Source organism: Pseudomonas sp. Pse1 (genome assembly GCF_024519635.1).
Taxonomy (GTDB): Bacteria; Pseudomonadota; Gammaproteobacteria; order Pseudomonadales; family Pseudomonadaceae; genus Aquipseudomonas.
In genome coordinates, this window is sequence record NZ_JALJRO010000006.1 from 57,063 (window position 1) to 170,749 (window position 113,687).

119 protein-coding genes (2 of these 119 cut by a window edge) are annotated in these 113,687 nt (G+C 60.9%); 31 read left to right on the forward strand and 88 right to left on the reverse strand.

The window, feature by feature from the left end; translation table 11 throughout:
- Positions 1-273, forward strand: partial view of a TetR/AcrR family transcriptional regulator gene (locus tag NR126_RS11095; RefSeq protein ID WP_027621067.1) — the 3' end only. The gene continues 333 nt to the left of window position 1, outside the view; only the last 273 of its 606 coding nucleotides appear in the window; the start codon falls outside the window, past its left edge; it ends in the stop codon at positions 271-273.
- An 82-nt stretch (positions 274-355) separates the two neighbouring features.
- Here the strand turns inward: NR126_RS11095 and NR126_RS11100 are convergent, their stop codons facing one another.
- Positions 356-814 carry a transposase gene (locus NR126_RS11100; RefSeq protein WP_027621066.1) on the reverse strand — a complete coding sequence of 153 codons (459 nt, stop codon included), beginning with the start codon at positions 812-814 and terminating at the stop codon, positions 356-358.
- 182 nt (positions 815-996) lie between these two features.
- Positions 997-1,443: a heme-binding protein gene (locus NR126_RS11105; RefSeq protein ID WP_027621065.1), complete on the reverse strand. Its 447-nt coding sequence runs from the start codon at positions 1,441-1,443 to the stop codon at positions 997-999.
- A 269-nt stretch (positions 1,444-1,712) separates the two neighbouring features.
- Here NR126_RS11105 and gcl point away from each other — a divergent pair, with 269 nt between their 5' ends.
- The 8 genes from gcl to NR126_RS11145 all read left to right on the forward strand — a co-directional run bounded on the left by gcl (position 1,713) and on the right by NR126_RS11145 (position 11,296).
- A complete protein-coding gene (gene gcl / locus NR126_RS11110) occupies positions 1,713-3,488 on the forward strand; it encodes a glyoxylate carboligase (protein WP_027621064.1) in 1,776 nt (591 codons plus the stop codon).
- 143 nt (positions 3,489-3,631) lie between these two features.
- Positions 3,632-4,414: a hydroxypyruvate isomerase gene (gene hyi / locus NR126_RS11115; RefSeq protein ID WP_105754372.1), complete on the forward strand. Its 783-nt coding sequence runs from the start codon at positions 3,632-3,634 to the stop codon at positions 4,412-4,414.
- Between the two features lie 140 nt (positions 4,415-4,554).
- On the forward strand, positions 4,555-5,448 hold the full coding sequence (locus NR126_RS11120) for a 2-hydroxy-3-oxopropionate reductase (protein WP_027621062.1): 894 nt from the start codon (positions 4,555-4,557) through the stop codon (positions 5,446-5,448).
- 195 nt (positions 5,449-5,643) lie between these two features.
- Positions 5,644-6,924 (forward strand): glycerate kinase, encoded by a 1,281-nt coding sequence (locus NR126_RS11125; protein WP_256830218.1) that lies wholly within the window; start codon positions 5,644-5,646, stop codon positions 6,922-6,924.
- Entirely contained in the window at positions 6,914-8,329 is a 1,416-nt protein-coding gene (gene pyk / locus NR126_RS11130; RefSeq protein WP_027621060.1) for a pyruvate kinase, read from the forward strand. Before NR126_RS11125 ends, pyk begins: the two co-directional genes overlap by 11 nt.
- A 109-nt stretch (positions 8,330-8,438) precedes the next feature.
- A complete protein-coding gene (locus NR126_RS11135) occupies positions 8,439-9,359 on the forward strand; it encodes an urea transporter (protein WP_256830219.1) in 921 nt (306 codons plus the stop codon).
- A gap of 21 nt (positions 9,360-9,380) precedes the next feature.
- The gene (locus NR126_RS11140) at positions 9,381-10,205 is read left to right on the forward strand and encodes an ion transporter (protein WP_027621058.1); all 825 of its coding nucleotides are present in this window, start codon (positions 9,381-9,383) and stop codon (positions 10,203-10,205) included.
- Positions 10,206-10,297: 92 nt separating this feature from the next.
- Positions 10,298-11,296: a sulfate ABC transporter substrate-binding protein gene (locus NR126_RS11145; RefSeq protein ID WP_027621057.1), complete on the forward strand. Its 999-nt coding sequence runs from the start codon at positions 10,298-10,300 to the stop codon at positions 11,294-11,296.
- Positions 11,297-11,353: 57 nt separating this feature from the next.
- On the opposite strand, the gene NR126_RS11150 is transcribed toward NR126_RS11145, so the two are convergent.
- The 13 genes from NR126_RS11150 to ccmA all read right to left on the reverse strand — a co-directional run bounded on the left by NR126_RS11150 (position 11,354) and on the right by ccmA (position 21,264).
- The gene (locus tag NR126_RS11150) at positions 11,354-11,752 is read right to left on the reverse strand and encodes a RidA family protein (protein ID WP_027621056.1); all 399 of its coding nucleotides are present in this window, start codon (positions 11,750-11,752) and stop codon (positions 11,354-11,356) included.
- Between the two features lie 118 nt (positions 11,753-11,870).
- Positions 11,871-12,467, reverse strand: a complete 597-nt coding sequence (locus NR126_RS11155; protein WP_256830220.1) for a hypothetical protein — start codon at positions 12,465-12,467, stop codon at positions 11,871-11,873.
- Complete coding sequence (locus NR126_RS11160) at positions 12,464-13,846, reverse strand: AAA family ATPase (protein WP_256350919.1); 1,383 nt, start codon at positions 13,844-13,846, stop codon at positions 12,464-12,466. The genes NR126_RS11155 and NR126_RS11160 overlap by 4 nt, the downstream gene beginning before the upstream one ends.
- 79 nt (positions 13,847-13,925) lie before the next feature.
- The gene (locus NR126_RS11165) at positions 13,926-14,333 is read right to left on the reverse strand and encodes a hypothetical protein (RefSeq protein ID WP_027621053.1); all 408 of its coding nucleotides are present in this window, start codon (positions 14,331-14,333) and stop codon (positions 13,926-13,928) included.
- Between the two features lie 14 nt (positions 14,334-14,347).
- Positions 14,348-15,556, reverse strand: coding sequence for a c-type cytochrome biogenesis protein CcmI (gene ccmI, locus NR126_RS11170; protein ID WP_027621052.1), 1,209 nt, complete (start codon positions 15,554-15,556; stop codon positions 14,348-14,350).
- A complete protein-coding gene (locus NR126_RS11175) occupies positions 15,553-16,023 on the reverse strand; it encodes a cytochrome c-type biogenesis protein (RefSeq protein WP_105754369.1) in 471 nt (156 codons plus the stop codon). Before NR126_RS11175 ends, ccmI begins: the two co-directional genes overlap by 4 nt.
- Positions 16,020-16,556, reverse strand: a complete 537-nt coding sequence (locus tag NR126_RS11180) for a DsbE family thiol:disulfide interchange protein (protein WP_027621050.1) — start codon at positions 16,554-16,556, stop codon at positions 16,020-16,022. The genes NR126_RS11175 and NR126_RS11180 overlap by 4 nt, the downstream gene beginning before the upstream one ends.
- A complete protein-coding gene (locus NR126_RS11185) occupies positions 16,553-18,541 on the reverse strand; it encodes a heme lyase CcmF/NrfE family subunit (protein WP_256830221.1) in 1,989 nt (662 codons plus the stop codon). Before NR126_RS11185 ends, NR126_RS11180 begins: the two co-directional genes overlap by 4 nt.
- A gap of 3 nt (positions 18,542-18,544) precedes the next feature.
- Positions 18,545-19,000, reverse strand: coding sequence for a cytochrome c maturation protein CcmE (gene ccmE, locus NR126_RS11190; protein ID WP_027621048.1), 456 nt, complete (start codon positions 18,998-19,000; stop codon positions 18,545-18,547).
- Complete coding sequence (gene ccmD / locus NR126_RS11195) at positions 18,997-19,173, reverse strand: heme exporter protein CcmD (RefSeq protein WP_256830223.1); 177 nt, start codon at positions 19,171-19,173, stop codon at positions 18,997-18,999. Before ccmD ends, ccmE begins: the two co-directional genes overlap by 4 nt.
- Entirely contained in the window at positions 19,170-19,925 is a 756-nt protein-coding gene (locus NR126_RS11200) for a heme ABC transporter permease (protein ID WP_027621046.1), read from the reverse strand. The genes ccmD and NR126_RS11200 overlap by 4 nt, the downstream gene beginning before the upstream one ends.
- Before the next feature lie 92 nt (positions 19,926-20,017).
- Positions 20,018-20,686 (reverse strand): heme exporter protein CcmB, encoded by a 669-nt coding sequence (gene ccmB / locus NR126_RS11205; protein WP_027621045.1) that lies wholly within the window; start codon positions 20,684-20,686, stop codon positions 20,018-20,020.
- A complete protein-coding gene (gene ccmA, locus NR126_RS11210) occupies positions 20,683-21,264 on the reverse strand; it encodes a cytochrome c biogenesis heme-transporting ATPase CcmA (RefSeq protein WP_256830224.1) in 582 nt (193 codons plus the stop codon). Before ccmA ends, ccmB begins: the two co-directional genes overlap by 4 nt.
- A 261-nt stretch (positions 21,265-21,525) precedes the next feature.
- Here ccmA and NR126_RS11215 point away from each other — a divergent pair, with 261 nt between their 5' ends.
- Together NR126_RS11215 and NR126_RS11220 are read left to right on the forward strand one after the other, a co-directional pair.
- Positions 21,526-23,091, forward strand: coding sequence for a flagellar hook-length control protein FliK (locus NR126_RS11215; protein WP_256830225.1), 1,566 nt, complete (start codon positions 21,526-21,528; stop codon positions 23,089-23,091).
- Entirely contained in the window at positions 23,088-23,417 is a 330-nt protein-coding gene (locus tag NR126_RS11220) for an EscU/YscU/HrcU family type III secretion system export apparatus switch protein (RefSeq protein ID WP_027621042.1), read from the forward strand. Before NR126_RS11215 ends, NR126_RS11220 begins: the two co-directional genes overlap by 4 nt.
- Before the next feature lie 68 nt (positions 23,418-23,485).
- Here NR126_RS11220 and solA read toward each other — a convergent pair whose 3' ends face one another.
- The 60 genes from solA to NR126_RS11520 all read right to left on the reverse strand — a co-directional run bounded on the left by solA (position 23,486) and on the right by NR126_RS11520 (position 82,723).
- Positions 23,486-24,637, reverse strand: coding sequence for an N-methyl-L-tryptophan oxidase (solA, locus tag NR126_RS11225; RefSeq protein WP_256830226.1), 1,152 nt, complete (start codon positions 24,635-24,637; stop codon positions 23,486-23,488).
- 1 nt (position 24,638) lies between these two features.
- Positions 24,639-25,544 (reverse strand): EamA family transporter, encoded by a 906-nt coding sequence (locus NR126_RS11230; protein ID WP_256830227.1) that lies wholly within the window; start codon positions 25,542-25,544, stop codon positions 24,639-24,641.
- 4 nt (positions 25,545-25,548) lie between these two features.
- Positions 25,549-26,403, reverse strand: coding sequence for a methyltransferase (locus NR126_RS11235; protein ID WP_256830228.1), 855 nt, complete (start codon positions 26,401-26,403; stop codon positions 25,549-25,551).
- 20 nt (positions 26,404-26,423) lie between these two features.
- The gene (locus NR126_RS11240) at positions 26,424-26,789 is read right to left on the reverse strand and encodes a pyrroline-5-carboxylate reductase (RefSeq protein WP_256830229.1); all 366 of its coding nucleotides are present in this window, start codon (positions 26,787-26,789) and stop codon (positions 26,424-26,426) included.
- A gap of 540 nt (positions 26,790-27,329) precedes the next feature.
- On the reverse strand, positions 27,330-27,473 hold the full coding sequence (locus NR126_RS11245) for a hypothetical protein (RefSeq protein WP_256830230.1): 144 nt from the start codon (positions 27,471-27,473) through the stop codon (positions 27,330-27,332).
- 24 nt (positions 27,474-27,497) lie between these two features.
- Positions 27,498-27,812, reverse strand: a complete 315-nt coding sequence (locus tag NR126_RS11250) for a hypothetical protein (RefSeq protein WP_256830231.1) — start codon at positions 27,810-27,812, stop codon at positions 27,498-27,500.
- A gap of 129 nt (positions 27,813-27,941) precedes the next feature.
- Entirely contained in the window at positions 27,942-28,334 is a 393-nt protein-coding gene (locus NR126_RS11255; protein ID WP_256830232.1) for a DUF2802 domain-containing protein, read from the reverse strand.
- Entirely contained in the window at positions 28,335-28,820 is a 486-nt protein-coding gene (locus NR126_RS11260; RefSeq protein WP_027621037.1) for a chemotaxis protein CheW, read from the reverse strand.
- Positions 28,821-28,895: 75 nt separating this feature from the next.
- A complete protein-coding gene (locus NR126_RS11265) occupies positions 28,896-29,714 on the reverse strand; it encodes a CheW domain-containing protein (RefSeq protein ID WP_256830233.1) in 819 nt (272 codons plus the stop codon).
- A gap of 2 nt (positions 29,715-29,716) precedes the next feature.
- Positions 29,717-30,505 (reverse strand): ParA family protein, encoded by a 789-nt coding sequence (locus NR126_RS11270; RefSeq protein WP_027621035.1) that lies wholly within the window; start codon positions 30,503-30,505, stop codon positions 29,717-29,719.
- 43 nt (positions 30,506-30,548) lie between these two features.
- Positions 30,549-31,442: a flagellar motor protein MotD gene (gene motD / locus NR126_RS11275; RefSeq protein WP_027621034.1), complete on the reverse strand. Its 894-nt coding sequence runs from the start codon at positions 31,440-31,442 to the stop codon at positions 30,549-30,551.
- Between the two features lie 15 nt (positions 31,443-31,457).
- On the reverse strand, positions 31,458-32,198 hold the full coding sequence (locus NR126_RS11280) for a flagellar motor protein (RefSeq protein ID WP_256830234.1): 741 nt from the start codon (positions 32,196-32,198) through the stop codon (positions 31,458-31,460).
- Positions 32,198-33,340 (reverse strand): chemotaxis response regulator protein-glutamate methylesterase, encoded by a 1,143-nt coding sequence (locus NR126_RS11285; RefSeq protein ID WP_105754365.1) that lies wholly within the window; start codon positions 33,338-33,340, stop codon positions 32,198-32,200. The genes NR126_RS11280 and NR126_RS11285 overlap by 1 nt, the downstream gene beginning before the upstream one ends.
- A gap of 50 nt (positions 33,341-33,390) precedes the next feature.
- On the reverse strand, positions 33,391-35,628 hold the full coding sequence (locus tag NR126_RS11290) for a chemotaxis protein CheA (protein ID WP_256830235.1): 2,238 nt from the start codon (positions 35,626-35,628) through the stop codon (positions 33,391-33,393).
- 29 nt (positions 35,629-35,657) lie between these two features.
- Positions 35,658-36,446: a protein phosphatase CheZ gene (locus tag NR126_RS11295; RefSeq protein WP_027621030.1), complete on the reverse strand. Its 789-nt coding sequence runs from the start codon at positions 36,444-36,446 to the stop codon at positions 35,658-35,660.
- Between the two features lie 22 nt (positions 36,447-36,468).
- Entirely contained in the window at positions 36,469-36,840 is a 372-nt protein-coding gene (locus NR126_RS11300) for a chemotaxis response regulator CheY (RefSeq protein WP_177327294.1), read from the reverse strand.
- Between the two features lie 166 nt (positions 36,841-37,006).
- Positions 37,007-37,747: an RNA polymerase sigma factor FliA gene (gene fliA / locus NR126_RS11305; RefSeq protein WP_027621028.1), complete on the reverse strand. Its 741-nt coding sequence runs from the start codon at positions 37,745-37,747 to the stop codon at positions 37,007-37,009.
- Positions 37,744-38,574: a flagellar synthesis regulator FleN gene (fleN, locus tag NR126_RS11310; RefSeq protein WP_027621027.1), complete on the reverse strand. Its 831-nt coding sequence runs from the start codon at positions 38,572-38,574 to the stop codon at positions 37,744-37,746. The genes fliA and fleN overlap by 4 nt, the downstream gene beginning before the upstream one ends.
- A gap of 114 nt (positions 38,575-38,688) precedes the next feature.
- Positions 38,689-40,014: a flagellar biosynthesis protein FlhF gene (gene flhF / locus NR126_RS11315; protein ID WP_027621026.1), complete on the reverse strand. Its 1,326-nt coding sequence runs from the start codon at positions 40,012-40,014 to the stop codon at positions 38,689-38,691.
- Between the two features lie 11 nt (positions 40,015-40,025).
- Positions 40,026-42,155, reverse strand: a complete 2,130-nt coding sequence (gene flhA, locus NR126_RS11320; protein ID WP_027621025.1) for a flagellar biosynthesis protein FlhA — start codon at positions 42,153-42,155, stop codon at positions 40,026-40,028.
- A gap of 301 nt (positions 42,156-42,456) precedes the next feature.
- The gene (gene flhB, locus NR126_RS11325) at positions 42,457-43,596 is read right to left on the reverse strand and encodes a flagellar biosynthesis protein FlhB (RefSeq protein WP_256830236.1); all 1,140 of its coding nucleotides are present in this window, start codon (positions 43,594-43,596) and stop codon (positions 42,457-42,459) included.
- Positions 43,597-43,599: 3 nt separating this feature from the next.
- Positions 43,600-44,382, reverse strand: a complete 783-nt coding sequence (gene fliR, locus NR126_RS11330) for a flagellar biosynthetic protein FliR (protein ID WP_027621023.1) — start codon at positions 44,380-44,382, stop codon at positions 43,600-43,602.
- A gap of 3 nt (positions 44,383-44,385) precedes the next feature.
- Positions 44,386-44,655, reverse strand: a complete 270-nt coding sequence (gene fliQ, locus NR126_RS11335; protein WP_027621022.1) for a flagellar biosynthesis protein FliQ — start codon at positions 44,653-44,655, stop codon at positions 44,386-44,388.
- Positions 44,656-44,670: 15 nt separating this feature from the next.
- A complete protein-coding gene (gene fliP, locus NR126_RS11340; RefSeq protein ID WP_033866509.1) occupies positions 44,671-45,420 on the reverse strand; it encodes a flagellar type III secretion system pore protein FliP in 750 nt (249 codons plus the stop codon).
- Positions 45,420-45,851, reverse strand: coding sequence for a flagellar biosynthetic protein FliO (gene fliO, locus NR126_RS11345; RefSeq protein WP_027621020.1), 432 nt, complete (start codon positions 45,849-45,851; stop codon positions 45,420-45,422). The genes fliP and fliO overlap by 1 nt, the downstream gene beginning before the upstream one ends.
- The gene (gene fliN, locus NR126_RS11350) at positions 45,852-46,310 is read right to left on the reverse strand and encodes a flagellar motor switch protein FliN (protein WP_027621019.1); all 459 of its coding nucleotides are present in this window, start codon (positions 46,308-46,310) and stop codon (positions 45,852-45,854) included. It abuts the gene before it with no gap.
- Between the two features lie 55 nt (positions 46,311-46,365).
- Positions 46,366-47,334 carry a flagellar motor switch protein FliM gene (gene fliM / locus NR126_RS11355; protein WP_027621018.1) on the reverse strand — a complete coding sequence of 323 codons (969 nt, stop codon included), beginning with the start codon at positions 47,332-47,334 and terminating at the stop codon, positions 46,366-46,368.
- Positions 47,335-47,343: 9 nt separating this feature from the next.
- Positions 47,344-47,844 carry a flagellar basal body-associated protein FliL gene (fliL, locus tag NR126_RS11360; RefSeq protein WP_027621017.1) on the reverse strand — a complete coding sequence of 167 codons (501 nt, stop codon included), beginning with the start codon at positions 47,842-47,844 and terminating at the stop codon, positions 47,344-47,346.
- Between the two features lie 223 nt (positions 47,845-48,067).
- Positions 48,068-49,339 carry a flagellar hook-length control protein FliK gene (locus NR126_RS11365; protein WP_256830237.1) on the reverse strand — a complete coding sequence of 424 codons (1,272 nt, stop codon included), beginning with the start codon at positions 49,337-49,339 and terminating at the stop codon, positions 48,068-48,070.
- 81 nt (positions 49,340-49,420) lie between these two features.
- Positions 49,421-49,786 carry an Hpt domain-containing protein gene (locus NR126_RS11370; RefSeq protein ID WP_306218774.1) on the reverse strand — a complete coding sequence of 122 codons (366 nt, stop codon included), beginning with the start codon at positions 49,784-49,786 and terminating at the stop codon, positions 49,421-49,423.
- Positions 49,787-49,820: 34 nt separating this feature from the next.
- A complete protein-coding gene (locus NR126_RS11375) occupies positions 49,821-51,524 on the reverse strand; it encodes a fused response regulator/phosphatase (RefSeq protein WP_105754360.1) in 1,704 nt (567 codons plus the stop codon).
- Between the two features lie 8 nt (positions 51,525-51,532).
- Positions 51,533-51,841, reverse strand: a complete 309-nt coding sequence (locus NR126_RS11380) for an STAS domain-containing protein (protein ID WP_027621013.1) — start codon at positions 51,839-51,841, stop codon at positions 51,533-51,535.
- Between the two features lie 91 nt (positions 51,842-51,932).
- Entirely contained in the window at positions 51,933-52,382 is a 450-nt protein-coding gene (gene fliJ, locus NR126_RS11385) for a flagellar export protein FliJ (RefSeq protein WP_027621012.1), read from the reverse strand.
- 6 nt (positions 52,383-52,388) lie between these two features.
- Positions 52,389-53,747 carry a flagellar protein export ATPase FliI gene (gene fliI, locus NR126_RS11390; RefSeq protein ID WP_027621011.1) on the reverse strand — a complete coding sequence of 453 codons (1,359 nt, stop codon included), beginning with the start codon at positions 53,745-53,747 and terminating at the stop codon, positions 52,389-52,391.
- Complete coding sequence (gene fliH / locus NR126_RS11395) at positions 53,737-54,513, reverse strand: flagellar assembly protein FliH (protein ID WP_256830238.1); 777 nt, start codon at positions 54,511-54,513, stop codon at positions 53,737-53,739. Before fliH ends, fliI begins: the two co-directional genes overlap by 11 nt.
- Before the next feature lie 4 nt (positions 54,514-54,517).
- A complete protein-coding gene (gene fliG / locus NR126_RS11400) occupies positions 54,518-55,537 on the reverse strand; it encodes a flagellar motor switch protein FliG (protein WP_027621009.1) in 1,020 nt (339 codons plus the stop codon).
- Complete coding sequence (gene fliF, locus NR126_RS11405; protein WP_256830239.1) at positions 55,530-57,317, reverse strand: flagellar basal-body MS-ring/collar protein FliF; 1,788 nt, start codon at positions 57,315-57,317, stop codon at positions 55,530-55,532. Before fliF ends, fliG begins: the two co-directional genes overlap by 8 nt.
- Positions 57,318-57,332: 15 nt before the next feature.
- A complete protein-coding gene (gene fliE, locus NR126_RS11410) occupies positions 57,333-57,659 on the reverse strand; it encodes a flagellar hook-basal body complex protein FliE (RefSeq protein ID WP_027621007.1) in 327 nt (108 codons plus the stop codon).
- Positions 57,660-57,979: 320 nt separating this feature from the next.
- Positions 57,980-59,365, reverse strand: coding sequence for a sigma-54 dependent transcriptional regulator (locus NR126_RS11415; protein ID WP_256830240.1), 1,386 nt, complete (start codon positions 59,363-59,365; stop codon positions 57,980-57,982).
- Between the two features lie 3 nt (positions 59,366-59,368).
- Positions 59,369-60,568 (reverse strand): PAS domain-containing sensor histidine kinase, encoded by a 1,200-nt coding sequence (locus NR126_RS11420; protein ID WP_027621005.1) that lies wholly within the window; start codon positions 60,566-60,568, stop codon positions 59,369-59,371.
- A 110-nt stretch (positions 60,569-60,678) separates the two neighbouring features.
- A complete protein-coding gene (locus NR126_RS11425; RefSeq protein ID WP_027621004.1) occupies positions 60,679-62,154 on the reverse strand; it encodes a sigma-54 dependent transcriptional regulator in 1,476 nt (491 codons plus the stop codon).
- A 176-nt stretch (positions 62,155-62,330) separates the two neighbouring features.
- Complete coding sequence (gene fliT, locus NR126_RS11430; protein WP_027621003.1) at positions 62,331-62,627, reverse strand: flagellar protein FliT; 297 nt, start codon at positions 62,625-62,627, stop codon at positions 62,331-62,333.
- A 24-nt stretch (positions 62,628-62,651) separates the two neighbouring features.
- Complete coding sequence (fliS, locus tag NR126_RS11435; RefSeq protein WP_027621002.1) at positions 62,652-63,053, reverse strand: flagellar export chaperone FliS; 402 nt, start codon at positions 63,051-63,053, stop codon at positions 62,652-62,654.
- Positions 63,054-63,194: 141 nt separating this feature from the next.
- Entirely contained in the window at positions 63,195-64,559 is a 1,365-nt protein-coding gene (gene fliD, locus NR126_RS11440) for a flagellar filament capping protein FliD (protein WP_256830241.1), read from the reverse strand.
- 82 nt (positions 64,560-64,641) lie between these two features.
- Entirely contained in the window at positions 64,642-64,986 is a 345-nt protein-coding gene (locus tag NR126_RS11445) for a flagellar protein FlaG (RefSeq protein WP_256830242.1), read from the reverse strand.
- A gap of 74 nt (positions 64,987-65,060) precedes the next feature.
- On the reverse strand, positions 65,061-66,824 hold the full coding sequence (locus NR126_RS11450) for a flagellin (protein ID WP_256830243.1): 1,764 nt from the start codon (positions 66,822-66,824) through the stop codon (positions 65,061-65,063).
- 252 nt (positions 66,825-67,076) lie between these two features.
- Positions 67,077-68,003 (reverse strand): ketoacyl-ACP synthase III, encoded by a 927-nt coding sequence (locus tag NR126_RS11455; RefSeq protein WP_256830244.1) that lies wholly within the window; start codon positions 68,001-68,003, stop codon positions 67,077-67,079.
- A gap of 366 nt (positions 68,004-68,369) precedes the next feature.
- Positions 68,370-69,947 (reverse strand): flagellar hook-associated protein 3, encoded by a 1,578-nt coding sequence (locus NR126_RS11460; protein ID WP_256830245.1) that lies wholly within the window; start codon positions 69,945-69,947, stop codon positions 68,370-68,372.
- A gap of 14 nt (positions 69,948-69,961) precedes the next feature.
- Complete coding sequence (gene flgK / locus NR126_RS11465) at positions 69,962-72,004, reverse strand: flagellar hook-associated protein FlgK (protein WP_256830246.1); 2,043 nt, start codon at positions 72,002-72,004, stop codon at positions 69,962-69,964.
- Between the two features lie 10 nt (positions 72,005-72,014).
- On the reverse strand, positions 72,015-73,301 hold the full coding sequence (gene flgJ / locus NR126_RS11470; protein ID WP_105754349.1) for a flagellar assembly peptidoglycan hydrolase FlgJ: 1,287 nt from the start codon (positions 73,299-73,301) through the stop codon (positions 72,015-72,017).
- A 10-nt stretch (positions 73,302-73,311) separates the two neighbouring features.
- Positions 73,312-74,421 carry a flagellar basal body P-ring protein FlgI gene (locus NR126_RS11475; protein WP_256830247.1) on the reverse strand — a complete coding sequence of 370 codons (1,110 nt, stop codon included), beginning with the start codon at positions 74,419-74,421 and terminating at the stop codon, positions 73,312-73,314.
- A gap of 15 nt (positions 74,422-74,436) precedes the next feature.
- The gene (gene flgH, locus NR126_RS11480; protein ID WP_027620993.1) at positions 74,437-75,132 is read right to left on the reverse strand and encodes a flagellar basal body L-ring protein FlgH; all 696 of its coding nucleotides are present in this window, start codon (positions 75,130-75,132) and stop codon (positions 74,437-74,439) included.
- Between the two features lie 52 nt (positions 75,133-75,184).
- A complete protein-coding gene (gene flgG, locus NR126_RS11485; protein ID WP_027620992.1) occupies positions 75,185-75,970 on the reverse strand; it encodes a flagellar basal-body rod protein FlgG in 786 nt (261 codons plus the stop codon).
- Between the two features lie 45 nt (positions 75,971-76,015).
- Positions 76,016-76,756, reverse strand: coding sequence for a flagellar basal body rod protein FlgF (locus NR126_RS11490; protein WP_027620991.1), 741 nt, complete (start codon positions 76,754-76,756; stop codon positions 76,016-76,018).
- A gap of 203 nt (positions 76,757-76,959) precedes the next feature.
- On the reverse strand, positions 76,960-77,556 hold the full coding sequence (locus NR126_RS11495; protein WP_027620990.1) for a cytochrome c3 family protein: 597 nt from the start codon (positions 77,554-77,556) through the stop codon (positions 76,960-76,962).
- Positions 77,557-77,565: 9 nt separating this feature from the next.
- A complete protein-coding gene (locus NR126_RS11500; protein ID WP_372826348.1) occupies positions 77,566-78,045 on the reverse strand; it encodes a nitrate reductase cytochrome c-type subunit in 480 nt (159 codons plus the stop codon).
- Positions 78,046-78,068: 23 nt separating this feature from the next.
- Positions 78,069-80,573 (reverse strand): nitrate reductase catalytic subunit NapA, encoded by a 2,505-nt coding sequence (gene napA / locus NR126_RS11505; protein ID WP_027620988.1) that lies wholly within the window; start codon positions 80,571-80,573, stop codon positions 78,069-78,071.
- Positions 80,564-80,830, reverse strand: a complete 267-nt coding sequence (locus NR126_RS11510; protein WP_027620987.1) for a chaperone NapD — start codon at positions 80,828-80,830, stop codon at positions 80,564-80,566. Before NR126_RS11510 ends, napA begins: the two co-directional genes overlap by 10 nt.
- Before the next feature lie 30 nt (positions 80,831-80,860).
- The gene (napE, locus tag NR126_RS11515; RefSeq protein WP_027620986.1) at positions 80,861-81,028 is read right to left on the reverse strand and encodes a periplasmic nitrate reductase, NapE protein; all 168 of its coding nucleotides are present in this window, start codon (positions 81,026-81,028) and stop codon (positions 80,861-80,863) included.
- A 135-nt stretch (positions 81,029-81,163) separates the two neighbouring features.
- Entirely contained in the window at positions 81,164-82,723 is a 1,560-nt protein-coding gene (locus NR126_RS11520) for a sigma-54-dependent transcriptional regulator (RefSeq protein WP_256830251.1), read from the reverse strand.
- 279 nt (positions 82,724-83,002) lie between these two features.
- Here NR126_RS11520 and phhA point away from each other — a divergent pair, with 279 nt between their 5' ends.
- From phhA to NR126_RS11550, 6 genes are all read left to right on the forward strand, one after another.
- The gene (phhA, locus tag NR126_RS11525) at positions 83,003-83,794 is read left to right on the forward strand and encodes a phenylalanine 4-monooxygenase (protein WP_027620984.1); all 792 of its coding nucleotides are present in this window, start codon (positions 83,003-83,005) and stop codon (positions 83,792-83,794) included.
- Between the two features lie 70 nt (positions 83,795-83,864).
- Complete coding sequence (locus NR126_RS11530) at positions 83,865-84,221, forward strand: 4a-hydroxytetrahydrobiopterin dehydratase (RefSeq protein ID WP_027620983.1); 357 nt, start codon at positions 83,865-83,867, stop codon at positions 84,219-84,221.
- Positions 84,221-85,414 (forward strand): amino acid aminotransferase, encoded by a 1,194-nt coding sequence (locus NR126_RS11535; RefSeq protein ID WP_256830252.1) that lies wholly within the window; start codon positions 84,221-84,223, stop codon positions 85,412-85,414. The genes NR126_RS11530 and NR126_RS11535 overlap by 1 nt, the downstream gene beginning before the upstream one ends.
- 190 nt (positions 85,415-85,604) lie before the next feature.
- Complete coding sequence (locus tag NR126_RS11540; protein ID WP_256350907.1) at positions 85,605-85,736, forward strand: hypothetical protein; 132 nt, start codon at positions 85,605-85,607, stop codon at positions 85,734-85,736.
- A gap of 73 nt (positions 85,737-85,809) precedes the next feature.
- Entirely contained in the window at positions 85,810-85,992 is a 183-nt protein-coding gene (locus NR126_RS11545; RefSeq protein WP_027620981.1) for a hypothetical protein, read from the forward strand.
- A gap of 98 nt (positions 85,993-86,090) precedes the next feature.
- On the forward strand, positions 86,091-87,281 hold the full coding sequence (locus NR126_RS11550) for an MFS transporter (protein WP_027620980.1): 1,191 nt from the start codon (positions 86,091-86,093) through the stop codon (positions 87,279-87,281).
- Here the strand turns inward: NR126_RS11550 and arfB are convergent.
- Positions 87,278-87,691, reverse strand: a complete 414-nt coding sequence (arfB, locus tag NR126_RS11555) for an alternative ribosome rescue aminoacyl-tRNA hydrolase ArfB (RefSeq protein WP_105754346.1) — start codon at positions 87,689-87,691, stop codon at positions 87,278-87,280. The two genes, NR126_RS11550 and arfB, sit on opposite strands and share 4 nt — an antisense overlap.
- 204 nt (positions 87,692-87,895) lie before the next feature.
- Here arfB and NR126_RS11560 point away from each other — a divergent pair, with 204 nt between their 5' ends.
- The gene (locus tag NR126_RS11560; protein WP_256830253.1) at positions 87,896-89,449 is read left to right on the forward strand and encodes a DUF3300 domain-containing protein; all 1,554 of its coding nucleotides are present in this window, start codon (positions 87,896-87,898) and stop codon (positions 89,447-89,449) included.
- A 38-nt stretch (positions 89,450-89,487) separates the two neighbouring features.
- Positions 89,488-90,363 carry a DUF2950 domain-containing protein gene (locus tag NR126_RS11565; RefSeq protein ID WP_027620977.1) on the forward strand — a complete coding sequence of 292 codons (876 nt, stop codon included), beginning with the start codon at positions 89,488-89,490 and terminating at the stop codon, positions 90,361-90,363.
- A 49-nt stretch (positions 90,364-90,412) separates the two neighbouring features.
- On the opposite strand, the gene NR126_RS11570 is transcribed toward NR126_RS11565, so the two are convergent.
- The 6 genes from NR126_RS11570 to NR126_RS11595 form a co-directional block, all read right to left on the reverse strand.
- The gene (locus NR126_RS11570; RefSeq protein ID WP_105754344.1) at positions 90,413-91,831 is read right to left on the reverse strand and encodes an amino acid permease; all 1,419 of its coding nucleotides are present in this window, start codon (positions 91,829-91,831) and stop codon (positions 90,413-90,415) included.
- A gap of 779 nt (positions 91,832-92,610) precedes the next feature.
- Positions 92,611-93,843 (reverse strand): 23S rRNA pseudouridine(2605) synthase RluB, encoded by a 1,233-nt coding sequence (gene rluB / locus NR126_RS11575; protein ID WP_027620975.1) that lies wholly within the window; start codon positions 93,841-93,843, stop codon positions 92,611-92,613.
- Positions 93,844-94,014: 171 nt separating this feature from the next.
- Positions 94,015-94,986 (reverse strand): SMC-Scp complex subunit ScpB, encoded by a 972-nt coding sequence (gene scpB, locus NR126_RS11580; protein ID WP_256830254.1) that lies wholly within the window; start codon positions 94,984-94,986, stop codon positions 94,015-94,017.
- A 12-nt stretch (positions 94,987-94,998) separates the two neighbouring features.
- Positions 94,999-95,697: a ScpA family protein gene (locus NR126_RS11585; protein WP_177433250.1), complete on the reverse strand. Its 699-nt coding sequence runs from the start codon at positions 95,695-95,697 to the stop codon at positions 94,999-95,001.
- A gap of 120 nt (positions 95,698-95,817) precedes the next feature.
- A complete protein-coding gene (locus NR126_RS11590; protein WP_033866515.1) occupies positions 95,818-96,447 on the reverse strand; it encodes an L-threonylcarbamoyladenylate synthase in 630 nt (209 codons plus the stop codon).
- Between the two features lie 13 nt (positions 96,448-96,460).
- Positions 96,461-97,324 (reverse strand): PHP domain-containing protein, encoded by an 864-nt coding sequence (locus tag NR126_RS11595; protein ID WP_027620971.1) that lies wholly within the window; start codon positions 97,322-97,324, stop codon positions 96,461-96,463.
- A gap of 86 nt (positions 97,325-97,410) precedes the next feature.
- Between NR126_RS11595 and NR126_RS11600 the strand changes: the two genes are divergently transcribed.
- The 6 genes from NR126_RS11600 (at position 97,411) to NR126_RS11625 (ending at position 101,454) form a co-directional block, all read left to right on the forward strand.
- Positions 97,411-98,007, forward strand: coding sequence for a septation protein A (locus tag NR126_RS11600; protein ID WP_027620970.1), 597 nt, complete (start codon positions 97,411-97,413; stop codon positions 98,005-98,007).
- A gap of 1 nt (position 98,008) precedes the next feature.
- Positions 98,009-98,308 carry a YciI family protein gene (locus NR126_RS11605; protein WP_027620969.1) on the forward strand — a complete coding sequence of 100 codons (300 nt, stop codon included), beginning with the start codon at positions 98,009-98,011 and terminating at the stop codon, positions 98,306-98,308.
- A 105-nt stretch (positions 98,309-98,413) separates the two neighbouring features.
- A complete protein-coding gene (locus NR126_RS11610) occupies positions 98,414-98,800 on the forward strand; it encodes a translation initiation factor 2 (protein ID WP_256830255.1) in 387 nt (128 codons plus the stop codon).
- Between the two features lie 7 nt (positions 98,801-98,807).
- Entirely contained in the window at positions 98,808-99,485 is a 678-nt protein-coding gene (locus NR126_RS11615) for a response regulator transcription factor (RefSeq protein ID WP_027620967.1), read from the forward strand.
- A gap of 121 nt (positions 99,486-99,606) precedes the next feature.
- Positions 99,607-100,050 carry a Spy/CpxP family protein refolding chaperone gene (locus tag NR126_RS11620; protein WP_256830256.1) on the forward strand — a complete coding sequence of 148 codons (444 nt, stop codon included), beginning with the start codon at positions 99,607-99,609 and terminating at the stop codon, positions 100,048-100,050.
- Positions 100,051-100,116: 66 nt separating this feature from the next.
- Positions 100,117-101,454: a HAMP domain-containing sensor histidine kinase gene (locus tag NR126_RS11625; RefSeq protein WP_256830257.1), complete on the forward strand. Its 1,338-nt coding sequence runs from the start codon at positions 100,117-100,119 to the stop codon at positions 101,452-101,454.
- A gap of 54 nt (positions 101,455-101,508) precedes the next feature.
- On the opposite strand, the gene NR126_RS11630 is transcribed toward NR126_RS11625, so the two are convergent.
- Positions 101,509-102,072: an NAD(P)H nitroreductase gene (locus NR126_RS11630; RefSeq protein ID WP_256830258.1), complete on the reverse strand. Its 564-nt coding sequence runs from the start codon at positions 102,070-102,072 to the stop codon at positions 101,509-101,511.
- 120 nt (positions 102,073-102,192) lie between these two features.
- On the opposite strand from NR126_RS11630, the gene NR126_RS11635 reads away from it, so the two are divergent.
- Positions 102,193-103,647 (forward strand): TrkH family potassium uptake protein, encoded by a 1,455-nt coding sequence (locus NR126_RS11635; protein ID WP_256830259.1) that lies wholly within the window; start codon positions 102,193-102,195, stop codon positions 103,645-103,647.
- On the opposite strand, the gene NR126_RS11640 is transcribed toward NR126_RS11635, so the two are convergent.
- Positions 103,604-104,665, reverse strand: coding sequence for an AraC family transcriptional regulator (locus NR126_RS11640; protein WP_081786367.1), 1,062 nt, complete (start codon positions 104,663-104,665; stop codon positions 103,604-103,606). The genes NR126_RS11635 and NR126_RS11640 overlap by 44 nt on opposite strands.
- A 161-nt stretch (positions 104,666-104,826) precedes the next feature.
- On the opposite strand from NR126_RS11640, the gene NR126_RS11645 reads away from it, so the two are divergent.
- Complete coding sequence (locus NR126_RS11645; protein WP_027619145.1) at positions 104,827-105,138, forward strand: DUF962 domain-containing protein; 312 nt, start codon at positions 104,827-104,829, stop codon at positions 105,136-105,138.
- A gap of 106 nt (positions 105,139-105,244) precedes the next feature.
- The gene (locus NR126_RS11650) at positions 105,245-105,835 is read left to right on the forward strand and encodes an HD domain-containing protein (protein WP_256830261.1); all 591 of its coding nucleotides are present in this window, start codon (positions 105,245-105,247) and stop codon (positions 105,833-105,835) included.
- 98 nt (positions 105,836-105,933) lie between these two features.
- Here the strand turns inward: NR126_RS11650 and NR126_RS11655 are convergent, their stop codons facing one another.
- On the reverse strand, positions 105,934-106,740 hold the full coding sequence (locus NR126_RS11655) for a UDP-2,3-diacylglucosamine diphosphatase (protein WP_027619147.1): 807 nt from the start codon (positions 106,738-106,740) through the stop codon (positions 105,934-105,936).
- A gap of 134 nt (positions 106,741-106,874) precedes the next feature.
- On the opposite strand from NR126_RS11655, the gene NR126_RS11660 reads away from it, so the two are divergent.
- Positions 106,875-107,633, forward strand: a complete 759-nt coding sequence (locus tag NR126_RS11660) for a helix-turn-helix domain-containing protein (protein ID WP_027619148.1) — start codon at positions 106,875-106,877, stop codon at positions 107,631-107,633.
- Between the two features lie 93 nt (positions 107,634-107,726).
- Positions 107,727-108,620, forward strand: coding sequence for a DMT family transporter (locus tag NR126_RS11665; protein ID WP_256830264.1), 894 nt, complete (start codon positions 107,727-107,729; stop codon positions 108,618-108,620).
- Positions 108,621-108,634: 14 nt separating this feature from the next.
- Here the strand turns inward: NR126_RS11665 and NR126_RS11670 are convergent, their stop codons facing one another.
- A complete protein-coding gene (locus NR126_RS11670; protein ID WP_027619150.1) occupies positions 108,635-108,922 on the reverse strand; it encodes a SelT/SelW/SelH family protein in 288 nt (95 codons plus the stop codon).
- Between the two features lie 69 nt (positions 108,923-108,991).
- Here NR126_RS11670 and NR126_RS11675 point away from each other — a divergent pair, with 69 nt between their 5' ends.
- A complete protein-coding gene (locus NR126_RS11675) occupies positions 108,992-111,181 on the forward strand; it encodes a patatin-like phospholipase family protein (protein ID WP_027619151.1) in 2,190 nt (729 codons plus the stop codon).
- Positions 111,182-111,215: 34 nt separating this feature from the next.
- Here the strand turns inward: NR126_RS11675 and NR126_RS11680 are convergent, their stop codons facing one another.
- Positions 111,216-111,647, reverse strand: coding sequence for a MarR family transcriptional regulator (locus tag NR126_RS11680; protein WP_027619152.1), 432 nt, complete (start codon positions 111,645-111,647; stop codon positions 111,216-111,218).
- Between the two features lie 120 nt (positions 111,648-111,767).
- A protein-coding gene (recQ, locus tag NR126_RS11685) for a DNA helicase RecQ (protein WP_027619153.1) crosses the window boundary here: on the reverse strand, positions 111,768-113,687 show its 3' portion. Its footprint extends 207 nt past the window's final position; 1,920 of the gene's 2,127 nt are visible here — the last part of the coding sequence; the start codon falls outside the window, past its right edge; the stop codon is at positions 111,768-111,770.

The following is a 113,687-nucleotide window of genomic DNA, read 5'->3' on the forward strand; positions in this document are numbered from 1 at the left end:
GCACCGCACCTGAGTACCGACCTGGTGGAGCAGCTCAATGGCCAGGCCAAGCACAACATCGATTGCATCCAGACCTGGATCGACCGCGGCCAGATCGCCCCGATCGACCCCAATCACCTGATGTTCAGCATTTGGGCCGCGACCCAGACCTACGCCGACTTCGACTGGCAAATCTCCGCCATCACCGGCAAGGCCAAGCTGGATGAAGAGGATTATGAAGCGGCGGCGCAGACGATCATTCGGTTGGTGCTCAAGGGGATTGAGTTGGATTGATGGCGAAGCAGGAATCCGCTCCCTTGTAGGAGCAGCCCGGGCGGCGTTCCGCCGCTCGCGATGCAGGCGACTCGGTCTCAACTCAAACCCATACCGCATCCCACAGCGGATAGTCGCCAAGCTTTTCCACCAACCCCGCCCGCAAAGGATTGGCAACAACATAGCGGGCTACCTTCAGCAAATCCTCCTCCCGCCGCAGCGCCCGATCATAGAACCCTCTGTGCCAGAGATCAGCAGTTCGACCAGTAGCCTGCTTCACAGCTTTGGCGCTCAAAGACTTGGTTCGCTGCATCAATTCACTCAAAGATCCTTTCTGCAGTTCGATCAACCAATGAAAGTGATCCGGCATGACTACCCAGGCCAGCGAGCTCGCATAACCCAGGTTCTGAGCGCAGCGAAATTGATTGACCACCATCCTACCCAGGATGAAATCCCTGAATACCGGGACCCTGTGATGTGTAGTGGTGGTGAGCAGATAGATTCGGCCGGCTTCGGCATAGCGACCGATCCGCAAGCGATTGGCGGCAGGTAGATCAGGCATTCCTTTGCCTCCCATGTTCAGGTCATGAGAAGCCTAGCTCTGTGAATACGAGAAGGTATACCAACTGTTGGCTGGATGTGTCTGGTAAATGGCTATCGCGAGCAGGCTCGCTCCTACAGGGAAATGCATTCCAAGTGTAGGAGCGAGCCTGCTCGCGATGGCGTCAGATCAAGCGACGCAAATCAAGCCGCCACCCCCGCATCCGCCTGCAACCCCAATCCCAATCCCTCGATCGCAGTGATCGCACACTGCTCGTCGACATCCGACAGATCGCCGCTGATGCCCACCGCCCCCAGCACGTTACCCGCCTGATCCCGAATCAACACACCACCCGGTGCCGGCACCACGCTGCCCTGCCCCAGGCTGTTGAGCGCGGCGATGAAGGCCGGGCGTTGTTGGGCGTCCAGCGCCAGCAGGCGTGAGCCCTTGCCCAGGGCGATGGCGCCCCAGGCCTTGCCGATAGCGATTTGCGGGCGCAGCAGGCTGGCGCCGTCTTCGCGTTGCAAAGTGATCAGGTGGCCGCCGGCGTCCAGCACGGCAATGGTCAAAGGTGCTGCAGCGATTGCACGCCCTGCGGTGATGGCCTCGTTGGCCAGGTTGACTGCGACTTTCAAGGTTAAAGCGCTCATGGTGCCGTCCTCATTTTGTTTTTCGGAAAGCCGTGGGGCTGCTGCCTTTTGCCGCAGCCCGATGCAACAAATAGAACACAATGAGTTATTTTTTTGTATACAATAATTTTCGAAACGCGCCCTGTGCGACGAAACGCCACAGTATTTATAGGCCTTCGCCGAATGAAACGGGCGCTTGAGAAAATGGATTGACCTGCGCCGTCCGCCGTGAATACACTCTGCGCAAAGCCACTTGTATACAATTACAAAACGTAAAGAGGCACAAAACCATGAGCAAAATGAGAGCAATCGAAGCCGCCGTTCTGGTGATGCGCCGTGAAGGGGTTGATACCGCTTTTGGCATCCCCGGTGCCGCCATCAACCCGCTGTACTCCGCCTTGCAAAAGGTCGGCGGCATCGATCACGTCCTCGCTCGCCACGTTGAAGGCGCCTCGCACATGGCCGAGGGCTACACCCGCACCAAGGCCGGCAACATCGGCGTGTGCATCGGTACTTCCGGGCCAGCGGGCACCGACATGGTCACCGGCCTCTATAGCGCCTCGGCCGACTCGATCCCTATCCTCTGCATCACCGGCCAGGCACCCCGCGCCCGTATGCACAAGGAAGACTTCCAGGCTGTCGACATCACCAGCATCGTCAAGCCAGTGACCAAGTGGGCGACCACCGTTCTCGAACCGGGCCAGGTGCCTTACGCGTTCCAGAAAGCCTTCTTTGAAATGCGCTCCGGCCGTCCCGGCCCGGTGCTGATCGACCTGCCGTTCGACGTGCAGATGGCGGAAATCGAATTCGACATCGACGCCTACCAGCCACTGCCGCTGGCCAAGCCGACCGCGAGCCGCGTGCAAGTGGAAAAAGCCTTGGCCCTGCTGGACCAGGCCGAGCGTCCATTGTTGGTAGCCGGTGGTGGCATCATCAATGCCGACGCCAGCGACCTGCTGGTGGAATTCGCCGAGCTGACCGGTATTCCAGTCGTCCCGACCCTGATGGGTTGGGGCACTATCCCTGACGATCACCCGTTGATGGTCGGCATGGTTGGCCTGCAGACATCGCACCGCTACGGCAACGCGACCATGCTGAAATCCGACGTGGTATTGGGCATCGGTAACCGTTGGGCCAACCGCCACACCGGTTCGGTCGACGTCTATACCGAAGGCCGCAAGTTCATTCACGTCGACATCGAAGGCACGCAGATTGGCCGCGTATTCACCCCGGACCTGGGCATCGTGTCCGACGCCGCTGCCGCGCTGACCGTGTTCATCGAAGTCGCTCGCGAATGGCAAGCCGCCGGTAAATTGAAGAACCGCAGCGCCTGGCTGCAAGACTGCCAGCAGCGCAAGGCCAGCCTGCAACGCAAGACTCACTTCGACAACGTGCCGGTCAAGCCACAGCGCGTGTACGAAGAGATGAACCAGGTGTTCGGCAAAGACACCTGCTACGTCAGCACCATCGGTCTGTCGCAGATTGCCGGCGCGCAATTCCTGCACGTCTACAAGCCGCGTCACTGGATCAACTGCGGTCAGGCCGGCCCATTGGGCTGGACCATCCCGGCCGCCCTGGGCGTGGTCAAGGCTGACCCGAACCGCAAGGTTGTGGCACTCTCCGGCGACTACGACTTCCAGTTCATGATCGAAGAGCTGGCGGTGGGCGCGCAGTTCAAACTGCCGTACATCCACGTCGTGGTGAACAACTCGTACCTGGGTCTGATTCGTCAGGCGCAGCGCGGTTTCGACATGGACTACTGCGTACAGCTGTCCTTCGACAACCTCAACGCACCGGAGCTCAACGGCTACGGGGTTGACCACGTCGCGGTTGCAGAAGGCCTCGGTTGCAAGGCTCTGCGCGTGTTCGAGCCGGCGGAAATCCAGCCTGCCCTGCGCAAGGCTCAGGAGTTGATCGAGGAGTTCAAGGTTCCGGTGATCGTCGAGATTATCCTGGAGCGCGTGACCAACATTTCCATGGGCACCGAAATCAACGCGGTCAACGAATTCGAAGACCTGGCGCTGGTCGGCAACGACGCACCAACTGCGATCTCGATGCTCGATTAACAGCTAACGGCTCTCCCTGTAGGAGCGAGCCTGCTCGCGATAGCGTCGGCACATTCAACATTAATGTTGGCCGACACTACGCCATCGCGAGCAGGCTCGCTCCTACAAGGGGAGAGACCTCACAAGATTCACGGGAGACCACCATGCCGCGTTTCGCAGCCAACCTGTCCATGCTGTTCACCGAACAGGATTTCCTCGCCCGCTTCGAAGCAGCCGCCAAAGCCGGTTTCAGCGGTGTCGAATACCTGTTCCCGTACGACTTCAGTTCCGCCGAAATCAAGGCCCAGCTCGATGCCCACGGCCTGACCCAGGTGCTGTTCAACCTGCCGGCCGGTGACTGGGCCAAGGGTGAACGCGGGATCGCCTGCCACCCGGATCGCGTGGAAGAGTTCCGCGCCGGTGTTGACCTGGCTATCGCCTACGCACAAGTGCTGGGCAATACCCAAATTAACTGCCTGGCCGGGATCCGCCCACAAGGCGTGGACGATGCCACGGTGGAAAAAACCTTCGTCGCCAACCTCAAGTTTGCTGCCGAGAAGCTGCAGGCGGCGGGCCTGAAACTGGTGATGGAAGCGATCAACACCCGCGATATCCCGGGCTTCTACCTGAACAACACCGCCCAGGCCCTGTCGATCCGCGAACAAGTCGGCAGCACCAACCTGTTCCTGCAATACGACATCTACCACATGCAAATCATGGAAGGTGACCTGGCGCGCACGATGCAGTCGCACCTGGGCGAGATCAACCACATTCAACTGGCGGACAACCCGGGCCGTAACGAGCCAGGCACCGGTGAAATCAACTACCGCTTCCTGTTCGAACACCTGGACCGCATCGGTTACCAGGGCTGGGTGGGTTGCGAATACAAGCCGCTGACCACCACCGAAGCCGGCCTGGGCTGGTTGAAAACCCATAACGCGATCTGACCCATTACCTGTAGGAGCGAGCCTGCTCGCGAATGCGGTGATTCAGACAACACGGATGTTGAATGTTCCACCGCATTCGCGAGCAGGCTCGCTCCCACCCCCAATTTGCTTGAGCAGTACAAAAACAAGAGGATTTTCTCATGGCTAAAATCGGATTTATCGGCACCGGCATCATGGGCCACCCAATGGCGGCGAACCTGCAGAAAGCCGGTCACAGCCTGTTCCTGTCGGCGCACCACGACGCCGCCCCTGCCGACCTGGTTGCCGCTGGCGCCGTCGCCCTGGCGAACCCGAAAGAAGTCGCCCAGGAAGCCGAATTCATCATCGTCATGGTCCCGGATACCCCGCAGGTTGACGACGTGCTGTTCCGTGCCGATGGCGTTGCCGCTGGCGTTGGCAAAGGCAAAGTCGTGATCGACATGAGCTCGATCTCGCCGACTGCCACCAAGGCTTTCGCCGCCAAAATCGCCGAAAAAGGCGCTCAGTACCTCGACGCCCCAGTGTCCGGCGGTGAAGTCGGTGCCAAGGCCGCGACCCTGAGCATCATGGTCGGTGGTGACGCCGACGCGTTCGAACGCGCCCTGCCGCTGTTCCAGGCCATGGGCAAGAACATCACCCTGGTCGGTGGCAATGGCGACGGCCAGACCGCGAAAGTGGCGAACCAGATCATCGTGGCGCTGAACATCCAGGCCGTGGCCGAAGCCTTGCTGTTCGCCTCGAAAAACGGTGCCGATCCAGCCAAGGTGCGTGAAGCGCTGATGGGCGGTTTCGCTTCCTCGAAAATCCTCGAAGTGCACGGCGACCGCATGATCAAAGGCACCTTCGATCCAGGCTTCCGCATCAGCCTGCACCAGAAAGACCTGAACCTTGCCCTGCAAGGCGCCAAGGAACTGAACATCAACCTGCCAAACACCGCCAACACCCAGCAGGTGTTCAGCACTTGCGCGGCGATCGGTGGCAGCAACTGGGACCACTCGGCGCTGATCAAAGGCCTGGAGCACATGGCGAATTTCTCGATTCGCGATAAACAATAAGGCCCGCCTAAACCTGTGGGAGCCAGCCCGGGCGGCGCTCCGCTGCTAGCGATGCAGTCAACGCGGTGTGTCTGATAGACCTCAGCGCCTGAATCGCCAGCAGGCTGGCCCTCACAGAATGCCAGCTCCCACAGGGACCGAGTTACTCCATTGCTTTCGCTTCACCCCAATAACAAGAATTCCCGGGAGCCCGCCATGTCGGTCGATCCGCAACAATTTCTGCGCGACCTGTTCGCCACCGCCATCGACGCGGCCCATCCGCAACAGGTGCTCGAAGCCCATCTGCCCGCCGATCGCACGGGCCGCGTCATTGTCATCGGCGCCGGCAAGGCTGCCGCCGCCATGGCCCAAGTGGTCGAGCGCTGCTGGCAGGGCGACGTCTCTGGCCTGGTGGTGACCCGCTACGGCCACGGCGCGCCGTGCGAAAAAATCGAAGTGGTCGAAGCCGCTCACCCAGTGCCGGATGCCGCCGGCCAGGCCGTGGCCAAACGCGTCTTCGAACTGGTCAGCAACCTCAGCGAAGACGACCGGGTGATTTTCCTGCTCTCCGGCGGTGGCTCTGCCCTGCTGGCACTGCCTGCCGAAGGCATCACCCTGGCCGACAAACAGTCGATCAACAAAGCCCTGCTCAAGTCCGGCGCGAGCATTGGCGAGATGAACTGCGTGCGCAAGCACCTCTCGGCGATCAAGGGCGGACGCCTGGGCAAGGCCTGCTGGCCTGCCACTGTTTATACCTACGCGATTTCCGATGTACCGGGCGACCTCGCCACGGTCATCGCCTCTGGCCCGACAGTGGCCGATCCGAGCACCAGCGCCGAAGCCCTGGCGATCCTCAAGCGCTACAACATCGAGATTCCGGCCTCGGTACACACCTGGCTGAACAGCCCGGAATCGGAAACCGTCAAACCCGGCGACCTGGCTCTGGCCCGCAGCCATTTCCAGCTGATCGCCCGCCCGCAGCAATCCCTCGAAGCTGCAGCGGTGAAATGCCGCCAGGCCGGTTTCAGCCCGTTGATCCTCGGTGACCTCGAAGGCGAATCCCGGGAAGTGGCGAAAGTCCACGCCGGCATCGCCCGCCAGGTGATTCTCCACGGCCAGCCGCTGGCCGCACCTTGCGTGATCCTCTCCGGTGGCGAAACCACCGTGACCGTGCGTGGCAATGGCCGTGGCGGACGCAATGCCGAGTTCCTGCTGAGCCTGACCGACAGCCTCAAGGGCCTGCCGGGTGTCTACGCCCTGGCCGGTGACACCGACGGTATCGACGGCTCCGAAGACAACGCCGGCGCCATCATGACCCCGGATAGCTACGCCCGCGCCGCCGCCCTGGGCCTGAGCGCCAGCGACGAACTGGATAACAACAACGGCTACGGTTACTTCGAGGCGCTCGACGCGCTGATCGTCACCGAGCCAACCCGCACCAACGTCAACGACTTCCGCGCCATCCTGATCCTCGAGACTCCTAAACATGACGCCTGACAAAAAAGTCAAAATCCTCGCCACCCTCGGCCCTGCCACCGACGGCATCGAAGACATTCGTGAATTGGTGCTGGCCGGGGTCAACATCTTTCGCCTGAACTTCAGCCATGGCGATCACGCCGACCACGCCCAGCGCTACCAGTGGATTCGCGAAGTCGAGCGCCAGCTCAATTATCCGCTGGGGATCCTCATGGACCTGCAAGGCCCGAAACTGCGGGTCGGCAAGTTTGCCGAAGGCAAGGTGCAACTGGTCCGTGGTCAGGCCCTGCGCCTGGACCTCGACACCACCCCGGGCGATGAACGCCGGGTCAACCTGCCGCACCCGGAAATCATCGCCGCGCTGGAACCGGGCATGGACCTGCTGCTCGATGACGGCAAGCTGCGCCTGCGAGTCGTCAGCAAATACAGCGACGCCATCGACACCACCGTGCTCAATGGAGGCGAATTGTCGGACCGCAAAGGCGTTAACGTCCCACAAGCGGTGCTCGACCTCAGCCCACTGACCGCCAAGGATCGCCGCGACCTGAGCTTCGGCCTGGAGCTGGGGGTGGACTGGGTTGCTCTGTCGTTCGTGCAGCGCCCGGAGGACATCATCGAAGCCCGTGCGCTGATCGGCGACAGAGCTTTCCTGATGGCCAAGATCGAGAAGCCGTCAGCGGTGGAAAAACTGCGGGAAATCGCCGAACTGAGCGACGCGATCATGGTAGCCCGCGGTGACCTGGGCGTAGAAGTTCCAGCCGAAAGCGTGCCGCAGATTCAGAAAGACATCATCAGCACCTGCCGCCAGCTCGGTAAGCCGGTGGTGGTCGCGACGCAGATGCTCGAGTCGATGCGCTTCTCGCCGGCGCCGACCCGCGCCGAAGTGACCGACGTCGCCACCGCAGTCGCCGAAGGCACGGACGCGGTGATGTTGTCGGCGGAAACCGCGTCCGGGGAATACCCGCTGGAAGCCGTACAGATGATGAGCAAGATCATCCGTCAGGTTGAAGGCGGCCCGGATTACCAGGCACAGCTGGACGTCAGCCGGCCGAAAGCCGAAGCCACCACCTCGGACGCCATCAGTTGCGCGATCCGCCGCATCAGCAACATTCTGCCGGTGGCGGTGCTGGTCAACTACAGCGAATCCGGCACCTCGAGCTTGCGCGCAGCGCGGGAGCGTCCGGCGGTACCGATCCTCAACCTGACCCCGAACCTGACCACCGCCCGCCGCCTGAGCGTGGCCTGGGGCGTGCACTCGGTGGTCAACGATCGCCTGCGCCAGGTCGACGAAGTCTGCTCCACCGCCCTGGAAATTGCCCAGGCACAAGGCATGGCGCAGCGCGGCGACACTCTGCTGATCACCGCTGGCGTGCCTTTTGGCCAGCCGGGTTCGACTAACTCGTTGCGTATCGAGACGTTGATCTAGAACGCATTTGCCGGCCTTATCGCGAGCAGCCTCGCTCCTACCAGCTTTCTGTAGGAGCGAGCCTGCTCGCGATGCAGGCACCTCGGTCCCCCCTACTTGCAAAACTGCCATGCCTGCCCATCATTTCAATACCCACTGCCCCGACTGGGCCGAAGCCCTGCTCAATGGCTTCAGCCAGATATTCCTGCAACGCAACCCTTTGTGCGGCCTGCTGTGCCTGCTGGCCATCCTGTTCACCGCCCCAAACCTGCTCGGTGGCGCGCTGCTGGGCGGCGTGGCCGGCCTGCTGACTGCGCAACGTCGCGGCTATGCCAAGGCCGATCGCCAGGCTGGGCTGTACAGCTATAACGGTGTGTTGATCGGCCTGTTGCTGAGCCTGCATTTCAGTTGGTCGGCGCTGCTCGCACCACTGATTCTGGCCAGCGGCGGCCTCAGTGCGATGCTCACCGAGCAATGGCTCAAGCGCACCCGCGAACAGCGTTTCCTCCCGGCCTACACGGCGCCCTTCGTGCTGCTCGGTTGGCTGCTCCTGAGCTTCGCCGCGCCAAGTGAGGCCGCGCCTGCGCCAATACTCGAACTGTCGACCCTGAACCTTGTGGCCGGCGTATTCAAAGGCCTGGGTCAGGTGGTATTCCTCGACGCGCCGCTGGCCGGGATCCTGATCGCCAGCGGCCTGCTGCTGGCCGATCAGCGTGCCGCCGGCTGGGCCCTGCTCGGGTCTGCCGTCGGCTTGCTTTGCGCGCTCTGGCTACACGACGCCCCTGCCGCCCTGCTCGGCCAGCATGGCTACAACCCGGCTTTGGCAGCCCTGGCCCTCAGTCAGCAACGCCAACAATCCTGGCTGCCGCTGCTGGGCATCGGCCTGGCGATCCTGCTCACGCCGCTGTTCGCCGCTGCGGGCCTGGCGCCTCTGACCGCGCCCTTCATCCTCGCCTGCTGGCTACTGCGCATCGGCATCCGCCCGCTACGCCGCACCCACGACGAGCGTGCTCCTTGCCAAACCCCGGAGAATCACCCTAGGCTGCGCTGATTTACGTTCAAGGCCGTGCAAATGGACAGCAAGGACACGTGGCGCAATCGCCTCTACGTGATGATTTTTCAGACCGACACGGTGGCGGGTCGACGCTTCGACAGCACCTTGCTGTTGATCATCCTCGCCAGCCTGGTGGTGGTGATTCTCGACAGCATCGATGAGGTGCATCAGAACTACGCCAGCCTGCTCGCCTACATCGAGTGGGGCTTCACGGTGATCTTCCTCGGCGAGTACATTCTGCGCCTGTACTGCTCACCCAAACCGTTGCGCTACGCCTTCAGCTTCTATGGCCTGGTGGACCTGCTGGCGATCGTCCCGGGGATCCTCGCCCTGTATTACGCCGACGCCCAGTATCTGCTGATCATCCGGGTGATCCGCATGCTGCGAATTTTTCGCGTGCTCAAGCTTGGTCCCTACCTCAAGCAGGCCCACTATCTGTTGGACGCGCTGCGCGGCAGCAAACAGAAAATTCTGGTGTTCCTGCTCAGCGTCTGCACCCTGGTGACGGTGTTCGGCACCCTGATGTATGTGGTTGAAGGGCCGGAGCACGGCTTTACCAGCATTCCCAAGGGTATCTATTGGGCCATCGTCACCCTGACCACCGTCGGCTATGGCGACATCGTGCCCAAGACCGTACTCGGGCAGATCATTTCGTCGATGGTAATGATCACCGGTTACTCGATCATCGCCGTGCCCACCGGGATTTTCACCGCCGAACTGGCCAACGCCATGCGCGGCGAAAAACTCCAGCACGACTGCCCGGTGTGCAGCAAAAATAACCACGAGCATGGCGCCGCCTACTGCTCACGTTGCGGCAATCTGTTATTCAAGAAAATCGAATAAGCAAAGCACTTTTTAATCTTTAAAGACCTATGCAGCCCCGGCTATAGTCGACGGCAAATTGCCTTCACTCTCTCGAACAAAAGGAATGTGCAGTGAAAAAAATCTTCGCCGCCTCACTTCTGGCCGCTGGCCTGACCCTCGCCAGCGTGGCGCAAGCCGCACCCACCCTGCTGAACGTGTCCTACGACGTGATGCGCGACTTCTACAAGGACTACAACGCGGCCTTCCAGAAGCACTGGCAAGCCGAGCACAAGGAAAACATCACCCTGCAGATGTCCTTTGGTGGTTCCAGCAAGCAAGCGCGTTCGGTCATCGACGGCCTGCCGGCTGACGTCATTACCATGAACATGGCCACCGACATCAACGCCCTCGCCGACAACGGCAAGCTGGTGCCGGACAACTGGGTTACCCGCCTGCCAAACAACAGCGCGCCGTTCACCTCGGCCACCGTGTTCATCGTCCGCAAAGGCAACCCGAAAGCCCTGAAAGACTGGCCGGACCTGCTCAAGGACGGCGTACAGGTGATCGTGCCCAACCCCAAGACCTCGGGTAACGGCCGCTACACCTACCTGTCGGCCTGGGGCTACGTGCTGAAAAACGGTGGCGACGAGAACAAAGCCAAGGACTTCGTCGGCAAGCTGTTCAAGCAGGCACCAGTGCTCGACACCGGTGGCCGTGCCGCTACCACCACCTTCATGACCAACCAGATCGGCGACGTGCTGGTGACCTTCGAGAACGAGGCGGAAATGATCGCCCGCGAATTCGGTCGCGACCAGTTTGAAGTGATCTACCCGAGCGTCTCCGCCGAAGCCGAGCCGCCAGTGACCGTGGTCGACAAAGTCGTCGACAAGAAAGGCACCCGCGCCGCCGCCGAGGAATACCTGAAGTACCTGTGGTCGCCAGAAGGCCAGGAAATTGCTGCCGCCAACTACCTGCGTCCACGTGACCCGCAAGTGCTGGCCAAGTACACCGATCGCTTCCCGAAAGTCGACTTCCTGTCGGTGGAAAAAACCTTCGGTGACTGGCGCACCGTGCAGAAAACCCACTTCAACGATGGCGGTGTTTTCGACCAGATCTACAGTGGCCAATAAGCTGCGCTGAAAGTGAAAAAGGCGACCCGCGGGTCGCCTTATTTGTCGCTGCCCGTTCTAGGGCAACATCGCTTCCACTTCCACTTCGATCAGCCACTGCGGCAAGGACAGCCCGCTGACAATCACCCATGAAGATGCCGGCGGGTTAGCCGGGAAGCGCTCCAGCAATACTTGGGTGATCTGCTCTTGCTCATCCCGTGCAGCCTCGACGATGTATATCCGCATCATCACCACATGGGACAAATCCCCGCCCGCCTCGCGCAGTATCGTCTCGATATTGTCGAACGCCTTGTCAGTCTGCTCACGCAACCCGGGCGCCACCGTGCGCTCATGCGCATCGACACCGACCTGACCGGACAACAACAAATGACGCCCGCCACTGACCTCAACCGCCTGGCTGAACCCGTACTGCAGCGAGTTGAAAACACTGGAGGGATTTAACACCGACTTGTGCATGAAGACTCCTGACTCCCTGGAATGACCGGAAAATCTAAATCAACCGGTATCAGGGTTCCAGTGCCTGCAACATCCGGAAACTCAAGGGTAGTGATTGCCAGCGCCAAAAATCAAGTGCCTAAAGAAGCCCCTGGCGATTAGCCTCCGACCAAATAAAAGGGGATGTCAATTTAAGGTAGTCAGCAGGCAGCTGATACTGCAAGTACTCCTGATACCGCCTGGCTCTGATCTCTCGGCATATTGCGTCATCCAACCCCAAGGTTTCTATCGTTTCCTCGATCAACCTCGTCGGCTGAGCAGCAATGCCTGGCTTTGGATAAATATGCCCAGTGGATAACTGCAAACGAAAAAGATCTTTTGCCAAGTAGAATGGATCTAACACCGTATTGTAATCACGCTTGCGACTGTTCATGGTTGAGCACGCGAGGCGATAATTAGCCCACTCATAAATATCCGCAGCGCTTACAGACTTGGCGACAAAATGATCGACACTCACTCCGCCGACTCGCTCGAAATAAATGCCTAGATAAGCACAAATACCCTCATAAGCGACATGAAGGTCTGTAAGGCTCTCACGCCAGTAGGGGCTCACCTCAGTCCCAGAAGGAAGTGGCTTGTTCAGCGCCAGCCCCTTCGACTTCAAATGTGCAATACCTTTGACTCGAACCTTAGCATTGAACGACGCAGGCTCCGGTTGCCCTCGTACAGGAATCATTTGAGCCATCCCTGTTTTAGACCTACGTATCTCCAGCGAATCCAGAACGGATCGGTATCACCCAACAACTCTCGCAATCTACCATCCAGGGAAATCGCCAGTTGCGCATCAATTACTTCTTCAGACAAGACCTTGGAAGCCTCCTCCAACACCCTCTCAGACTCGATGGAACGAGCACTTCCCAAATCGAATGCGTCGCTTGTCAACCACCGGGAAACTTCTCCTAAACGAACAAACTCACGTTGTTTAAACTGAACTTCAGTCTTGCCGTTCTTTTTGTTCTTTGACAAATCCAGGTCAAACCAGGCGTCTTGTGACCTGTCGAAACGAGGTTCGACTGAAGCCATGACGAGAGGTGAATGAGTTACCAGAAGAATTTGTACCTGGGCGCTTGGAGAAAGAGCCGTCACGACATCAAGTAAAGCGCCGACCACCGAGCGCTGCCAGCGGGGGTGCAAGTGAGACTCCACTTCGTCGATCAAAAAGGTCAGACGCGGAGTCGTTTCCTGCCCCAAAAGAGCCGACGCCTTGACATGTTCCTGCCAACTCCAGACCAGCAGATACGCAATCGCAAGTATGCGTTTCATTCCAGACGATGCATGAACAACCGGTACATTCTGCCCATAGGGCATCTTTAAAGTGGGAATATCTCGAGGGTCATCCAGGCCAATGCGGGTCAGCGGCCCCATCACGAGTGTTTCTCCCTCTTCAGGAGATAACTTGGCTAGCGCTGCGCACAAGTGGTCATATGACTCACCTTTTTCTTTGTACCAACTTGCCCAGTCCGAAATCAGCCCGTTGCATAAGAGGCCTCGCTCACCGTCGACGAGACCATCCCAAATTTCACGTGAGCTGAATACATAACCTGGCACTCTATCCTGGACATCGAGATTGCCTTTCTTCAGCCAGTAATTCCTGGCAGGGTCCCAGGCAGCAAAACTCCCATCCGCCATGGCGTAGAGTACTAAGCCCGGGTTGATAGGCCGTCCCGCCTTACCCGTCCATGCTTGATCCAACGAAGAAAAAGACGTCGAATAAGAAACATCCTTGGTTTTCGCGGATACTGAAAAATCGATCCTTGCCTTTGTTGAGTCGTTCGGACGGACCATATTGCCACCCGTCAACGCCCGATTTAAATCGCTGGGCCAACGCCGGGTCAATGCCCACCACGCTATATCCAGCAAAAAGCTTTTACCCAAACCATTGTCACCAGTGATCAAATTCAACCGACTGGAGAATTCCACTTCCATTTCTGGAAGCGGCCCTACATGGCTAAGTTTCAAGCTTTTTAACACAATCCCACCCCACTTTTTGTCCCGCGGATTTACCGGACAGGATAATAGACGTAGATCGCGCCTCCGTTGCAGCGCTTTCTGCATTATTCAAGTCAAGCGGCGAACATTGCCCCTCTACGCTCAACGCTGGAGCAACCTCAGTACACATAGCGCAGACTAAAAATTACTGATAATGCCTGCCCAACCCCGAAGGCACGCCATGGATATCGGTGTCTTCCCACGGGCCTTTGGGGCTGATGCTGCGGCTCCAGCCATTGTTCCAGCGGTAGTAGGTGCGCTGGCGATAGAACACGTTGCTCTGGTCGTCGAGCACGTAGACCCCAAGCTTCGCATCCCAATGGCTGTTGCCGCCCGGTGGCGGGGCAAAGCTGGCGGAAGTGCGTGGCTGCGGCTTGGCCGGGGCGTTGGGGATCACCGGCTTGCCTGGCGGGGTCGACGGGCCGGGCTTGATGGTGGGTCGCGGTTCGGGGATGGGCGGCGCCGGCCCGGTATCCGGGCTTGGACGCTGGACCGCACATGCGCTTAACCCCAGGACCAGACTGAGCAGGGTGATACGGGCGATGGCGGTCATAGCGGTTTTCCTGGTTATTTATCCGGACTGTCGATGGTCAATTGCTGCGGCGCGGTGGTGCTGCTCGCCAGTGGCTGGCTGCGCCCGACCCATTCGCCGGCAGTCGGTTGGCCAGCGCGGGATACCCGTGCAACCAGTTGGACTTCAGGGAAGTTCGACAGTTTCAACTGCGGCATCATTGCATCCGCATCGCCCAGCTCGACGGTCACCGGCAGGTCGGCGACCGTCAGGCGCTTGGCCGCCAGCGGTGCCGGTGGGCCAGAGGTCGCCCGGGCGAAAATGAACACGCTGTCGCCAGGCTGGACCTTCGCCTTGACCTCGTCCGACAGGTCCACCGAGACCTTAAGCATTGCCGCAGCCTTGGCCACCGCTGCCGGTGCCTTGGCCACGGTGCCGCCGCTGGCCTGGAGTTTCTCGGTGGCGCGCTGGATTCCGCCTTCCAGGGCACTGCGCGAATTGTCTTCAGGCGGCAGTTGCGCCAGCAGGCGATTCCAGTAGTCGATGGCGTCCTGATAACGCTCGCTTTCAAAGGCGGCGATACCCAGCAGCCCGAGGCTGGTGACTTCTTTCGGGTCAGCCTTGAGGGCTTCATCGGTCAGTGCCTGGACCTTGTCCGACCATTTTTTATTGTCAGCAAAGTACTGGGCCTGGGCCCACTGCCCCAACAGCTCGGGCTCGCGACCGGCGACGGCCACGGTGCGCTCGAACAGCTTCGCCGCGTCCGCAGGACGATCCTGGGCCATGTAAGTACGGCCAAGGAAGTACAGGCCCTCGGCGGAATCCGGTTGCGCCGCCACGGCACGTTCCAGACGCCGGGTCATTTCTTCCATCGACTGCGGAGCCTGGGCAAATTCACGGGTCAGCCCGACCTTGTCACTGGCACCGAAATGCATGTACAAGCCCAGGCCCAGCACCGGCACCAGCAGCGCGGCGAGCAACGGCAGCGGCTTGCCCAGGCGCGAAACCCGGACGTTGTCGGCGCCTTCGGTGTCGGCCAGCAACTCGCGCGCAGCCTCGTCACGGCCGGCAGCCATCTGCGTGGCATCAAGCACGCCTTCGGCCTGTTGCGACTGCAACTCGGCGACACGCTCCTGGTAAAGCGCCACGTTCAGCGCGGTCCGATCCTCTTCACGCTGGGCACGACGGCCGCGCAACACCGGGATCAACAGAAAACTCAGGGCAACCAGTAGAAGCAGACCTGCAGCGAGCCAGAAATCAATCATTCTTGGTTTTTATCCAACAGTTGGTCGAGGCGTTCACGCTCCTCGGCAGAAAGCGTGTCCGCACCGGTGGCGCGCTCGGCGCGGCGACGACGGACGATCAGGGCAATCACCACCAGGCCACCGAGCAACAGCCCGGCGGGGGCGAACCAGAGCACTGCGGTCTTGCCGGTCAGGGCCGGCTTGTAGCGCACGAAATCACCGTAGCGGTCGACCATGAAGTCGATGATCTGCTGATTGTCCTTGCCCTCGCCGAGCATGCGGAAGATCTCTTTGCGCAGGTCAGCGGCAATCGGTGCGTTGGAATCGGCAATGTCCTGATTCTGGCACTTGGGGCAACGCAGCTCTTTGGTCAGCTCGCGAAAGCGCTCGCGATCGCCTTCTTTGGCGAACTCGTAGGTGTCGATGGCGGCGTGGGCGACGCTGGCGATGCTCAGGCCGAGGATGGCAGCAGCAATCCAGCGCTTCATGGCTTGGCCTCATCCACCAGCGCCTGGTACTTGGACGCCAGTTGCTCACGCCAGACCACCGGATCGATCACGCCGACGTACTTGTCACGGATGATGCCTTTGGCGTCGATGAAGAAGGTTTCCGGTGCGCCGTAGACTCCGAGGTTGAGGCCCAGGGTGCCTTCGTCATCGCGGATATCCAGCAGATAGGGATTGTGGAACTCGGCCAGCCACTTCAAGGCGTCGGCATTGACGTCCTTGTAGTTGACGCCGTAGATCACCACGCCCTGCTCGGCCAGTTTGTTCAGCACCGGGTGTTCGACCCGGCAGGAAATGCACCAGGTGCCCCAGACGTTGACCAACGCCGGCTTGCCCAGCAGATCGGCGCGGGTCAGGGTCTTGTCGCCCTGCACGTTCGGCAGGCTGAACTCGGGGAACGGCTTGCCGATCATCGCCGAGGGCAATTCGGCCGGGTTGAGGAACAACCCACGGTACAGAAACACCGCCACTAGCAGAAACAGCGCCAGCGGCAGAACCATTAACCAACGTCTCATGCAGTCGCTCCAGACATACCCAGTGCCTCACGCACGCGGCTTTTCACCTTGACCCGATAACGCCGATCCAGCGCCGCCAACAAACCACCGAAACCGGTCAGCAGGCCGCCGAGCCAAATCCAGCGCACGAACGGCTTGACGTGCACGCGCACCGCCCAGGCACCTTCGCCCAGCGGTTCGCCGAGGGCCACGTAGATGTCACGGGTGATCCCGGCGTCGATCCCGGCTTCGGTCATCACCGAGTTCTGCACGGTGTACAGGCGTTTTTCCGGGTGCAGCACGCTAACTTCCTTGCCGTCGCGGACCACGCGGACGGTGCCCTTGTCGGAGGTGAAGTTCGGCCCTTCGAAATGCTTGGCGCCTTCGAAAATGAAGTGGTAACCGGCCAGTTCCATCGACTCGCCCGGCTCCAGGCGCAGGTCACGCTCGGCGCTGTTCTGGCTCGACAGCACCACACCCAGTGCGCACACGGCGATGCCCAGGTGAGCGATCTGCATGCCCCAATAGCTGCGAGTCAGCGATGGCAGGCCCTTGATCAGGCCCTTGTGGCGGGTCTTGTCGAAGATGTCGCGGACCCCGGCCAGCAACACCCAGGCGGCGAGCAGGAAGGTCGCCAGCACCGCCCAGTTGAAGTCGCCATAAGCGATCCCGGCCACCACGGCCAGGGCCACGCTGCCGAGCAATACTGGAGTCAGCATGCCCACCAGCCATTTCACCGGGGTGTCTTTCCAGCGCACCACAACGCCCACGGCCATCACCACCATCAGCAAGGCCATCAGCGGAATGAACAAGGCGTTGAAATACGGCGGGCCAACCGACAGCTTGGCGCCGGTCAAGGCATCGAGCACCAGCGGGTACAGGGTGCCGAGCAGGATCATCGAGGCCGCCACCACCAGCACCAGGTTATTACCCAGCAACAGGGTTTCCCGCGACCACAGGTTGAACCCGACCTGGCTCTTGACCACGGGTGCGCGCAGGGCGAACAGGGTCAGCGAACCACCGACCACGAACAGCAGGAAGATCAGGATGAACACGCCCCGCTCGGGGTCCGAGGCGAAGGCGTGGACCGAAGTCAGCACGCCGGAACGAACCAGGAAGGTGCCCAGCAGGCTCAGCGAGAAGGCGGCGATCGCCAGCAGCACGGTCCAGCTTTTGAACACGCCGCGTTTTTCCGTCACCGCCAGCGAGTGGATCAGCGCAGTGCCCACCAGCCATGGCATGAACGAGGCGTTCTCCACCGGGTCCCAGAACCACCAGCCACCCCAGCCGAGTTCGTAGTAGGCCCACCAGGAGCCGAGGGTGATACCGATGCCGAGGAAGGCCCAGGCGACGATGGTCCATGGCCGCGACCAACGCGCCCAGGCCGCATCCAGGCGACCGCCCATCAAGGCGGCAATGGCGAAGGCGAAGGCCACCGAGAAGCCGACGTAGCCCATGTAGAGCATGGGTGGGTGAACGATCAAGCCGATGTCTTGCAGCAGCGGGTTAAGGTCGGCGCCATCGGTCGGCATCTGCGGCAGGATCCGCGCGAACGGGTTCGAGGTGACGATCAGGAACAGCAGGAAGCCGGTGCTGATCATGCCCATCACTGCCAGCACGCGGGCCAGCATGACCTGCGGCAACTGCCGGGAGAACACCGACACGGCAAAGGTCCAGCCACCGAGAATGAACGCCCAGAGCAGCAGCGAGCCCTCGTGGGCGCCCCACACCGCGCTGAACTTGTAGTACCAGGGCAAGGCGCTGTTGGAGTTATTGGCGACATAAGCGACCGAGAAATCGTCGACCATGAAGGCATAGGTCAGGCAGCCGAAGGCAAACGCGAGGAACGCGAACTGCCCCCAGGCAGCCGGCTGGGCCAGGCTCATCCACTGGCGGTCACCGCGCCAGGCGCCCAGCAGGGGCACGATGGCCTGGACGATGGCAAAGCACAGCGCGAGGATCATCGCCAGATGACCCAACTCGGGAACAAACAGACCGGCATTCATCAATCAACCCTCCTTCGCGGGTGTGGGGGCGGATTGACCGCTGTCCTTGAGGGCCTTGGTCACTTCCGGCGGCATGTACTTCTCGTCGTGCTTGGCCAGCACTTCGTCAGCCACCACCACGCCATCGGCATTCAACTTGCCCAGCGCAACGATGCCCTGTCCTTCGCGAAACAGGTCCGGGAGGATGCCGCGATAGGTGATGGTTACCGACTTGTTGAAGTCGGTGACGACGAATTTGACGTCCAGCGAGTCGGAAGAACGTTGCAACGACCCGGCCTCGACCATGCCGCCGGCACGAATGCGCGTGTCTTGCGGCGCTTCGCCATTGGCAATCTGGGTCGGTGTGTAGAACAGGTTGATGTTTTGCTGCAGGGCACTCAAGGCCAGGCCAACGGCAGCGCCGACGCCCACCAGAATGGCCAGGATGATAATCAGTCGTTTTTTACGCAGCGGATTCACTTGCTGTTCTCCCGGCGCAGACGGCGCGCCTCTTGTTGCAGATAACGCTTGCGGGCCAAGATCGGCGTGGCGACGTTAAGAACCAGTACCGCCAGGCAGATGCCATAGGCCGACCAGACATAGAGGCCGTGATGGCCCATGGCGAGGAAGTCGCCGAATGAAGCAAAACTCATCGAACGGCCTCCAGACTGCCTTGCACTTCGGCCTTGACCCAACTGGCCCGGGCCTCGCGTTTGAGCACTTCAAGGCGCATGCGCAGCAACAGCACCGCGCCAAAGAAACAGTAGAAACCCAGCACCGTCAGCAGCAGCGGCAGCCACATCTCGACCGGCATCGCCGGCTTCTCGGTGAGGGTAAAGGTGGCGCCCTGGTGCAGGGTGTTCCACCACTCCACCGAATACTTGATGATCGGGATGTTGATGACCCCGACAATCGCCAGCACCGCGCAGGCCTTGGCCGCGCTGTCACGATTGCTGATGGCATTGCCCAGCGCAATGAGACCGAAGTACAGGAACAGCAGAATCAGCATCGACGTTAGTCGCGCATCCCAGACCCACCACGAACCCCAGGTCGGCTTGCCCCAGATGGCGCCGGTGACCAGGGCCACGGCGGTCATCCAGGCACCGATCGGCGCAGCACACTGCAGGGCGACGTCGGCCAGCTTCATCTTCCACACCAGGCCAACGATGCCGCAGACCGCCAGCATCACATACACCGACTGCGCAAGCATCGCGGCGGGGACGTGGATGTAGATAATCCGGAAGCTGTTGCCCTGCTGGTAATCCGGCGGCGCGAACGCCAGGCCCCAGACCACTCCAATGCCGATCAGCAGCAGTGCCGCGACACTCAGCCATGGCAGCATTTTGCCGCTGATGCCGTAGAACCACTTGGGTGAGCCGAGCTTGTGAAACCAGGTCCAGTTCATTGCTGTTTCCATCACGGTTGCTTTTCGATGTCACGAAAAGTCAGGGTCTGCTTTCTTGGGAAAAGTGGTCAAAATTTGACCAGACCTCATTATTATTCGCCGACGCTGATCTTCAGGCCAGCAGCTATTGCAAAGGGTGTCAGGGTCACGGCCAACGCCGTCAGGCTACCCAACCACAACAGATACCCGGTTGCCGGCATGCCCTGAAGGGCGGCCTGCAAGGCACCACTGCCGAGGATCAGCACCGGGATATACAGCGGCAGAATCAACAGCGCCAGCAGCAAGCCACCGCGCTTCAAACCCACCGTCAGCGCCGCGCCCACCGCACCGAGCAAGCTCAGTACCGGTGTACCTAGCAGCAGCGACAAGAGCAAAACCGGCAGACAGGCGGTGGGCAAACCGAGCATCAACGCCAGCAGGGGCGCAAGCAATACCAATGCCAGGCCGGAAAACGCCCAGTGTGCCAGCACCTTGGCCAAAACCAGAAGGGCCAGGGGGTGCGACGAAAGGACCCACTGTTCCAGCGATCCGTCCTCGAAATCACTGCGAAAGAGCCCGTCCAGCGAGAGCAAAACCGATAAAAGGGCTGCTACCCAGACCAGGCCCGGAGACAAGGTTTGCAACAATTGAGTCTCAGGTCCCACGGCCAATGGAAACAATGCGACAACAATTGCGAAAAATACCAGGGGGTTGGCCAACTCGGCCGGTCGACGACACAGCAAGCGTGCTTCACGGGCCACCAACAACGCGAACACACTCATGCGGCCCACCGTCCCAAATCCAGTTCACGGTACCCGGATGGCATCCGGGTCAAGCTGTGGTGGGTGGTCAATACCACCATGCCACCCTGCTCGCAGTGTTTGGCCAGGTGTTCTTCCAACTGCGCGACGCCTTGCTTGTCCAGCGCGGTGAAGGGCTCATCGAGAATCCACAACGCCGGGCTGTCCAGGTACAAGCGGGCCAACGCCACACGCCGTTGCTGACCGGCGGAAAGCGTATGGCAGGGCACATCCTCGAAGCCACGCAGGCCGACTGCCGCCAGTGCCGCCCAGATAGCGTCGTGGCTGGCGGGCTGGTGCAGGGCGCACAGCCAGCTGAGGTTTTCTTCCGGAGTGAGCAGGTCCTTGATCCCGGCAGCGTGGCCAATCCACAACAGGTTGTGAGCCAGTTCCGGGCGTTGGCTATTGAGGGGCTGGCCATTGAGCAGCACCTCACCGCTGGTGGGCTGCATCAGGCCGGCCAACAGGCGCAACAGACTGGTCTTGCCGCTGCCATTCGGCCCGCTGATCTGCAGCATGTCACCGCTGCCCAAGCGCAAGGCGAGGTTTTCGAAGAGCATCCGCCAGTCTCGCTCACAGGCGAGCGCAACGGCTTCTAATAGAGGGATGGTCAAGAGATCGCGGGCCTTTACGGTTCAAGTCGGCAGTGGATCGGCCGTTAAAGTGATGCAGCATAGTGGCATTGACGGCCTGTTCCAGAGAGCTGGGTCAAGTTTCAAGCAGATTGTGTTGCGAAGTTTCGCCACGCGTCCTGGAGACGGGCGGCATTATACATGCGATGTCCTACTCTCCAGAGGGCAATTTCGACAGGGTGTGACCTGATGACCAGTGAGATCAACCTTCCTCCCCTGCCCGCTCCGGCAACGGCTACGCCGCGCCCGCAGGCCGGTGGCGAAGTGCTCAAGCTGCAGACCCCGATCGATGGCCTGATTGCCCCGGGGCAAAGCGCCAAGGCCGAAGTGCTATCACTGCGCCAGGAGCAACAGGTTTTCCAGCTGCTGCTGAAGATCACCCTGGCCGGAGGCCGCCAGACAACGGTGTCGGCCACCAGTAATCTGCCATTGGCGCTGGGGGCCAGTCTGGCCATTACCCAGCCCTCGGCCGGCAACCTGGCAATAACCCTGCAACAAGCCCTGGCCAGCAACACTGCGTCTCTCACCCGCCTCGACACCGCGCAATTGCCGGTTGGCACGCTGTTGCAGGGCAAGGTGCTGACCAACCAGGCCCTGCCGCAGGCGCCCGGACAACCGCCGGTGTATCGCTCGATGGTCAGCCTGCTCAACACCGCCCTCAGCGGCAGCACCCTGACCCTCGACAGCGCCCAGCCACTGCGCATCGGTACGCTGCTCAGCGCCCTGGTGCAGGACGCGGACACCCTCAACTTCGTGCCCCTGAGCAGCCGTTCGGAGCAATTGGCGATTTCCCAGCAGTTGCAGACCCAGCAAAGCCGCCAGGGCTCGCTGGAAGGACTGCTCAAGACCCTGCAGAACCTTCCCGCCCACAGTCAGACGGCATCGGTGCGGGCGGCTGTCGAGACCCTGCTCGCCGGCCTGCCCGAGGCGCGTCACCTGAGCAACCCCAAGGTGCTGGCCCAGACCCTGGCCAACAGCGGCGTGTTCCTCGAAAGTAAACTGCTGGCCGGGCTGACCGAAGCACCGGCAAACGACACCAAAGGCAACCTGCTGCGCCTGATCGCCCAACTGGCCCCCGGCCTGCCGGCCAACACCAGCTTCAACGCCGCGATCGCCGCCAATACCATGGCGCAGGCGCTGCCGAGCTTCGTGCGCAACGCCCTCGGCATGCTCGGCCAGGTCAGCGCCAAGCCGGCGCCCGGCAGCTTCCCCCTACCCTCGCGGCTGCTTCAGAGCCTGGAGCAGGAAGGCGACCTCGAACACCTGCTGCGCCTTGCCGCCGCTGCGGTCTCGCGCCTGCAAAGCCATCAACTGGCAAGTCTCGAACAAAGCGGCATGACCGAGGACGGCCGGCTGCAAACCACCTGGCAGCTGGAAATCCCCATGCGCCACGCCCACGACATCGTGCCGTTGCAGGTCAAATTACAACGCGAAGATCCACCGCCCCGTGAGCAGCAGGAGAAAGCCGCCGAGCAAACCGTCAAGCAACCGCTGTGGCGCCTCGACTTGGCCTTCGACCTCGAGCCGCTGGGCCCGCTGCAAGTGCAGGCGCAACTGCTGCACGGCAGCTTGTCCGGCCAGCTCTGGGCCGAACGCCCCTACACCGCGAGCCTGATTGAAAACAACCTCGACAGCCTGCGCGCCCAACTCCATGACTGCGGGCTCAATGTCAGCGGACTGGATTGCCACCTCGGCAAACCACCTCAAGGCCCGCAAACCCGCCTCGAACAACGCTGGGTCGACGACACCGCATGAACGATTCCAATACCCCACGCCAGGCCATCGCCCTCAAGTACGACGGCCAACACGCCCCGACCCTCACCGGCAAAGGCGACGCCGAACTGGCCGAAGCCATCCTCAAACTCGCCCGCGAGCACGAGGTGCCGATCTACGAAAATGCCGAGCTTGTACGTTTGTTGGCGCGCATGGAACTGGGCGACAGTATCCCCGAGGAGTTGTACCGCACGATTGCCGAGATCATTGCGTTTGCCTGGAAACTCAAGGGCAAGTTTCCGGCGGGGTACGAATTGCGGGACGACATCCTGGAGCGGGATGTGACGGGGCGTGGGGAGGATTACTGATTGAAAAAAACAACCTTATGGAAAAACACACGTCCAGGCAGCGGCATACTTCCTGAGCACTCATCATCCTATTTACAGTTAAATCTGCTCTTGCTGAACAAATCAAAGTACTCTGACTCCCCTTCCAGCACGGCTCTAGCAATGACCTCTCCTATCCCGGGCGCAAATTTAAACCCATGACCAGAACACGCTGAGATATAGAACACTCCAGGCAACTCCCTGGATTCTCCTACTATGAACGACTCATCAGCAGTCATCGTATAGATGCATTTTCTAGCTGCATAAGGACGCGAATTCAAACCGGGGATTATCTTTTCAACACAGGAAGAAATTTCCTCCACACAAAGATCATTCACGGGTTTGCGTTGGGTCTGCATATCCAGGGTTGTTTGCTGAAAATTATGGAATCCGATTTTTACTCCAGGCTCAGACATATCAATCTCAAGGGTACCGTAAAGTAATCGTCCATCAGAAAGTTCATATAGGAAAGCGGGCAGAGAAGTAGGACATATTCCTAGCCCATCACCCCTCGACCTAAACCAGTACACAGGCACACTTTTAGACTGGAGTAAACCTGCAAGATCACTTATCAACGACACCCCTAATCGGGAACCTGTGGCCAGGACGACTTTGTCGGCAACCACCACTTCACCAGAGTCCAATTCAACATCTAGGGAACCGTCACCCAATTTGATACTAACAACCTCAGCCCCAAAGAGAGTTTCAGCTCCATTCCCCTTGGCCAAATCAATCATGTGCAACTTTGATTTGTTGGCCGCTATCGTATAAGCACCGTGCTCATATACCGCCTCTATGTCTGAAGAGACATGGAACGCTGGAAAACACTGGGCAACCTGTGACGCCGACAAACTCGAGTGCCTTACCTTGCCAGTCTTAGCTGTAGCAGCGCTTTTCCGGACAACCCCTGAATCGGCAGACCCGATGAAAAGCCCACCTGTTGGGAAAATAATAGGCGCACTACAAGATCCATTTAACTCACCCCAAAGCGCGTCTGACAAATCCAATAATGGCAAGTATGCTCCCCCCTCCCAATACGCCTTTCTAAAAATTCTGGAACCGCCATATGACGACCCCAGCAAATTAATTGGGGCACCAGACTCAACACCAAGTATCTCCTTACAAGAAGTTGACAGCCTCCACAGCGACGCACTCCCCATAATCCCCAATCCAACGACAACCACACGATATCTCCGCTTCATCTCACTCCCCTCTCCTATTCAGCAGGCGCCTCGGGACAAAAGGTTCGACAGCAAGCAACATAACCGCAACAAGAATAACCAGAAACACCATACATTTACCAAATGATGCTTTTTGCTCATACACAAACACAGCAACCAGAAACTGCGTTATCGGCAAAAGAAATTGAATTAACCCCATTGACGCCCAACCCACTTCTTTAGCTGCAAAAGAGAACAGAGCAAGCGGAATCAAGGAGATCATACCGCAACTCAAAATCAACAAGCGCTCATAAACACCAAGATCATCCGGCAGCGCCATAGAACTGTCCGACAGCGCCAAGTATAAGATGCAAAACAGTGCCAGAAACAATGTTTCCAGTACGAGACCCAAAAACACTGTCAGCGTCGAAATTTTTTTCAAGCATGTATAGCCACCCCATGCCAAACCAATAGTCAAGCAAACCCGAAAATCCATATCGGCATTAAAGAATATAAGCCAACCCAAGCCAAACGTGACAGAAATAATAATCACCCACTTCAAAACACTCAGCGACTCTTTGAAAAACACAACCCCAACACCTAAAGCCACGATCGGCGCCAGCAAGTAACCTATACCGCTCTCAATTACTTTCCCACTCACCGACGCCCCTATAAAGACGCCCCAATTGATCGCCAATAGAATAGAGGCAAAGGCGTGAATCAACACCAACCTTAAATCAATCTCGAGACAGGACTCTCTGCAGCGCTTAACCAGAAAAAAAACCATAACCAAAATTGCAAGCGACAAAAAAACCCTATAAATAACTAATGACACACTACTTATTGCTGCCAATTGCCGCCAATAAATAGAACTGCCACCCAAATAAATGTTCGCCAATAGCGCACACAAGAATCCTGGAATTTTATTTCGCAGCCAATACTCGACCACGACTCTATCGCTTCAGCAGCGTTAATTCAACAATCTCATAAAACCAAGTAATTTCCCCTTTAGCAGAATAATTGAAATAAGCCTCCCCATCATCGCGCCACCTCAAAGCCTCTTCGACTAAACGAGCGCGCATTCGTGCCCAGCTTTTCGTATATAAAATCAATGGAAACTCATGACGCTCTAGAAGTGTGAATTGAACTTTATACTCATCACTGTAAAGCCCCTTGACGAAATCAATAACACTCTTGATCCCAACCATAGAGTTAAGCCCTATAACAACCTTTCCTCCATCGACCAAATGGCACGGTAGCTTCTCAAAAAATGTTTTCAATGTTCGATCACCGTAGAACATCGAATCAACAGAAAGGCCTTCTTGATCACCCTGTGCTTTCAGCTCCTCGATGAAAGACTGTGATGGCGTTCCCCATCCTGGAGGGTTAAACATGACTACGTCATATCTACTTTCCCTCGACCGCAGACCTTCAAATAAATCACCAACAACAAAGTCAATTACATTCACTCCAAAATTATTCATTTCATTTTTCTTTGCCACGGCAACTGCCACATCTGAAACATCCGTTGCCGTAACAGCGGACACCCCCATACTTCGCAACAGTAATGCATGAACACCACTCCCCGTCCCAACATCCAAAAACCGTTGAGAACTGCTCTCACGCTGAAAATGGCGCACTAACAACGATCCAAACGCAGCACCCGCCGGGCTGACCCTAAACACCTTGGCATTGTCGATCAACTTGAGACCATGACCCAAGCCGAAATACACGTTATAAAAATCACTATCCACCCCGTGCGCATTCCTGCACTCAGAGTTACCATCCACCTTTAATGTCCGATCCATAATGAAATTCCTCCACCCATTCAAACCCCTAACTCAATCGAGCGATCTTCCGCGGCACGTAGTGCCAACATGGTAAAGTCCCTCACTTTACTTTCCTCAAGCACCTGCATTGCGCGCTCCGTAGTACCTCCTGCCGTTTGCACCTCCGCACAAATTTGCAAGTGCGATTTATTTGATGCCCTCATGAGCATCGCCGCACCGTATAGCAATTGGGTTGATATTAAATAGGCATCTACGGACTCCATACCTCGGCTTTCAGCGTACGACTGCAGTGAATTTGCCAGATGCGCAATTATCGCTACTCCCCCACCAACTAGCGCTGTTCCGACGTCGATCTGCCGCTCAGTATCGACTCGAATGAATACACCGAGCGCATCGAAAATCATCTCTGCCGCTCCAATCAAATCGTCCTGTCCGCATCGCGCTCAACGGCCTTCAAACTCTCCACACCATACTTCTTACTTAAACCACTGAGTATTGCCGCACCCATCAAACCGCCTCCAAGCACATGAACCACTCTCATCCTTCACCTCTCTGACATTTGACTTCAACCTCATCCGCACTGGAACTTAAGCAACCGGACACAAACCTGTCAATTCAAGCTCAACCCACAAACCAACCAATAGACCTCATCAAATTTCGTACAACACTGTCCAACTGCCAGATAATTCTTACCTCTACTTGTAGGACTAAAATTGAAACAATCGCTCTAAGTAAAGGCACTCTCAAGTAGGAACAGGTACATCTCCGCGGCAACGACCAAGCAATATCTAGTAACAATTGACGGAGTTATTTATAGCCTCTTGAGCAAAGATATTTCATTGCACTGGAGTGGAACCTCGAGTACAGACTTTCGCCCGAACATGATCTGGTAGGGTCTTTACGCGGGAAGTGACAACTCGAAGAGGATTAACCAACGCTGTGCGTCAGGCGTGAACCTTAAAGAAGCGCAAGAGCGCCAGACTGCGACCGACAATCAAGCCGTTGATCAGGCCCGCCCCCAGCGACGCCTGGACTACCGCGACAAGCTCATTGGCCAGTTCCGGATGGATGGCGGCCTGGTAACCCAAGTAGTAACGCCAGGCAAAGAAGCACTAATAGACGATCAATACCTGGACTGTGCCGCCCATGAGTAAACTCTGCCCCACGACTTTCACATTCGTGTACGAGTAAAAACGCAGCCCCAGTAACCCGCCTGCCAATAGTCCGAACGTATAGGCTGAAAGCGGAAAGGCTAAACCTCGAGAGAGTTCCAGCGAAGCCAATGACAGGGCCACGAATATCATTGGCGTGACGTGTAACGACCTTTTCGACACATGACTTTCGAAACAGGCGCGCACTCCGTAATACGTCAGGACAAGAAAAACCCCATACACCCACAATGGTGTGCCTTGGAGAATGTCGAGCATAGGTCTCCTTGACGTAGCGCCTGCCTGGGCCGAGGCGCCAGGTTCGCTGCGATGCGGCGACCCGACAAGCCTCCTACAAGGTTTGTCTCCCGCCGGCGCAACGACGCATCGCAGCCCTGACGACTCCGATCAGCCCTTATGCATCTTGCTCATCAACTCCGCCTCAGCCTGGGTCAGGCCGCAGCTGTGGGTCAGTTCGTCGACGCTGGCGCCCATGCCTACCAGGCGGGCGGCCTGGGCGAAGGACAGGCTGGTGGGGTCGCGTTGTTCGAGGCGGTTCATTTTTTTCGGCAAGGGTTCGACCAATGCCTGCAACTCAAGCAGTTCTTCGCCCATGCGCACACTGCCGTCCTGATAGTGGTCGACGCGGCGGGCCAGTTCCTTGATCCGCTGATCACGCAAGGCATCGCCCTGGGCCTGCGCCGCACTCAGCTCGCGCTGTTTGCGGGTGTAGGCCAGGAACATCGCCAAGGTGCTGATCCAGAGCAGTGCCAGCACAATCACCGCGACTTCGAGGATCAATCAGATACTCTCCAGTTCCGACCATTCTTCTTCGCTCATCATCTTGTCCAGTTCGACAAGGATCAGCAGTTCGTTGTTCTTGTTGCACACGCCCTGGATGAACTTGGCCGACTCGTCGTTACCGACGTTCGGTGCAGTTTCGATTTCCGACTGGCGCAGGTAAACCACTTCGGCAACGCTGTCGACCATGATCCCGACCACTTGCTTGTCGGCCTCGATGATGACGATCCGGGTGTTGTCGCTGATCTCGGCGTTCATCAGGCCGAAGCGCTGGCGGGTGTCGATCACGGTGACCACGTTGCCGCGCAGGTTAATGATGCCCAGCACGTAGCTTGGCGCACCCGGTACCGGGGCGATCTCGGTGTAGCGCAGGACTTCCTGGACGCGCATCACGTTGATGCCGTAAGTCTCATTGTCCAGTTTGAAGGTTACCCATTGCAGGATCGGATCTTCGGAACCCTTTGCAGACGACGCCTTATCATTCATACCCTGACCCCTCGAAAAAACCGCCGTTGGCGGTGTGTGTTCTGCCTGGCCGCCGCGTGTGCGACCAGTGCTTTGTTATGGCAGCGAGTGCAGTGATTTAGCTGCACCCAGGTGTTTGGCTCCGCCGCTGGCGATCAACTCGGCCAGTTGCGCGACATCGAGCAAAGCGCACATGTGTTCAATGACCGTGCCGGCCAGCCACGGCCGTTGCCCGCGATGACTGCGCCATTTGATTTCGTTGGGATTCAAGCGCAGCGAACGGCTGACCTGATGCACCGCCAGCCCCCACTCGTAGCCCTGGACCGAGATCACGTATTGCAGGCCCTGGCGGAAGTCGTCGCGGTAACGATCGGGCATCACCCAGCGCGCGGTGTCCAGCACCTTGAGGTTACCGGCCTGGCTCGGCAGGATGCCGAGGAACCAATCAGGCTGGCCGAACAACGGCGTCAGGTCGTGCCCGGCCAGTGGATAAATCGATCCCAGGCACACCAGCGGCACCGCCAGGGTCAGCCCGGCAACGTCGAACAGCAGGCATTCAAACGGTTCGACGGCCCAGCTCGGACGGCCATCGCTGTCTTCCGGCGGTGGCGTATTGCTCGGCGGCAGGTGCACGTCGGCGATCGGTTCGACAAGCACCTGCGGCGCGACCGTCGGAATCGGCGTGACCAGCTCTTGCGGCACTTCCACCGGGAACTCGATCTCGGCAATCACCTCAACCGGGGCCTGCGCATCACGCGCCTGCTCCTCGAGCACCGCCGCCTGGAATTCATCCAGTGCCTCAGGGTCCTCGACCACCTCGCTCAAGGGTTCTTCCGTCGCGTCCTGCAGCAGCGCATCCAGATAGGATTGCAGCGCCAGTTGCGGGCGCGAAGTGGTTTTCAGCGGACGATTCATCTTCAGGCCACCTGCGGCGCAAGTTGCTGGGCCAGCAAATGCTTGAGCAATGAACGGTAAGCCAGCACTCCGCGACTCTTGCCGTCGAACTGCGAAGGCGTCAGACCGGCCCGACTGGCATCACGTAGACGCGTGTCGACCGGGATGAAACCCTGCCAGATGTCGTCCGGGTACATGTCGCGCAGCACCCGCAAGGTGCCGATCGAGGCCTGAGTGCGGCGGTCGAACAGGGTTGGCACGATGCTGAACGGCAGTGGCTGTTTGCGTGAGTGATTGATCATCGCCAGGGTGTTGACCATACGCTCAAGGCCTTTGACCGCCAGGTGCTCGGTTTGCACCGGGATCACCAGTTGCTGGCTGGCCGCCAAGGCATTGACCATCAGCACGCCGAGCAGCGGCGGGCTGTCGATCAGCGCGTAATCGAAATCCTGCCACAACTGGGCCAGGCTTTTAGCGATCACCAGGCCCAGGCCGCTCTTGCCCGGCGACTGACGCTCAAGTGTGGCCAGTGCGGTGCTCGACGGCAGCAGGGAAATACGTTCGTCACTGGTGGACAACAACAGTTGCCCCGGCAGGCCTTGGGGCACACTGCCGCCATGCAGGAACAGGTCGTAGCAACTGTGTTCCAGGCTGTCCGGGTCGTAACCGAAGTAGCTGGTCATTGAGCCGTGGGGGTCGAGGTCGACCACCACCACGCGCTTGCCCGCCTCGGCCAGCAAACCGGCTAAAGCGATGGAGGACGTGGTTTTACCAACACCACCCTTTTGATTGGCAACAGCCCAGACTCTCATGCAGATCGTTCCTCCCGGTCGTACGGGGCAACCGAGACATAGCTCATCGTGATAAGCCGGGTGACGGGGAATTGACGGCGCTCGCACTTCCCGGCGATTTGACAGGCGCTGGTGCAGTTTGTGTGCCAGCACGCTTCAATGCCGCGTCCGGTTGCGCATTGGCCGTGCCAGTACCGGTCAGGCTGCGGCGCACATCGAGATTGCGCGAGACCACCAGCACCACCCGCCGATTGCGCGCGCGCCCTTCGGCCGTGGCGTTATTGGCCACCGGCTGGAATTCGCCATAGCCCACCGAGGCCAGGCGCTGCGGGTTGACGCCCTGCATCGCGAGCATGCGCACGATGCTTGCCGAACGCGCCGAGGACAACTCCCAGTTGGTCGGGAATTGCGCGGTGCGGATCGGTTGGTCGTCGGTGAAACCTTCGACGTGGATCGGGTTGTCGAAGGGTTTGAGAATCGCCCCGACCTTGTCGATGATGTTGAACGCGATATCGCTGGGCATGGCGTCGCCGCTGCCGAACAACAGGCTGGAATTGAGCTCGATTTCGACCCACAACTCGTTGCCGCGAATGGTCATCTGGTTGGCACTGATCAGGTCGCCGAAGGCCGCGCTGATGTCATCCGCGATGCTCTTGAGCGGATCATTGGCCGCCTGGGCGATGCCGGCGTCGATCTGCTCGGCATCCTTGACCAGCGGCTTGGCCGGGGTCACGGTCTGCGGCCGTTCGTCGCCGATGGGGATCGGCTTGAGGGCGCGATCGGAGTCGGTGAACACCCCGATCAACGCTTCGGAAATGACCTTGTACTTACCTTCGTTGATCGAGGAAATGGAGTACATGACCACGAAAAAAGCAAACAGTAAGGTGATGAAGTCGGCGTAGGACACCAGCCAGCGCTCATGATTGACGTGTTCTTCAACGTGGCGACGACGTGCCATGGTCCATGCTCCCCATCAATCCATGAAGCCCTGGAGCTTCAATTCGATGGACCGTGGGTTTTCCCCTTCGGCAATCGACAGAATCCCCTCGAGCAGCATCTCGCGGTAGCGCGACTGGCGCAGGGCAATCGCCTTGAGTTTGCTGGCAATCGGCAGCAGCACCAGGTTGGCGCTGGCCACCCCGTAGATCGTCGCGACGAAGGCCACGGCAATGCCGCTACCCAATTGCGTCGGATCAGCCAGGTTACCCATCACGTGAATCAGGCCCATGACGGCGCCGATGATGCCGATGGTCGGCGCGTAGCCGCCCATGCTTTCAAAGACTTTGGCGGCCTCGATGTCGCGGCTTTCCTGGGTGTAGAAATCCACTTCAAGAATGCTGCGGATGGCTTCCGGTTCGGCACCGTCGACCAGCAACTGCAAGCCCTTGCGCGAGTAGCTGTCGGGCTCGAGATCGGCCACGCCTTCAAGCCCCAGCAACCCTTCCTTGCGCGCCGTGAGGCTCCAGCTGACCACCCGGTCGATGCCGCCAGCCAGGTCGACCCGCGGCGGGAACAGGATCCACGCCAGAATCTGCATCGCTCGTTTGAAGGCGCTCATCGGCGATTGCAGCAACGCTGCGCCGATGGTCCCGCCGAGCACGATCAAGGCCGCTGGGCCGTTGGCCAGGGCGCCGAGGTGGCCGCCTTCGAGGTAGTTGCCGCCAATAATCGCGACAAACGCCATGATGATGCCGATCAGGCTGAGCACGTCCATCAGAGGCAAGCCTCGACCAAGTGCTTGCCGATCACGTCGAGGTCATACACCGCGTCCGCCAGGTTGGCTTTGACGATGGCCATCGGCATGCCATAGATCACGCAACTGGCTTCGTCCTGGGCCCAGATTGCACTGCCGCTCTGCTTAAGCAGGCGCGCGCCTTCACGACCGTCGGCGCCCATGCCGGTGAGGACCACCGCCAGAACTTTGTCGCCGTAGGATTTGGCCGCCGAACCGAAGGTGATATCCACACACGGCTTGTAGTTCAAACGCTCGTCACCCGGGAGGATTTTCACCGCGCCACGGCCGTCGATCATCAGTTGCTTGCCGCCCGGAGCCAGTAGCGCCAAACCGGGACGCAGGATATCGCCGTCCTCGGCTTCCTTGACGCTGATCCGGCACAGCTTGTCCAGGCGCTCGGCGAACGCCTTGGTAAAGGCCGCCGGCATGTGCTGGACCAGCACGATCGGCGCCGGGAAGTTGGCCGGTAGTTGGGTCAGCACCCGCTGCAGGGCCACCGGGCCGCCGGTGGAGGTACCGATGGCCACCAGTTTGTAGGCCTTGCGCTTGGGAGCTGGCGACGCCGGGCTCGGCGCGGCTGCACGGCTTGGCACAGGCGTAGGAACAGGCGTCGGCGTCGGACGTGGCGCAACCGGGCTGTGGGAAAAGCTGCTTGCGGGAGTCGGAGCTGGAGCCGGCGCGGCAACAGGCGCACTCGACGCCCGATAGGCACTGATCCGACGGTTGCTGCGCGAGATGCTGTGAACCTTTTCGCACAGCAGTTGCTTGACCTTCTCCGGGTTGCGCGAGATGTCTTCGAAATTTTTCGGCAGGAAATCCACCGCTCCCGCGTCCAGCGCGTCGAGGGTCACCCGCGCGCCTTCGTGGGTCAGCGAGGAAAACATCAATACCGGGGTCGGGCAGCGCTGCATGATGTGCCGCACTGCGGTGATGCCATCCATCATTGGCATCTCGTAGTCCATGGTGATCACGTCGGGCTTGAGAGCCAGCGCCTGATCGATCGCCTCTTTACCATTGGTCGCGGTACCGACCACCTGGATATTCGGGTCTGCCGAAAGGATTTCCGAGACGCGGCGGCGGAAAAAACCGGAATCATCCACCACCAGGACTTTGACTGCCATAAACACTCCATTAGACGCCACGGGGCATGGACTGCCCCGCTACGCCAGAATCAAATCCGCCGTGCGGCGTAACGCTTGAGCATGCTCGGAACATCGAGAATCAACGCGATGCGACCGTCACCGGTAATGGTGGCGCCCGACATGCCCGGCGTTCCCTGGAGCATTTTGCCCAACGGCTTGATGACCACTTCTTCCTGGCCGACCAACTGATCGACGACAAAGCCGATCCGCTGCGTGCCCACCGAAAGGATCACCACATGGCCTTCACGCTGCTCTTCATGAGCGGCAGAACTGACCAGCCAGCGCTTGAGGTAAAACAGCGGCAACGCCTTGTCGCGCACAATCACCACTTCCTGGCCGTCAACCACGTTGGTGCGCGACAGGTCGAGGTGGAAGATCTCGTTGACGTTGACCAGCGGGAAAGCGAAGGCCTGATTGCCGAGCATCACCATCAGGGTCGGCATGATCGCCAGGGTCAACGGCACCTTGATGACGATCTTCGAACCCTGGCCCTTGGCCGAGTAGATGTTGATCGAGCCGTTGAGCTGGGAGATCTTGGTTTTCACCACGTCCATGCCCACGCCACGGCCGGACACGTCGGAAATCTCGGTCTTGGTCGAGAACCCCGGCGCGAAAATCAGGTTGTAGCACTCGGTGTCGCTGAGGCGCTCGGCCGCGTCCTTGTCCATCACCCCGCGTTTCACCGCGATGGCGCGCAGGACGTTAGGGTCCATGCCTTTACCGTCATCGGAAATCGACAGCAGGATATGGTCGCCTTCCTGCTCGGCCGCCAGCACTACCTTGCCGCCCCGGGACTTGCCCGTGGCTTCACGCTCTTCCGGCGACTCGATGCCGTGGTCGACCGCGTTGCGCACCAAGTGCACCAGCGGGTCGGCCAGGGCTTCGACCAGGTTCTTGTCGAGGTCGGTGTCTTCGCCGACCAGTTCCAGGTTGATCTCTTTCTTGAGCTGGCGCGCAAGGTCGCGAACCAGCCGCGGGAAGCGTCCGAAGACCTTCTTGATCGGCTGCATGCGGGTCTTCATGACCGCCGTCTGCAGATCGGCAGTGACCACATCGAGGTTCGACACCGCCTTGGACATGGCCTCGTCGCCGCTGTTGAGCCCCAGGCGCACCAGGCGGTTACGCACCAGCACCAGCTCGCCGACCATGTTCATGATTTCGTCGAGGCGCGCAGTATCGACCCGCACGGTGGTCTCGGCTTCGCTCGCAGGTTTTTCCGCTGGCGCTGGCGCCGCAGCCCGGGCAGGTGCTGGCTTCGGCGCAGGCGCAGGCGCCCGAGCTTCGCTGACAGCCGCGACCGGCTTGGCCACAGGCGCTGCCACCGGGGCACTGGCCACCGAGGATTCAGCACTGCCAACTTCGGGCGAGAACTTACCCTTGCCGTGCAACTCGTCGAGCAGCGATTCGAATTCGTGATCGGAAATCAGATCGCTGCCGACCGCAGCCGCTTGCGCTGGCGCAGGTACCGCCACCGAAGCAATCGCCGACTCCAACGCATCGACGGCGAACTGGCCCTTGCCGTGTAACTGATCGAGCAGGGCTTCGAATTCGTCGTCGGTGATTTCATTGCTTTCAACAGCGGCAGCCGCGGCCACCGGCTCTGCAGGTTGCGCTGCAGTGACCAGCGAATCCACGGCAAACTGGCCCTTGCCGTGCAACTGATCAAGCAGCGACTCGAACTCGGCGTCAGTGATTTCTTCGCTGCCACTGACCGCTTCCACGGCCGGTGCAGGGGCGGCTTCGGCCTGTTCCTTGACCGCGTTCAGCGAGTCGAGCAGCAGTTCAAATTCATTGTCGGTGATGTCGCCCGAGTCATTGGCAACCGGCGGTTCAGCCACGACCGGCGCCGCTGCAACCGGCGCCACCTGATCCGCCGACTGCGGTTCTGCCAGGCGCGCCAGGGCGGCCAGCAGTTCTGGAGTGGCAGCAGTAATCGGCGCGCGTTCACGCACTTCGCCAAACATGCCGTTGACCGCATCCAGCGCTTCCAGGACCACGTCCATCAGCTCCGAGTCGACGCGTCGCTCACCCTTGCGCAGGATGTCGAACACGTTCTCGGCGATGTGGCAGCACTCCACCAGTTCGTTGAGCTGCAGGAAGCCGGCGCCTCCTTTTACAGTGTGAAAACCGCGAAAAATGGCATTGAGCAAATCCGCATCATCCGGACGGCTTTCCAGCTCGACCAGTTGCTCGGACAGTTGCTCGAGAATTTCGCCGGCCTCAACCAGAAAATCCTGAAGGATTTCTTCATCGGCGCCGAAGCTCATGAATGGGTGCTCCTAAAAAAGGTCTGAACCTAGAAACCCAGGCTCGAAAGCAAATCGTCGACATCGTCCTGGCCGGACATAACGTCTTCACGTTTATCGGCATGAATCTGCGGACCTTCACCCTGCGCGGTATATTTTTGCGGATTTTTTTCCGCAAGGATCGCTGCGCGGTCATGTTCGATGCCGGCAAAGCGGTCGACCTGGCTGGCCATCAGCACCAGCTTGAGCAGATTGCTCTCCACTTCGGTGACCAGTTGGGTCACGCGCTTGATCACCTGACCGGTCAGGTCCTGGTAATCCTGGGCCAGCAGAATGTCATTGAGGTTGCTCGAGACCATCTGGGTCTCGGTCGCGCTGCGGCTCAGGAAGCCATCGACACGGCGGGCCAGCTCACGGAACTCTTCGGCGCCGATTTCCCGGCGCATGAAACGTCCCCAGTCCGCGCTCAGTGCCTGGGCATCAGTGTTCAAGCCGTTGACCAGTGGCGTGGCGTTTTCCACCAGATCCATGGTGCGGTTCGCCGCGGCTTCGGTCAGCTTGACCACATAGCCCAGACGCTCGGTGGCGTCGGTGATCTGCGAGACCTCCTCGGCCTGCGGCATGTGCGGATCAATCTGGAAATTGACGATCGCACTGTGCAGCTCGCGAGTGAGCTTGCCGACTTCCTGGTACAGGCCACGGTCACGGGTCTGATTGAGCTCATGGATCAGTTGCACCGCGTCGCCGAACTTGCCTTTTTCAAGGCTTTCGACCAGTTCGACCGCGTGTTTTTTCAGGGTCGACTCGAAATCGCCCTGTGATGTTTCTCGTTGTTCCATAGCTCCCCCGTGGCGCCAATCATCAACCGATGCGTTCGAAGATTTTCTCGATCTTCTCTTTCAACGCCTGCGCCGTGAACGGCTTGACCACATAGCCGTTTACCCCGGCCTGGGCGGCTTCGATGATCTGCTCGCGCTTGGCTTCGGCGGTGACCATCAGCACTGGCAAGTGCTTGAGTTTTTCGTCGGCGCGCACGTGGCGCAGCAGGTCGATGCCGGTCATGCCGGGCATATTCCAGTCCGTTACCAGAAAGTCGATGCTGCCGCTGTTGAGCAGAGGAATGGCGGTAGTACCGTCGTCTGCCTCGACCGTGTTGGTGAAACCGAGGTCACGCAACAGGTTCTTGATGATCCGCCGCATCGTTGAGAAGTCATCAACGATGAGGATTTTCATGTTCTTGTCCAATTCGACCTCCAAGCAGTCTTAAACGCGCCCAGCACCTGGGCACGCCATTCAATCAATCAGGCAGAGCACTCGACTTCGTCATGGAGCACAACGGATGAGCAACGGACCGGCCTCTCGCCGCCCCGCTGTCGTACGCAGTGTCCCCACACTGCTGTCAGCGCGCTCGCCACTCTCCCAAACGCCCCCGCAAACGGGCCGCGCACTGGCTGTGTAACTGGCTGACCCGCGATTCACTGACCCCCAGTACCTCGCCGATTTCCTTGAGGTTCAGCTCTTCGTCGTAGTACAGCGCCAACACCAGTCGCTCACGCTCCGGCAAATTGGCAATCGCGTCCGCCAGCGCTGCCTGGAAGCGCTCGTCTTCCAGGTCACGCGACGGCTCTTGATGAGCACTCGCGCCATCCTCATGCAGCCCTTCATGCTCGCCGTCCTGCAACAGGTCGTCGAAGCTGAACAGGCGACTGCCCAAGGTGTCATTCAAAATCCCGTAGTAATCATCGAGACTCAATTGGAGTTCGGCCGCAACCTCGTGATCTTTAGCGTCACGTCCGGTTTTAGCTTCAATTGTGCGAATCGCATCACTGACCATACGGGTATTGCGGTGGACCGAGCGTGGCGCCCAGTCCCCTTTGCGGACTTCGTCGAGCATCGCGCCCCGAATACGAATCCCGGCATAGGTCTCGAAACTTGCACCCTTGCTGGCGTCGTATTTGGTCGACACTTCCAGCAAGCCAATCATCCCCGCCTGAATCAGATCCTCGACCTGAACGCTGGCCGGCAAACGCGCCAGAAGGTGGTAGGCAATACGTTTTACCAGTGGCGCGTAACGCTCGATCAGCTCGTACTGCGCGTCACGCGCCGACTGCTTGTACAGGTTGTAACCGCTCGCGGTCATAGCACCGGACCCGCAGTCTGTTGCACCAGGCGCTCCACGAAAAACTCCAGATGCCCACGCGGATTGGCGGGCAGTGGCCAAGTGTCGACTTTCTGCGCGATGGCCCGGAAGGCCAAGGCGCACTTGGAGCGCGGGAACGCCTCGTACACTGCGCGCTGTTTCTGTACGGCCTTACGCACGCTTTCGTCGTACGGCACCGCACCGACGTATTGTAGGGCGACATCGAGGAAGCGATCCGTGACCTTGGTCAATTTGGCGAACAGGTTGCGGCCCTCCTGCGGGCTCTGCGCCATGTTGGCCAGCACGCGGAAACGATTCATCCCGTAGTCGCGGTTGAGCAGTTTGATCAGGGCGTAGGCGTCGGTGATCGAGGTCGGTTCGTCGCAGACCACCAGCAACACTTCCTGGGCCGCGCGCACGAAGCTGACCACCGATTCGCCGATGCCGGCGGCGGTGTCGATCACCAACACGTCGAGGTTATCGCCGATGTCGCTGAAAGCCTGGATCAGGCCCGCGTGCTGCGCCGGGCTCAGGTGCACCATGCTCTGGGTGCCGGAAGCGGCCGGCACGATGCGAATCCCGCCTGGCCCCTGCAGCAATACATCGCGCAGTTCGCAGCGGCCCTCGATCACATCGGCCAGGGTGCGCTTGGGCGTCAGTCCCAGGAGGACGTCGACGTTCGCCAGCCCCAGGTCGGCGTCCAGCAGCATGACGCGCCGGCCGAGCTCTGCCAGAGCCAGGGACAAGTTCACTGAAACGTTAGTCTTACCGACGCCACCCTTGCCGCCGGTCACCGCGATCACCTGTACGGGATGCATGCTGCCCATGTGCTTTCTTTACCTTGTCTTGCTTAGACGCGGGCTACATGACTGGCTGCGCGTTCGCGAACGAACAATGCATGGCAGGCCATCGATGTAGATACAAATCTAGTCATTAATACCTCAGCCAACCCGTTTGGTCGGACTGTGGTAGAGGTCAGCGAACATATCAGCCATGGCTTCTTCGCTGGGTTCTTCCTGCATTTGTACACTGACCGCGCGGCTCACCAGTTGGTGCCGGCGCGGCAAGTGCAGATCGTCCGGGATCCGCGGTCCATCGGTCAGATAGGCGACCGGCAACTCATGACTGATTGCCAGACTCAATACTTCGCCCAGGTTGGCCGTCTCGTCCAGTTTAGTCAGGATGCAGCCTGCCAGCCCGCATCGCTTGTAACTGTGATAAGCGGCCGTCAACACCTGCTTCTGGCTGGTGGTGGCCAGGACCAGATAATTCTTCGATTTGATGCCACGACCGGCGAGGCTCTCCAGTTGCATGCGCAACGCCGGGTCGCTGGCCTGCAGGCCGGCGGTGTCGATCAGCACCACGCGTTTGCGCAGCACCGGCTCAAGGGCCTGGGCCAGCGATTGACCGGGATCCAGGTGGGTCACCGAGACGTTGAGAATCCGCCCCAGGGTCTTGAGTTGTTCCTGAGCGCCGATGCGGTAGCTGTCCATGCTCACCAGGGCAATATTCTGCGAGCCGTACTTGAGCACGTAACGCGCCGCCAGCTTGGCCAACGTGGTGGTCTTGCCCATACCGGCCGGGCCGACCATGGCAATCACCCCGCCCTCTTCCAGCGGCTCGACCTCAGGGGTCTGGATCATCCGCGCCAGGTGCGCCAGCAGCATGCGCCAGGCCTGGCGTGGGTCTGCTATCTCGGTGGTCAATTCCAGCAGGTCACGGGACAGAGGACCGGACAAGCCGATGCGCTGCAGGCGACGCCACAGGTTGGCCTGCTGCGGATGACGACCTTGCAGTTGATTCCAGGCCAGCGACCCCAATTGCACTTCCAGCAGTTCGCGCAAGCCATTGAGCTCCGAGCGCATGGCGTCGTACGCGCGCGGATCGATACTCGCCGTCGGGGCGGGTGCCGGAGCGGGGCGTGGCGGCTCGGACAGCGTTGGCTCGATCAGCGGCTCGGCAGCGGTCAACGGCAAGCCGGCGAACAGTTGGCGACTGGCGTGCTCGCCCGCTTCGCCTTCGCCACGCAGGCTCAGTTCGGCCTGGGCGGTGACAATTCGCGACTGGGTCTTGCGCAGCTCGTCTTCGAGCTCGACGTTCGGCACCCGTGGCGCCAGCGCCGAGAGTTTATAATCGAGGGCAGCCATCAGCTCGACACCGCCGGCGATCCGTCGGTTGCCAATGATCGCGGCATCGGCGCCCAGCTCATCACGAACCAGCTTCATGGCCTGACGCATATCGGCGGCGAAAAAACGCTTAACTTGCATAAACCACTACCTCAGCCGTTGGGCCCTACTGTCGCAACGATGGTCACCTGCTTGTTGTCGGGTATCTCTTGATACGCCAACACGTGCAACCCCGGGACCGCGAGACGCCCGAAGCGCGAAAGCATCGCGCGTACGGGACTGGCTACCAACAGAATCACCGGGTGACCTTGCATTTCCTGACGCTGGGCCGCGTCGATCAACGAACGCTGCAGCTTCTCGGCCATGCTTGGCTCCAGCAAGACGCTCTCATCAGCGCCCTGCCCTGCCTTCTGAATACTATTGAGCAATATTTGTTCCAACCTTGGCTCCAAGGTGATCACAGGCAGCTCGGACTCAGTGCCTACAATGCTTTGGACGATAGCGCGAGACAGGCCAACGCGCACAGCGGCGACCAAAGCGGCGGTATCTTGACTCTTGGCAGCATTGTTCGCGATGGCCTCGGCAATGCTGCGGATGTCGCGCACCGGCACCTGCTCCGCCAGCAACGCCTGCAACACCTTGAGCAGTTGCGACAGCGACAGCACCCCTGGCACCAGCTCTTCCGCCAGTTTCGGCGAGCTTTTCGCCAGCAACTGCATGAGTTGCTGGACTTCTTCGTGGCCGATCAATTCGCTGGAGTGCTTGTACAGAATCTGGTTCAAGTGCGTCGCCACAACCGTACTGGCATCGACCACGGTATAGCCCAGCGATTGCGCCTGAGAGCGCTGGCTGATCTCAATCCACACGGCCTCCAGGCCAAAGGCCGGATCCTTGGCGGTAATGCCGTTGAGCGTACCGAACACCTGGCCCGGGTTGATCGCCAGTTCGCGGTCCGGGTAGATCTCGGCTTCGGCGAGGATCACCCCCATCAGGGTCAGGCGGTAAGCACTTGGCGCCAGGTCGAGGTTGTCGCGGATATGCACGGTGGGCATCAGAAAGCCAAGGTCCTGGGAGAGCTTTTTGCGCACCCCCTTGATCCGCGCCAGCAATTGCCCACCCTGGTTGCGATCCACCAGCGGGATCAGGCGGTAACCGACTTCCAGGCCGATCATGTCGATCGGCGTGACGTCGTCCCAACCCAGCTCCTTGGTTTCCATGGCCCGCGCTGGCGATGGCAGCAGTTCCTGCTGGCGTTTGGCATCTTCCAGCGCCTTGACCTTGACGCCGTTCTGTTTCTTCCAGAACAGGTAGGCACCGCCGGCGGCGATGGCGGCCATGCTCAGGAATGCGAAGTGCGGCATGCCCGGGACAATACCCATGATCGCCATCAACGCCGCCGACACCGCCAGCGCCTTGGGCGAGGCAAACATCTGCCGGTTGATCTGCTTGCCCATGTCTTCGGAGCCCGAAGCACGGGTCACCATGATCGCGGCAGCAGTGGACAACAGCAGTGATGGCAATTGCGCCACCAAACCGTCACCGATGGTCAGCAACGCGTAGACCTTACCGGCGTCGCCGAAGGTCATGCCGTGCTGGAAAATGCCCACCGCCATGCCGCCGATCAGGTTGATAAACAGGATCAGCAAGCCGGCGATGGCGTCACCGCGCACGAACTTGCTGGCACCGTCCATCGAACCGTAGAACTCGGCTTCCTGGGCGACTTCCGAACGACGGGACTTGGCCTGGTTCTGGTCGATCAGGCCGGCGTTGAGGTCGGCGTCGATCGCCATTTGCTTGCCGGGCATGGCATCGAGGGTAAACCGCGCGCTGACCTCGGAAATCCGCCCGGCGCCCTTGGTCACTACCACGAAGTTGATGATCATCAGGATCGCGAAGACCACGATACCCACCACGTAGTTACCGCCGATCACCACCTCGCCAAAGGCCTGGATTACCTTGCCCGCAGCGGCATGCCCATCCTGGCCGTGGAGCATCACCACCCGGGTCGAGGCGACGTTCAGCGCCAGCCGCAGCAAGGTGGCCACCAGCAGAATGGTCGGGAACACCGCGAAATCCAACGGCCGCAAGGCGTACACGCAGACCAGCAGGACCACGATCGACAGGGCGATGTTGAAGGTGAAAAACACATCGAGCAGGAACGGCGGGATCGGCAACATCATCATTGCCAGCATGATCAACAGCAACAACGGCACGCCCAGATTGCCCCGGCTGAGGTCCGCCACGTTACTGCGCGCGCTGTTGATGAGCTGAGAGCGATCCACCGGTATTCCCCGTTCCTTGAAGCAAACTTTTGACGCCAGAAGCGGGCGCAGAGCGGCTACTGCAAAAAGCTGTCCAACTTTTGCAGAGGATGGAAATAGACGGGGTTACACGGGAGGATTTGTGTTGCCTGGGCGGGCCTCTTCGCGGGCAAGCCCGCTCCCACAGGTTCTGGGTCCAACACAGATTTCGCGGTCAACCCCGATCACTGCGGGAGCCGACTTGCCGGTGAAGGCGACAGATCTGATGGACCGCGTCGCTCCATTCGCTGGCAAGCCAGCGCCTACAAAGTCCACCTTCAGCTCAAGAATCGCGCCGCAACTCCGGCGGAATCGGCACCTCATCCTTAAACGGCTCCGGCCGCTTGCCTTTGCCGGCCCGAAACTGGCGAATCTGGTAGACATACGCCAGCACCTGGGCCACCGCCAGATACAACCCACCAGGAATCTCCTGATCCAACTCAGTGGAGTAGTAGATCGACCGCGCCAGCGCCGGTGATTCGAGCAGCAGCACATTGTTGCTGACCGCGATTTCGCGGATTTTCAGGGCGAGGAAGTCGCTGCCCTTGGCGACCAGCATGGGCGCGCCGCCTTTGTCCGGATCGTATTTGAGCGCCACCGCATAGTGGGTCGGGTTGGTGATGACCACGTCGGCGTCGGGGATGGCGGCCATCATCCGCCGCTGGGACATCTCGCGCTGCAGCTGGCGGATGCGCTGTTTGACCTCGGGGCGGCCTTCCTGGTCCTTGTGCTCGTCGCGAATTTCCTGCTTGGTCATCATCAGCTTTTTGTGACTCTGGTACAGCTGCACCGGCACGTCCACCGCCGCGATCAGGATCAGCCCGCAGGCCATCCACAGGGTGCTCCAGCCCACCAACTGGACGCTGTGAATAATCGCCTGCTCCAGTGGTTCATGGGCGATGCGCAGCAGGTCGTCGATGTCCGACTTGAGCACCGTTAGCGCCACAAACAGAATCAACAGAAACTTGGCCAGCGCCTTGAGCAGCTCGATCACCGCCGTCGAGGAGAACATGCGCTTGATGCCGTTGGCCGGGTTCATCCGGCTGAATTTGGGCGCCAGGCTGCTGCCGGCGAACAACCAGCCCCCCAGGGAAATCGGGCCGATCAACGCGGCCAGGAGCAAGGTGATGAGCACCGGCTGCACGGCGATGATCGCGATCTTGCCCGAGTGCAGCAGGTACTGGCCCATGGCACCGGGGCTGAGCAGCACTTCGCGGGGCAGGGAGAAATTCAGGCGCATGACTTCGAGTAAATCCTGCGCCAGACCACCGCCATAGATCAGCAAGCCCCCTGCTCCGGCGAGCATCACTGCCAAGGTGTTGAGCTCCTTGGAACGGGCAATCTCCCCCTTCTCGCGGGCGTCCTTTTTCTTTTTCTCGGTGGGTTCTTCGGTCTTGTCCTGACCGCTCTCGCTCTCGGCCATGACTCAGCGCGCCTGTGCCAGATCACGCAGCAACTGCAAGGCCTCGGTGGCCAGCGGTTGATACTGATTGAGAATATCGCCGAGGCTGACCCAGAAAATCACCAGGCCCAGCACCAGGGTCAGCGGGAAGCCGATGGAGAAGATGTTCAGCTGCGGCGCCGCGCGGGTCATGATGCCGAAGGCAATGTTGACCACCAGCAGCGCGGTGATCGCCGGCAGCACCAGCAACATCGCCGCGCCCAATACCCAGCCAAGTTTGTTGGCCACGTCCCAGAAGTGATTGACCAGCATCGCGCTGCCCACCGGCAAGGTGGTGAAACTTTCGGTCAGCACCTCAAACACCACCAGATGACCGTTCATGCCGAGAAACAGCAAGGTCACCAGCATGGTCAGGAACTGCCCGATCACCGCCGCCGAGACACCGTTGGTCGGGTCGACCATCGAGGCGAAACCCATGCCCATCTGGATCGAAATAATCTGCCCGGCGACCACGAACGCCTGGAAAAACAGCTGCAGGGAGAAGCCCAGCAATCCGCCAATCAGCACCTGCTCGGCGATCAACAGCAGGCCACTGAGGTCCAGTGCGTTGACCGTGGGCATCGGCGGCAGATTGGGCGTGATCACTACGGTAATGGCCAAGGCGAAATACAGGCGGATCCGCGTGGGCACCAGACTGGTACCGAAGATCGGCATGGTCATCAGCACGGCGCCGACCCGAAACAGCGGCAGCATGAAGCTGGCGACCCAGGTACTGATCTGCGCGTCGGTCAACGCCAGCAGCGACATGGCTCAGCCGATCAACTGCGGAATACTGCCGTACAGGCGCAGGATGTATTCCATGAAGGTTTGCACCAGCCACGGGCCGGCGACGATCAGGGTTACCAGCATCACCAGCAGGCGCGGCAGGAAACTCAGGGTTTGTTCGTTGATCTGGGTGGCGGCCTGGAACATTGCCACCAACAGCCCCACCAACAGGCTCGGCACCACCAGCACAGCGACCATGACAGTGGTCAGCCAAAGCGCTTCACGAAACAGGTCGACTGCTACTTCAGGCGTCATATCGGGCCACTCGCGCTAAACACCGCCGAAACTGCCGGCCAGGGTGCCGATGATCAGCGCCCAGCCGTCCACCAGCACAAACAGCATGATCTTGAACGGCAGCGAAATGATCAGCGGCGAGAGCATCATCATGCCCATCGCCATCAGCACACTGGCGACGACAAGGTCGATGATCAGGAACGGAATGAAGATCATGAAACCGATCTGGAACGCGGTTTTCAGCTCGGAAGTGACGAACGCCGGCACCAGGATGGTCAGCGGCGCCTGATCCGGCGAGGCAATGTCGGTGCGCTTGGACAGGCGCATGAACAACTCCAGATCGCTGCTGCGGGTTTGCGCCAGCATGAAGTCCTTGATCGGCACCTGGGCCTTGGCCACTGCGTCCTGGGCGGTCAATTTCTCTGCCAGGTAGGGTTGCAGTGCGTCCTGGTTCACCCGGTCGAACACTGGCGCCATGATGAACAGGGTCAGGAACAGCGCCATGCCGGTGAGGATCTGGTTCGACGGTGTCTGCTGCAGGCCCAGGGCCTGGCGCAGGATCGAGAAGACGATGATGATCCGGGTAAAGCTGGTCATCAGCATGACGAACGCCGGGATAAAGCTCAGCGCAGTCATGATCAGCAGAATCTGCAGGCTGACCGAGTATTCCTGGGCGCCGTCGGCATTGGTGCCGAGGGTAATGGCCGGGATTGACAGCGGGTCGGCCGCCAGCGCCAGGGGCGCGGTCAGCATCAGCAAAAGCGTCAGGAGAAAACGCACGGGCATTACTTCTTATCCTTGTCTTTACCCAGCAACTCCATCAGGCGCTGGGCAAACTCCGGGGTCGCCGGCTCGGTGCTCGGCACCTGTACCGGCTCCTTGAGCACGTGCAGCGCGGTGATGGTGCCCGGGGTCAACCCCAGCAGCACCTGCTCGTTGCCGACCTGCACCAGCACCAGCCGATCACGCGGACCGAGCGCGCGCGAGCCGATCAGCTCAATCACCTGCCCCTTGCCCGCCGGGCCAGCCTGCTGCACTCGGCGCAGTAGCCAGGCGAGCAGGAAGATCAGCCCCAGCACCAGCAACAAACCCAGCACCAACTGGGTCAACTGACCGGCCACGCCGCTGCCGACAGCAGGTGCGGCGACCGCTGCCACAGGCTCGGCCGCCATCACCGCGGACGGCAGCGCCAGCACTACACCGAGGAGTTTTTTCACTTAGCGCAGCTTCTTGATGCGTTCGCTCGGGCTGATCACGTCAGTCAGGCGGATGCCGAACTTTTCGTTGACCACCACCACTTCGCCGTGGGCAATCAGTGTGCCGTTGACCAGCACGTCGAGCGGCTCGCCGGCCAGGCGATCGAGCTCGATCACCGAGCCCTGGTTGAGCTGCAGCAGGTTGCGGATGTTGATATCGGTGCTGCCGACTTCCATCGAGATCGACACCGGGATATCGAGGATCACGTCCAAGTTGGGACCGTCGAGGGTCACCGGACCGTTGTTCTTCGGCGCACTGCCGAATTCTTCCATTGGCAGGCGATTGGACGGTGAGCCGGCAGCGTCGGCGGCCAGCAGCGCGTCGATATCATCCTGGCCAACGTCACCGGCTTCTTCCAGCGCGGCAGCCCACTCATCAGCCAGGGCCTGGTCGTCCTGGGAATTCATATCGTTAACCATCATTTGTCCTCGGCGGGGCAACCATCATTTAAAGGCGAATACACAACAACGCCGCTCAGCGGCGCTCGATCGGCTCGATCACTTGCAACGCGAGGTTGCCCTTGTGCGAACCCATCTTGACCTTGAAGGCCGGCACGCCATTGGCGCGCATGATCATGTCTTCCGGCAGGTCAACCGGGATCACGTCACCCGGCTGCATGTGCAGGATGTCGCGCAGGCGCAATTGACGACGGGCGACGGTGGCGCTGAGCGGCACATCGACGTCCATCACGTCTTGGCGCAGGGCGTTGACCCAGCGTTCGTCCTGGTCGTCCAGATCGGACTGGAAACCGGCATCGAGCATTTCGCGCACCGGCTCGATCATCGAATACGGCATGGTCACGTGCAGGTCGCCGCCACCGCCATCGAGTTCGATGTGGAAGGTGGACACCACCACGGCTTCGCTAGGGCCGACGATATTGGCCATGGCCGGGTTCACTTCCGAGTTGATGTACTCAAAATTGACTTCCATGATCGCCTGCCAGGCTTCTTTCAAATCGGTGAACGCCTGCTCCAGCACCATGCGCACCACCCGCAGTTCGGTGGGGGTGAATTCGCGACCTTCGATCTTGGCGTGACGGCCGTCGCCCCCGAAGAAGTTGTCCACCAGCTTAAACACCAGCTTGGCGTCAAGGATGAACAGCGCGGTGCCGCGCAACGGCTTGATCTTCACCAGGTTGAGGCTGGTGGGCACGTACAGCGAGTGCACGTACTCACCGAATTTCATCACCTGCACCCCGCCGACGGCGACGTCGGCCGAACGCCGGAGCATGTTGAACATGCTGATACGGGTATAGCGGGCAAACCGCTCGTTGATCATCTCAAGGGTCGGCATGCGCCCACGGACGATCCGGTCCTGACTGGTCAGGTCGTAACTTTTGACGCTACCGGGTTCGGAAACGGTATCGGTCTGCACCAGACCATCGTCGACGCCATGCAGCAGCGCATCGATCTCATCCTGGGACAGCAGGTCCTGCACGGCCATGTCGAGTTCCTACTGCAGTACGAAATTGGTAAAGAGCAACTGCTCGACCACTACTTTGCCGACTTCCTTCTGCGCCACTTCCTGCACGCTGGCAGTGGCTTTCTGGCGCAGCATTTCCTGGCCGACCGGGGTCGCCAGGGTGTCGAAGGATTGTCCGGAGAACAGCATGACCAGGTTGTTGCGGATCACCGGCATATGCACTTTCAAGGCGTCGAGGTCGGCCTGGTTGCGTGCCTGCAGGGTAATACTCACCTGCATGTAGCGCTGACGGCCGTTCTGGTTGAAGTTGGCGATGAAGGCCGGAGTCATGGGTTCGTAGATGGCAGCTGGCTTGACGTTGCTGGCAGCCTCGGCGGCGGGCTCAGGTTTGCTCTGGGCACTGTGCATGAAGTACCAGGTCGCGCCGATGGACAGGCCGATGGCCAACAGCACACCCGCCACGATCATCAGGATCAGCTTGAGTTTGCCTTTCCCGGCGGGGTCTTTTACTGCTGCGTCGCTCTTCGCCATGCCAATAATCCGTCACTAATCGGGTTTTCACAGTCGCACGGCAAGGCAAGAGCAAGTGTTATGCCAGAAGTGTTTGGGTGGGGGGCACAGGATGTGGGGGAGCCAGCCTGATGGCGATGAAGTTGATGCGGTGTGGCTGATGGCCCCATCGCGAGCAGGCTCGCTCCTACAGGTTTTGTGTCGATCACAAGTCTTGTGGCGTTTTCAAAACCCGGCTGGCGAATCAGGCGTAGTAATCGACCGCGCTGCTGCCAATCACCTGCGGTGTACTGGCGGCGATTTCGGCGAGACTCGCCGGCGACTCATCGCTCAGCGGCTCCAGGCGCGAGCCGTTGGCCGAGGTCCGCGTACCCTGCCCCTGGCCTTGCTGGGCCTGTTCCTGAGAACCGCGGGACTGGTCGGAAACGTTGACGTCGACCTGGCCCATGCCCTGCTGCACGAACATCTCGCGCAGTCGATGCATCTGTCCGTCCAATGCTTCACGAACACCGACATGGGCGCTCATGAAGGTGACCTGGGTCTGCTGGTCGGGAATCATGTTGACGCGAATATCGAGCCGCCCCAACTCGGCCGGTTGCAGCTGGATATCGGCGGCCTTGAGGTTGGCGCTGGACAGGTACATGACCCGATTCACCAGCTCTTCGCTCCAGCCACTCTGGTGCATGGCCAGCGGCTGGTTGACCGGCAGTGCGTTGGCGGTTTTCGGCGTGGCGGCCTGGGTCAGTGCGGCCAGGCGGTTGGCGAAATCGTCAACCCGGGTGTCGCTGCTGGCGGATTTCAGATCCTTGAGGCCGTCTTCGAGCAAACCACTGAAGGCCTTGTCACCGCCCTTGTCGGTGCTGTCCTGCTCAGCCTGCACATCGAGCATGCTGGCCATGCCGGCGGCGAAGGTCTGCATCGAAGTCTGCTCCCCCTCGGCCGACACCGCAGCCGGCGGTGCGGCCTTGGGTTGCGCCTGACTGGCGGCAGACAGGTGACCGCTCTGCTCCATGGCCAGGCGTACGGCGGGAAGTGCGTCCAGCGGATCGGCCTCGGGGTCGAACGCCGGATCGCTGACGGTGGCTGTCGCCGCTGCCAGCGCGGCCTGGATCGCCGGATCGGCCGCAACCGCAGCCTCGACAGGCGCTGCCGGCACCACGGGCGCAGGTGTCTGAGCAACGGCAGGCGCCGTGCCATCAACCGGAGTATCGCTGTCGGCAGCCTGGGTTTCATCGGGCAAGGTTTTGCCGCTATCGGCAAGCGTCGTTGCGGCTGCGGCAGATTTGTCGCTGTCCACATCCTGTTTGCCGGGCGCATCCGTTGCCTTGTCCCGCAACGGTTTTACCCCGGCGTCACCGCCAGGAGCAGCCTTGGCCGGCTTCTGATCGGCGAACATCCGGGCAAAGCTGGCAGGCTTGTCCCCCTGTACTGCGGGCGTTGCCGAGATATTGGCAGGGCCGGACGGCGTCTTGGCCTGCGCGCCAGCCTGAAGCAGTAGATTGGGGGAAAGGGGCATCGCGGTCTCCGCTGCACGGGATAAATGGGTACAGGTGCGCGAGAAGACAGCAAGAGTCGAGCCAGATTGCGGGGGCGCCGACTAAAAGCAGCGATTGGGAGAATGAGTGATCAATGAGCGCTCACGCTCGGCTTCGTAGAGGGGTCGAACAAAGGCAAACTCGCCGTCGATTTCTCCGACCAGCTTGGCCAATCCCTGGGGAGCGTCCCCCTTGGCCAATTGCTCCAACTTGCCGCACAGCTTGGCCAGGCGTACCGCGCCCATATTGCTGCTGCTGCCCTTGAAACTGTGGGCCGCACTGATGAGTTGCGAAACATCGTCCGCTTCGCGGAGCATTTGCAGGCGCTCTTCAGAGTCACTGAGAAAGGTCTCGAGCAATTCCGAATAGTGCTCCTCCATGACTTCCTGCAACGCGCTGAGCACGTCCTGGTCCAGATGTTTATCCATCACTTGTTCGCTCCTTGATCAAGAATCCGCGGAATTATGCCAGAGCCTCCCAGGAAAACTCCACGCGGGCCAGCCGTCCGTCGTCGGACCAACTGGCATTACGGCTCAATTGCCGGATCAGGCTGACACCACGACCCGACAAACGGCCAACATCCAACGGTCTGTCCATTACACGCCGCACATCAAAACCATTGCCACTGTCCTGCACTTCAATCACCAGGCAGCCGCCCGAGCCTTGCGGCACAACGTGCAAACGCACGCGCAGAAAGCCTTCCTCCAACTGCTCCAGACGCGCGTTGCGCAACTGATAGTAGCGGGCAAATCCCGAAGCGTCGCGCTTGATGCTGGAATCCAGCCCCAGCACCCCGTGCTCCAGCGCATTGGAGTACAACTCGGCGAGCACGCTGTAGAGCGCCCCGCTCTGCGCCCGCAGGCCATGTACTTCCAACAGCAGTTGCAGCAGATAAGGCAGCGGATTGAAGCGCTTGAGCGTGGCGGCGCGAAACTCGAAACTCACCGACCAGTCCAGCGGGCTCGATTGACCACTGTCGGAATACACCGGCGCCGGCTGCGCCAGTTTATCCGGCGCCAGCAGGCTGACCTCGACCATGCTCACGTCATCCCGCGCCTGGCCGCCAAAATCCCGTAGCGCTGCCTCTATATCCTCGAACAAAAGGTCCGGCTCACGGTTATTGGCGAACACGTGCTGCAAGCGCTCTACCCCGAATAGTTGCTCGTCGTTGTCGCAGGTATCGATGACCCCGTCGGACAACAGGAACACCCGATCTCCCACCGCCATGGGGAACACTTCCGTGCGGTCGTCAAACGCCTGCGCGCTCAACACCCCCAGGGGCAAATGCCGCGACTTCAGGGCCCGCCGCTCGCCGCTGGCCACGTCATGCAGATAACCGTCGGGCATGCCGCCATTCCACACCTCCACCGAGCGCCGTTGAAAACTCAGGGACAACAGGGTGGCGCAGCAAAACATGTCCACCGGCAGGATGCGCTTGAGCTTGGCATTCATCTCGCGAAGGATTTCCGCCAGCACGAACCCCTTGGCCGTCATGCCGTAGAACACCTCGGCCAGGGGCATGGCGCCAACCGCCGCCGGCAAGCCATGGCCGGTGAAGTCACCGAGCAGCAGGTGCATATCGCCCGCCGGGGTCAGGGCGGCCAGCAGCAAATCACCGTTGAACAGCGCATAGGGCGATTGGGTATAGCGAATGTTCGGCGAACTCAGGCAACCGGAGTGGGCGATCTTGTCGAACACCGCCTTGGCCACCCGCTGCTCATTGAGCAAGTGGTGATGATGCCGGGCAATCTCGTCACGTTGCTCAAGCACAGTGGCCTGTAACCGGCGCAATCGATCCATGGCCTTGATCTTGGCCGCCAGCATTACTGGCTTATAGGGCTTTGCCAGAAAATCGTCGCCGCCTGCCTCCAGGCATTGGGCAAGGCCCTGGCTCTGGCTCAGGGAGGTGAGAAAGATGATCGGCACCAGGGTTTCGCCAGCCAATTGCTTGATCTGCCGCGCCGCGTCGAAGCCGTCCATGACCGGCATCATCGCGTCCATCAACACCAACTGCGGGCGCAGTTGCCGATACAACTCGACTGCTTCGGCGCCATCGACCGCCACCAGCACCGCATGCCCAAGGCGCCGGACAATGCTCGCCAACAGCAGGCGATCGGCCGCGCTGTCTTCGGCGATCAGCACCGTCAGGGATTCAAGCGCCGGCATCTGCGGGCTCAACTGATGTCGAACAGTTTGTCGAAATTGGAGATGGCGAGGATCTTTCGCACATTCGAACTGCTGTTGATCAGGCACACGTCCGACTCGCCGCCGCCAGCATGATCACGCAGCAAAAGGAGCATGCCCAGGGCCGAGCTGTCGAGGTAGGTGACATCTTTGAGATCGACCACCACTGAGCTGCCAGGGCAACGGTCGATGGTTTCGTAGGACGCACGCAATTCCTGGTGCTTGGCGAAGTCGAAGCGCCCCTTGATGGCAATCGTCAGCTTCAATCCGTCCGGTGAAACTTCGGTAATGACTGACATGCAAGAGCTTCCTTGTCTTAGGCAATCGTGTACAAGGTTTAGCACCTGTACAACGCATCAGCAAGGCAGCCCATCGCCTCGCTGGCGCTGATCAGTAGGGATTTTCCCGGGGCAGGCGCTGTGACAGTTCGTCGAGCAGCTTTTGCTCGCGCTTATCCTCCAGTTGCCGGGCTTCGTCGATGTAGCGTTGCACCAGTTTGCGCAACCCCTCGACCCGGGCGTAGGCCTGTTGCCAGCCGTCGCGGGCCTTGTCCAGGTTGTTCTGATGCCAGGCCAGACTTTGCCGCTGCTGATCGATGGCGGTGCCCAATTGTCCGAGGAAGCCCTGGTAGCCCAGCAACCACTGACCGGAAACCCCTTCCTTGCCGCGTTCGACCCAGCGCTCCAGGTACTCCAGGCGAAAGCCATCGAGGTCGGCCAGCTTGCTTTCGGCCAGCCGTACCTGGCCCTGGAAATAGCCCAGGCGCTGGGCCGCGGTTTTCTCGGCCTTTTCCGCCATGTCGACTACCGGGGCCAGGCGTGCGGCGCGACTCTGGGCCATGGTCGGTTACCCCCCGGGCGCTGGCGCGAAGATGGTCTCCAGATGACCATGGCTTTCACCGATGCTGATGTTGTCGTTCAGACCCTGGCGCAAGTAATTGACCATGGCGGGCTGCAGGGCAATCGCGGTGTCGGTCTCGCGATCGCCACCAGGAACATAGGCACCGACGCTGATCAGGTCGCGGCTCTGCTGGAAGCGCGACCACAACTGCTTGAAGTACTGCGCCCGACGCATGTGCTCGGGCGACACCACCGACGGCATGACCCGGCTGATCGAGGCTTCGATGTCGATCGCCGGATAGTGCCCTTCTTCGGCCAGCCGGCGGGACAACACGATATGCCCGTCGAGCACACCCCGCGCCGAGTCGGCAATCGGGTCCTGCTGGTCGTCGCCTTCGGAAAGCACGGTGTAGAACGCAGTAATCGAACCGCCACCGGCTTCGGCATTACCGGCGCGCTCCACCAGTTTCGGCAGCTTGGCGAACACCGAGGGCGGATAACCCTTGGTTGCCGGCGGCTCGCCTATGGCCAGGGCGATTTCCCGCTGGGCCTGGGCGAAACGGGTCAGCGAGTCCATCAGCAACAGGACGTTCTTGCCCTTGTCGCGAAAATATTCGGCGATGCGCGTGCAGTACATGGCGGCGCGCATGCGCATCAGCGGCGCGTCGTCCGCTGGCGAGGCGACTACCACCGAACGCTTGAGGCCTTCTTCGCCAAGGATATGCTCGATGAATTCCTTGACCTCTCGGCCCCGCTCACCAATCAACCCGACCACGATGATGTCGGCCTCGGTAAAGCGGGTCATCATGCCCAGCAGCACACTCTTGCCCACGCCGGTACCGGCGAACAGGCCCAGGCGCTGGCCGCGACCCACCGTCAATAATCCGTTGATCGAGCGAATGCCGACGTCCAGCGGCTGGCTGATGGGGTCGCGGTTCAGCGGGTTGATCGTCGGACCGTCCAGCGGCACCCAGTCCTCGGCCTTCATCCCACCCTTGCCATCCAGCGCACGACCGGCGCCATCGAGCACCCGACCGAGCATGCTCATACCCATCGGCAGGCGACCGTTATCGGCCAGCGGCACCACGCGGGCACCAGGGGCGATACCAGCAACACTGCCCACCGGCATCAGGAATATCTTATTGCCGGAGAAGCCCATGACTTCGGCTTCGACCTCGACCGGGTGATAGCTGTCGTCATTGATCACCCGGCAACGACTGCCCATGGCGGCACGCAAGCCTTCGGCTTCGAGGGTCAGGCCGACCATGCGCAGCAGGCGCCCTTCGAGGATCGGCTGGCCAGGCAGATCGATGGCCTCGGCATAGCTGCCCAGGCGCTTGGCGAAACTGGTGCGATCAAGGCGCATCGGACGGGTCCGGGGCTTTCGTCAGATCCAGGTGCAGGTCCGCCGGCGCCGGGTGCAGGGATTGCTCGTGCAATTGATCGAGCAATTGCGCGGTGGCTTGGGTGATACGCGTCTCTACCGTGGCGTCGATGCGGCTGTGCTCGGTTTCGACCCGGCAACCACCGGGCAACAGCGCCTCGTCCTCGACGATGCGCCAGGTTTCTTCATGGCGTTCACGCAGCGCCTTGACTTGGGCAAAGTCCTGCGGATTAACGTACAGGCGCACGTTATCCACCCCCAGCGGCAGCAGCTTGAGGGCCTCGCGCATGACATGTTCGATCTGCGACGAATCCATCGCCAACTCACGCTGGATCACTTGCCGGCTGATGTGCTGGACCAGCACCACCAGGCCTTTTTCGATTTGCGTGTCCTGCTCGGCGATCGGCTCGAAGAGGTTTTTCATCAGCGACTCAAGGCTGGCCAGCTTGGCGTTCAACGCCACTTCGGCTTCCTGACGGACCTTGAGCGTGGTGCTGTGAAAACCTTCTTTTTCCCCGGTGGCAAAGCCTTCGTTCCAGGCTTCCTGGCGAATACTTTCGAGCTCTTCGAGGGTCAGTGGCTGGACTTCTTCCAGCGGCACTTCCTCGACTTCCGGCGGCTCGGGCTCGGGTTCCGGCTCGGGCTCAGGGACAAACGGGTCGAAACTGGGCAAAGACCAGCGGTCGAAGCCCTCGACATCCCGCGCGCGAATCAGGTCGCTGGGCGCCTCATCATTCTTGGCTACCATAGGATCAGATCATTTCCTCGCCGCCCTTGCCGCCGAGCACAATCTCTCCGGCTTCGGCCATACGGCGGGCGATGGTGAGAATTTCCTTCTGCGCAGTCTCGACGTCGCTGACGCGCACCGGGCCCTTGGCCTCGAGGTCGTCGCGCAGCAGTTCGGAAGCCCGCTTGGACATGTTCTTGAAGATCTTCTCCTTGACCCCTTCGTCCGAGCCCTTGAGGGCCAGCACCAGCACGTCGGAGGAGACTTCGCGCAACAGCGCCTGGATGCCACGGTCGTCGACGTCGGCGAGGTTGTTGAACACGAACATCAGGTCTTCGATCTGACCGGACAGGTCTTCGTCGACTTCGCGGATCGAGTCCATCAACTGGCCTTCGATCGAGCTGTCGAGGAAGTTCATGATGTCGGCAGCGCGCTTGATCCCGCCCAGCGTGGTGCGCGAGGCGTTGGAATTGCCGGAGAACTGCTTCTCGAGAATCTGATTGAGTTCCTTGAGCGCCGCCGGTTGCACGGTGTTCAGCGACGACACGCGCAGGATGATGTCCAGCCGCACCTTGTGATCGAAGTTGCCGAGCACCTCGCCAGCCTGGTCGGGGTCGAGGTAGGCGACGACGATGGCCTGGATCTGCGGGTGCTCGTAGCGGATCACATCCGCCACCGCGCGCGGCTCCATCCACTTAAGGCTGTCCAGGCCGCTGGTGTTGCCACCCAGCAGGATCCGGTCGATCAGGCCGTTGGCCTTGTCCTCGCCGAGGGCCTGGGTCAGCATCTTGCGGATATAGCCGTCGGAGCCAACGCCGAGGCTGGTCTGGTCGCCGACGATGTCGACGAACTCGCTCATCACCTGCTCGACCTGTTCGCGATGGACATTGCCCATCTGCGCCATGGCCACGCCGACCCGCTGCACCTCTTTCGGGCCCATGTGCCGCAGCACTTGGGCGGCATCGGTTTCACCCAGGGACAACAGCAGGATCGCGGCTTTGTCGACCCGGCTGAGTTTGGCGATCGCGGCTCGGTTATCACTCATCTGCGTTAATCCACTCTTTCACGACCTGGGCCACACGACCCGGGTCTTCGGCCACCAGGCTCTTGATTGCATTCAACTGAGCGTCATAGCCTTCGCTCGGGCTTGGCAGCAGGATGCTTTGCGGACCGCCGAGGCTGACCCGGTCGTTGCCCAACTCGCCATCCAGGCCACCCATGCCACCCAGTTCGGCGTCGCTGCCGATGCCGGCCAACTGGCGACCCTTGCCGCCGCCGGTGATGTTGTTCAGCACCGGACGCAGCACGCCGAACACCAGCACCAGGATAAACAGCACGCCGACCACCTGCTTCACCACGTCCCAGAACCACGGTTGGGAGTAGAACGGGATTTCGGCGATGACTTCCCCGCGCTCGGCGGAGAACGGTACGTTGATCACACTGACACTGTCGCCACGGCTGGCGTCGAAACCGACGGCGTCCTGCACCAGCCGGGTGAAGCGCGCCAATTCATCGGCGCTCCACGGCGCGCGGCTGGTTTCGCCATTGGCCGCGTTGACCTTGACCTGATCGTCCACCACCACCGCCACCGACAGTCGATTGAGACGGCCTTGCTGCTGCTTGGTGTGGCTGATGGAACGGTCGAGTTCGAAGTTCTTGGTCGACTGCTGGCGCTTGTCCGCCGGATAAGGCGCGAGCATCGGCTGGCCGGTGGCCGGGTCCATGATCTGCTGGCCGTTGGCGTCGAGCAGTGGCTGGCCGGGCTGCACCATGCCGCCGGCTGCCGCGGCACCACCAGTGGTCTGCGGTGCCGAGGCCGGTGCCGGTGGCTGATTGCTCAGGGCGCCGGGCACACCTTGTGGGCCATTGCTGGCGGTGCGCTGCTCGCTGGTCGATTGCTCGCTGCGCAGCGCCGGCTGATCCGGGTTGAACTGCTCGGAGGTCGACTCGACCGCGCTGAAATCGATATCGGCGGAGACTTCCGCCTTATAGCGATCATTGCCCAGCACCGGTTGCAGGATGTTGTGCACCCGCTGGGTGAGCATGCCTTCCATGCGCCGGCTGTAGTCGAACTGCTTGCCGGCCATGGTCAGCGCGGAGGTTTCCGCCTGGTCGGAGAGCAAGGTGCCCTTCTGGTCGACCACGGTGATTTGCGATTTGCTCAGCTCAGGAACGCTGGTGGCGACCAGGTTGACGATGGCCACTACCTGGCTTGGCTCCAGCGAGCGTCCGGAATACAGCTCCACCAGCACCGAGGCGCTGGGCTTGCGTTCGTCACGCACGAACACCGAGCTTTTCGGAATTGCCAGGTGCACACGGGCGGCCTTGACGTTGTTCAGGCTGGAAATGGTCCGCGCCAGTTCGCCTTCGAGGCCGCGACGGTAACGGGTCGCCTCCATGAACTGACTGGTGCCCAGGCCCTGGTCCTTGTCGAGGATCTCGAAACCGATATTGCCGTCGGTGGGCGTGACGCCGGCGGCGGCCAGTTTCAAACGCGCACGCGGCAGGTCGTCGGCCTTGACCAGCAAGGCGCCGGAATTGGGTTCGACGGTGTAAGGAATGTCGGCAGTGGCCAGGGTGTCCATGACCTGCTTGGCATCCATCCCCGCCAGACTGCCGTACAGCGGCCGATAATCGGGCTGTTGCGACCACAGCACCACGGCAAAACCAATCGCCACGCTGGCTGCCAGGCCGACCAACAGGCCGACCTGACGCAACATGGTCATCTCGGAAAGGTTTTCCAGGAAGGACAAGCCGAACAGCGGTGGCTTGCCGTCCGCTGCATTGGCCTTGGCCGGAACGTTATCGGCGACTGCTTCTGCCATGAGTCAATCTCGTCCTTAAACCGGCATCTGCATGATGTCTTGGTAAGCCTGGACCAACTTGTTGCGGACCTGGGTCAGCGCCTGGAACGACACGCCGGCCTTTTCCTTGGCGATCATTACGTCCGTCAGGTCGACACCGCTCTTGCCGATCTCGAACGCCGTGGACAACTGGGTCGAGGCCTGTTGGGTGGCGTTGACCTTGTTCACCGCCTGACCCAGCATGTCGGCAAAGCTGCTCCCCGCCTCTTGCGGCGCGGCAACGGCTTTTGGTGCGGCCATGGCGTCCATTTGCATGGCGCGCATGTCCAGCATCAACCGATTAAATTCAATTCCTTGGCTCATGACTGCTCTCTCTGACGACCCGCAATTTTTTGACACTCACGCAGCGGGTAGGGAGGTGTTAGCAACAAGGGTGCCAGCTCGATGACGGGGTTTGAAAAACGCTGCTGGGATTGCCGTCAAATACCTGACCAGTTGCACGCGGGGGACGGCGATCTACTGTAGGAGCGAGCCGGCTCCGGGCGGCGTTCCGACGAAGAGCCTGAGGGCGCCGCGTACATTCAGGATGCCCGTGTCATCGTTGACGACCATCGCGAGCAGGCTCGCTCCTACAGGGATCTCACCACCCACAGAATCCGCGTGTATCGCAGAAGCGGCATCACTCACGTCGCAAACAAATACCCCTCCACATCCATCCCTGCATCGCGCATCTGCGCCAGCTTGTAGCGCAAGGTACGCGGGCTGATGCCCAGCCGTTCGGCAGCTTCCTTGCGCCGCCCGCGTTCGGCGCGCAGGGTGTCGATAATCATCTGGAATTCCCGGCGGCGCAGGTCGTCGCCCAGCGCACCGGCGGACTCAGCCTCGACCGCCGCCGGGCGTGCCGCCATCGTGCTCGGCGCAATCACCGGCAACGGTGCACAGGCCACCGGTCCGGACAGGCAGAAGTCCTGCGGCTCGATCACTCCGCCCTGCTGCAGAATCAGCGCACGCTGGATGGCGTTGTCCAGCTCACGCACGTTACCTGGCCACGGATATCCGACCAGGCATGCCTGCGCCTGTTTCGAGAGCCTGGCGTGGGCGTGCTGCATTTTATTGACGTGCTTGGCCAGCAGGCGTTCGGCCAGCGGCAGAATATCGGCGGTGCGTTCGCGCAACGGGCGCCAGGCCAGTGGGAACACCGAGAGCCGATAGTAGAGGTCTTCGCGAAAGCGTCCCGCCGCCACTTCGCCAGCGAGGTCACGGTTGGTGGTCGCGACCACACGAATATCCAGAGTGATCGGCTTGCGCGCCCCGACCCGCTCGACTTCACGCTCCTGCAACACCCGCAGCAACTTGGCCTGCAGGCCCAGGGGCATTTCCGAGATCTCGTCGAGGAGGATGGTGCCGCCATCGGCCTGTTCGAATTTGCCGGCCTGGGCGGCGATGGCCCCGGTGAAAGCGCCCTTTTCATGACCGAAGAGCGTCGCCTCGAGCATGTTGTCCGGAATCGCCGCGCAGTTGATCGCAATGAACGGCTGACTGGCACGTCGCGAATGTTGGTGGATGTAGCGCGCCAGCACCTCTTTGCCGGTGCCCGATTCGCCGGAAATCAGCACCGTCGAATCGCTGCGCGCAACCCGCGCTGCTAACTCAAGCAGTTGCGCACTGGCCGGCTCGAACGCCACCGGGCCCTCGCAGCTATCCAGGCCACCCAAGGCATGCCGTTCCACCAGATCAAGGAGCGCCCTGGGCTCAAACGGCTTGACCAGATAATCCGCCGCGCCCTGGCGCATCGCGTCCACTGCACGCTCGACCGCGCCGTGGGCGGTCATCAACAACACCGGCAACTGTGGATGCCGGACCCGCAGCGCACTGAGCAATTGATGGCCATCCATGCCCGGCATGTTGACGTCGCTGACCACCAGATTGAACTGCTCTTGTGCCGCCCGCTCCAGCGCTTCCTCAGCCGAACCGACCGCACAGTAGTCATGACCGCCCAACAACAGCGTGTCGGCCAATGCCTCACGCAGCGCACGGTCGTCTTCGACCAACAGAACCTTGATTGCCATGCCTTACTCCATGCCTTGCGTATTGCTGAACAACGGCAGGAGCAACAGCGCACAGGTGCCGCGACCGGGCCGCGAGCGCAGTTGCAATTGTCCCTGGTGCGCCCGCGCCACAGCCTTGACCACGGTCAGGCCAAGGCCGGTGCCATTGGTCTTGGTGGTGAAAAAGGGTTCGCCCAGACGCTCAAGCACCGCCGCATCGATGCCGCCGCCATTGTCACTGACACACAGGCGCAGGCTATTGCCCCGGGCATACAGGTGCACCTTCAGGCGCAGCGATGCGTCGCCGGCCTGGATGGCGTTTTCCAACAAATTAAGCAGCGCACCCACCAAGGTGTCGCGATTGCATAGCAGCTCGCCGACATGGGCGTCGCACTGCCAGCGCAGCGGCACGTCCTGGACATGGGTTTGTGCCGCCGCCTGCAGCGACTGCATCAGCGCCTTCGGGGTAACGCGATCGGTCAACGGCAATTCGCCGCGGGCGAACACCAGCATGTCGCGCACCTGATGTTCCAGCTCGTGCAGACGCTCCTTGAGGCGCCCAGCAAAACGCTGCTGGGTCGCCAGCGGCAGCGCCTGCTCAGTCAGATGACTGGCGTAAAGCAGAGCGGCGGACAGCGGTGTGCGGATCTGGTGCGCCAGCGAGGCGACCATTTTCCCCAGCGATGACAAGCGCTCGTGGCGCGCCAATTGATCCTGCAGGTGACGGGTTTCAGTCAGGTCATTGAGCAGCACCAACTGCCCCGGCTCGGCATCCAGGGAGCGCGTGGCAATCGACAGGCGCCGCCCGTCCTTCAGGGAAATTTCATGGCCGTCGTCTTCACGAGGAGCAAAACAGCGGGCGATGACGTGGCGCCACAACTCGCCCTGCAACGGCAGCCCCAGCAGTTCGCACGCCGCCGGATTGGCCTCGCCGACAATACCCTGGCCGTCGATGACGATGACGCCACCAGGCAACAGGTCGAGAAGGTTTTGCAGACGATTGGCCAGGCGCTCTTTTTCCGCCAGTTCTTGCATGCGCTGGGCGCTGACCACCGCCAACTCGCCCTTGAGCTCGGTCACCCGGGCTTCCAGCAGGCTGTAGGAATCGGTGAGCTGGCTCGACATCTGATTGAACAGCGCGAACGCTTGCTCTAGGCCCAGCCGGCTGGCCTGCTCCGGGCTGGACGCATCGAGGGCTGAAGAGATGGGGGCGGCGTGGGGCATCGTGCTCTCTCGCTTGGCTGACCGTCAGTGAAACGGACCGTTGCGAGGGCTGTAGCAATACCCGTGCCGAAAAAAAACCGCTGACTCATCAGCGGTTTATAAAACAGGCGTCAATCGTCCGCCTGTTCGTCTCCTTCGCGCCGGCTCATGCCGTACTTGCGCATCTTCTCCACCAGGGTGGTGCGACGGATACGCAGGCGCTCGGCAGCGCGAGCCACGATGCCATTGGCATCGTCCAGCGCCTGCTGGATCAGACCCTGCTCAAGGCCACCGAGGTAGTCCTTGAGGTCCAGGCCTTCGGGTGGCAGCAAGGCGTTGGCAGTGAAGTCCGGGGCATGGCCGTTGATGGCCACCCGCTCTTCGAGATCGCTGCGCAGGCTGTCGACCATCTGCTCGTCTTCATCGTCGACGTAGCGGAATTTCTTCGGCAGCTCGACCACGCCAATCACCCCGTACGGATGCATGATCGCCATGCGCTCCACCAGGTTGGCCAGCTCGCGAACGTTGCCCGGCCAGCCGTGACGACACAGCGACATGATCGCCGCCGAGTTGAAGCGAATCGAACCGCGCTTCTCGTGCTCCATGCGCGAGATCAGCTCGTTCATCAGCAACGGGATGTCTTCGACGCGCTCACGCAGCGGCGCCATTTCAATCGGGAACACATTGAGGCGGTAGTAAAGGTCTTCGCGGAAGCTGCCGACCTCGATCATGCTCTCGAGGTTCTTGTGGGTCGCGGCGATGATGCGCACATCGACGCTCTGGGTCTTGTTGCTGCCCACGCGCTCGAAGGTGCGCTCCTGCAACACGCGCAGCAGCTTGACCTGCATCGGCAGCGGCATGTCACCGATTTCGTCGAGGAACAGGGTGCCGCCGTTGGCCAGTTCGAAACGCCCGGCACGGCTGGTGATCGCCCCGGTAAAGGCGCCCTTCTCGTGGCCGAACAATTCGCTTTCGAGCAACTCGGCCGGGATCGCGCCGCAGTTGACCGGCACGAACGGCGCGTCGCGACGCTTGGAGTGATAGTGCAGGTTGCGTGCGACCACTTCCTTGCCCGTGCCCGACTCACCGAGGATCAGCACGCTGGCATCGGTATCGGCCACTTGCTGCATCATCTGGCGCACGTGCTGGATCGCCCGACTGGTGCCGACAAGGCTGCGGAACAGGTTGGGCTCGCGATGGCGACCGCGCTCGCGGGCCTGGTCGTACATCTCGCGATAGACCTGGGCACGGTGCAGAGAATCGAGCAGTTTGCTGTAGCTGGGCGGCATTTCCAGGGTCGACAGCACCCGGCGACGCTGGTCGTCCGGCAACTCGACGGAAGAATTATCGCCCATCAGCAAAATTGGAAGGAACTCATCCCAGCTTGCCAGTGTCTTTAACAGAGCCGACAACGAACCAGGTGCATTGACCGTCCCGATCAGGACGCAGATGACTTCACGACTAGACGACAAAGAGCCGACAGCCTGCTGCCAGTCATGGCTACCGCAGGGTAAATTTTCTTCCCCAAGAAAATTTAAGATCACCGCCAGGTCGCGGCGGCGCACGCTATCGTCATCAATCAGCAGAATTTTGGTTTCACGCCACATGCAATAGCAACTTCCCTAGTCAACTCAATGCCCAAATGAGAGGCAAGCTAGACGCCTGCAGGCACGGTAAGCCTTATAGACGTCTGAATTCCGCAAACAGCCACTAGTTAAGTCAAAAAACCGCGCAGAGTCAAATTTATGGCGCAGGTGCCCGGACAAACTGATTAACCAAAGCGTTAACCGAACAGATGGTAAACCTTTGCCGCGCTCTTCGCTTGGTTGATCTGCGTCATTTCGTCGACGATTGCCTGGCGCTCGCCCATCGTCGCTTCCAGCAGTTGCTTGTAGACCACCAGCAGACTTTCAAGATTTTCCCGAAGCGCCTGCTCATCGACCGGCGCCTCGCTCAAAACGTCGTCAACGCAACTGCGGCAAGCGACGTCCAGCTCACCGATCGCCTCCCAGTCACGTTCGGCCAATGCGTCGACGAGGGCTTCGCGGGTTTGTTCAATGCGTTGCAGGGCTTGGCTCATGTGATCATCCTCAGGCCCGCAGGCCTATTGCGCGACCTCTTGCGTGGCAATCGCGTCCCAACCACTTTTGACAGTAATCAGCAGCCGCGCCACTTCATCGATCAGCTCCGGATCATTGCTGGTGTTGGCCTTGAGCAGTTGCGTGCACATGTACTCGTAGAGGCTGTCCAGCTGTTGGATGGACGCCGGATCTTCGGCCTTCTCTTCATCCAGGCCCTGGCGCAGACCGGTGATGATGTCGATGGCCTTGGTCAGCAGCAGGCACTTCTGGGCAATATCCCCGCGCTCCAACGCGCCCTTGGCCTGCGCCAGACGATCGAGACCGCCTTCAAGCAGCATCTGAATCAGACGATGAGGGCTGGCCTCGGAGATCTGCGCGTGGGAGTTGACCTTCTGGTACGCACGAAGGGCTTTCATAGGGTTCATGTTGCTACCTCGGTACAAGTCGCGGGCGATTCGATGGGGTGTTACCAGTTTCTCGACTGCAGCCTCGAGAACTTTAGTCCAGGCGCCTTGCTCTGGACCAGAGGCCTGCCGGCGCGGGGCGTTCGGGCGCCCCGCCAGACATCAATCCGACTTCGGATTGTTCAGCGAGTTGAGGGTGGTCATGATGCTGGAACTGCTGGCGTTGATCTTCGCAATCAAGGTGTCCATGGCCGTGTATTTGGCGGTCAGGGAGGTTTGCATGCTGTCGATTCGCCGATCGAGGTCGGCCTGCTGAGTGGTCAGGTCGGTCAACTTGGTGTTGAGATCAGTCACCCGCGAAGCCAGCAAACCGGTGGTGCCCACGTAGGGTTCGGTGGTCTTGTTCATCCGAGTGATCAAGCCCTGGTCACCGGTGAAAAGCTTGGCGATGTCATTGGCGCCCTTGACCACCGCCTTGTCCCACGCCTTGTCATCAAGGGTCAGCAAGCCGGTTTTCTGGTCCGTGGTAATCCCCATTTGCGACAGGCCACTCATGCTCCCGGAGCCTGAACTGCTGACCAGTTCACTGCGCAAGCTGGCGACCAGTTGGCGCATCGATGCGTCACCGGTCAACGCACCGGCGGTGGTTGTCGCGGCATCACCGGTGGCAGAAACCTTGGTCTGGGTGTTGATGCTGGTCATCAGCGCGTTGTACGCCGAGACGAACGACTGCACCGAGGTCTTCAAGGTGGCGGTGTTGCTTTCCACGTTGATGGTGATCGGCTTGTCCTTGTCGGCAGCGATCAAGTCCAGGGTCACACCGCTAATGGCCGACGCCACCTTGTTGCTGGTGGATTCCATGGCGATGCCGTCAATGGTGTACTTGGCGTTCTGCGCCGCCGGCCCCTTGTCATAACCCTGCGCCAGCTGCGAATCACCGCTGAGAGTGATATCGGTGCCCGCTCCACTGTTGGTGGAGCCGATCACCAGGCGTGCGCCGTTGGCATCGCTCAGCACGTTGGCACTGATGCCTTGGGCCGACAGCTGGGTGTTGATCGACTCACGCACCTGCTGCAGCGTCGCGCCACCGGGGATCGACACGTCGTAGCTTTTGCCCGACTGGGTAATGGTCAGCGTCTCGGCTTCATCGCCGGTGTTGGCCACACCCGAAGTGCCGCCCGGGAACACCTTGCTGGTGACTTTCGAGGAAGTGGCCAGATCCTGCACCACCACCACGTACTTGCCACTGGAAGCGCCATCGCCCAGGGTCACCTTGACGTTTTTTTCTTCGGACGAGGTAGCGGCAAGCCCATTGAACGCCGACACGTTGTTCAGTTTGGTGATTGCCGCGCGGTAAGTCTCCAGCGCACCTTTCACCGAGCCGACGGCCGACAGCTGGACGGTGGTGGTCGTCTGCTGCTTGGTGATCTGGGACTGCTTGGGGGCCTTTTCCGCGGCGACCAGCGCCTTGACGATACCTTGCGTGTCAAAGCCCGAACCCGGGCCGGAAATCGTTGAACTCGCCATCTGTATTCTCCTTGTCCTGTGGCTGCCGCTTTATTGGCACACAAACACCTAAGCAGCAGTCAGAAACACATTTCGTGCCAGCTCAAGCCTTGGTATCGAACAGCAAGCTGCTGGCATCACTCAGACTCTGCGCCAGCTTCAGCGCGGTCTCTGATGGAATTTGTCGAATCACTTCACCACTGTCGGTGGCGATCACCTTGACCACTACCTGGCCGGTAGAGTCATCGATGGAAAAATCCAGGTTGCGCTGGGAAGCCTGCACAAACTCACGAATATCGGTCACTGCTTTTTCCAGGGTCAGTTGCTTTGACGTTCCGGCACTCTCCGGATCCGTCTCTGCCACCGGCATTGGCTGGTTTGCTTGAGCACTGCTGGCCTGGGGGGCGCCAGCAGGATAGGACGCGTTCAGCTTGATACTCATATCCATGTCATCACCTCCAAACCAAAAAAAGACAAAAGGGCACGTATACGCGCCCTTCTGTCAGTCAACCGTTACCGATATTACTGAAGCAGCTTCAGTACAGCGGATGGCAGTTGGTTAGCCTGGGACAGGATCGCAGTGGAAGCCTGTTGCAGGGTTTGTTGCTTGGTCAGCTCGGCGGCTTCGGAAGCGAAGTCGGCGTCCTGTACGCGGCTACGGGCAGCGGTGGAGTTTTCCGAGATGCTTTGCAGGTTGGCAACAGTGCTGGTGAAACGGTTTTGCACCGCACCCAGTTGCGAACGCTGGGTGTCGATCTGCTGGATCGCGCCGTCCAGGGCCTGAATGGTCTGCTGGGCGCTAGCCGAAGTCAGAACGCTCAGGTCAGCAACGGTGGTTTCCATTTTGATGGCTTTGGTGGTCGCGGCGGCAGCAGTGGTCAGACCCAAAGTGCTCAGGCCGTTACCCGAGCTACCATCAGCGATGGTGATGTCTTTGGTGGAGAACAACTGCAGGGAGTTGTCGGTCTTGTTGACGCTGGCAGTAACGCCGGTGCTTGCGCTGTTGATCGACGAAACGATGTCAGCCATGGTCGAACCAGCAGTGAATTTCACTTCGGTACCGTTCAGGCTTACCGAGGTAGCAGCGGTCAGCTTGGCTTCGGTAGTGCCAGCGGACAGGCCCAGCTTGGCCAGTGCACCTGCGCCGCCGTTGGCAGCTGCGCCAGTGCCGTTACCCAGCTTGATTGCTTTGCCGTCTGTGGAAGTCAGTTGCAGGCGACCGTCGGTTACCTCTGCGGTTACACCGAACTTATCAGTTAGGTTGGCAGCGTCGATTTTATCCGCGATATCGGTGAGTTCGTCGCCGATAGCGAAAGTAACGTTCTTACCATTGATGTTGATTTCAGCTGCGGCAGTCAGTGCGCCCGGGACAGCTGGGGTGGTGGTAGGGACACCACCAGTTACAGCACCGCCGCTCAGACCGGAAGTCGTGGTGCCGCCGATGTTGATCGCAGCGCCGGATGCCGATGTCAGGACGAGAGCCGTGCCGCCACCGTTTTTGGCAGCGGTGATGTCAGTATTACCTGCGTTAGTCAGAGCGGTTTGGATAGCGGCAAGAGTTGTATCGATGTCATCGGCAGAAGTGGTGTTGACAGTAGCGCCGTTGATATCAAAGGTTTCGTTAACGGTTGGCGCAGCGAAAGCGGTACCGGTCAGGACACGCGGAGAGGTAGTGGTGGTAGCTGGAGTACCGCCTGGCAGAGTGATCGCGTTACCAGTCACACCAGCCGACAGAGTAGTAGTCGCGCCAGCTACAGTAGCTTCGCTGTAAGTACCCTTCAAACCAGTAGCGCTGATGTCGCTCATGCCGAACGAGATGGTCTGGTTGGCGTCGGAACCGATCTGGAAGCCAACGTTCTGGAAAGTACCGTCCAGCAGGTTACGACCACCGAAAGTGGTGGTAGCAGCGATACGGGTCAGCTCACCAACCTTGGCAGTGAATTCCTGTTGCAGGGAATCACGGTCAGCGGCGCTTTTGTCACCGTTCGCGGAGTTCAGGGCCAGCTCACGCAGACGCTGCAGAATGTTGGTCGATTCTTGCATCGCGCCTTCAGCGGTCTGGGCGATGGAAGTGCCGTTGTTGGCGTTGTTGATTGCAACGGTCATACCCTTGACCTGGGAGGTCAGACGGTTGGCGATCTGCATGCCGGCAGCGTCGTCTTTCGCGCTGTTGATTTTCAGGCCGGAAGACAGACGGGTCATCGAGTTACCCAGGGCATCGCCAGCTTTGTTCAGGTTCCGCTGAACGGTCAACGATGTAATGTTGGTGTTTACTGATAAAGCCATGACGAATTCCTCGTGGGTTGGGTGCTGCGGCTTCCGGCCCTGGCAACCGCCGGGTGTGGCCTAGAGAACCTTCGTAATAGTTATCGTCGTGAAAACACTTTGCTTGAGGGGTTTTTTGCAATTTTTTGGTGGCAGGGTGCCAGCCCTTTGATTTCAAGGGCTTACAGGCGGAAAACTGACGTCAATAAAACGCAAAACGCCCGAGAGTTTTCACTCTCGGGCGCTTTGCCTTGAGGCCGGTGCAGCAGAGGATCAAGGACGATGGAGAATCGCCGAACCCCAGGACAGGCCTACACCAAACCCGCTGATCGCCACCCGCTTCCAGCTGGAGTCGAACATGTGCTTTTCCAGCAGCAGCGGAATGCTCGACGACACGGTGTTGCCGGTCTCGACCATGTCCTTGATGAACTTCTCCGGCTCGCCTTCGAAGCGCCGAGCCACGGCGTCGACAATGGCCGCGCTGCCTTGGTGAATGCAGAAGGCGTCAATGTCTTCGGACTTGAGGTCCGAGTCGTTCAGCAGTTCGTGCAAATGCGCCGGCACTTTGAGCAGGGCGAAGTTGAACACCTGGCGACCGTTCATGAAGAACACGCCGTCGCTGACTTTCAGGTGCGGTGCGCCGGAACCGTCGGTGCCGAACTTGGCCTTGCCCAGTTGCCAGGCTGCGTCTTCGCCCATCCAGGTGGCGGTGGCCGCATCACCGAACAGCATGGTGGTGTTGCGGTCTTCCGGGTCGACGATCTTCGAGTACGGATCGGCGGTGATCAGCAGGCCGTTCTTCAAGCCTGCGGCTTCCATGAAGCCCTTGATCGCGTACAGGCCGTAGACGTAGCCGGAGCAGCCCAGGGAGACGTCGAACGCGGCGACGCGAGTCGACAGGCCGAGCTTGTCCTGAACGATGGCGGAGGTGTGGGGCAAGCCCTCCTCGTCGCCATTCTGCGTGACCACGATCAGTACATCGATGGCCTGGCGGTCGAGTTGCGGGTTGCTGGCGAACAAGGCGTTGGCCGCCTCGACGCACAGATCGGAAGTTTCCTGGCCAGCATCCATGCGCGGCAGAAACGCCGAGCCAATCTTGCCCAGAATGAATTCTTCATCCTTGGCGAATTTTGCGCCCTGCGCGTAGTTATCAAGCCCGTTCACTGGCACGAAACTGGCGATGCTTTTTATGCCAATCATTGTGGCTTCCCAAAACAGAATAACTGGAGATCACCGCTCGCACGATCGAGAGGCACTGATAACAAAGGGGTCCGACGCCGAAACAGACGCCAGACACGGGTGCCGAATCCATGAAAATCAACCCAGCAACTACCGGGCACCCGTCCCACTCGTTTCACACGATACAGTGAAGATGCCCTTTATGACTCATAGGTCACTCTATTTTGTGTGCAATGGGCAAAACAGTTACCGCAAGTAAATCCTGCGGACGGCCGAAAGCCGCCGAAAAACCTGTGTCAGCTGAAGGACTTGCAGACTGGAAAGGCAGGTGAAGCAAAGATGACCGGTCGTCACTGGGCACAGTGCCGACCGGTATTCAGGCGGGGATCAAAGCTTGTTGAACAGGCTCAACTGAGAAATCTTCACAAACGCCAATTGCGAGGCTTCGAGCATCGCCTTCTGGAACGCCAGCTCGATGGAGGCGCCGGCCATGTCGGTGTTGGCCAGCGCAGCGGTGGTCGAGTCATTGGCCAGCCCCTGGCTGACGTTTTCCTCGGACTGGATGTCGACCGCCTTCAGCCGGGCCCCAATCGAACCGCGTGCGTTGTCGATTCCGGCGCTGGCGTTTTTCAGGTTGCCAATCGCCGAGTTGATCGCATTCTTCTGCTGTTGCTGAACCGCCAGGTTGCCATCGCTCGGCACGGTCAACGCCTGACGCAACTGGCTGATGGTGTCCAGCGCGCTCTGGGTCTGGTGATTATTGGCGCCGATGACAAACTGATCGCCGGATTTGACCGCACCATTGAAATCGAACTTGACCCCAACCGCCGTCAGCGAATCGCCGGCGGCATTCAGGCTGCCCTTGCTGATCGACTTGCTGTTGGCGGTCAGCGGCTGGGAATACACCTCGTACTCGGTGTCGCTGGTGAACTTGATCACCGCGCCATTGCTCGGGAAGCTGTCACCATAGACCTTGGCATCGGCCACGCGGGTGCCGGTGATTTGCGCTGTCGATGGATTGCTCGGGGTGCGCGAGGCGTTGAAGCTGTCCGGCTTGGCTTCTAGGGTAAAGACCTTGCCCGCCACCGCCGCATCCTTGTCCGCTGCCGGGATGTCGCCGAGGTTGAGGTCGATATCGAACTTCACCCCACGCAAGCTGACGCTGTGGGCGCCCTCTTTGGTTGCGTCGAAGGTGCCGTTGCCCGGCACTTCCGAGGTCACGTCCTTGCCCGTGGCATCCTTGAGGATGAACTGGGTGCTGCTAGTGAACTCCAGGCTGTACGGCTGGCCGTCGGCAAAATTTTTGTTGTACTGCTGGTTGGAGGTGATCAGGCCATCCGAGACGGAGACCTTGCCGTCATAGACCGATGGCGGTTGCAGCGAAGCCTGGGTGCGACCGGTATTCAGCGCGCCCTCCATGATGCTCTTGGCCGTATCACTGGCGGCCAGGCTCAGGGTGTCACTGACTTTCAGGTTGAGCTGCGAATCGTCACCCTGATAGGTGTAGGTGCCATCGTTATTACGCACATAGGGTGGCACATCGGTCTTGGAGCCGGAGAACAGGTAGTTGCCGGATTCGTCCTTGCTGTTCAACAGGCTGAACACCTGTTCTTCGATATTGCCCAGCTCGTTGGCAATCGAGGTGCGGTCCGCATCGCTGATCACGCCGCCGCCCGACTGCAAAGCCAGTTCGCTGACCTTTTGCAGCGCGGTGTTGATGCTGTCGAGCACGCTTTCCTGACTGCTCAGGGCCGACTTCAGGCTGCTCATGTTGCCCGCGTACTGCAGCAGGGTGTCTTTCTGCTGCTGCAGTTGCAGCAAGCGAGCCGCGCCCACCGGATCATCCGCCGCCGTCTGAATCCGTACGCCAGAGTCAATCTCGCCCTGAGTCTTGACCACCGACGAGAAGTTGTTCTGGTACTTGGCAGTACTGGTCTCAAAGAACTGGGCCGTGGAGATACGCATCGTCGATGACTCCCTTAAAGACTGTTGATCAGTGTCGTGAATGTGTCTTGCGCGACCTTGATGATCTGCGACGACGCGGTGTAGTACTGCTGGAACTTGACCAGGTCGCTGGCCTCTTCATCGAGGTTGACCTGGGACACCGAACTGCGACTGGATTTGGCATACTCCAGCGCGGCGCTGTTGGCGGTGCCATCGACGCTGGCCTGGCTGGCCTTGCCGCCGACCGTGGACACCAGGTGGCTGTAGGCGCCGCCCATGCTCATCCCGGCACTGGCGCCGCTGACGCCGACGGTGGCCTTGTTTTGCAGGGCCAGCAGTTCGTTGGCGTTGCGGTTGTCGGCCTTACCGTCCTTGTTGAACTTGATATCAAAACTGTCGCCCTTGCCCGGCGAGCCGCTGATGGTGGTGTCAAAGCCGATGGTCTTGTTGCTGCCATCAGGGTTCTTCACCGGATTGCCGGCGGCATCCAGCACCGGTACGTTGATCGTGACCTTGTTGGACTGACCCGGAACAATGCTGCCGGTGCCGATTTCGTCGCCCGCCTCGTTCAGCACCCGATAGGTCTGGGTACCGTCCTTGGCTGCGTCAAACGCGATGCGCACCGGCATCGCGCCCTCAATCTGGCCCTGCAACTGGCTCAGGTCGGCACCACCATAAATGTCCAGCATCGACGACAGGTTCGGCGCGCTCAATACGCCCGAACCACTGTTGGAGCTGCCCTTGTCAGCCACCAAGGGTGCGGCGAACGCCAGCTTGTTCGGGTCTTTCAACTGCACCGCCATGTCGCTGGCACCGGTGCGGGTCGGGCTGACCTTGAAGCTGTCGCCGGCACTCAGGCCACCGCCGTTGAGCTTGAGGCTGAAGCCGTCGATCATGTCCGGCGGATTCTTAGTCACATCGAACGGGCCCAGGGTGGTGCCATCGGAGCGCTTGACCGTGTAGTTCTTGTCGCTGCTGAACGTCACCTGGTAGTCGTAGGTGGTCAGCTTGCTGCTGTCGCCGATGGTCACATCAAGGTTGCCGGAGCCGGCGCTGTTGCCCGAAGTGGCCAGGCTGCGTTGGCTGATGGCCTGGGCGCTGTTGATGTTGTTGAACAGCGACGAACCAAACTCGCCGCTGGCATCCAGGCCCTGCCCCGACTGCTTGTTGATCGCGTCGGAGACCACCAGCGCGGTGCGTCCCAGGTCATTGATGGCCGGCGCCAGCACGTCGTCGCGATAACGCAGCAGGCCGCCCATCTTGCCGCCGGTGATCACCGAGGTCACTTCGATGCTCGACTGCGGGTAATCGATCTGCAGGCTGAACTGACTCTTGTCGGTCTTGCCCGGCACCGCCGTGAGGGTGCTGGCGGTGTTGCCCAGCACCAGCGACTGGCCGGTACCGAGGCTGATGTCGTAGACGCCGTCGTGCTCCTGGACCTTGACCCCGACCAGCTCATTCAGCGAACGCACCGCTTCGTTACGGGCGTCCAGCAGGTTGTTCGGGGTGCTGCCGGACTTGCCGTACTGAGTGATCTGCTGGTTCAGCGAGGCAATGGTCGCGGTGTGCTGATTGACCATCGAGGTCAAGGTGCTCAACTGACTGTTGATGCCTTCGTTCTGCTGCGTGAGCTGGCTGGAGATCGAGTTGAAGCGGTTGCTCAAGGTCTGTGCGTTGGTCAGCAGCAATTGCCGTGCCGAGGTATCGCTCGGGTTGCCGGCAGCGGTTTGCAGCGAGGCGAAGAAGCTGCCGAGCGCGGCCGAGACACCGGTGTTTTTGTCCGAGAGCAGCTTGTCGACCGAGCTGACCTGATCGAGATAGGCCTGGGCATCGCCATTGAGCGAAGTGGTGGTCTGCAACTGCGCGTCGACGTAGGCGTTGTACACCCGGCGCACATCGGCCAGGGTGGTGCCGCTACCGATGAACACGCCGCCGACCTGCTGCGAGCCTGCAGTACCCTGGACGATTTGTTGACGCGAGTAACCCGCGGCGTTGGCGTTGGCAATGTTATTGCCGACGGTGGCCAACGCAGCCTGACTCGCATTCAGACCCGACATCCCGATATTGATCAAGCTCATGTTTCAGACCTTATAAATGCATGGGAGAACTCGCCGCGGCGTAGTTCTCGTAACTCTTCATTTGTTTGGCAATCTGCGAAATCTTGCTGGCGTAGTTCGGGTCGGTGGCGTACCCGGCCTTTTGCAACTCGCGTACAAACTGTTCCGGGTTATCGGCCGACTTCAGCACTTCTTGATAGCGATTGTTGCTCTGCAACAAGGTCACCAGGTCGTGGAAGCTGTCCTGGTAGGAGGCATAGGAACGGAACTCGGCCGTCTCCTTGACCATCGCGCCGTTGCGGAATTCGCTGGTGATCGCCCGCGCCTGGGCACCCTTCCAGGTGCTGCCGGTCTTGATCCCGAACAGGTTGTGGCTGCTGTTGCCGTCGGCCTGGCGCATGACCGATTTGCCGTAGCCGGTTTCCAGCGCGGCCTGGGCCACCAAATAACGCGGATCGACGCCGATGCGATCGGCGGCCTGCTTGGCCATCGGCAGCATGGTGTCGATGAATTCGCTCGGCGAGCTGAAGGATTTTTTCGCTGGCGCCAGTGGTGGCTGGGCAATGGCCCGACCGTAGACCTGCAGGCGACCGCGTTCGGCGGAATAACTTTGCGCCGGCAGCCAATCGCCTTTCACCAGCGCGTTGCCTTCGGTGGTGGCGCGGGTCGGCAGCGTGGTGTTGGCGTTGCTTGCGGCAGCCCCAGAGGCCGACGGCACCAGCCCGGCCAGCAGACGGTCCGCCAGCTTCGGCGGCAAGGCCAGGCGGCGCTGGTTGATCAGCGCCATGTCGTTGCTGTGCCCGCCGCCCTCACCTGCCCCTTGCGGCGCGTGGATCGAACGCGAAGCCCACAATGGACGCTGCCCGTTGAGGCGCGACAGCGGCCCATCGGTAGCCGTGGTGCCGGCGGCAATCGGGGTCTGCACCGCTGCCTTGGCCGCTTCCTGCTTGGCCGCCGACAACTCGGCTGCCTCGCCCGGGGCCAGCGGTTTGTTCTTCGACATCTGGCGCATCAGCACATCGGCCAGACCGATGCCGCCGCCCTCGCGGGACATCGAGACCGCCAGTTGCTGGTCGTACATTTCCTGGTACTGCTTGGCCGCCGCGGTGTTCAGCGGGTTGTCCTGGCCCAGGGCTTCGGTGGCCGAGCGCATCGACTTGAGCATCTCGTTGAGGAACAGCGACTCGAATTCCTGCGCCACCTTGCGCATGTTGCCGTCGCTGTTCTTGTCGCCGACCTTGAGCTGGTTAAGCCGATTGAGGTCCGAGTAGGATCCCGAATCGCTGCTGCTGACCAGCCCGCTCTTGCGCATGTCCATGGCCGCTACCTCAAATCACGATCAGGTCGGCTTGCAGGGCGCCGGCCTGTTTCAAGGCTTCGAGGATCGCCATCAAGTCACCCGGTGCCGCGCCGACCTGGTTCACCGCACGCACGATCTCGTCCAGCGTAGTGCCCGGGCCGAACTTGAACATCGGCTTGGCTTCCTGCTGCGCGTTGACGTTGGAGCGCGGGACCACCGCCGTCTGGCCGTTGGAGAAAGCCCCCGGCTGGCTGACGATCGGGTCTTCGGTGATGGTCACGGTCAGGCTGCCGTGGGTCACTGCCGCCGGCGAGACCTTGACGTTCTGGCCGATGACGATGGTGCCGGTGCGCGAGTTGATGATGACCTTGGCCACCGCCTGGCCCGGATCGATTTCGAGGTTTTCCAGGACCGACAGGTAGTCGACGCGCTGGCTCGGATCCAGCGGCGCGGTGACCCGGATCGAGCCGCCATCGATGGCCTGGGCCACGCCAGGGCCGAGCATGTTGTTGATCTTGTCGACGATACGCTTGGCGGTGGTGAAGTCGGATCGATTGAGGTTCAGGGTCAGGCTGTTGCCCTGGTTGAAACCGCTCGGCACCGCACGCTCCACCGAAGCGCCGCCGGGGATACGTCCGGCCGAGGGCACGTTGACGGTGATCTTCGAGCCATCGCGACCTTCGGCGTCGAAACCGCCCACCACCAGGTTGCCCTGGGCGACCGCGTAGACGTTGCCGTCGATACCCTTGAGCGGGGTCAGCAACAGGGTGCCGCCGCGCAGGCTCTTGGAGTTACCGATGGAGGACACCGTGATGTCGACCTGCTGACCCGGCTTGGCGAACGCCGGCAGGTCGGCACTGATCGAGACTGCGGCGACGTTCTTCAACTGCACGTTGCCCGAACCCGGCGGCACCTTGATGCCGAACTGCGAGAGCATGTTGTTGAAAGTCTGCAGGGTGAACGGGGTCTGGGTAGTCTGGTCACCCGTGCCGTTGAGGCCGACGACCAGGCCGTAGCCGATCAATTGGTTGGAACGCACGCCTGAAATACTGGCGATGTCCTTCAGTCGCTCGGCCTGTACGCCGAGGGAGGTGGACAGCAATAACACGGCCGCCATCAGGTGCTTGAAATTCAGCATGGGGATAGTCATCACCTAGAAAGGGAACAGCGGGCTGAGGAAGAAACGGTCGAACCAGCCGGGCTGGCTGGCATCGGCAAAGGAGCCGGTCCCCGAGTAGGTGATGCGTGCATCGGCAACCCGGGTCGAGGACACGGTGTTGTCGGTGGAAATATCGTCGGCGCGCACCAGTCCGGCAATCCGTACCAGTTCGTCGCCGGTGTTGAGGGTCATCCACTTCTCGCCACGCACGGCAATGATGCCGTTGGGCAACACGTCGGCCACGGTCACGGTGATCGAACCGGTCAGGCTGTTGCCCTGCCCGGCCTTGGCGTCGCCCTTGGTCGCTCGATCGCCGCTGTAGCCGGCTTCCAGGCTCAGGTCGCCGCTACCGAACGGGTTGTTGGTGTTGGGTACGCTGCCGAACAGCGAGGTCAGGCCGATGTCGGCCTTGCTGGTTTTGCCCACCTGCGAGTTGGCGTTTTTGCTGGCCTGGGTTTTTTCATTCAGGGTGATGGTGATGATGTCACCGACCCGGAACGCCTTGCGGTCGCTGTACAGGTTCTGCTCGAAACCGGCCTGGTAGATCGAACCGTTGTTGGCGGCGGCCGGCAACGGCGTGCGTGGCAACACTGGGGCATAGTAAGGGTCATTGGGTTTCGGCGTCGGCCCGACGCAGCCCGCCAGCGCGGCGATCCCACTCAATGCGAGAACAGATACAAAGCGATTCATGACCCTAACCTCACGGTATTGCAGGCGACCTCAGGTCGCCCCATAGACTTGATTACAGATTCTGCGTGACGAACGAGAGCATCTGGTCGGCGGTGGAGATCACCTTGGAGTTCATTTCGTAGGCGCGCTGGGTGGTGATCATGTTGACCATCTCCTCGACCGTGCTCACGTTGGAGGTCTCCAGGGTGCTCTGCAGGGTGGTGCCGAAACCGTTAAGGCCCGGGGTGCCGATCTGCGGCGCGCCACTGGCGGCGGTTTCCAGGAACAGGTTGTTGCCGGTGGCTTGCAGGCCGGCCGGGTTGATGAAGTCGGCGGTCTGCAGGTTGCCGATCACCTGGGCGGCCGGGTTGCCGGCGATGGTGATCGACACGGTGCCGTCACGGCCTACGGTAAAGGTCTGAGCTTCGGCAGGGATGACAATCGCCGGTTCCAGGGCATAGCCGCTGGCCGTCACGATCTGGCCGTTGGAGTCCAGGTGGAAGGTGCCGTCACGGGTGTAGGAAGTGGTGCCATCCGGCTGCAACACCTGGAAGAAACCACGGCCGTCAATGGCCATGTCCAGCGGCTGCTCAGTGGTCTGCAGGCTGCCGGCGGTGAAGTTCTTTTGGGTGCCGACGATGCGCACACCGGTACCCAGTTGCAGGCCCGACGGCAGCTCGCTGTCCTGGGTCGACTGGGCACCTGGCTGGCGCTTGATCTGGTACAGCAGGTCCTGGAACTCGGCACGGTCACGTTTGAAACCCGTGGTCGAGACGTTAGCCAGGTTGTTGGAAATGGTGGTCAGGTTGGTGTCCTGGGCGGACAGACCTGTTTTGGCAACCCAAAGAGCCGGAAGCATTCGATTCTCCTCGTGCGCCTGTTTTACGGCGCGACGTTCTGATAATTAGCTGATCTGCAAGACCCGAGCCATGGCCTGGTCGTCTTCTTTGGCGGTGTTCATCATCTTCACGTGCAGCTCGAACTGCTTGGCCAGGGCCAGCACCGAGGTCATCTCTTCCACCGCGTTGACGTTGCTCGACTCGAGGAAGCCGGAGACCAGTTGCACGTTGGCGTCAGCCGGTGCCGGCTGGCCGTCCTTGGTGTGGATCGAACCGTCGAGGCCCTTGGTCATATTCTTCAGGTCCGGGTTGACCAGCTTGATGCGGTCAACTTCGGCCATCACGCGCGGGCCTTCGCCCATGGCGCGGATGCTGATGGTGCCGTCCTGGCCGACTTCGATTTTCTGCTCCGGCGGCACGGCAATCGGCCCACCATTGCCCATGACCGGCATGCCGTTGCCGGCGCGCAGAACGCCAAGGGCGTCGACATTCAGGCTGCCGGTGCGCACATAGCTTTCCTTGCCGTCGGGACTTTGCACGGCGATCCAGCCATTGCCGCTGACCGCGACGTCGAGGTCACGCCCGGTTTCCACCAGCGAGCCAGGGCTGAAATCGGTGCCGGGACGCTCGGACATCGCGAAGGCCCGCGCCGGAAAGCTGTCGCCAAACACCGGCATCGAGCGCGCCTGCTCCAGGTCTTTCTGGAAGCCATTGGTGGAGATGTTCGCCAGGTTGTTGGCATGGGCCTTTTGCGCCGCCGCGTTCTGGCTGGCGCCGGTCATGGCCACATATAGGTACTTGTCCACAGTCGTTCCTCTGCATGCCGGACGATTGCCGCCCACTGCTGTACTGCACTGGCTTTAGCAATTTGCAGACCAACTTGCGCGCAGCCGCGCCAAGTCCTGCAAACACAGGACTTGGCGGCGCTCAGGGGAAGAACAGGCGTGGTGACGAAGACGAAAAACCGGCGCGCCGCTGCCGCTTTACGGCAAACCGGCGCAGTGCGTGACTACCAGCCCTTGACCCCGCTCATGTCCGGCAGTTTGTGGGCAATGCCCTTGTGGCAATCGATACAGGTGGCCTCGCCGCTGGCCAGCGAGGTGGAGTGCATGCTCGAGGCACGCTTGCTCTGGCGGGTGAAATCCATGAACTCGAAGTTGTGGCAGTTGCGGCACTCCCGCGAGTCATTGGCCTTGAGCCGCGCCCACTCGTGCTCGGCCAGTTCGCGGCGCATGCCGAGGAACTTGTCGCGGGTGCTGATGGTGCCGAAGATCTTGCCCCAGACTTCCTTCGACGCCTGCATCTTGCGTGCGATCTTGTGGGTCCATTCGTGCGGCACGTGGCAATCCGGGCAAGTCGCACGTACACCGGAGCGGTTGGTGTAGTGGATGGTGTCCTGCAATTCGACGTAGACGTTGTCGCGCATTTCGTGACAGGAAATGCAGAACTTCTCGGTGTTGGTCGCCTCCAGCGCAGTGTTGAAGCCGCCCCAGAAAATCACCCCGGCAATGAACCCGCCGAGGGTCAAAAAACCCAGGCTGTAATGCACACTGGGTCGACGCAAGACCTGCCAGTAATCCTTGAGCAGCGCCAGCAATGACTTCATGACCGCTCCTCAGGGTTTCTGCTTGTCGGTGATTTCGTCCTGCAGCACTTGGTCGATGTTTTTGAAGCTGTTCTCGACCAGAGGCTTGACGTCTTTTTGCGGCACATGGCACTGCACGCAGAAGTAGCGCCGTGGTGACACTGCCGCCAGCGGCTGGCCGTCGCGATCCATGTAGTGGGTGATGCTGATCATCGGCGCCTGCGTCCGCGCGCTGTTGGCGCGGCTGTGGCAGGTCAGGCACTTATTGCTGTTGGTATCGATGTGATAACCGCGAATGCTGTGGGGAATGGTCGGCGGTTGCTCGGGGTAATTGCGCTCGCGCTTGAGGTCCTTGTTCTCATCCTCGGCCAGCGGCGGCGCGGGCATGTCCTGGGTCAGGGTGCCACCGCTGCGGCGACCATCCGGGGCCGGCGCATCCAGCGGATACCCGGGTTCTGCGGCAAAGGCCAGCGGCACCCAGACCAGCAGCGCGGCGAGCAAGGACAGCATGGGATTATTCATCAAAGCGCTCCTCAGGCCGTCTTGATCAGTTCGATGCGCACTGCGCACTTCTTGTAATCCGTCTGCTTGGAGATCGGGTCCGTGGCATCGAGCGTGACTTTGTTGATCAGCTTGTTGGCATCGAAGAACGGCACGAACACCAGCCCTTCCGGCGGCTTGTTGCGGCCACGGGTTTCGATCCGCGCACGCATTTCACCGCGCCGACTGATGATCTTCACTTCGCTGCCGCGCCGCGCATTCAGCGCCTTGGCGTCGGCCGGGTGCATGTAGACCAGGGCATCGGGCACCGCCTTGTACAGTTCTTCGACGCGCTGGGTCATGCTGCCGGTGTGCCAGTGCTCGAGCACCCGACCGGTGCTCAGCCAGAACGGGAAGTCCTTGTCCGGCGCTTCGGCCGGCGGCTCGTACGGCAGGGCAAAGATGATCGCTTTCTTGTCCGGGTAGCCGTAGAACTGCACACCGCTGCCCTTCTCCACGTAAGGGTCGTAGCCCTCGCGAAAGCGCCAGCGGGTTTCCTTGCCATCCACCACTGGCCAGCGCAGGCCGCGTTCGCTGTGGTACAGATCGAAGGGCGCGAGGTCATGGCCGTGACCGCGACCGAATTGCGCGTATTCCTCGAACAGGCCTTTTTGCAGGTAGAAGCCGAAGTCCTTGGCTTCGTGGTTCTGGAAGTCGGCGTTCAGTTGCTCGTTGGGGAACTGGTCGACATTGCCATTTTTGAACAGCACCTCGAATAGGGTCTTGCCCTTGTATTGCGGGGCACTGGCCAGCAGCTCGGCGGGCCACACTTCGTCAGTGGTGAAGCGCTTGGAAAATTCCACCAGTTGCCACAGATCGGATTTGGCATCCCCCGGCGCGGTCACCAACTGGTGCCAGAACTGGGTGCGGCGCTCGGCGTTGCCGTAGGCGCCCTCCTTCTCGACCCACATCGCCGTCGGCAGAATCAGGTCGGCGGCCTGTGCGGAAACCGTCGGATAGACGTCGGAAACAATCACGAAGTTTTGCGGATTCCGCCAGCCAGGCAAGGTTTCCTGCATCAGGTTCGGACCGGCCTGCATGTTGTTGCTGGCCATGGTCCAGTACACGTTGAGCACGCCATCCTTGAGCATGCGGCTCTGCTGCACCGCATGAAAACCGACCTTTTCATTGATGGTGCCAGCGGGCAGCTTCCAGATCTCTTCGGCCTTGGCCCGGTGCTTCGGATTGGTCACCACCATGTCTGCCGGCAGGCGATGGGAGAAGGTCCCCACTTCCCGCGCGGTGCCACAGGCCGATGGCTGTCCGGTCAGGGAGAACGGACTGTTGCCAGGCTCGCTGATCTTGCCGGTCAGCAGGTGGATGTTGTAGATCAGGTTGTTGGCCCAGACCCCGCGAGTGTGCTGGTTGAAGCCCATGGTCCAGAACGACACCACCTTGCGTTTCGGGTCCGCATACAACTGCGCCAGAGCCTTGAGGCGTTCGGCCGGAACTCCAGTTTCCTTGGCGGTGCGCTCCAGGGTGTAGGGTTTGACGAACGCGGCGAATTGCTCGAAATCGATGTCGGACCAAGTGTTGGCCTTGGCTGCGTTTTTCGCCTTGATCTCCAGCGGATTATCGCCGCGCAGGCCGTAGCCGATGTCGTCGGCGCCTTTGGCGAACTTGGTGTGTTTGCTGACGAACTCCTGGTTCACCGAGCCGCTTTCAATGATGTAGTTGGCGATGTAGTTGAGGATCAGCAAGTCGGTCTGCGGCTTGAACACCATCGGAATATCGGCCAGATCAAAGCTGCGATGCTCGAAGGTGGACAGCACCGCGACCTTGACCCCAGGCTGGCTCAAACGGCGGTCGGTGACCCGGCTCCAGAGGATCGGGTGCATCTCCGCCATGTTCGAGCCCCACAACACGAACGTGTCGGTGGCTTCGATATCGTCGTAACACCCCATGGGTTCGTCGATGCCGAAAGTGCGCATGAAGCCCATCACCGCCGAGGCCATGCAATGCCGGGCATTCGGGTCGATGTTGTTGCAGCGCAAGCCGGCCTTCATCAGCTTGTTGGCGGCATAGCCCTCCCACACCGTCCACTGTCCGGAGCCGAACATCGCAATCGAATCCGCGCCCTTGTTCTTCAGCGCCTCCTTGAACTTCAACTCCATGATGTCGAAGGCCTGGGTCCAGGACACCGGCTGGAACTCGCCCTGCTTGTCGTACTGACCGTTGCTCATGCGCAGCAGCGGCTGGGTCAGGCGGTCGACGCCGTACATGATCTTCGACAGGAAGTAGCCCTTGACGCAGTTCAGCCCGCGATTGACCTCGGCCTTGACGTCGCCGTGGGTCGCCACCACCCGGTTGTCCTTGGTTGCGACCATCACGCTGCAACCGGTGCCGCAGAACCGGCACGGCGCCTTGTTCCAGGTCAGGGAGATCATGTCCTGTTCGGTGATCAGGTTGCTGGCCGAGGTGAACACCGGCAGCCCGGCCGCAGCCGCAGCGATCCCGGCGGCCTGGGCCTTGACGAACTCACGGCGGGTCATGGGCATGTGTGTTCTCCGCTGACATCGAGAATTTCGTGGTACACGAGGGAGGCGTTGAGCACGCCGGGCAAGCGGTTGATTTGCTCGATACGTTGCAGCAAGTGCGACTCACCGGGTATTTCCAGGACCACTACCAACTTGCCTTCGGGACTTTCCTGATGCAGCTCGACGCCCTGCAGCAAGCGCAGGTTGGCTTTCACCCCGTCAAACAACTCGGGGCGGGCGAGCACGATCAAACTGGCGATATGAATGTTCTGTTCCATGACCCACCCTCCTTGCCGTTTAAGAAGCAATCAGTGAGGCGCCCCGGGAGGGCCGAACAGCATTTGCAGGAACCAGATAAAGAAGCCGTAGCCGCCGACTATCGCCACCGATAACAGCGGAAACAGGAAGATCACCAGGAATAGAAACAACCGTGTTTCTTTGCGCGAGCGTTGCGCGCCGTCGTCGACCGCAGACATGGCCAGGCTCCTGCCAATGAGTGAAAGGAGCCTAGATCGCGCTGATGACAATTTCCATGTTGCAGGTCAGGGAAAGTTCAAATTGCACATGCAGTTTGCGCAAATAATTATCATTAACAAAGTTGCACTTGTGGGTTAACGCTCAAGTTTGCCAATTTCATATTCGCGCAACTTGTTGGCAATGGTGGTGTGGGAAACCCCCAGGCGCTTGCCCAGGGATCGACTGCTGGAATGTTCGGAATACAGGCGTTCCAGCACGGCTTTTTCGAAACGTCCGACAATCTCGTCGAGACCACCGTCGAGGGAAAATTCCCCCAGCGGCTGACGCACGCCGTAGTCCGGCAGGCGGATATGTTCGGCCTTGACCGTGCCGCCTTCGCAGAGTGACACCGCCTGGAACAGCACGTTTTCCAACTGCCGCACATTGCCCGGCCAATGGTAGTGACTGAGCCGGTCCATGGCCGCCGGCGCCAGCTTCGGCAGCGGGCAGCCGATCTGCCGGCTGGCCTGGTCGAGGAAGTGCTCGACCAACGGCGTCAGGCCGTCCAGGCATTCGCGCAGCGGCGGGATGTGCAGCGACAGCACGTTCAGGCGGTGGTACAGGTCCTGGCGGAACTCGCCGCTGGCACACAGCTCGGACAGGTCGACCTGGGTGGCGCAGATCACCCGCACATCCAGATAGACCTCTTCGTCACTGCCGACCCGGCGGAAGCAACCGTCCTGCAGGAACCGCAGCAATTTAACCTGCAGGCGCGGGCTCATTTCGCCGACGCCATCGAGAAACAGCGTACCGCCTGCCGTCAACTCCAACAGCCCAAGCTTGCCCTCGGCCCGCGCCCCTTCGAAGGCGCCAGGGCCGTAGCCGAACAACTCGGTCTCGGCCATCGATTCCGGCAGGCCGGCGCAGTTCAGCGCCATCAACGGCGACTGGCCGCGTGGGCTGGCCAGGTGGCAGGCACGTGCGAGCAATTCCTTGCCGGTGCCGGTCTCGCCTTCGATCAACAGCGGCGCATCCAGCGGTGCCATGCGCCGCGCTTCGCGGACCACCGCGGCCATGACTTTCGAGCTCTGGAAGATGCTGTCGAAGCCCCGCAGCTCCTGTTTGCGCACGTTATAGATGCGCTCGCCAACCCGGTCGGCGCGGTGCAGGGTCAGCACCGCACCGGCCATGGCCTCGCTGTCGTCGTGTTCGGACTGCAGCGGCGCGATATCGGCGAGGAACACGTCGCCCTTGACCTTGACCCGCAGGCCGTTAATCCGCGACTTATTGGCGCGCACCAGTTCCGGCAGGTCGAAGTCCTCGGCGTAGCGCGACAGTGGAATCCCCGGCACCTCGTCGACCCGCACCCCCAGCAACTGCGCCGCCGCACGGTTGGCGGCAACGATGGAGCCGCCCATGTCGATCGACAGCACCGGAAACTCCAGCGCACCGAGCAAGGCATTCAGCTCCATGTGTCGACGCTCGCTGGGCATCAGGCCGACACGCTTGACGCCGAAGACCCCGGCAATTGCTTCGAACTTGGGGCGCAATGCCTGGAACTGCAGGTTGATCAGGTTCGGGCAATGCAGGTAGATCGCATTGCCATGTTCGCCACCCACTTCGCCCCGGGCCACGTTGATCCCGTACTCCACCAGCAGGTTGAGGATGTCGCGCAGGATGCCGATGCGATTCTGGCAATGGACTTTGATACGCATGAAAAGGCCCGAACTGAGGTGGAAAGCGGCGCGCGAGCGGCTTTTTTCTGCTGCCGCGACAAGTTAGTCGTCAAGATTATGTGACAGCCCCAGGGCTTTTCACAGCTGAAAATCTCAGTAACTGCGCCATAGCCGCCCATTCGTAACGAAAACTTTACGAAAACCACGGACATTTCCTACGCAGCGCTGCTGAGACCTGCTGCAAGGTCGCACGCTTCGAGGTATTTCTAGGTCCATAGCAGGACATAACAAGAATGTATCCCTTTGCAGGAGAGCAGCATGAAGCAGACGCAATACGTGGCCCGCGAGCCCGATGCGCAAGGTTTTATCCACTACACCGCTGAAGAACACGCGGTGTGGAACACGCTGATCACTCGCCAATTGAAAGTGCTCGAGGGCCGTGCGTGCCCGGAATACATGGAAGGCATCGAAAAACTCGGCCTGCCCCATGACCGCATTCCCCAGCTCGATGAAATCAACAAGGTCCTCGGTGAAACCACCGGCTGGCAGGTCGCCCGGGTACCGGCGCTGATTCCGTTCCAGACCTTCTTTGAATTGCTGGCCAACAAGCAGTTTCCCGTCGCGACCTTCATTCGTACCCGCGAAGAGCTGGATTACCTGCAAGAGCCGGACATTTTCCACGAGATTTTCGGCCACTGCCCACTGCTGACCAACCCCTGGTTCGCCGAATTCACCCACACCTACGGCAAGCTCGGCCTCAAGGCCAGCAAGGAAGAGCGCGTGTACCTGGCGCGCCTGTACTGGATGACCATCGAGTTCGGCCTGGTCGAGACGCCAGAGGGTCAACGGATCTACGGCGGCGGCATTCTCTCCTCGCCCAAGGAAACCGTGTACAGCCTGTCCGCCGAGCCGGAACACCAGGCCTTCGATCCGCTGGAAGCCATGCGCACGCCGTATCGCATCGACATCCTGCAACCGCTGTACTTTGTCCTGCCCGACCTCAAGCGCCTGTTCGACCTGGCCCACGAAGACATCATGGGCATGGTCCACAAAGGCATGCAGCTGGGCTTGCACGCGCCAAAATTCCCGCCAAAACCCAAGGCGGCATAAGGTCGCCGCAGTCGCGGCGACCGGCAAAAAATAGTAACGTCTAACAAGAAATCGAATTCAGGAAACCACTATGACTGCTCTGAACCAAGCCCATTGCGAAGCCTGCCGTGCCGATGCCCCACAAGTCAGCGACGAAGAACTGCCGGTACTGATCAAGCAGATCCCTGACTGGAACATCGAAGTTCGCGACGGCGTGATGCAGCTGGAAAAAGTTTTCCTGTTCAAGAACTTCAAGTTCGCCCTGGCGTTCACCAATGCGATGGGTGAGATCTCCGAGGCCGAAGGTCACCACCCAGGCCTGCTCACCGAGTGGGGCAAAGTCACCGTGACCTGGTGGAGCCACTCGATCAAGGGCCTGCACCGCAACGATTTCATCATGGCTGCGCGCACTGACGAAGTGGCCAAGGACGCCGAGGGCCGCAAGTAATGCATTTCGACGCCATCGGCCGGGTGCCCGGCGATCCGATCCTCGGCCTGATGGAGGCCTATGCGCAAGACAGCAACCCGCGCAAGTTCGACCTCGGCGTGGGCGTCTATAAAGATGCCCAGGGCCTGACGCCAATCCCGCAATCGGTGAAGCAGGCCGAACTGCGCCTGGTCGATCGCCAGACCACCAAGACCTACATCGGTGGTCACGGCGACGCGGCGTTTGGCAAGGTAATCAATGAGCTAGTGTTGGGTGTCGATTCGCCACTGATCGCCGGCAAACGTGCGGGCGCCACCCAGACCCCGGGTGGCACGGGTGCACTGCGCCTGAGTGCCGACTTCATTGCCCAGTGCCTGCCGGGCCGTGGCATCTGGTTGAGCAACCCGACCTGGCCGATCCACGAAACCATCTACGCCACCGCCGGCCTCAAGGTCAGCCACTACCCCTACGTGGGCAGTGACAACCGTCTGGACGTCGAGGCCATGCTGGCGACCCTGAACCTGATTCCCAAGGGTGACGTGGTCCTGCTGCATGCCTGCTGCCATAACCCGACCGGTTTCGACCTGTCCCACGATGACTGGCGCCGAGTGCTGGACGTGGTCCGCAGCCGCGAGCTGCTGCCGCTGATCGACTTTGCCTACCAGGGCTTTGGCGATGGCTTGGAGCAGGATGCCTGGGCAGTGCGGTTGTTTGCCGCCGAACTGCCGGAGCTGCTGATCACCAGTTCCTGCTCGAAGAACTTCGGCCTGTACCGCGACCGTACCGGGGCGCTGATTGTCTGCGCCAAGGACGCCGAGAAGCTCACCGATGTGCGCAGCCAACTGGCGCACATCGCCCGCAATCTGTGGTCGACACCACCGGATCACGGCGCGGCAGTGGTGGCGACCATCCTCGGCGACCCGGAGCTGAAGCAGCAATGGGCCGACGAAGTGGAAGCCATGCGCCAGCGTATCGCGCAATTGCGTAGCGGTCTGGTGGAAGCGCTGGAGCCCCACGGTTTGCGTGATCGCTTTGCCCACATCGGCGTGCAACGCGGGATGTTCTCCTACACCGGCCTGAGTCCGGAGCAGGTGAAAAAGCTGCGTGAGCAACACAGCGTGTACATGGTCAGTTCCGGTCGCGCCAACGTCGCCGGGATCGACGCCACGCGCCTCGATCTGCTGGCCGAGGCGATTGCCGACGTCTGCAAGTAACAAAGCCGGGCTACCCCTGATCGGGGAGCCTGCGCCCCCCCCTCCCCGCCTTCCCGCTGCGGCCATCTGTCGCAGAAAGTTGAGATAAAAGTCTGTTTGTCATCTCCCCTGCTGTATCCTGCCCAGGCTTTTTAAGCAGCGCGGTTCTACACAGCGATTTAAAAAACAGACTTTGCGAGGAGCAATCACCATGCACGAGATCCCGAATCTCCCCTTCCCAAGCCTGCACGAAACTGAGCAGACAACCCCGCAACAAGCCGGTGCCCAACAGCCCGAGCCGAAAGAAGCCACTGGTAGCCGCAAGGCCGACAGCGAAGAGTAAGCGCACTACCCAGACCGTGTGGAAAGCGCTCTTTCATGCGCTTTCCACACTGCCTGAAACTGAGTCTCCCGCCATGACCGATACTTTCGATGAACACCAGGCCAGCGTACTGATCGACGCCGCGCAACAAATGATCGACGTCTGGAGCCGCCTGAGCCCGGAAAAACAAGCCCTGCTCCTGGCCCGCTTCGGCACCCGGGAAAACGCCCTGGCCGCGCTGGTTGCAACCCAACTGGTCACAGACAAGCCCGCCTGATCGATCCAGACCCGATGGCTCGAAATTCTCCTGCCGATCACCCCCAACCATCGGTATCATAAGCAGCCTATCTATCCTGCTGTCCCGTGGACCTCCCCATGCCAGATTCCCAGCGCCCCATCACGGTCACGCTGCAAGTCGTCTCCATCGTCCTGTTTACCTTTATCGGCTACCTGAATATCGGCATTCCGCTGGCCGTTCTCCCCGGCTATGTGCACAGCGACCTGGGCTTTGGCGCAGTGATCGCCGGCCTGGTGATCAGCGTGCAATACCTCGCCACTCTGCTCAGCCGCCCCTATGCCGGGCGCATCATCGACAACAAGGGCAGCAAATTGGCGGTGATCTATGGCCTTGCCGGTTGCGGTTTGAGCGGCGTATTCATGCTGCTTTCGGCCTGGAGCCAACACCTGCCAATGCTCAGTCTGAGCTGCCTGCTGATCGGCCGGCTGGTGCTTGGCAGCGCCGAGAGTCTGGTGGGCTCGGGGTCGATTGGCTGGGGCATCGGCCGGGTTGGCGCAGCGAACACCGCCAAGGTGATCTCCTGGAACGGCATCGCCAGCTATGGCGCACTGGCGGTCGGCGCCCCCTTGGGCGTGCTGTTGGTGCATCAGTTCGGCCTGTGGAGCATGGGCGTCAGTATCGTCCTGCTGGCGCTGCTCGGCCTGGCGCTGGCCTGGCCGAAAACCGCGGCGCCGATTGTCGCCGGTGAACGCTTGCCGTTCATGCATGTACTCGGACGGGTCCTGCCCCACGGCTGCGGGCTGGCATTGGGCTCTATCGGTTTTGGCACGATTGCCACCTTCATCACCCTGTACTACGCGACCCGCCAATGGGACAACGCGGTGCTCTGCCTTAGCCTGTTCGGCGTCAGCTTTATCGGTGCACGCCTGCTGTTTGGCAATCTGATCAACCGCCTCGGCGGTTTTCGCGTGGCGATTGCCTGCCTGTCGGTGGAAACCCTGGGGTTGCTGCTGTTGTGGCTGGCACCGGATGCCCACTGGGCGCTGGCAGGTGCGGCGCTGAGCGGCTTCGGTTTCTCACTGGTGTTCCCGGCGCTGGGGGTGGAAGCGGTCAACCTGGTGCCCGCCTCCAGCCGGGGGGCGGCGGTGGGCGCTTACTCGCTGTTCATCGACTTGTCGCTGGGGATCACCGGGCCGCTGGCCGGCGCGATCGCCGCCGGATTCGGCTTTGCCACGATCTTCCTGTTCGCCGCGCTGGCCGCACTGGGCGGACTGGCGCTGAGCATCTATCTATACCGCCAGGCTCCACGGCAGCGCCAGGCGCGCTAGAAGTCCACCTTGCCACGCCCGGCCTTGATGCTTCCACGCTTGCTCTTGGTGTCGAGCCGACGCTTCTTCGAGCCGAGGGTCGGCTTGGTCGGGCGGCGTTTCTTTTCCACCTTAGTGGCAGCGAGGATCAGTTCGGTCAAACGCTCGAGGGCGTCCGCGCGGTTCTGCTCCTGGGTGCGATATTGCTGGGCCTTGATAATGATCACGCCATCGCTGGTGATCCGACTGTCGCGCAGCGCCAGCAAGCGGTCCTTGTAGAACTCGGGCAGTGATGAGGCCGAAATGTCGAAGCGCAGGTGCACGGCGCTGGAGACCTTGTTGACGTTCTGCCCGCCCGCACCTTGCGCACGAATGGCCGTCAACTCGATCTCGGCATCGGACAGATGCACGTTGTTGGAAATCACCAGCATTGCAGTCTCGCAGTCATGTCAAAAGCGCTCGCCCTCCAGGAATGGGATTCAAGCGTTTGACTATTGTCTCAGGGTTTCATCCTGCAGCGCGTGGCAAAAACCGGATGTTTGCTACGCTAGTTAGGCAACGTCTTTGCAGCGGCTAAATGCGCCGTTCAACGCCAGTTTGCGCTGACACTGATCCACTGACCCCATGGAGTTGCAATGCGCATTCCATTTATCTATGCGATGTCGGCTGTGCTTGTTCTCGGTGGTTCCTTTGGTGCAGCGCAGGCGGCAGATGCGCCAGCCGCTGTGCCTGCCAGTACGGTCGCTGTAGCGCCTGCAACGGCGCCCGCCAAGGACCCGGTGTTCAATCAGGAACAACTGGATCAAATGATCGCGCCCATCGCGCTGTATCCCGATCCGCTACTGGCTCAATTGCTGATGGCGGTGACCTACCCCGGTGAAGTGGCCGAGGCGGTCACCTGGTCCAAGGCACACCCGGATGCCAAGGGCGACGACGCGGTCAAGCAAGTAGCGGAGCAGCCCTGGGACCCGAGCGTGCAGGCATTGGTAGCCTTTCCCCAGGTGCTGGTCACCTTGGGCCAGGACCCGGTCTGGGTGCAACGCCTGGGTGATGCCTTCCTCGCCCAACCGGATGACGTGATGAATGCCGTGCAACGCTTGCGCCATCAGGCCCAGGCTGCCGGCAATCTGCAAAGCAACCAGTACCAGAACGTAACCATCCAGAACGTCGCGGCACCGGCCGCGGCGCCCAAGGCGGCTGCGCCAGCTGCGGCTTCAGCGCCAGCGCCAGCGCCGGCAGCGACGTCCAGCCCATCGACCATCATCATCCAACCCGCCGATCCGCAGGTGGTGTACGTGCCCACCTACAACCCGACCACCACCTACGGCACCTGGGCCTACCCCGCGTCCCCGCCCGCCTACTATCCACCGCCCCCGGCGTACTACCCTGGCCAGGCCCTGATGGCCGGGCTGGCGTTCGGCACCGGGGTGGCGATCATCGGCTCCTTGTGGGGCGAGTGTGACTGGGACGATAACGATGTCGACATCGATGTCGATCGCTACAACAACATCAACCGCAACAATCAGATCAATCGCAACAACCAGTTCAACAACAATTCACAGAAATGGCAGCACAACCCGGTACACCGCAACGGCGTACCCTATCGCGATACCCGCAGCCGCGAGCAGTACGGTCGGCAGTTGAACGGCGCCACTCAACGCGACGCCTATCGCGGTGACAATGCCCAGCGCGCCCAGGCCCGCGAAAAGGCGCGCACCTCCATGGACCGTGCCGGCATCGAACGCCCGGCCACCAGTAACCTGCAAGCTCGCGAACAAATGCGCGAGGCCCGCTCCTCGGGCTCGGTCAACAACCGCATGCAACCGGGTGCAGAACGGCCGAGAGCGGCAGACAGGAGCCAGAACACCGCGAGAAACACTCGGGACAACCCGCAACCGCGCAATCAAGCTGCCCACGCCAACCAGCAACCGCGCAAACAGACCGCCCAGGCCAATCAGCGGCGCGAGCAAGCCCGACAGACCACCAGCCAGCGCCCAACCGCCAGCCGAGGCAGCGCCAGCAACAACGTATTCGCCGGCGCGCGCTCGCCTTCCCAGACCAACCTGCAAGCCAATCGCGGTCGCGCCAGCCAGGTCTCCGCCCAGCGCCCGACTGCCGCGCGCTCGGCCGGCCATCAAGTCAGTCGGCCGTCCCGGCCACCATCACGTTCCGGAGGGGGCCGCCGTTGAACAAGCATCCTCGAACCAAGGCGCCCATCAGTCGGCTCCTGCAGGCCCTGACCATCACCGCAGGCCTGGCCTGGTCGTGCGTGGCAGCGGCGCAGCAGTCATTTCCCACGCCCGAGAAAGCCGCCCAGGCGTTCGTCGATGCCCTGGGCACCCACCAGGCTGATCAGCAGCGCCTGATCGAACTGCTGGGGGAAGACTGGCGCACCTACATCCCCCGCGCCGGCAACCAGCGCAAGGACGTAGAAGCGTTCTTGCAGCAGTATCGCGAGCAGCATCACATCGAGAAATCCGGCGACAACAAGGCCGTGCTGGCCGTCGGCCCGAACAACTGGACCCTGCCGATCCCCATGGTCAAGGGCGCCAACGGCTGGCGCTTCGACCTCAAGGCCGGCGGTGCCGAAGTCCGCGCCCGGCGCATTGGTCGCAACGAACTGGACGCGGTGCAATCAGTGCTGGCCTACCACGACGCCCAAATGGACTACGCGTCAGCCGATCGCGACGGAGACGGCGCACTGGAGTATGCGCAGAACATCTACAGCACCCCAGGCACCCACGACGGCCTCTATTGGGCCGAGGACAAAAGTGGCCAGATCAGCCCGCTCGGCCCCGAGTTCGGCAAGACCATTGCCGGCGAAGGCTGGCACGGCTACCGTTTCCGCATCCTCGACGCCCAAGGCCCCTCGGCACCGGGCGGCGCCTACAGCTACCTGATCGGCGACAAGATGAGCCGCGGCTTCGCCCTCATCGCCTGGCCGCTGAAATACGACGACACCGGCGTCATGAGTTTCATGATCAGCCACGAGGGTGAAGTGTTCGAGAAAGACCTGGGACCGGACAGCGAGAAACAGGCGCTGGCGATGAAGCGCTTCGATCCGGATGACAGTTGGACGGTGGTGACGGAGGATCAGCAATAGAAACGACAAACCCGGCATTAGCCGGGTTTGTCATGTTTACAGCAGCAACTTACTCCGCGACAGGCGCCGCGTTCAGTACCTGCTGCGCACTGCGCTTGTTCTTGATGCCGTAGCAGACCCACATGAACAGGATCCACACCGGAATCGCGTACACCGAGATCTGGATCCCCGGGATCATCAGCATGATGCCGAGGATGAACACCACGAACGCCAGGCAGACGTAGTTGCCGTACGGGTACCACAGTGCCTTGAACAGCGGCGTCTGTTTGGTGCGGTTCATGTGCTGGCGGAACTTGAAGTGCGAGAAGCTGATCATCGCCCAGTTGATCACCAGCGTTGCCACTACCAGCGACATCAGCAGTTCCAGCGCGTGCTGCGGGATCAGGTAGTTCAGCAGCACCGCGACCAGGGTCACGGCCGCTGACGCCAGGATCGAACGCACCGGCACGCCACGCTTGTCGATCTTCGCCAGGCTGCGAGGCGCATCGCCCTGCTCGGCCATGCCCAGCAGCATGCGGCTGTTGCAGTAGGTGCCGCTGTTGTACACCGACAACGCCGCGGTCAGGACCACGAAGTTGAGGATATGCGCAGCGGTGTTGCTGCCCAGCATCGAGAACACCTGGACGAACGGGCTGCCGCTGTAGGCATCGCCGGAGGCGTTCAGGGTGGTCAGCAGGCTGTCCCATGGGGTCAGCGACAGCAGGATCACCAGGGCGCCGATGTAGAAAATCAGGATCCGGTAGATCACCTGGTTGATCGCTTTCGGGATCACAGTCTTCGGCTTATCAGCTTCTGCGGCGGTGAAGCCAAGCATTTCCAGACCGCCGAAGGAGAACATGATGATCGCCATGGCCATTACCAGACCACTGACACCATTCGGGAAGAAACCACCGTGCTCCCACAGGTTGCTGACCGCCGCTTGCGGGCCGCCGTTACCGCTGACCAGCAGGTAGCTGCCCAGGCCGATCATGCCGACGATGGCCACTACCTTGATGATCGCGAACCAGAACTCAGCCTCGCCAAAGACTTTGACGTTGGCCAGGTTGATCGCGTTGATCAGCAGGAAGAAGGCGGCTGCCGAGACCCAGGTCGGGATTTCCGGCCACCAGTAGTGCACGTACTTGCCGACTGCCGTCAGCTCCGACATGCCCACCAGGATGTACAGGATCCAGCAGTTCCAGCCCGACAGGAAGCCGGCGAATCCGCCCCAGTACTTGTGGGCAAAGTGGCTGAACGAACCGGCCACTGGCTCTTCAACGATCATTTCACCCAACTGGCGCATGATCATGAAGGCGATGAAGCCGCAGATGGCGTAGCCGAGGATCATCGACGGGCCGGCGGACTTCAGGACCCCGGCAGAGCCGAGGAACAAGCCGGTGCCGATCGCGCCACCGAGGGCGATCAATTGAATATGACGATTTTTCAGGCCGCGCTTCAGCTCGCCTGAATGCGAGTTTTGTCCACTCATGAAAACGGTCTCACGCAAGGTTTGATGATGTTCGTTACGACGTTGCTGTCCGGATCAGGCTCCAGCAGCGCCGATCAAACCCCAGCGCAGGCACCAGGAGTTCAGCGTATTTACAACAGTCATGCGTCACCTGTTTGTTTTTATCTGTGACGAAATCGAACCCGACACGCTCGTGACGCGACGGAGTGAACAAGGCGGGTAGCCTTGAGGTTTGCGCGATTACGCGGGGGGTCACAGTTAAAACGCGGCGCATTGTACACCTGTAACCCCCTGCCGCCAGACCTCGCTGAATCAGCGTGGCGTGGGCCGGGATTGCCTGTGTCCGTCCCGATTGACTCGGACGGCTGCAAAAATGAGGTCAGACCTTTGCTGGTCAGTGACGGGGGAAACGGAAAAATCGCCCCACGAAGAGAGATGAAGATGACTCACGGCGTACATAGCGCCTCCTTCTTGTTATCCACCTGCACGACAGGCATGGGGCGCATCTGACCTTGTCTGAGTGGGCGAAACAAGCGGGCTAGAGGGGTGGCGGCTGATGTGGAGGGTGGCACGATGGAAGAATTTTCTTACAGCCATTGGAGATAAGGCGATTCAGGGGATAAATCAGTGGATTTTGTCAGGATTTCTTTACAGGGCGTAAGGTGGGGTTTCCAGTGTGGCTGATGACGCCATCGCGAGCAGCGGCCTCAAGACCCACACCTGCAAAAAACCAAGCCAAAAAAAACGCCAACCCTGAGGGTTGGCGTTTTCATTGAAGAGCTTCGCCGGCAAGCCGGCTCTTACTCTGGCTTGCGACGACCAAAGCCCGGACGCTGGCCGGAACCGGCCGGTGCGCCGCGGCGCTTGCCCGAAGGCTTGTCGCCTTCTACCAGCTTGATCCCAGGACGCTTCGGCGCCGGCTTGGCCGGGCGCTTGGTGTCGGCTGGACGATCAGCAACCGGCGTACCACGACCGGCTGGAGCGCCACGGCCTTCGCCACGCTCGGTGCGACCGTTGGCCGGACGCGGCGTACGCGGGCCGCGCTCGCCATCTTGACGGGCTGCCGGCTTGCGGGCTGGACGCTCGCCTTCGATCTGCGGTTCACGGGCCGGACGCGGACCGGTGGCTGGCGCGGCGGTCGCCGGGCGCAAAGTGCGCACGCGCTCGCTCTTGCCCACCGGACGCGAGGATTTACGCTGCATACGCTCCAGCTTGTCCTTGCTCTTGGCGTTCAGTTGCGGCATGGCAACCGGCGTCAGACCGACTTCGGCGCTCAGTACGTCGACTTCGTACTGGCTCATTTCGCGCCAGCGGCCCATTGGCAGGTCGGAGTTGAGGAACACCGGACCGAAACGCACTCGCTTCAAGCGGCTGACCACCAGGCCCTGGGATTCCCACAGACGGCGTACTTCGCGGTTACGACCTTCCATGACCACGCAGTGGTACCAGTGGTTGAAACCTTCGCCGCCCGGCGCCTGCTTGATGTCGGTGAACCGGGCCGGGCCGTCTTCGAGGACAACGCCCGCCTTCAGGCGCTCGATCATCTCGTCGTCGACTTCGCCACGCACACGCACCGCGTATTCACGGTCCATCTCGTAGGAAGGGTGCATCAAGCGGTTGGCCAGTTCACCGTCGGTGGTGAACATCAGCAAGCCGGTGGTGTTGATGTCGAGGCGACCGATGTTGATCCAGCGGCCTTCTTTCGGGCGCGGCATCTTGTCGAACACGGTCGGACGGCCTTCCGGGTCGTCACGGGTGCAGATTTCGCCGTCGGGCTTGTTGTACATGATCACGCGGCGGACCGATTCGGCCGCTTCTTCGCGCTTGATGACCTTGCCGTCGATGGTGATGGCGTCGTGCATGTCGACACGCAGACCGAGGGTCGCGTCCTTGCCGTTGACCTTGATTCGGCCGTGGCTGATCCACGCCTCTACGTCACGGCGCGAGCCAACGCCGATACGGGCGAGGACTTTCTGCAGCTTTTCGCCTGCTGGGCCGATTTCCTGGTCGTCTTGCTGATCTTTGATACTCATCTGGGCACCTCCCGGTGTGATCTGTTCAGGCCTGGCCTGAAGAGTTGAAAGCTGGTCTCTGGCGAAGAGAACGCCAAAGGGTCGCGAATCATACGCGCATGGCGCGACTTGCGCATCAGAGACTAGCGGATAAACGGTCGGCCAGCGCTTTTTCCGCCGACCGGTGGCGAATCAGTCGTCTTCGAATTGCCGGCGTTCGGCCTCGATCGCTTCAGCCAGGGCCAGGGCCTCGGCCTCTTCGTCGCTCATTTCCGGCTGCGCTGCGGGCGGCTCCAGAGCCGCCACTGCCGCCAGGAGTTTCTCGCGAGCCTCGGCAACGCCGAGCGTGTCCTCTTGCGGCGGCACCTCGACCGGCTCGGCTTCGGCTTCGGCTTCGGCTTCAGCAGGCTCGGTGACCTCGCCGGCCTCCTGCACCCCGCCAGGCTCGCCATCACGCAACAGGTCGTCGAAGTCGGTCTTGATCCCCTCCTCCATCGAGTCCAGTTCCAGCAACAGGCTATGGAAGCTGGTTTCGTCCTTCGGCTCTTCCGGCTCGGCGCTGGCGTCGGCCAGTTCCTGCAGGCCAGGTGGCACCGGCGCATCTTCGAACTCGAGCATCGGTTCCGGTTCCAGCTCACGCAGTTCAGCCAGCGATGGCAGGTCGTCGAGGTTTTTCAGGTTGAAGTGGTCAAGAAACGCCTTGGTGGTGGCAAACATCGCCGGTCGGCCGGGCACTTCACGGTAGCCGACGACCCGGATCCACTCGCGCTCCAGCAAGGTCTTGACGATGTTGCTGTTGACAGCCACGCCGCGCACGTCCTCGATCTCGCCCCGGGTGATCGGTTGGCGATAGGCGATTAGCGCCATGGTCTCCAGCATCGCCCGGGAGTAACGCTGCGGGCGCTCCTCCCAGAGACGGCCGACCCAGGGCGCAAACTTTTCGCGGATCTGCAAGCGGTAGCCGGACGCCACCTCCTTGAGTTCAAAGGCGCGGCCATCACAGGACTTTTCGAGGATTGTCAGTGCTTTCTTGAACACCGCCGGTTCCGGGCGCTCAGCCTCCTCGAACAGCTCGAACAGACGTTCCATCGATTGCGGCTTTCCCGAGGCCAACAGAAAGGCTTCAAGCAAGGGGGCCAGCTCGCGGGGTTCACTCAAATTCATGGATTTTGCTCGTTATTCGGCTCGCGCCCGCACGTGGATGGCGGCAAAGGGCTCATTCTGCACCAGCTCGACCAGAGATTCCTTGACCAGTTCGAGGATCGCCATAAAGGTCACGACCACCCCGAGGCGGCCCTCCTCGGCGGTGAACAGCTCGACAAAGGGCACAAAACCACCGCCCTTGAGCCGTTCCAGCACATCGCTCATGCGCTCGCGGGTCGAGAGTGCTTCGCGGCTGACCTGATGGCTTTCAAACATGTCGCCACGGCGCAGTACCTCAGCCATCGACAGCAGCAATTCGCTCAGCCGTACATCCGGCAGCAACTTGCGCGCCTGCGCCTGGGGCGCATCGAGCTTGGGCACAATCACATCGCGACCGACCCGACTCAGGCCATCAATGCCCTCGGCGGCGGCCTTGAAGCGTTCATATTCCTGCAGGCGACGAATCAGTTCGGCGCGCGGGTCTTCTTCTTCCGCTTCGATTTCCGCCGAACGCGGAAGCAACATACGGGATTTGATTTCGGCCAGCATCGCCGCCATCACCAGGTACTCGGCGGCCAGTTCCAGGCGCACCGACTGCATCAGCTCGACATAGCCCATGTACTGCCGGGTAATTTCCGCCACCGGGATGTCGAGAATGTTGATGTTCTGTTTGCGGATCAGATACAGCAGCAAGTCGAGCGGGCCCTCGAAGGCCTCAAGGAAGACTTCCAGGGCATCCGGCGGGATGTAGAGGTCCTGCGGCATCTCCAGCACGGCCTGGCCATAGACCATGGCAAATGGCAGTTCCTGCTGTGCGCCCGCCTGGCTGTCGACGGTCTCCACCACCGACACTCAGGCCTCGACCATAAATGGAGTCGGATCGCCGCAACCGACGCGAATCACCTCTGGATCACCGTCCGCCAGATTGATCACGGTGGAGGCCTTGATGCCGCCGAAACCGCCGTCAATGATCAGGTCGACCTGGTGCTCGAGCAATTGGCGCATTTCGTAGGGATCGCTCAACGGGTCGGTGTCGCCGGGCATGATCAGGGTCACGCTCATCAGCGGCTCACCCAATTGAGCGAGCAGCGCCAGGGCGATCGGATGGCTGGGCACCCGCAGGCCGATGGTGCGTTTCTTCGGGTGCAGCAACAGGCGCGGGACTTCGCGAGTGGCGTTAAGAATGAAGGTGTAGGGCCCCGGCAGGTGCGCCTTGAGGATCCGGAAGGTTCCGGTATCGATCTTGGCAAACACCCCAAGTTGCGACAGATCGCTGCAGATCAGCGCAAAATTGTGTTTCTCATCCAGCCCACGCAAGCGTCGCACCCGCTCGACGGCAGTCTTGTCGCCGATCTGGCAGCCAATGGCGTAAGAAGAGTCCGTGGGATAGATCACCACCCCGCCCGAACGGATGATTTCAACAGCCTGTTTAATCAGGCGCGCTTGCGGGTTTTCCGGATGAATCTGGAAAAATTGACTCACATTCTCTACCTGTTCAGACGGCGGCAATAATTGGGTCATGTTTGAATCGACACCAAAGCGGTGGCAGATCCTCCGGGACCGGGCGATATTCGCCAATCTCGGACCAGCCTCCCGGGCCATGGAAATCACTGCCGGCACTCGCCAGCAGACCGAACTCACGTGCCAGGATGGCCAGGCTGCCGACCTGCTCGGCCGGTTGATAGCCATTGACCACCTCCAGCGCCTGCCCCCCTGCTTGAATATAGTCGGCAATCAGCTTTCGACGCTTGCTGCGGGTGAAATCGTAATGCCAGGGGTGCGCCAGACTGACCCAGGCACCGGCGTCACGCAGGGTGCCGACGGTTTCTTCGAGGGTCGGCCAGTGTTGCTTGACGTCCCCCAGCTTGCCGGCGCCCAGCCACTTGCGGAAAGCTTCAGCGCGATCCTTGACGAAACCGGCGCGCACCAGGTAGTCGGCAAAATGCGGTCGGGCCGGAGCGTTGCCACTGTCGCCGAGTTCCTGCTGGATCGCCCGCGCGCCTTCCAGCGCCCCGGGCATGCCTTTGAGCGCGAGCTTGCGGCTGATTTCCTCGGAGCGCAGCCAGCGGCCCTCGTGCAGCTTGGCAATGGCCTCGACCAGAGCCGGCGCGTTGACATCGAAGCCATAGCCCAGCACGTGGATAGTCGCGCCGCCCCAGGTGCAGGACAATTCGACGCCGTTGATCAGTTGCATGCCCAAGGCCTGTGCGGCGGTTCGCGCCTCGGCCAGGCCTTCAACGGTGTCGTGGTCGGTCAGGGCCAGGACTCGCACGCCGTTCTCGAACGCCCGCGCCACCAGTACCGCGGGCGCCAGGGCGCCATCGGAGGCCGTGCTATGGCAGTGCAAATCAACATTCACAGGATGTGTAACCTCAAATCAGCTGGCGCTATCGCGACCCAATATGTTTGGTATTATGCCGCCACATCCTGCTTCTGGCTGCCACTGTGAAACAATTCATCGACTTCATCCCGCTGCTGCTGTTTTTCATTGTTTTCAAAATCGACCCCCGGGTCATCGACGTTGCCGGTTATCCATTGACTGTAGGCGGTATTTACAGCGCCACTGCGATGCTGATCGTCAGCTCGCTGGTGGTCTACGGCACCCTGTTCATTTCCCAGCGCAAACTGGAAAAAAGCCAATGGCTGACGCTGATCGCCTGCCTGGTCTTCGGTAGCCTGACCCTGGCTTTCCACAGCGAAACCTTCCTCAAATGGAAGGCCCCGGTGGTCAACTGGCTGTTCGCCCTGGCCTTCATCGGCAGCCACTTCATCGGCGGGCAACTGCTGATCAAGCGCATCATGGGCCATGCCCTGACCCTGCCGGATGCCGTCTGGACCCGCCTGAACATCGCCTGGATCGGCTTCTTCCTGTTCTGCGGCGCGGCTAACCTGTTCGTCGCGTTCACCTTCCAGAGCATCTGGGTCGACTTCAAGGTCTTCGGCAGCCTGGGCATGACCGTACTGTTCCTGGTGGCCCAGGGCATCTACCTGTCGCGCCACCTGCACGACGCCGACACCACTACGCCAAAAACCGAGGACTGACATGCTTTACGCAATCATTGCCACAGACGTCGCCAACTCCCTGGATGCCCGCCTGGCTGCACGCCCTGCCCACATCGAGCGCCTGCAACAGCTCAAGGCCGAAGGCCGCGTGGTACTGGCCGGTCCACACCCGGCGGTAGACAGCAATGACCCGGGCGCCGCTGGCTTCACCGGCAGCCTGATCGTCGCCGAATTCGCCTCCCTCGAAGCCGCCAAGAGCTGGGCCGATGCCGACCCCTACATCGCCGCCGGCGTGTACGCCAACGTGATCGTCAAGCCGTTCAAGCAAGTCCTGCCTTGATTGACCTGCGCGGTGAACCTTCGGTTCATCGCGCACTCCATTGCTCATCCTTCTCGTATAACGGCCGACAACCTGCCCAACACTCGTTTGGAATCAGGAGTTGCGATGCGCCAAGGTCCGCTGTGCTTGCTGTTGCTCACGTTATCGATGGGAAGCCTTGCCCAGGCTGATCAGATGCCTGATCCCGCCGCCGAACGGCAGATTTCCGAATTGCAGCAGCGCTTGAAGGACAGCGAGCAACAACGCGAAACGCTGCTTCAACAACTGCAGACTGCCGATAGCGCGCGTGAGAGCGCCGTGCTGAGCCGTCTGCGCCAGGAAAACCAGCGTCTCAAGCTGCAACTGCGCGAGGCCCAGGCCAGTACTTCGCCACGCTGGCTGACCGAGCAGCAACAATGGTTCGTCGCCGGTGCGGGAGTCGCGCTATTGGCCCTGCTCTGCGGTATCTTTGCCAGTGGCGGACACCGTCGACGTCGACAATGGCTAAATTGAGTGAGTCATGAGCGAGCTGTTACTGATTGATGATGACCAGGAGCTGTGTGAGCTGCTGGGGAGCTGGTTGAGCCAGGAAGGCTTTGTGGTCCGGGCTTGCCACGATGGCAACAGTGCGCGGCGTGCGCTGGCCGATTCGGCGCCAGCAGCCGTGGTGCTTGACGTGATGCTGCCCGACGGCAGCGGCCTGGAACTGCTCAAGCAGCTGCGCAACGACCATCCCGACTTGCCGGTGCTGATGCTCTCGGCCCGCGGCGAACCGCTGGACCGGATTCTCGGCCTGGAACTGGGCGCCGACGATTACCTGGCCAAACCCTGCGATCCCCGTGAACTGACCGCGCGCTTGCGAGCGGTGTTGCGCCGCAGTCATCCGGCGGCTGCCCCGAGCCAGATGGAACTGGGCGACCTGTGTTTCAGCCCGGTGCGCGGCGTGGTCAGCATCGACGAGCAGGAATTCACCCTGACCGTTTCTGAAAGCCGCCTGCTCGAGGCCTTGCTCAAGCAACCGGGCGAACCGCTGGATAAGCAGGAACTGGCGCAGATCGCCCTGGGTCGCAAACTGACCCTGTACGACCGCAGCCTCGACATGCACGTCAGCAACCTGCGAAAGAAGATCGGTCCGCATCCCGACGGGCGTCCGCGGATCGTTGCTTTGCGCAGCCGTGGGTATTATTACAGCCTCTGATGTCAGCTTCGATGCTGAACGTCTTTACCCAAGCTTTACGCTTCGCTGACGGCGGCTGACCTTGATCCCGGTAATCTGAACTCATCCGGAACACACCGGGAACGAGACAAGGAGATACACCATGCGCAAGACTCTTATCGCTCTGATGTTCGCTGCAGCCCTACCAACCGTCGCCATGGCCATGCCTGAAGGCCAGGGACCGATGGGTCCGATGGACGGCCCGCGTCACGGCGGTCAGATGCACGAACACGGTAAGGGCCCGTACGGCCAACTCGACCTGAGCCGCGAACAGCGCGAGCAGATCCGCAAAATCATGGGCGAGCAGATGCACGACCGTAAGCAACTGGTCGACAAGTACCTGGAAAAACTGCCACCCGCCGAACAGAAAGCCATGCAAGACGAAATGGCTTCCAGTAAGCAGAAAGCCGAGGCCGACGTCCGCGCCCTGCTCAAGCCTGACCAGCAGAAGAAGTTCGACGAGATCCAGAAACAACGCGCCGAACGCAAGGCCGAATGGCAGCAGTTCCAGGCCTGGAAAGCCCAGCAACCGCAAAAAGCGCAATAATCACCAGGCGCTACTCCCCAGCCCAATGGCCAACGCCATTGGGCTTTCCTTGTTTGAGGGCTTCCCGTGCGTTCATTGTTCTGGCGCATCCTTGCCAGTTTCTGGCTGGCCATCGCTCTGGTTGCAGGGCTGTCGATCCTGATGGGGCACATGCTCAATCAGGACGCCTGGATTCTCAGCCGCCATCCCGGCCTCAATACCCTGGCGCAACAATGGACCGAGCGCTACGAGGAAAACGGCGAAGACGCCGCGCAGGCGTTGCTGGAAAAACGCAAACGGCGTTATCACATCGACGTCCAGGTGCTTAACGAAAGCGGCGACCCGGTGGTGCGCGGCACCTTCCCCAAGCGAGCAGCGGCCTTCGAGGCGCGGCAGAACGACAGCAATGACCGGCACCTGCCGTGGCGGCGCCTGACCGATGAGTACACCAGCCCGAAAACCGGCGAAACCTACCTGCTGATCTACCGCATCCCGCACCCGGAACTCGATGCCTGGCACCGCGAAAGCCTGCTCTGGCCCTTGAGTGCGCTGGGCATCGCGCTGGTGGTGTTGACCCTGTTCAGCCTGCTGGTGACGCTGTCCATCACCCGTCCGCTGAGCCGTTTGCGCGGTGCCGTGCACGACCTTGGGCAAACCACCTACCAACAGAACAGCCTGGCGCGCCTGGCCAACCGACGCGACGAATTTGGCGTGTTGGCCAACGACTTCAACCGCATGGGCGCGCGCCTGCAGAGCCTGATCGGCAGCCAGCGACAACTGCTGCGCGACGTTTCCCATGAACTGCGCTCACCTCTGGCGCGCTTGCGTATCGCCCTGGCCCTGGCCGAGCGCGCCGGCCCCGAAGAGCGAGAAAAACTCTGGCCACGCCTGACCCGCGAGTGCGACCGCCTGGAAGCACTGATCAGTGAAATTCTGGTGTTGGCACGGGTCGACGCCGATAACGCCAGTGCCGAAGAGGTGGATCTGAATGCGCTGCTGAGCGCGGTGCAAAAAGATGCCGGCATGGCGTCACCGGAACAACAGATCGAGCTCCAGGCCGAACAGCAACTGCACCTCAAAGGCTGGCCGACCATGCTCGAGCGCGCCCTCGATAACCTGCTGCGCAACGCCCAGCGCTTCAACCCGCCAGGTCAGGCTATCGAAGTCCTGGCCTTGCGCCAGGGCGAACGCATCGTTATCAGCGTGCGCGATCACGGTCCCGGGGTTGAGGAGCAACATCTGGCGCAACTGGGCGAGCCGTTCTTCCGCGCCCCCGGCCAGAGCGCCGCCGGGCATGGCCTGGGTTTGGCCATCGCACGGCGTGCTGCGGAGCGTCATGGCGGCAGTCTGGTGCTGGGCAATCATCCTGAGGGCGGGTTTATCGCCAGTCTGGAGTTGCCGTTGGCGCCGGGGGTAGTGGGGTAGCCGAGAGAGTCTTCGCCCGTAGGCTTTCTCGGTTCACACGCTCTTGCAGGTTTATCACTCACCCGACCAAGCGCTGACAAACTCCGCCAGATCCGCCTTCTCGGCCACCCGCGGTTCTTTCTGCGGAGTGCCGAGGTACAGGAACGCAATCACCTCCTCCCCTTCCGCCAGGCCCAACCCCTGAGCCACTTGCGGTGAATACGCCAACTCACCGGTACGCCACACCGCGCCGATGCCCTGGGCATAGGCCGCCAGCAAAATACCGTGGGCAGCGCAGCCCGCTGCCAACAGTTGCTCCGATTTCGGATACTTGACGTGTTCCTGCAACTTGGCGATCACTACCACCACCAGCGGTGCGCGCAATGGCCCGTTACGCGCCTTGTCGACCACCGCCTGCGGTGCCTCGGCATCCTGTGCCAATGCGGCCTGGGCGAGGATTTCTCCCAGTTGCTCGCGCGCCTGCCCTTCCACCGTGAGGAAGCGCCACGGCTGCAGATGGCCGTGATCCGGCGCGCGCATGGCCGCGGCAAACAACACCTCGCGCTGTTCGGCGGTCGGTGCCGGGTCAAGCAAACGGGGAACGGAAACTCGGTTGAGCAAAGCGTCGAGAGCCTGCATCGGCCACCTCCTGAAAAATTGTTTGGCTATTCTAGCGGTAACTGCCACCGGCATGCCGGTTTACATAGCCCGCCTCGCGGGTAGAATGGCGCCCTTCTCACATCAGCCCGAGCGGACTTCATGGCGTTGCCGACCCTGCGGATCATTGGTTTTATTATCGGCATCTTCCTGATCACCCTGTCCGTCAGCATGGTCGTGCCGATGGCGACGCTGGTGATCTACGAGCGCACCAGCGACCTGCCGTCCTTCCTCTGGTCGAGCATGATCACCTTCCTCGCCGGCTTGGCGCTGGTCATCCCCGGCCGCCCAGAACACGTGCACCTGCGCCCCCGGGACATGTATCTGTTGACCGTGACCAGTTGGGTAGTGGTGTGCATTTTCGCCGCGCTGCCGTTCCTGCTGACCCAGCACATCAGCTACACCGACTCGTTTTTCGAAAGCATGTCCGGCATCACCGCCACCGGTTCCACCGTACTCAGCGGGCTGGATAACATGTCACCGGGCATCCTGATGTGGCGCTCGCTGCTGCACTGGCTCGGCGGCATAGGCTTTATCGGCATGGCGGTGGCGATCCTGCCGCTGCTGCGTATCGGTGGCATGCGCCTGTTCCAGACCGAGTCTTCGGACCGCTCGGAAAAGGTCATGCCGCGCTCGCACATGGTGGCGCGGCTGATCGTCGCCGCTTATGTGGGCATCACCATCCTTGGCAGCCTGGCGTTCTGGTGGGCCGGGATGAGCCCCTTCGATGCGATCAACCACGCCATGTCGGCGATTTCCACCGGCGGTTTCTCCACCTCCGACCAGTCCCTGGCCAAGTGGTCGCAGCCGGCCGTGCATTGGGTGGCGGTGGTGGTGATGATACTCGGCAGCCTGCCCTTCACCTTGTACGTGGCGACCCTGCGTGGCAATCGCCGGGCCTTGATCAAAGATCAGCAGGTGCAGGGCTTGATCGGCATGTTGCTGGCCACCTGGCTGGTGCTCGGCACCTGGTATTGGTGGACCACCAACCTGCACTGGCTGGATGCGCTGCGGCATGTCGCGCTGAACGTGACCTCGGTGGTCACCACGACCGGCTTCGCGCTGGGGGACTACAGCCTTTGGGGCAATTTCTCGCTAATGCTGTTCTTCTACCTGGGATTCGTCGGCGGCTGCTCCGGCTCCACTGCTGGCGGGATCAAGATCTTCCGTTTCCAGGTCGCCTACATCCTGCTCAAGGCCAACCTTAACCAGCTGATTCACCCACGGGCGGTGATCAAGCAAAAATACAACGGTCACCGCCTCGACGAAGAAATCGTGCGTTCGATCCTGACCTTTTCGTTCTTCTTTGCCATCACCATTTGCGTAATCGCCCTGCTGCTGTCGCTGTTGGGCGTCGACTGGATGACCGCGCTGACGGGCGCCGCCAGTACGGTATCCGGCGTAGGTCCGGGGCTGGGCGAGACCATTGGCCCGGCCGGCAACTTCGCCAGCCTGCCGGATGCGGCCAAATGGATTCTGTCGGTGGGCATGCTGCTCGGGCGACTGGAGATCATCACCGTGTTTGTGCTGTGTATTCCGGCGTTTTGGCGTCACTGACAACCTGCGGCGTTTCCAGCAGGCGCAAGCGATACTCGCCGGGGGTGACCTCGAACCATCGGCGAAATGCCCGGAAGAAGTTACTCGGATCGGCAAAGCCCAGCAGGTAGGCAATTTCCAGCAAGGTCATGCTGGGCTGGGCCAGGTACTGCTCGGCCAGTTCGCGGCGGGTGTCGTCCAGCAGGGCCTGAAAGCTCGTGCCTTCTTCCTGCAGACGGCGCTGCAGCGTGCGCTGGGACAGGTGCAGGGTTTGCGCCACGGTGTCGCGCTTCGGCTCGCCCTGGGGCAACAAGCGACACAGCACCTGGCGAGCCTTGTGGGTTACCCGACTTTCGGAAAAACGCGCCAGATACTCCCCGGCAAAACGATCATGCAGCAACGCCATCGCCTCGTTGGCTGTCGGCAGCGGCGCCTCCATGTCCGCCCGCTCGAAGATCAACGCATCGTAGGGCGCATTGAACTCCAACGGGGCGTGAAAGGCTTGTTTGTAGGGTTCCAGATCAATGGGCTGTGCCCCCTGGATCAGCACCTTGCGCGGCTGCAGGGTGCGCCCGGTCAGCCAGCCGCACAGGCCCAGTGCACAGGCCAGTGAAGCTTCGGCACTTTGCCGGGTCGGCGGCAGATGGTCACCGTGAACCGTCAGGATCAGCGCATAACCTTCCGGCAACAGGCGGAAACTCAAGTCAGCGCTTTCGGCGATGATTCGCTGATAACGCACCAGACGCTTGAAGCCTTCGGCCAGGGTCTGACTGGACATCAAGGCGTAACCCGCGACATGAAAGGACGCGGGACGCACCACCTTGCCCATGTTCAAGCCAATCGCCGGATTTCCGGAAAGCTCCACTGCCAATTGCCACAGGCGGGTCATGGAATCCTGCGGGAAGCGCGCATCCGGATCATCCAGCGCCTCAAAGTCCAGTCCCAACTGGCTGAACAGGGCCCGGCAATCCAGGCCGTCCATTTCCAGTGCCTTGACAATCCCCATCGCCCAAGTTGCTGAAGTCGTTCGTTCGCTCATGGCGTTTTCTTAGTTGATGACTCGCGATTGACAGCCAATTTTCCAAGGATACTAAAGTGGCGCCTATTGTCACTGGCCGTTGCCAATGATCACTCTAGACTCAAATAAGCTGCCCGTAGAATATCCGACCAGCAGAACAATAAATCTCAGAGATTGCAGTCGTGGAAAACGTCAGACGTTTCAACAGTTTCGCCGAGTTCTATCCGTACTATCTGGCCGAGCACAGCAACAGTACGTGTCGGCGCCTGCACTTTACCGGCACGACGTTGGTGATTTTCATCCTGGCCATGGCCATCGCCAAAGGTTCCATGCTGCTGATGCTGGCCCTGCCTGTCGCCGGTTACAGCTTTGCCTGGGTCGGGCATTTTTTCTATGAAAGGAACCGCCCGGCCACCTTTCAGCACCCGCTCTACAGCCTACTCGGTGATTTCGTCATGTACCGCGACATGATTCTTGGCAAGGTGCCGTTCTAGCGCCCGGCCCGCCGGGCCATCAAGCCGTCCCACGAGGCCACTGCGCTGGCGGGATGAGGTCGTACACTCAGTCCCATCCTGCTGAAAAACAATAAAAGGATAGTCGATGAATGCGCACGCCCGTTTCACCCACATGAAAGACGGCACGCAAGAAGATTGGGAAATCATCGCTGCCGATTTCAGCGCCTACGCCAAGCAACTGCCAGCGCGCATCGTCGCGCACCTGAAGTTGCTCGAAGGAGATTTCGGCGGCTTCCCGGTGGATCGACTGACCCACTCCCTGCAGACCGCCAGCCGTGCCTGGCGTGATGGCCGCGACGAGGAATACGTGGTTTGCGCGCTGCTGCATGACATCGGCGACACCCTCGGCAGCTATAACCACCCGGACATCGCCGCCGCGATCCTCAAACCCTTCGTCAGTGCACAAAACCTGTGGATGGTGGAAAAGCACGGGATCTTCCAGGGCTATTATTTTTTCCACCACCTGGGTATGGACCGGCACTTGCGCGAGCAATTCAGTGATCATCCGCAGTACCACCCGACCATTGAGTTCTGTGCCAGGTACGATGCTGCGGCGTTCGATCCTGACTACGACACCCTGCCGTTGAGTTTTTTTGAGCCGATGATGGAGCGGTTGTTCAGTCAGCCGAAGAACTCGATTTATACGGCGGCGATGGAGCAGTACGCACCGGTTTGACGCCGCTGTAGGCGCTGGCTTGCCAGCGAACGCGTCCGTACCGTCAATGCAAAACTGCAGACCGCCTTGGCCGGCATTCCGGCTCCTTCAATAGACATTCAAACGGCCTCCGCCACCTTCAGCTGCGCCGCCAACGCCTGCGCATCCGCCAATCGATACAACTCGATCGTGCCGTCCCAATGCTCGATCAACGCGGTGCAGGATTCCACCCAGTCTCCGCAATTGAGGTAGTCCACCCCGCCGACCTTGCGGATTTCGGCGTGGTGGATGTGCCCACAGACCACCCCATGCAGTTCGCGCTTGACGCACTCATGGGCGATGGCTTCTTCGAAGTCACTGATGAAACTGACCGCGGTCTTGACCTTGTGCTTGAGGTAGGCCGACAGCGACCAGTAGCCGTAGCCATAGCGGGCGCGCCAGTGGTTGAGCCAGCGGTTGAGGGTCAGGGTGAATTCGTAGGCCGAGTCGCCGAGAAAGGCCAACCAGCGGTGGTAACGGGTGATCACGTCGAACTGGTCACCGTGGATCACCAGCAGATGCCGGCCATCGGCGGTGACGTGCACCGCCTCGTCCACCAGCTGTATGTTGCCGAGGATCAGCTTCGAATAGCGCCGCAGGAATTCGTCATGGTTGCCGGTGACGTAGATCACCTCGGTACCGCGCTTGCTCATGGTCAGCAACCGGCGGATCACGTTGGTGTGGGCCTGGGGCCAATACATGCCGCTGCGCAATTTCCAGCCGTCGATGATATCGCCCACCAGGTAAACCTTGTCGGCCTGATAACCCTTGAGAAATTGCGAGAGATGCTCGGCCTGGCAATCCCGGGTGCCCAGGTGCACGTCGGAAATCCACAAGGTGCGCACCCGTTGTTTGCGGCTGGGCTTGGCGAGTTCAGCACTGGTCATGGGCAATCCCCGGCAGATTTTCCGCCAGCTTGCGCCGCGGCGATTAATAGTCCATGACATAAATGCGGCAGTCCAATGACAGCCCGGCCCCATCCGCAAGCGGTGTAGACTGTGGTTCTGCCGAGGAACAGCCGATGCGTCCGATACTCACCCTGCGCCAATACAGCCACGACTTGATCGTCCACAGCCATGACCACGCCCAGTTAGTGTTCGGCCTGTCGGGCGCGCTCGACTTCGAGGTCGACGGGCATGGCAGCCAGGTGCTGCAGCAGAGTTTCGTGGTGGTACCGGCGGGCGCCCATCACGCCTGTGGCAGCCCCAATGGCAGTCGTTGCCTGGTGCTCGACGTGCCGAGCGATCAGTGGGTGGGGCAGTCGTTGGGCGAGCACGCCGAGGCCAGTCGACGCTTGCTCGATACCCCCGGTCGCCTGCCGCTGGATGCCGGGCAGAGTCAGCTGGTCAGTTGGCTGGCCAGCAGCCCGGTGCAGGATCCGCTGATTGCCCAGCAGGGCGCCGTGCTGTTGCTGGCCAGCCTCAACAATGTCGCACCGCAGAACCTTGGCGGGCGCCGCCTGCCCTTCGCTGCGCTGAATGCGCACATTGATCAATACGCCGCCTACCCGTTGCAAGTCGCCGACCTTGCGCAGGTCGCCGGTTTGTCCACAGCCCGTCTGCATGCGCGCTTCGTCGCCGAATGCGGGCAGACGCCGATGGATTACATTCGCAGCCGACGTCTGCATATCGCGGTTAAATTGCTCCGCGAAACCGCACTGCCCATCGGCGAAGTGGCCTGCCGTGTCGGCTACACCTCGCAAAGCGCATTCAGCGCCGCGGTGCAGCGCGAGTTCGGCGCCGCGCCCGGCAGCCTGCGCCGAGCGGTGAGCGTGCAATAGGCCAGCGCTAAAAGACGCGAGTCTGGCGACAGACACTCAACGTCCCTCACTTTAGAGTGAGCGGGTGTCTGAAATTTCATCTCAAGGATTGCAATGACTCCCCGTTCCGCCCTAGGCGCCCTGCATATCGGTGCACTGATGTTTGGCCTGACTGGTGTGTTCGGCAAGCTCGCCGCTGCCTCCCCCGCCATCATCGTCTTCGGCCGCGCCGCCTTCGCCGTATTGGCCCTGGCCTGCTTTGCGCGATTTTCCCGCAGCAGCACCTGGCAACGCCTGGACGCCCGCGACCTGCGTCGCCTGCTGCTCGGCGGCCTGCTGCTGGCCGGGCACTGGGTGAGCTTTTTCATCGCCGTGAAAGTTGCCGGCGTGGCCATTGCGACCCTGGGCTTTGCCAGCTTCCCGGCGTTCACCGTGATCCTCGAAGGCCTGATTTTCCGCGAGCGGATTCGCGCCAATGAAATCCTCCTGGTGGTGCTGGTGAGCATCGGCCTGGTGTTGGTGACCCCGGCCTTCGACCTCGCGAGCCAAGCCACCACCGGGCTGTTCTGGGCGGTGGGGTCCGGCCTGCTGTTCTCGCTGCTGTCACTGACCAACCGGGCCAGCTCGGGGCGAATTCCGGCAGTGCAGGCGGCGCTGTGCCAAAACGTGGTGGTGGCCTTGTGCCTGTTGCCGGTGGCTGCCCCTGATCTGAGCGGTGTGCGTGCACTGGACTGGCTGTGGATCGCCCTACTTGGCATCTTCTGCACCGGCCTGGCCCATAGCCTGTTCGTCGCCAGCCTGGCAGTGATCAAGGCGCGCACGGCGGCGGTGGTGTTCGCCCTGGAACCGGTCTACGGCATCACGGTGGCCTGGCTGCTGTTTGGCGAAACCCCGACCCTGCGCATGCTGCTCGGTGGCGCGTTGATCATCGTCGCGATTGTGGTCGTCAGCAGCCTGGGCAACCGCGCGCCCGACAACAAACCAACGGTCGCGGCCAGCGCTCACTGAGGGTTCGCAGAGCGTTATTGGGTGCGATCGTTGTGCCCCAGGTCGCGCTGCGGATCGATCTGGTCCCGTACCCGCTGCTTGAGCACCTTGGCTTCCGGAAAACCGCCGTCGGCCTTGCGCTCCCAGATCTGCACGCCCTCACAATCAATCCGGAAGATGCCGCCGGTGCCCGGCACCAATGACACTTTTCCCAGGTCGTCGCCAAAGGTGCTGAGCAGTTCCTGTGCCAGCCAGGCGGCACGCAACAGCCATTGGCACTGGGTGCAGTAAGTGATGACAATTTCCGGTTTGCTGGCGGTCATGCGGGCGAAACTCCTGAGGGCGATAGCGTCGCTATAATAGCCGCCTTTAACGATCACCCGAGATACCCGATGCGCCGCCTGCTGTCCTGCCTGCTCCTGTGTTTGCTGCCCCTGTGTGTGCTCGCCGCCGAAACGCCGCGACCGAAAGTCGGCCTGGTGCTGTCCGGTGGCGCCGCGCGCGGGCTGGCGCACATTGGCGTGCTCAAGGCACTGGAGGAACAGGGGATCAAGATCGACGCGATCGCCGGCACCAGCATGGGCGCAGTGATCGGCGGGCTGTACGCCTCGGGATACAAGATTGACGAGCTGGAAAAACTCGCCCTGAAGATCGACTGGCAACAGGCCCTGTCGGATGCCCCGCCACGTGCCGATGTACCGTTTCGGCGCAAACAGGATGACCGCGATTTCCTGGTCAAGCAGAAGCTCAGTTTTCGCGATGACGGCAGCCTCGGCCTGCCGCTTGGGGTGATCCAGGGCCAGAACCTGTCGCTGCTGCTCGAAAGCCTGCTGGCCCATACCAGCGATACTCGGGACTTCGACAAATTACCGATCCCTTTCCGCGCCGTGGCCACCGACATTGCCAGCGGCGAAAAAGTGGTATTTCGCAAAGGCCATTTGCCCCAGGTGATCCGCGCCAGCATGTCGATCCCGGCGGTGTTCGCCCCGGTCGAACTCGACGGCCGACTGCTGGTGGACGGCGGCATGACCGACAACATTCCGTTGGATGTGGCACGGGAAATGGGCGTTGACGTCGCCATCGTGGTCGACATCGGCACCCCGCTACGTAGCCGCAAACAGCTGGCAACGGTGGTCGACGTGCTCAACCAGTCGATCACCCTGATGACCCGGCGCAACTCCGAAGAACAACTGGCCGCCCTGCACCCGAACGATGTGCTGATCGAGCCGCCGCTGGCCAGCTTTGGCGTCACCGACTTTGGCAAGGCTGAGGAAATGATCGATGCCGGCTATCGCGCCACGCGCATTCTCGATGCCCGCCTCGCCAGACTGCGCCCCGCCGAACCGGTGGATGCCGAATTGAACGCGGCCCGCGCGCCCGGGCAACGCACGCCGATCATCACCGCGATCAAGGTGGAAAACGACTCGAAGGTCGGTGACGACGTGATCCGCTACTACATCCGGCAGAACATCGGCGAACCATTGGACATGGGCCGCCTGCAGACCGACATGGGCACCCTGTATGGCCTGGACTACTTCGAGCAGGTGCAGTACCGCGTAGTGCACAAGGGCGACGAGCACACCCTGGTAATCCGCGCCCGCGGCAAGCGCACCGGCACCGACTACCTGCGCCTGGGCCTGAACCTCTCGGATGACATGGAAGGCGACAGCGCCTTCAACATTGGCGCCAGTTACCGCATGAACGGCATCAACCGCCTCGGCGCCGAATGGCTGACCCGCTTGCAGATCGGCGATCAGCAGGAGTTGTACACCGAGTTCTACCAGCCGCTGGACGTCGGTTCGCGCTACTTCATCGCGCCCTACGCGGCGATCGAGTCGCAGAATGTCGAGGCCATTCTCGACAACGACCCCGTGGCCGAGTACCGCCTGGAACGTTACGGTTTTGGTTTGAACGTCGGACGACAGATCGGCAACAGCGGCGAAATCCGCCTCGGGGTCGGCGAAGCCTGGGGCAAGGCTGATGTGCGCATCGGCGACCAGAGCCTGCCCAGCGAAAGCTTCAACGAAGGCTTCTACCAGCTCAAGTACTCGTTCGACTCACTGGACAACGTCTATTTTCCACATGCCGGCGAGGACATCGGCCTGGCATTCCGCCAATTCGAGCCGGAGCTGGGATCGGACCAGCGTTATCGACAGTGGGAGTTCAAGCTGGACAAGGCGCTGAGCTTCGGCCCCGACACTTACGTCCTTGGCGGGCGTTACGGGCGCACACTGGACCAGGCCAACGTGGTCACGTCGAGCTTCCTGCTCGGCGGCGCGCGGCAACTCTCGGGCTTTCGCGAGGATGCGATATCCGGACAGAACGCCAGCCTGCTGCGCGCCGTGTACTACCGGCGCCTGACCCCGCGCTCCTACCTGCCGCTGGACTTCCCGCTGTACGTGGGTGGCTCGCTGGAACGCGGCCGGGCGTGGAACAACGACAACGAGTTCGACAGCGGCTACATCAACGCCGCCAGCGTGTTCCTCGGATTTGACACGCCGCTCGGGCCACTGAACTTCAGTTACGGCTTCAACGACGATGACCAGCAGGCGATTTACATGAACCTGGGCCAGACCTTCTAAGGCTGGCCGGCTTCACGCAGAGGGGGGGGATGAATCACTTCTCCAGATTGGCGAGGATGCGGCTGTGGACGCGCATGCACAGCTTGATCTCTTCCTCATCGACGCCTTCGAACAACTCCTGGCGCAGCGCGTTGGCGATGGTTTCGATTTGCTCGATCAGCGGACGGGCCGTATCGCAAAGAAGAATTTTCTTCGCCCGACGGTCTTCAGCCACCGCCAGGCGCTGAACCAGGCCCTGGGTTTCCAGGCTGTCGAGCAGGCGAGCCAGGGTTGGCCCCTCAACGCCGACGCTTTGCGCCAGCTCGCGCTGGGTAGGCGCGTCCTTGAAACGCGCCAGGTGCAGCAGCACCAGCCATCGGGCCTGAGACAGGCCGAGGCCAGCAAGACGGCGATCCAGTTCGGCGCGCCAACCGCGAGACATTTGCGCCAACTGCATGCCAAAGCGGTGTTGTTCGGTTAACGGCATAAAACACTCATGTTTAGACTGATATCGAAGTAATACTAATTGTTAGCCAGCTAAGCATGACCCTCGGTACGAAGCAAGGTCGAGACTGTACTGAATCGTTACATCTTGAGAGGCGTCAAGTTACATCTCGAATTCTGACTGCAAGGCGGCACGCACGCAGTACAACACGCCCTCCGGAACCCGACCGGCAAACAGCGGAGCGATTTCGGCGACGGCCGGCAATTCGCCCTCGCCGTCGAGGAACGCATCCTGCACTTCGCCCAGCAGGTCTTCCGGCAGATCCAGAGCCTGCTCCAGCGACAATTGTTGCTTGCCGATGGCTTCGGCCAACAGCGTGTAGACGTTTTTCTCCGAGCATTGCAACTGCCCGGCAATCTGCAGCGGGGTCATGCCGGCGCGGGCCAGGGTAATCAACTCGTGGCGCAGGTCGGCCACCACTTTCGGCGCCTCGGCCCGGCCGCCAAGGACCTCGAGGAACGCATCGCCATAACGCTCCAGCTTGCGCGCACCGACGCCGCTGACCCGCGCCATCTCCGCCAGGGAGCCCGGCTGGCTGCGGAGCATTTCCAGCAACGTGGAGTCGGGAAAGATAACGTAGGGCGGCACGCCATGTTCTTCGGCGAGCTTGCGGCGCAGGGCGCGCAACGCTTCCCATTGTTCCCGCTCTTCGCCACGCACCAATTGGCTGGCCTGGCTGGAGCCGGTCTTGGCGGTGGTTTGCGGTTTCAGGTCGCGACGCAATTCCAGGGTCACTTCGCCCTTGAGCAGCGGCCGGCAGCTGTCGCTCAGGCGCAGACCGCCGTAGCCATCGAGGTCGATATCGGCCAGGCCACGGGCCACCAACTGGCGGAACAATGAGCGCCACTCGCCCTCGGCCCGGCCCTTGCCGACGCCGAACACCGCCAGGTGTTGATGCCCGGCACCCCGCACCTTTTCGTTGTCCTTGCCCAGCAACACCTCTACCAGATGCCCGACGCCGTAGCGCTGGCCGGTGCGATAAATCGCCGACAAGGCCTGGCGCGCCGGCTCGGTGGCGTCCCAGGTTTGCACGCCGTCGACGCAGTTATCGCAATGCCCGCAGGGTTGCGGCATGTCTTCGTCGAAATAGGCGAGCAAGGTCTGACGACGGCAGCGGGTTTCTTCGCACAACGACAGCATGGCGTCGAGCTTGTGCTGCTCCAGGCGCTTGTGGCGTTCATCGCCTTCGGAGTTCTGCAGCATTTGCTTGAGCATCACCACGTCCTGCAGGCCGTAGGCCATCCAGGCGTCCGCCGGCAGGCCGTCGCGCCCGCCACGACCGGTTTCCTGGTAATACGCCTCGAGCGACTTGGGCAGGTCGAGGTGCGCGACAAAGCGCACGTTGGGCTTGTCGATGCCCATGCCGAACGCCACGGTGGCAACCATGATCAGGCCCTCCTCGTTGAGGAAGCGCTTCTGGTTCTCGGCGCGCACCTCGTTGGCCAGCCCGGCGTGGTACGGCAACGCCGGAAAACCCTGCTCGCTGAGGAACACCGCCACCTCGTCGACCTTCTTGCGCGACAGGCAATAGACGATGCCGGCGTCGCTGCGACGCTCGGCGAGGAACGCCAGCAATTGCTTGCGAGGCTGCTCCTTGGGCACGATGCGGTAGAAAATGTTCGGCCGGTCGAAGCTCGACAGAAAACGCTCGGCATTCTGCAAATGCAGGCGCTCGACGATTTCTTCGCGGGTGCGCTTGTCGGCGGTGGCGGTCAGGGCGATGCGCGGGACGTTGGGGAACAATTCGGCCAACTGGCCCAATTGCAGGTATTCGCGGCGGAAATCATGGCCCCATTGCGACACACAGTGGGCTTCGTCGATGGCGAACAGGGCGATTTCCAGGCTCTGCAGGAACGCCAGCATGCGTGGCTGGACCAGCCGTTCCGGCGCCAGGTAGAGCATTTTCACTTCGCCACGACGGATGCGCGCGGCAAGGTCGCGCTGTTGCTCGGGGCTCAGGGTCGAGTTCAGCGAGGCGGCTGCGACCCCCAGCTCTTCGAGAGTCGCGACCTGGTCATCCAT

Bases quoted from the DNA above. Each gene is read 5' to 3' on its own strand.
- NR126_RS11100 (WP_027621066.1), bottom strand. From the start codon at position 814: ATGCCTGATCTACCTGCCGCCAATCGCTTGCGGATCGGTCGCTATGCC.
- NR126_RS11500 (WP_372826348.1), bottom strand. From the start codon at position 78,045: ATGCTGTCCTTGCTCGCCGCGCTGCTGGTCTGGGTGCCGCTGGCCTTT.
- NR126_RS11570 (WP_105754344.1), bottom strand. From the start codon at position 91,831: ATGAGTGGACAAAACTCGCATTCAGGCGAGCTGAAGCGCGGCCTGAAA.
- fliN (WP_027621019.1), bottom strand. From the start codon at position 46,310: ATGGTTAACGATATGAATTCCCAGGACGACCAGGCCCTGGCTGATGAG.
- pyk (WP_027621060.1), top strand. From the start codon at position 6,914: ATGACGCCTGACAAAAAAGTCAAAATCCTCGCCACCCTCGGCCCTGCC.
- NR126_RS11545 (WP_027620981.1), top strand. From the start codon at position 85,810: ATGACCGATACTTTCGATGAACACCAGGCCAGCGTACTGATCGACGCC.
- flgH (WP_027620993.1), bottom strand. From the start codon at position 75,132: ATGAATCGCTTTGTATCTGTTCTCGCATTGAGTGGGATCGCCGCGCTG.
- NR126_RS11280 (WP_256830234.1), bottom strand. From the start codon at position 32,198: ATGGACGTGCTCAGCCTGATCGGCATCATCATGGCGTTTGTCGCGATT.
- flgK (WP_256830246.1), bottom strand. From the start codon at position 72,004: ATGAGCTTGATCAATATCGGGATGTCGGGTCTGAATGCGAGTCAGGCT.
- fliR (WP_027621023.1), bottom strand. From the start codon at position 44,382: ATGTCGCTGCTGGCGTTGACCGACGCGCAGATCAGTACCTGGGTCGCC.
- NR126_RS11260 (WP_027621037.1), bottom strand. From the start codon at position 28,820: ATGAATGATAAGGCGTCGTCTGCAAAGGGTTCCGAAGATCCGATCCTG.
- fliP (WP_033866509.1), bottom strand. From the start codon at position 45,420: ATGCCCGTGCGTTTTCTCCTGACGCTTTTGCTGATGCTGACCGCGCCC.
- NR126_RS11295 (WP_027621030.1), bottom strand. From the start codon at position 36,446: ATGGAACAACGAGAAACATCACAGGGCGATTTCGAGTCGACCCTGAAA.
- fliL (WP_027621017.1), bottom strand. From the start codon at position 47,844: ATGGCGAAGAGCGACGCAGCAGTAAAAGACCCCGCCGGGAAAGGCAAA.
- NR126_RS11415 (WP_256830240.1), bottom strand. From the start codon at position 59,365: ATGGCAATCAAGGTTCTGTTGGTCGAAGACGACCGTGCGCTGCGTGAG.
- NR126_RS11670 (WP_027619150.1), bottom strand. From the start codon at position 108,922: ATGACCGCCAGCAAACCGGAAATTGTCATCACTTACTGCACCCAGTGC.
- NR126_RS11380 (WP_027621013.1), bottom strand. From the start codon at position 51,841: ATGTCAGTCATTACCGAAGTTTCACCGGACGGATTGAAGCTGACGATT.
- NR126_RS11185 (WP_256830221.1), bottom strand. From the start codon at position 18,541: ATGAATGCCGGTCTGTTTGTTCCCGAGTTGGGTCATCTGGCGATGATC.
- NR126_RS11200 (WP_027621046.1), bottom strand. From the start codon at position 19,925: ATGAACTGGACCTGGTTTCACAAGCTCGGCTCACCCAAGTGGTTCTAC.
- NR126_RS11285 (WP_105754365.1), bottom strand. From the start codon at position 33,340: ATGGCAGTCAAAGTCCTGGTGGTGGATGATTCCGGTTTTTTCCGCCGC.
- NR126_RS11660 (WP_027619148.1), top strand. From the start codon at position 106,875: ATGCGTCCGATACTCACCCTGCGCCAATACAGCCACGACTTGATCGTC.
- NR126_RS11155 (WP_256830220.1), bottom strand. From the start codon at position 12,467: ATGATTCCTGTACGAGGGCAACCGGAGCCTGCGTCGTTCAATGCTAAG.
- ccmA (WP_256830224.1), bottom strand. From the start codon at position 21,264: ATGCTCTTCGAAAACCTCGCCTTGCGCTTGGGCAGCGGTGACATGCTG.
- NR126_RS11640 (WP_081786367.1), bottom strand. From the start codon at position 104,665: ATGAGCGAACGAACGACTTCAGCAACTTGGGCGATGGGGATTGTCAAG.
- NR126_RS11540 (WP_256350907.1), top strand. From the start codon at position 85,605: ATGCACGAGATCCCGAATCTCCCCTTCCCAAGCCTGCACGAAACTGAG.
- scpB (WP_256830254.1), bottom strand. From the start codon at position 94,986: ATGAATTTGAGTGAACCCCGCGAGCTGGCCCCCTTGCTTGAAGCCTTT.
- flhB (WP_256830236.1), bottom strand. From the start codon at position 43,596: ATGGCCGAGAGCGAGAGCGGTCAGGACAAGACCGAAGAACCCACCGAG.
- NR126_RS11135 (WP_256830219.1), top strand. From the start codon at position 8,439: ATGCCTGCCCATCATTTCAATACCCACTGCCCCGACTGGGCCGAAGCC.
- fliA (WP_027621028.1), bottom strand. From the start codon at position 37,747: ATGACCGCGAGCGGTTACAACCTGTACAAGCAGTCGGCGCGTGACGCG.
- fliJ (WP_027621012.1), bottom strand. From the start codon at position 52,382: ATGGCCCAGAGTCGCGCCGCACGCCTGGCCCCGGTAGTCGACATGGCG.
- NR126_RS11680 (WP_027619152.1), bottom strand. From the start codon at position 111,647: ATGCCGTTAACCGAACAACACCGCTTTGGCATGCAGTTGGCGCAAATG.
- NR126_RS11290 (WP_256830235.1), bottom strand. From the start codon at position 35,628: ATGAGCTTCGGCGCCGATGAAGAAATCCTTCAGGATTTTCTGGTTGAG.
- NR126_RS11455 (WP_256830244.1), bottom strand. From the start codon at position 68,003: ATGATTGGCATAAAAAGCATCGCCAGTTTCGTGCCAGTGAACGGGCTT.
- fliD (WP_256830241.1), bottom strand. From the start codon at position 64,559: ATGGCGAGTTCAACGATTTCCGGCCCGGGTTCGGGCTTTGACACGCAA.
- NR126_RS11425 (WP_027621004.1), bottom strand. From the start codon at position 62,154: ATGTGGCGTGAAACCAAAATTCTGCTGATTGATGACGATAGCGTGCGC.
- NR126_RS11655 (WP_027619147.1), bottom strand. From the start codon at position 106,740: ATGACCAGTGCTGAACTCGCCAAGCCCAGCCGCAAACAACGGGTGCGC.
- fliI (WP_027621011.1), bottom strand. From the start codon at position 53,747: ATGCGCCTTGATCGCACCAGTTTCGCCAAGCGCCTGGGCAGCTATGCC.
- napE (WP_027620986.1), bottom strand. From the start codon at position 81,028: ATGTCTGCGGTCGACGACGGCGCGCAACGCTCGCGCAAAGAAACACGG.
- ccmB (WP_027621045.1), bottom strand. From the start codon at position 20,686: ATGAGTGTGTTCGCGTTGTTGGTGGCCCGTGAAGCACGCTTGCTGTGT.
- fliT (WP_027621003.1), bottom strand. From the start codon at position 62,627: ATGAGCCAAGCCCTGCAACGCATTGAACAAACCCGCGAAGCCCTCGTC.
- NR126_RS11220 (WP_027621042.1), top strand. From the start codon at position 23,088: ATGAACGATTCCAATACCCCACGCCAGGCCATCGCCCTCAAGTACGAC.
- fleN (WP_027621027.1), bottom strand. From the start codon at position 38,574: ATGGGCAGCATGCATCCCGTACAGGTGATCGCGGTGACCGGCGGCAAG.
- NR126_RS11630 (WP_256830258.1), bottom strand. From the start codon at position 102,072: ATGCAGGCTCTCGACGCTTTGCTCAACCGAGTTTCCGTTCCCCGTTTG.
- NR126_RS11250 (WP_256830231.1), bottom strand. From the start codon at position 27,812: ATGCTCGACATTCTCCAAGGCACACCATTGTGGGTGTATGGGGTTTTT.
- rluB (WP_027620975.1), bottom strand. From the start codon at position 93,843: ATGAGTATCAAAGATCAGCAAGACGACCAGGAAATCGGCCCAGCAGGC.
- NR126_RS11105 (WP_027621065.1), bottom strand. From the start codon at position 1,443: ATGAGCGCTTTAACCTTGAAAGTCGCAGTCAACCTGGCCAACGAGGCC.
- napA (WP_027620988.1), bottom strand. From the start codon at position 80,573: ATGCCCATGACCCGCCGTGAGTTCGTCAAGGCCCAGGCCGCCGGGATC.
- NR126_RS11605 (WP_027620969.1), top strand. From the start codon at position 98,009: ATGCTTTACGCAATCATTGCCACAGACGTCGCCAACTCCCTGGATGCC.
- NR126_RS11610 (WP_256830255.1), top strand. From the start codon at position 98,414: ATGCGCCAAGGTCCGCTGTGCTTGCTGTTGCTCACGTTATCGATGGGA.
- NR126_RS11270 (WP_027621035.1), bottom strand. From the start codon at position 30,505: ATGAGAGTCTGGGCTGTTGCCAATCAAAAGGGTGGTGTTGGTAAAACC.
- NR126_RS11370 (WP_306218774.1), bottom strand. From the start codon at position 49,786: ATGGATAAACATCTGGACCAGGACGTGCTCAGCGCGTTGCAGGAAGTC.
- NR126_RS11495 (WP_027620990.1), bottom strand. From the start codon at position 77,556: ATGAAGTCATTGCTGGCGCTGCTCAAGGATTACTGGCAGGTCTTGCGT.
- NR126_RS11635 (WP_256830259.1), top strand. From the start codon at position 102,193: ATGGCGTTGCCGACCCTGCGGATCATTGGTTTTATTATCGGCATCTTC.
- NR126_RS11560 (WP_256830253.1), top strand. From the start codon at position 87,896: ATGCGCATTCCATTTATCTATGCGATGTCGGCTGTGCTTGTTCTCGGT.
- NR126_RS11180 (WP_027621050.1), bottom strand. From the start codon at position 16,556: ATGAGACGTTGGTTAATGGTTCTGCCGCTGGCGCTGTTTCTGCTAGTG.
- fliM (WP_027621018.1), bottom strand. From the start codon at position 47,334: ATGGCCGTGCAGGACCTGCTGTCCCAGGATGAGATCGATGCGCTGCTG.
- gcl (WP_027621064.1), top strand. From the start codon at position 1,713: ATGAGCAAAATGAGAGCAATCGAAGCCGCCGTTCTGGTGATGCGCCGT.
- NR126_RS11160 (WP_256350919.1), bottom strand. From the start codon at position 13,846: ATGCAGAAAGCGCTGCAACGGAGGCGCGATCTACGTCTATTATCCTGT.
- flgG (WP_027620992.1), bottom strand. From the start codon at position 75,970: ATGCTTCCGGCTCTTTGGGTTGCCAAAACAGGTCTGTCCGCCCAGGAC.
- hyi (WP_105754372.1), top strand. From the start codon at position 3,632: ATGCCGCGTTTCGCAGCCAACCTGTCCATGCTGTTCACCGAACAGGAT.
- NR126_RS11510 (WP_027620987.1), bottom strand. From the start codon at position 80,830: ATGGAACAGAACATTCATATCGCCAGTTTGATCGTGCTCGCCCGCCCC.
- ccmI (WP_027621052.1), bottom strand. From the start codon at position 15,556: ATGATTGATTTCTGGCTCGCTGCAGGTCTGCTTCTACTGGTTGCCCTG.
- phhA (WP_027620984.1), top strand. From the start codon at position 83,003: ATGAAGCAGACGCAATACGTGGCCCGCGAGCCCGATGCGCAAGGTTTT.
- NR126_RS11150 (WP_027621056.1), bottom strand. From the start codon at position 11,752: ATGCACAAGTCGGTGTTAAATCCCTCCAGTGTTTTCAACTCGCTGCAG.
- NR126_RS11125 (WP_256830218.1), top strand. From the start codon at position 5,644: ATGTCGGTCGATCCGCAACAATTTCTGCGCGACCTGTTCGCCACCGCC.
- NR126_RS11120 (WP_027621062.1), top strand. From the start codon at position 4,555: ATGGCTAAAATCGGATTTATCGGCACCGGCATCATGGGCCACCCAATG.
- fliQ (WP_027621022.1), bottom strand. From the start codon at position 44,655: ATGACGCCTGAAGTAGCAGTCGACCTGTTTCGTGAAGCGCTTTGGCTG.
- fliS (WP_027621002.1), bottom strand. From the start codon at position 63,053: ATGAACCCTATGAAAGCCCTTCGTGCGTACCAGAAGGTCAACTCCCAC.
- NR126_RS11550 (WP_027620980.1), top strand. From the start codon at position 86,091: ATGCCAGATTCCCAGCGCCCCATCACGGTCACGCTGCAAGTCGTCTCC.
- NR126_RS11475 (WP_256830247.1), bottom strand. From the start codon at position 74,421: ATGCTGAATTTCAAGCACCTGATGGCGGCCGTGTTATTGCTGTCCACC.
- NR126_RS11140 (WP_027621058.1), top strand. From the start codon at position 9,381: ATGGACAGCAAGGACACGTGGCGCAATCGCCTCTACGTGATGATTTTT.
- NR126_RS11445 (WP_256830242.1), bottom strand. From the start codon at position 64,986: ATGGATATGAGTATCAAGCTGAACGCGTCCTATCCTGCTGGCGCCCCC.
- NR126_RS11450 (WP_256830243.1), bottom strand. From the start codon at position 66,824: ATGGCTTTATCAGTAAACACCAACATTACATCGTTGACCGTTCAGCGG.
- NR126_RS11460 (WP_256830245.1), bottom strand. From the start codon at position 69,947: ATGCGTATCTCCACGGCCCAGTTCTTTGAGACCAGTACTGCCAAGTAC.
- NR126_RS11420 (WP_027621005.1), bottom strand. From the start codon at position 60,568: ATGCCCCACGCCGCCCCCATCTCTTCAGCCCTCGATGCGTCCAGCCCG.
- NR126_RS11165 (WP_027621053.1), bottom strand. From the start codon at position 14,333: ATGACCGCCATCGCCCGTATCACCCTGCTCAGTCTGGTCCTGGGGTTA.
- solA (WP_256830226.1), bottom strand. From the start codon at position 24,637: ATGAAGCGGAGATATCGTGTGGTTGTCGTTGGATTGGGGATTATGGGG.
- NR126_RS11240 (WP_256830229.1), bottom strand. From the start codon at position 26,789: ATGATTTTCGATGCGCTCGGTGTATTCATTCGAGTCGATACTGAGCGG.
- NR126_RS11620 (WP_256830256.1), top strand. From the start codon at position 99,607: ATGCGCAAGACTCTTATCGCTCTGATGTTCGCTGCAGCCCTACCAACC.
- fliF (WP_256830239.1), bottom strand. From the start codon at position 57,317: ATGGCAGAAGCAGTCGCCGATAACGTTCCGGCCAAGGCCAATGCAGCG.
- NR126_RS11175 (WP_105754369.1), bottom strand. From the start codon at position 16,023: ATGAAGCGCTGGATTGCTGCTGCCATCCTCGGCCTGAGCATCGCCAGC.
- NR126_RS11300 (WP_177327294.1), bottom strand. From the start codon at position 36,840: ATGAAAATCCTCATCGTTGATGACTTCTCAACGATGCGGCGGATCATC.
- NR126_RS11365 (WP_256830237.1), bottom strand. From the start codon at position 49,339: ATGCCCCTTTCCCCCAATCTACTGCTTCAGGCTGGCGCGCAGGCCAAG.
- fliH (WP_256830238.1), bottom strand. From the start codon at position 54,513: ATGGTAGCCAAGAATGATGAGGCGCCCAGCGACCTGATTCGCGCGCGG.
- NR126_RS11265 (WP_256830233.1), bottom strand. From the start codon at position 29,714: ATGAATCGTCCGCTGAAAACCACTTCGCGCCCGCAACTGGCGCTGCAA.
- NR126_RS11520 (WP_256830251.1), bottom strand. From the start codon at position 82,723: ATGCGTATCAAAGTCCATTGCCAGAATCGCATCGGCATCCTGCGCGAC.
- arfB (WP_105754346.1), bottom strand. From the start codon at position 87,691: ATGCTGGTGATTTCCAACAACGTGCATCTGTCCGATGCCGAGATCGAG.
- flgJ (WP_105754349.1), bottom strand. From the start codon at position 73,301: ATGGACATGCGCAAGAGCGGGCTGGTCAGCAGCAGCGATTCGGGATCC.
- motD (WP_027621034.1), bottom strand. From the start codon at position 31,442: ATGGCACGTCGTCGCCACGTTGAAGAACACGTCAATCATGAGCGCTGG.
- flhF (WP_027621026.1), bottom strand. From the start codon at position 40,014: ATGCAAGTTAAGCGTTTTTTCGCCGCCGATATGCGTCAGGCCATGAAG.
- fliG (WP_027621009.1), bottom strand. From the start codon at position 55,537: ATGAGTGATAACCGAGCCGCGATCGCCAAACTCAGCCGGGTCGACAAA.
- NR126_RS11375 (WP_105754360.1), bottom strand. From the start codon at position 51,524: ATGCCGGCGCTTGAATCCCTGACGGTGCTGATCGCCGAAGACAGCGCG.
- NR126_RS11665 (WP_256830264.1), top strand. From the start codon at position 107,727: ATGACTCCCCGTTCCGCCCTAGGCGCCCTGCATATCGGTGCACTGATG.
- NR126_RS11650 (WP_256830261.1), top strand. From the start codon at position 105,245: ATGAATGCGCACGCCCGTTTCACCCACATGAAAGACGGCACGCAAGAA.
- ccmD (WP_256830223.1), bottom strand. From the start codon at position 19,173: ATGAGTTTTGCTTCATTCGGCGACTTCCTCGCCATGGGCCATCACGGC.
- NR126_RS11675 (WP_027619151.1), top strand. From the start codon at position 108,992: ATGCGCCGCCTGCTGTCCTGCCTGCTCCTGTGTTTGCTGCCCCTGTGT.
- NR126_RS11615 (WP_027620967.1), top strand. From the start codon at position 98,808: ATGAGCGAGCTGTTACTGATTGATGATGACCAGGAGCTGTGTGAGCTG.
- NR126_RS11235 (WP_256830228.1), bottom strand. From the start codon at position 26,403: ATGGATCGGACATTAAAGGTGGATGGTAACTCTGAGTGCAGGAATGCG.
- NR126_RS11535 (WP_256830252.1), top strand. From the start codon at position 84,221: ATGCATTTCGACGCCATCGGCCGGGTGCCCGGCGATCCGATCCTCGGC.
- NR126_RS11215 (WP_256830225.1), top strand. From the start codon at position 21,526: ATGACCAGTGAGATCAACCTTCCTCCCCTGCCCGCTCCGGCAACGGCT.
- fliE (WP_027621007.1), bottom strand. From the start codon at position 57,659: ATGAGCCAAGGAATTGAATTTAATCGGTTGATGCTGGACATGCGCGCC.
- NR126_RS11530 (WP_027620983.1), top strand. From the start codon at position 83,865: ATGACTGCTCTGAACCAAGCCCATTGCGAAGCCTGCCGTGCCGATGCC.